Raw genomic sequence first — 113,011 nt, 5'->3', positions numbered from 1 at the left:
TACGGCCCCGAGGACCGGGTTGGCCGCGATCGGCGACACCTTGACCTTCGCGCCCGGCCGCGGCGCCTGCACCACCATCCCGTCGCCGAGGTACATCGCCACGTGGGTGGCCTCGCGGAAGTAGACGACGAGGTCCCCGGGCCGCAGCTCCTCCAGCGGGATCCGCTCCAGCTCGGCCCACTGCTCCTGACTGGTCCGGGGGACGGGTGCCCCGGCCCGCCCCCAGGCCTCGGAGGTCAGCCCCGAGCAGTCGTACGAGTCGGGCCCCTCCGCCCCCCACTCGTACGGCTTCCCGAGCTGGCGCACGGCGTACCGCACCGCCCGGTCGCCCTCCGCCGACGGCTTGCGTTCGCTGCTGAGGGCGCCGGACGCCATGAAGGCGTCCTGGGCCTTCGCGATGCCGTTCTTCTCGAACTCGGCCATCGCCGCGAGCTCTTCCGTGCTGAGCGAGGCGAGCAGCTCCTCGACCTTCTTCAGCCGCTTCTCCACTGCGTCCCGCTCCTTCTTCTGCCGGGCGGCCAGGGTGAGTTGGCCGTCCAGGGCCTTGCGGGCCTCGCGGGCCAGCCCGTCGGCCTTCTTCTCGCTGCCGGTCAGGCGGCCCACGGTCTCGGCGCGCTCGCGCGACAGCCGGCCGATCACATGCCCCTGGTCGAGGGCGTGCTCGGGGTCGCGGGCGAGAAGCAGCCGGACGTACGGGGAGATGTCGGTGCTGTTCTGGTACTGGTGCCGGGCCAGCCGGCCGGCCGCCCTCCGGCTGTCGTGCAGCGAGAGCCGGGCGCGCGACAGCTCGGCGTCCAGGCGCCTCACCTCGGCGCGCCGCTTCTTCAGCTTCTCCTCGGTGGCGTTGTACGTCTCGGTGGCCCGCTCGGCCTCCCGGTACAGCCCCTGAAGGTCCGTCAGCAGGTCGGCGACGGAACGCCGAGCGGGTTCCGGAGGCTCGGGCACGGCCGCGGCGGGAAGGGGTGCGAGGACGGTTCCGGCCGCCATCGCCGCCGTACAGACGAGGCGCAGAAGCCTTCCTGACACGTCATCACCTCCGGTGCGGGGCAGCACTTCCGCTCCGCACCGCGAGCATGGGACGTGGGTGACGGGTCCGCGCGCCGAGTGTGCGCGGTTCGGCCCAACGGGGTCACCCGTCGGTGGCGTCCGGCTTGGACCAGGGCCACTTGCGCCGGCCGGCCTGTCCGGTGGGGTCGTACGCGTACTTCCATCCCTGGTGGAGTCCGAGACGCTTGCTCTGCGCGCGCGGGACCCGGCGGTAGACCAGCACGGTCGGCGGGCCGCCGGCGGCGTCCGGGACGGGGATGCGGTAGGTCTTGGGCGGGTGCCCGGTGGCGCCCAGCAGGACGGGCAGCACCCGGCCGTCCATGGGGCCGCCCTCGAAGGGGGTGTCTTCGCTCTTCACGGCACCAGTGTCGGCCATCCGCCGACGGTCTCAGCCACCGGCGGCCAGGGCCTCCACCAGGGCCGAGGTCTGGGGGTCGCGCCGCGCCGTCACCGACAGGACCGCCACGAACTGTTCCACGAGCCAGTCCCGCAGCTCGCCGGCGGGCGGCTGCTTGTCCTCGTCCAGCCAGATCAGGGAGGCGGCCTCGACGGCCGTGATCCACATGCGGACGGTCATCCGCAGCCGGGGACCGGGGTCGGTGACCTCCAGGTGCCGCATGATGTGCTCGGCGGCGGCCCGCCGTACGCCGTCCACCGTGGCCGTCGTACGGGAGGTCTCGACGACGCTGCCGCCCTGGAGGAGGGCGCTGAAGCCGGCGTCGTGGTGGTCGACGAAGTCGAGGTAGCGGTCCAGGGCGCGGGCGAGGCGGGGGAGCGGGGGCCCCTCGTGGGGCTCGTCGAAGCACTTCTGCAGTTCCTCGGCGGCGGACCGGAGGGCGGCCTCGTACAGCTGCTGCTTGCCGCCCGGGAAGTACCGGTACACGAGCGGGCGCGACACCCCGGCCGCCTCCGCCACGTCGTCGAGCGACACGTCCTCGGGGAGCCGGTGCGCGAAGAGCGACAGCGCGGCGTCGAGCAACTGGCTGCGTCGCTCCTCGACGCTGAGGCGGCGGTAGGCGGGGGTGGGGGCGGAGGACGTCATGACGGGCAGCGTAACCGGCGCGCCCCCGCCGGTAACCGGGCGAACCGGCCGGTAACGGTCGACCGTGAACCGGCCGGTACCGGTCGACCTCGGCCGGTACCGATCCTCAAGGCCGGTGCTAGGCCAGCAGGCCGGAGGACCGCCACAGCCGTCGTCCCACCCCGCGCAGCACCCCGATGTCGTCGAGGAAGTCGGTCAGGCGCTTCGCGCCGGTCTGCATGACCTCCCGCCGGTGCCCGCTCGCCTTCACCTGTGCCAGGGCCTCGTGCCGGTCCAGTCCCACGTTCGTGTAGACCTCGGGGTTCACGAACGCCACCGAGAACACCCGCGCGAACTCGCCGGAGGTGACCCGGGTGAACTCCTGCGACCACCTGGGCGCCGTCACCATCTGGCGCCGCAGCTCCTCGCGGGCGTACCGCACATGGCGGGCCTCCTCCACCACGTGGATCCGGGTCACCCCGCGGATCAGGGTCTGCACCCGCTCGTCCGGGAAGGTCAGCCGCTGCATCCAGTCGAGGACCTCCTCGCCGAGCAGGGTGGCGGTGAAGGAACCCGGGGTGGTGGAGATGGTCTTGAACAGGCGCCCGAGGTGCTGGTGTGCCCGGCTCACCGGGTACCAGGGTGTGTCGCCGTGCGAGATCAGCCGGGCGAACATCCTGGAGTGCCGGCACTCGTCCTCGATCTCGGTGAGGGCGTACCGCACGTGTGCGCTCGTCGCCGCCTTGTCGTAGACGTGCCGCACGAGCAGCTGCATCAGGATGAGCTCGAACCAGATCCCGAGCGAGGCGAGCGCGGCGGCCTCGTGCCGCGAGAGCAGGATCCGCTGCTCCTCGCTCATCCGCTTCCACATCGGGGTGTCGTAGAGCGAGACCAGCTCCGGCGGCCAGAACCACTTGCCCTCCTCGAAGGGCGCGTCCCAGTCGAGCTCCTTGTCCGGGTCGAAGGAGTGCTTGGCCGAAGAAGCCAGCAGCCGCTCGGCCACCTGCTCCCGGTCCTTGAGCAGCCCGAGCGCGTCACGCAGCCCGTCGAGCGCGTCGGCTTCGGTCAGGGTCGTCATGGCTGATCCACCTCGTCGTCGACCTCGTCGTCTGTTACCGGCGGTTCACTCCCGCGCGTCTTATGAGACTGCCTGTCAGCAAGCTCGTCAATCCCCCTCGCGCGACTTGTTGACGCGACGTCTACGTTCCCCGCGGGTGCAGTAACGTTCTGACGTGTCCACACCCACTCCGCCGCAGAGCCCGTATCCACCGCAGAACCCGTACGGCGGGCCGCCGCCGCAGGACCCCTACGGCGCCCCGTACCCGCAGCAGCAGCCCTACGGCCATCAGCCCGCCCCGCCCTACGGCGCCCCGTACCCGCAGCAGCCCGGCGGCTGGGTCCCGCCGACTCCGAAGAAGACCAGGACCGGGCTCGTTCTCGGCATCGTGGGCGGGGTCGTCGCCGTGATCGCGGTGGGCGTCGGCGTGCGGGTCGGCGGCGGTTACCCGGCGTCCGAGTACGCCCTGACGCTGCCCGAGACGCTGCTGGACGGCCGTTACCGGATGACCGAGGACCTCTCCGACGTCGAGGGTCAGTCGGTCGAGGACGAGATGGACGGCGCCTGGGACGCCAAGGTCGTCGACGCCAAGGTCGGCACCTACGGCGCGGGCGGCGACGAGACCAAGGGCGCCTTGATGGTCTCGGGCATGTACGGCCAGTTCAAGAACCCCGACGGCGACCGCGACAGCATGCTGGAGGGCGCCGCAGAGGCCGAGAGCGCGAGCCTCGCCACCCCGCCGCGGGACTTCCGGCCGGCCGGCTCGGACATCACCATCTCCTGCCAGGTCGTCACCCAGCAGCGGCTCGGTACGACGATGACCTACCCGGTCTGCGCCTGGGCGGACGGCAACACGGCGGCCGTCGTCGCGGAGGTGGCCGCGGACACCTACACGCAGGCCCCCTCCGAGATCGACCTGGACGCGGCCGCCGAGACCACCCTCCGGATCCGCTCCGAGATGCGGAAGCCGATCGACTGACCCGGACAGGCCCTACACCGAGCACCCCAGGCCCTCGGGAACCTCCCCGGCCACCGGCTCCGCCGTCCCCGGCGGGAACGACGTCCGCAGGGTGAAGGCGTACGGCGTCGGACCGTTGGCCCGCAGGTGCAGCAGACGGGCCTCCGCCTCGGCGATGGTCGGGCGGTGGCCCGTCGGCACCCACCACAGGGTCGTCATCGCCTCCGTCGGGCGCTCGAACCACTCATTGCGCCGGGCGAGCATCTCGCGGTGGTCTCCCTGGTACATGAACGCCGTCAGCGCGTTCGAGTCCCGCCACACCGTCATGTTGATGATCAGCCAGTCGTCGTCGAAGACACGGAGGTCCGTCGCGTCGCCGCCCTCGCTCTGCAGTCGCCAGACGTAACCGTCGGCGGCCTCGGCGTCCGCGTTGACGGAGTCGAGGGCGTCCACGAAGTCCTTCAACTGCGGTGAGTCCAAAGGGGCCTTGAGCCGGGATATGTTCACCTGGGCGAGTTCGTGCGTGGCGGCTGTCGTCATGGACCGAACGATAGGTCGGGAGCCTGCGAGCGGCCTAGACCCTGTCTCATCAGATGGGCATTGTCCGTCTTTCACAACCCGGTCACCGCCCGAGTGAGTACCTGTGCACCGTCGGCTTACGATCCAGAAACCGCCTTCTGACCTGCCCGCCCCTAGCCTCACGGGACATGACGGGGAACGTATCGACCACCCATCGCCCGAACCGCCCGAGGCCGTCCACCTTGCCGGGCTGGAACTCCATCCGCGGACGCATGGCCATCGTGCTGGCCGTCCCGACCTGCCTGCTGCTCGCCCTCATCGGACTCGGCGCCGCCGACCGCGCCGCCGACTGGTCCGACGCCCGGGCGACCGAGGCGCACGTCGGCGTCCTGCTGCGCGTGCAGGACCTCGTCCACGAAGTACAGCGCGAACGCGGACTCACCAGCGGGCTGTTGGGCGGTGCCCAGGAGTATCGCGACGACGTGCGCACACAGCGGGACCGTACCGAGAAGGCCCGCGAGGAACTGCGCACGGTGCTCGACGACGAGCGCGGTGACCTGCCCGGCGCCACCGTCGCCGCCCTCGACGCCGCCGAGGGGCCCCTCGCGGAACTCACCTCGACCCGCGCCGACGTCGACGCCGGTGACGCCGGCCGTTCCGCCACCCTGACCGCCTACACCAAGGCCGTCACCGCCCTGATCGACGCCGAGTCGGCCGGCGCGCCCGACGGCGACCGCCACATCGCCCAGGGGGTGCAGGCGCTCCAGGCGCTGGCCCGCGCCACCGAGGCCGTCGCCCTCGAACGCGGCTCCCTCAACGGCGTGTTCGCCGCAGGACGCTTCCGCACCGGCGAGTACCTGGACTTCACCGAGATCCGCGCCACCCGGCTCGCCGCGCTCGGCCAGTTCCGTCAACTCGCCACCGCCGGGCAGGAGTCCGGCCTCGACGACGCCTTCGCGACCGCCGCCGCCCGCCGGGTCACCGGCTACGAGCAGCAGGCCGAGGGCGGTGCCGACGGCTCCGCCCTCTCGGTCGCGCCCGCCCGCTGGTGGGCCGACATGACCACCCTCGTCGACGATCTGCACGGCGTGCAGAAGCAGACCGGCGACGACGTACGGGCCCGCGCCGAGGACACCGGGGACGCGGCCACGCGGCAGCTCGTCGGCTTCCTCGCCCTCGGCGCACTGATCCTCGCCGTGGCCACCGCGCTGGCCCTCTTCTCGGCCCGCTCCATCACCCGCCCCCTGGGCGCCCTCGCCGACGAGGCGGACGCCGTCGCCGGAGCCGGGCTGCCCGCCGCCGTGCGGCGCATCCAGGAGGCCGATCCCGACGCCCCGCTCCCGCCCGAGCCCGAGAAGCCCGAACTCCCGGGCGGCGCACGGGAGATCACCCGCCTGGCCACCGCCCTGCGCAACGTCGAGCGGACCGCTGTCGACCTCGCCGCCGAACAGGCCGTCCTGCGCCGCAACAGCACCGAGTCCCTGACCAGCCTCGGGCGCCGCAACCAGGCGCTGCTCAACCGTCAGCTCGGTCTGATCACCACCCTGGAGAGCCAGGAGCTCGACCCGGAGGCGTTGGCCGAGCTCTTCGAACTCGACCACCTGGCCACCCGCATGCGACGCAACGCCGAGTCGCTGCTCGTGCTGGCCGGCGCGGAGTCCCCGGGCCGGGTCTGGCGGGGCACGGTCGCCGTCCACGAGGTCGTGCAGTCGGCCGTGGCCGAGGTGGAGCAGTACCAGCGTGTCGCCGTCACCGACGTCCAGCCCTGCCGGGTGCGCGGCCACTGCGTCGCCGAACTGTCCCACCTGCTGGCCGAGCTGGTGGAGAACGCCCTGATGTTCAGCCCGCCCAAGCAGCCCGTCGAGGTCTACGGCTGGCGGGACGGCGCCGAGTACTGCCTCGCCGTCGTCGACCGGGGCATCGGCATGACCGCCGCCCGCATCGCCGAGGCCAACGCCGTGCTCTCCGGCCGCGATGCCTTCCTCAAGGCCCCCACCCGCTTCCTCGGCCACCACGTCGTCGGCGCGCTCGCCGCCCGCCTCGGCGCCCACGTCGAACTCCGGCCGACCGAGGGCTCGGGTGTGACGGCGTACGTGGCCCTGCCCAGCGCCCTGGTCCAGGAGGTGTCCACTGCGGCGGCCGCGCACTGAGCGCGGGAGGCCTCAGCCCCCGCCACGCCCCGAGTCCAGCACCGCCTTCATCACCGCCCGCGCGATCGGCGCCGCGTCCCCGCCCCCGCTGATCTCCCCCCGGTCCGCCTCCGCGTCCTCCACCACCACCGCGACCGCCACCCTCGCCTCCATGTCACGGTCGTCCTGCGCCCAGGAGACGAACCAGGCGTACGGCGTGCCGGAGTTGCCGATGCCGTGCTGGGCGGTGCCGGTCTTGCCGCCGACGGTGGCGCCGGGGATGGCCGCGTTGGTGCCGGTGCCCTTGGTGACCACCTCGGTCATCAGCTCCTTCAGCAGGGCGGCGGTCGCCGGGGTCATCGCCTGCCGGGCGGGACGCGGCCCGGCCGTCGTCACCGTGGCGCCGCTCGGCCGGGTGACCCGCTCCACCAGGTACGGCAGCCGCACCTGCCCGCCGCCTGCGACCGCCGCCGAGACCATCGCCATCTGCAGGGGCGTGGCCCGCGTGTTGTACTGCCCGATCGACGACAGCGCCAGCTGCGCCCGGTCCACTGAGGTGTCGAAGGTGCTCTGCGCCACCGAGAAGGGGATCCTGAGCGCCGTGTCGTTGAAGCCGAAGGCCTGCGCGGTGGCCGTCATGTCGCTGACGCCCACCCGCACACCGAGCTTCGCGAACACCGTGTTGCACGACCACTTGAACGCCTCCCGCACCGAGAGGTCCTCGCAGCCGTCCGACTCGTTCGTCAGGCGCGTCGTCGTCCCGGGCAGTCGGTAGGGGGCCGGCGAGTCGGTCCGCGCGTCGACGTCCGTGACCACGCCCGCGTCCAGCGCCGCCGCCGCGGTCACCACCTTGAAGGTGGAGCCCGGCGGATACGTCTGCCGTACCGCCCGGTTCAGCATCGGCTTGTCCGCGTCGCCGTTCAGCCGTGCCCACGACCGGCCCACCGCCGCATCGTTGCCGGAGAGCGCCGCCGGGTCGTACGACGGCGTCGACACCAGCGCCAGGATCCGCCCGCTCGACGGCTCGATCGCGGCCACCGCACCCTTGCGCCCGCGCAGTCCGGCGTACGCCGCCTGCTGCGCGGTCCGGTTGAGGGTGGTCACGACGTCGCCGCCGGAAGGCTGGGAGCGCGTGAAGTCGTTCCACAGCCGGATGCCCGACAGCAGCGGGTCGGTGCCGGACAGGATGCCGTCCTCGGAGTGCTCCAGCAGGGTCGTCCCGTACTCCTGGGAGGCGAACCCGGTGATGGGCGCGTACAACGGCCCGTCCTCGTAGGTCCGTTCGTAGCGGAGCTGTTCGCCGGTGTCGCGAGAGCCGGTCACCGGTACCCCGCCGACCAGGATGTCGCCGCGCGGCTGGCCGTAACGGGCGATGCTGTGACGGCGGTTGGCCGGGTTGTCCTCGTAGGAGAGGGCCTGGAAGACCTGGATGCGGGCGGCGTTGACGAGGAGCGCCACGAGCAGCAGGACGCAGAAGCACGCGGAGCGCCGCATGTAGCGGGTCACGACCCCACCTGCCCGTCGTACTGGCTGCGGGCCGAGTCGCTCACCCGGATCAGCAGCGCCACGATCGCCCAGTTGGTGACGACCGAGGAGCCGCCCTGGGCGAGGAACGGCATCGCCATGCCGGTCAGCGGGATCAGGCCGGTCACCCCGCCCGCGATCACGAACACCTGGAGCGCCACGATCGAGGCGAGGCCGACCGCGAGCAGCCGTCCGAAGGGGTCACGCAGGGCGAGGCCCGCCCGGTAACCGCGCTCCACCAGGAGGGCGTAGAGGAGGAAGAGCGCCGCCAGGCCCGCAAGGCCCAGCTCCTCGCCCGCCGTGGCGAGGATGAAGTCCGACTTGGCGGCGAAGCCGATGAGGACGGAGTGGCCGAGGCCGAGACCGGTGCCGAGGATGCCGCCGGCGGCGAAGGAGAACAGCGACTGGGCGAGCTGGTTCGGCCCCTGGCCCGCCTCGATCGACGCGAAGGGGTGCAGCCAGTCCTCGACCCTGCTGTGCACGTGCGGCTCCAGCCAGCCCACCGCGACCGCGCCCAGCGCGGCCAGCAGCAGGCCGACGGCGATCCAGCCGGTGCGGCCGGTGGCGACGTACAGCAGGACGACGAACAGGCCGAAGAACAGCAGCGAGGTCCCCAGGTCGCGTTCCAGGATCAGCACGCCCACGCTCAGCAGCCAGACGGCGACGATCGGGCCGAGGACGCGGCCGGTGGGCAGCTGGAGCCGCCACACGCGGCGGCCGGCGTACGCCAGTGCGTTGCGGTTGGCCGCCAGGTACGCGGCGAAGAACACCGCGAGCAGCACCTTCGCGAACTCGCCCGGCTGGATGGAGAACCCGGCGATCCGGATCCAGATCCGGGCACCGTTCACCGCGGGGAAGAAGATCGGCAGGATGAGCAGGAACATCGCGGCGGCCACACAGACGTACGCGTAGCGCGTCAGGACACGGTGGTCGCGCAACAGCAGGACCACCACGATGAACAGGGCGATCCCGAGCGTGGACCACACGAGCTGGGTGGGCGCCGCCCGGTCGCCGGGGGTCTCCAGGTCGAGCCGGTAGATCAGGACCAGGCCGACCCCGTTGAGCAGCACGCCGATCGGCAGCAGTAGCGGGTCGGCGTACGGGGCGCGCAGGCGCACCGCGATGTGCGCGAGCAGCGCGAGCACGCCGAGCCCGGCGCCGTACCCCGCGGCGCCGGGCGGGACGGTGCCGTTCTTGGCGAGGCCGACGCCGCAGTAGCCGTACACGGACAGCAGGACGGCGAGGACGATGAGGGCCAGTTCGATGCCACGGCGCCGGGGGAGGCGTACGACGGCAGCGGGGGTCTTCGCCCGTACGACGGTGGTTCCGGCCTTGATCATGTCCGGAACCTATCCAAATAGGGCACCTTGTTCCCGTCCGGCATCAGCACCAACGGGGGGTGGGCCCGATGGTGTCGATGTAGCGGGCCGCGCCCCAGGCCCAGATGCCGTCCGCGATCTGGTACCAGAGCGGGTCGCCCTGGACGGTCTCGCCGCGGGTCTGGCAGAAGATCGAGAGGATCTCGCCCCTCTCCGCGTACCGGATCACCTGGGAGCCGCGGGTCGGCGCACTGCGCAGGGCGAGCGAGCTCGCGGTGACGACGCCCCGGGAGAAGCGCTGGTCGTCGTGGTTGCCCCAGTCGCCGTTCTGGGTCTGTCCCAGCTCGCTGTTCTGGTTCTGTCCGGGATCGCCGCTCTGGTTCTGTCCCTGATCGCCGTTCTGGTTCTGCTGCCAGTTGTCGCTCTGGCTCTGCCCCGAGCCGTTGCTCTGTCCCTGACCCCAGTCGTCGTTCGCGACGGCGGGGGCGGCGGTGGCCGCGGTGGCGAGGAGAGCGCCGACGGTGACGGCTATGGCGCAGCGGGAACGCAGGGTCATGGCGTACCTCCATGAAGGGGGCGAAGTTGACTAATCGCCACATTAGGAGTGCCGACTCGCGCTCGCCCGTCACGCTGGTCCATAGGGGCGCGCCCCGAAGGGGTCCGACCGCCCTAACCCAACGTCAGCGTGGCCACCGCCCCGCCGTCCGCCGCGTTCGCGAACACCAACCGCGCCCCCAGCACCTCCGCCTGACCCACCGCGATGGTCAGCCCCAGCCCGTGCCCCTTGGAAACCCCCTCCGTACGGAACCGCTGCGGCCCGTGCTCGACCAGGTAGGCCGGATACCCGTCCCCGTGGTCCCGCACCGTCACCACTGGCCCGTCCACCGTCAGCATCACCGGAACCCGCCCGTGCCGATGCGCGTTCACCACGAGATTCCCGAGCACCCGCTCCAGCCGCCGCCGGTCCGTCTCCACCGCCACGTCCCGCACGACCACGACCTCCGTGTCCGTCCCCGACGCCCGCACCACCCGCTCGGCCAGGGCTGCCAACGGCTCCCGGTCCAGGTCCAGCCGCTCCCGGCCGGTGTCGAGGCGGGAGATCTCCAGCAGGTCCTCGGTGAGCGTGCGCAGCGCCGCCACCCGGTCCCGGACCAGCTCGGTCGGCCGGCCCGCCGGCAGCAGTTCGGCCGCCGCGTGCAGCCCGGTCAGCGGTGTGCGCAACTCGTGCGCCACGTCCGCGGTGAACCGCTGTTCGGCGAGCAGCTTGCCCTGCAGGGACGCGGCCATGGAGTCCAACGCGGCGGAGACCGCGGCCACCTCGTCCTGGGGCCGCGTCGGATCCTTCGTGCGGGGGTCGTCGACGCGGGCGTCCAGATCGCCCGCGGTGATCCGCCGGGCCACCCGCGCGGTGGTGTGCAGTCGCCGGGTCACCCGGGTCACCGCGAACGCGCCCACCAGCAGCGTCGCCCCGATCGCCAGCCCCGACGACCACACGATCGCCCGGTCGAGTCCGTCGATCGTCCGCCGGCCCTGCGAGTAGTCGACCTCCACCGCCAGCGTCCGCCCCCCGTCGACCGGCCCCGCCGCCCACATCGTGGGGCGCCCGCGGTGCTCGCCGACCATCGTGCCGCGCTCCCCGGCCGCCGCCAGCTCCCGCAGCGGTCCGGGCAGGTCCGGGGGATCGACGCCGGCACCCCGTGCCGGCGAGTCCCCGGCCTCGAAGGCCGCCGTCGCCTCCGTCAGCCGGTCCAGGGCGAGGTCCCGGGTCTGGCCGACGGTCTGGTTCGTCACCGACACGTGCACGAGAACGCCGAGCAGGGCGGCCAGCGCGCAGCACATCACGGTGATGAAGGCGGCGGCCTTCGCCGCGAGCGTCCCGGCCCAGTGGGGGAGCGCGAGCCTCATCGGCCACTCGCGGACGAGGAGACGGCAGGCGAGGCGGAGGACGACGAGGACGAGGACGGGGACGCCGACGGCCGCTTCGAGGCCGAGCCCTTCGTGCCGCCCGTGCGCAGCAGCTCGTCGTGGGTCAGCAGCATCAGGCGCTGGTCGGGGTCCCAGGTCCACTGGAAGCGGTACTCGTAGCCCGCGATGTCGGACGGCGAACGGATGATCACGGACCGCCCGGCCAGTTCCACCCCGGCCACCGCGTCGTCGTTGGACATGACCCGCACCAGCCGGCCCGACGCGAAGGTGTAGACGCGTACGGCCGTCTGGTTGCCGGGCAGGAGCCGGAAGCCCAGCGTCAGGTCGTCGCGGCCGTCGCCGGTGAGGTCGCGGTAGTACGGCTTCAGGACGGGACACCGGCCCTTCGCCGCGCCCTCGTCGCAGTCGGCCATCCGGCGGGTGGTCTCGTAGTACGGCGCCTTGGTGCCCGTGTAGGAGTCCGGGTGCTGGGCGATCTCCGCGCGGACGACGGCCACCGGGTCCAGCTCGTGGATGTCGTCGCCCGGAGCCGTGAGCCCGCGTACGGTCTCGGCCTCGCCGTCGTCGTAGTCCCAGGCGGGGCTGGCCGCAGGGGTCAGATCCGGCCACAGCCGGTCCGGGCTCATCGCGGTCGCCGTGGGTCCGGCGCCCCGCAGCCCGCCCGTGTCACCACAGGCCGCCGCGCTCGACAGCAGCAGGGCGACACCGAGGAGGGTACGGGCGGGCGTCAGGGGCACGCCGTACACCCTATTCTTCGGGAAGTCCGTTGGTGCGCTCCTCCCGGTCGCGCCCGCGCACGGCCTAGAAGAAACGATTATTCGGCCAGCTCCTCAAGGAGCCGGGCCGTCGGCAGCCCGGCTTGCAGGTACTCGACGAAGAGCTCGTTGTGCAGGGCCCAGGGCGAGCGGCGGGACCTGATCAGCCGTATCGCCTCGTCCGCGGAGTGCCCCTGGCGGACCAGGGCGTGCGCGACCACCAGCCCCGAGCGGTTGTAGCCGTGGTAGCAGCGGACGAGGACCTTGCGGCCCGCGTCCAGCGCGTCGCACGCCGCCCGTGCCAGCCGGATCACGCCCGCGAGCTGGGTGCCGTCCAGCGGTCCGTCGGGAATCGGCCACACATGGTGCTCGACCCCCTCGTCGGGACCGTGCCCGGGCAGCCTCAACAGCGTCTGCACGACGTCGAACTCGTTCCGTACGACGGCGAACCCGACCTGCCCGGACTGCCGCCTGAACTCGTGCCCGCCCATCCACAGCCCCGGCACGACCTCGTTCCACGCATGCTCCGGAGCGGGTACGTCGGCCTGTTTCCCACGCGTCCGCAACGGCGCCTCCCCAAGACCCCACCAACTCACCCATAGGTACCCGGGTCAACTCCCCTTCAAAGGTGACCGTCAAAGACAGCCGGCTTCTTGCCCCTGGCGCACCGAGCCTGTTCCCATGGTCGTGGGGTGATGGTGCATGAGCGGACTGCGCGTCGTACCGACCTGGCGCCACGGTCGGGAGCGGCTGTACGTCTGCCTCACGGACGGCAGGAACATCGCCTGGTACGACCGTGAGGCATCCCGGGTCAGCCTGCTGAGCGAGGACCGCAGACAGGACGTCCTCGACGCCCTCGGGCCCTTTCTGACCGGAGCGGTGGAGATCGGCCCGCCCCCGGTGCCGACCCCCGCGGAACTGGCCCGGCTGTCCCTCCACCCGGACGACGACCTGGCGCCCAACCGCCCCGGCGAGGCGCTCCAGATCGCCCTGGACCGGGACCCCGGCCCCGCCCATCGGCTCCGCCCCGACCCCCGCCGCCGCGCCCTCACGGCCGAACAGGCGGTGGGGGAGGCCCTGGACCGTCTCGACGGCGCCGGCTGGCATGCCCTGCACTCGGTCCCGCTGCCCGGCGGCGACCGCGTCCACCACCTGGTGATCGGGCCCGGCGGGCTCTTCGCGGTCCACACGCTGTACGCCCGCAGGCAGCGGGTCACGGTCGCCGACCCCATGGTCGCGCTGGGCCGCCGCGAACCCCGCCCGGTGCTGCGCCGCGTCCGCGCCGACGCCGCCCGCGCCTCCTACGCCCTGACCGCCGAGGTCCACCCGGTGCTGGCCCTCGTCCAACCCGCCGATGTGACGGTCACCGCACCGCTGCGCGAGGCCCGGATCGTCACGGACACGGACGTCGAGGGCCTGGCCCGGCTCGGTGGCGTCCTCAAACCGGCGGACGTCGAGGCGCTGCACGCGATGGCCCGGGACCGGCAGACGTGGGTGCGGGTGTGACCCTTCAGACGCGGGTGGCGGTGACCCCTCGGGCCTCGTGAAGTGATCCCCGGCAGGGTCGCTCAGGGCAGCGATCCCGCCGTGTCCGCGTCGAGGAGCGGGGCCAGCAGATCGCCGTGGTCCCGCACGCGCGGCGCGAGGTCCGGTGCCTCGAACGCCAGCTGCTCGGGCGCCCCGCACTCCTCGACCTCGCCCCACGTCACCGGCGCCGACACCAACGGCCGCGCCCGGGCCCGCAGCGTGTACGGCGTGGCCGTCGTCTTGCGGGCGGCGTTCTGGCTCCAGTCGACGAACACCTTCCCGGGCCGCAGGCTCCGCGTCATGCGGTGGACGACCAGGCGGGGCATCGCCTTCTCCGCCTCGACGGCGAGCCGCTTGGCGTACTCGGTGGCGGCGTCGGAGGAGACCGGGCGCAGGGCGGCCAGCAGATGCAGCCCCTTGGACCCGGCGGTCTTCGCGTACGCCTCGATGCCGTCCGCCGCGAGCCGCTCACGCAGCCACAGGGCGACCTCGCAGCACTCGACGATGCTCGCCGGCGCCCCGGGGTCGAGGTCGAAGACCAGCCGGTCGGCCTCGCCGGGCGCGTCGAGGACCCACTGGTGGGTGTGGAACTCGGTGACCAGGTTCGCCGCCCACATCAGGCTCGCCAGGTCCTGCACCAGCACCATCCGGGCCGGCCCCTCCGACCTGGGCACCACGGCGGTGGTGACCCAGTCGGGCGTACCGGGCGGCACGTTCTTCGCGAAGAACACCTGCCCGTCGGGTCCGTCCGGATAGCGCAGGAAGGACACCGGCCGATCCCGCAGATGGGGCAGCAGGACCTCGGCGGTGGTCGCGTAGTAGTGCAGCACCTCGCCCTTGGTGAACCCGGTCGCGGGATACAGCACCTTCTCCAGGTTGCTGAGCGCGAGCCTTCGCCCCTCCACCTCTGTGATCGGCGTCATACGATGAGAATCCCAGAGATTTCGTCGTAAGTGTCGTCAATACTGACAAGACCCCGCAAACCGATCGAAAGGGTGCTGCACGTGCGATCCATATGGAACGGCGCCATCTCGTTCGGCCTGGTGAGCATCCCCATCAAGCTGGTGAACGCCACCGAGAGCCACTCGATCTCCTTCCGCCAGATCCACCTGGACGACGGCGGCCGCATCCGCTACCGCAAGGTGTGCGAGCTGGAGGACCGCGAGGTGACCACGTCGGAGATCGGCAAGGGCTACGAGGACGCGGACGGCACGATCATCCCGATCACGGACGACGACCTGGCCCACCTGCCGCTCCCCACGGCCAAGACGATCGAGATCGTGGCGTTCGTCCCCGCCGACCGGATCGACCCGCTCCAGATGGACGCGGCGTACTACCTCGCCGCGGGCGGCGCCCCGGCCGCCAAGCCGTACACCCTGCTGCGCGAGGCCCTCAAGCGCAGCCAGAAGGTCGCCATCGCCAAGTTCGCGCTGCGGGGCCGCGAGCGCCTCGGCATGCTGCGGGTGGTGGGCGACGCCATCGCCCTGCACGGCCTGCTCTGGCCGGACGAGGTCCGCGCCCCCGAGGGCCTCGCCCCCGACACCGACGTCACCGTCAACGACAAGGAACTCGACCTCGCGGACGCCCTGATGGACACCCTCGGCGAGATCGAGCTCGAGGACCTGCACGACGAGTACCGCGAGGCCCTGGAGGAGGTCGTCGCCGCGAAGGCGGCCGGCGAGGCCCCGCCCGAGTCCCCCGAACCGGCCAAGGGCGGCAAGGTCCTCGACCTGATGGCGGCGCTGGAGAACAGCGTGCGGGCGGCGAAGGAGTCCCGGGGCGAGGAGGAGGCCGGCGAGCACGCGGAGGTCAGACCGATGCCGGCCCGGAAGTCGGCGCGGGCCACGCCCAAGCAGGCGGGCGGCAAGAAGTCGACGTCCACGGCGAAGAAGACGACGGCCGCGAAGAAGACGACCGCGGCGAAGAAGTCGACGGCCAAGTCGGCTCAGGGCACGAAGAAGACCGCGGCGGCCAGGAAGACGCCCGCGAAGAAGACGGCGGCGAAGAAGGCGACGGGCCGCAAGAGGTCCGCGTGACCTGCGTACCGCGTGGGCCGGTGCGCCCCGCAGCCGCAGGTCCCGGCAGACCGCCGGCTCTCGTCAGTCGAGAACCTTGGCGCCCTCGATGAGGACCGTCTGGGTCGGCACGTCGCCGTGCCCGCGGCTGCTGCCGGTGCGGACACCCTTGATCTGGTCGACGACGTCCTGGCCCTCGGCGACCCGGCCGAAGACGGTGTAGCCCCAGCCGTTCGGGGTCTTCGCCGTGTAGTTGAGGAAGTCGTTGTCCGAGACGTTCACGAAGAACTGGGCGGTCGCGGAGTGCGGGTCGCTGGTACGCGCCATCGCGACCGTGTAGGCCGTGTTCTTCAGGCCGTTGTCGGCCTCGTTCGGGACCGGGGCCAGGGTCGGCTTCTGGACCATGTCCGCGGTGAAACCACCGCCCTGGACCATGAAGTCGTCGATGACGCGGTGGAAGATGGTGCCGTCGTAGTGCCCGTTGCGGACGTACGTGAGGAAGTTCTCGACGGTCTTGGGGGCCTCGGCGTCGTGCAGTTCGAGAACGACTCGGCCGAAGTTCGTGGTCAGCTCGACCCTGGACATGGAAATCGTCCCTTTCTGGTGGGGCTTGGCCGGAGCATCTTGTCACACGCCCCTGCCACGGCCCGGTGGCCGTGCCGACGGCTGCCCCGGCGTCAGGCGGCTTCCTCCAGGGCGTCGTCGGCCGTCCTGATCCGGTCAACGCCCGTCCGCCACCCGGAGAGCACCACCAGCGCGAGGCCCAGGCCGAGCCCCGCCGCGGGCCCGGCCGCGAACCGTCCGTCGTGGGCGAACCCCTGCGCGGCGAACCGGCTCAGCGCGGCCACACATGCGGCGAGCCCGAGCCACAGCGCCCAGGCCGCTCGCGGCCGGCCCTGCGGCCGGACCCGCTCGTACACCGCCCCCAACCCCCGCTCCAGCGGCCGCAGCGCGAACACGACCCCGGCGAGCACGCCCGCCAGAACCAGCAGCCAGGGCAGCCTCATTCCCCACCAGGCGGCGGACGCGAACCCGGGATCGGGCGCGAGACCGGGCAGGTAGAAGACGGCGGCGACGACGAGCACGGGCACCATGTGCCACAGGTACAGGGTCATGCTGACCCCGCTCACCACCCGCACCCGCCGCCACACCCGCTCCCGCGCCAACACCCGCCGCAGCAGCGGCGCGAGCAGCAGACAGGCCCCCGTCTGGGCCACCACCCAGGCGAGCATCGCCGCCGACGGCGGATCGGTGTTGCTCGGGTCCTGCCCGGTCACCAGGATCAGGCTGACGGGAAACGGACCGGGACCGACCAGCAGCGCGAAGGCCAGCCCGCCGCCCCCCGCCATCAGCGCCGGGACCGTCGACCGCTCGCCCAGCAGCCCGTCCCGCCAGCAGAACCCCGACTGGTAGGCGACCCCCCACACGAGCACGTAGTTGAGCAGCCCGACGTCGAGAGCGCCGGCCCCGAGAGCGACCACACCCATCGCGACGGGGACGAGGACCCCCCAGCGCCGGTGCGCCGCGTGCAGCACCGGAGTCAGGGCACTGAGGACCAGATACACGGGCAGGAACCAGAACTGCATGGCCAGGGCCCACCCCACGAGTTCGAGGGTGTACGGGTCCACGCCGACGGCCGCCGACACCCCCACGGCGGCCAGCACCAGCCCGCTGTACACCCCGGCCGGCAGCAACAACCGCAGCGCCCGCCGCCCCACCCACTCCGCGGCCGTACCACCCGCGTCCCGGTCCCGCTCCCAGGACCCGCCCGCGGCATGCCCGCCGGCGAGGAAGAACAACGGCATGACCTGGAACCCCAGCGTCAGCCACTGGGTCCAGGGCACCACCGCCAACAACTCCGGCGCGCCGATCGCCCCGTCGTCCCCGCGCACCAGCCCTGTGATCAGCCAGTGCCCGAACACCACCGCCCCGATGGCCCACGCCCGCAGGAAGTCGACATACCGGTCTCTGCTCATACGTCGCGATGCTGCCGCAGCACCCCCGCCGCCGAGCCGAAACGCCCATGCCGCAACCAATCCGTGCCCGGTACGACACCGGTGCGGACAGGAGCCCGGGCCCGGCCGGCGCCGGACCGTCGTCAACCGGCCCGCGGCTTCCGGCCACGGCGCCGCGCACGATGTTCCAGTACCCGGACACCGCGGACTTCTGGAACCGCACCCTGCAGAACTGGCAGTCGGAGCTGCTGGCCGTCGCCTCGATGGCGGTGCTGTCCATCTACCTGCGGCAGCGCGGCTCACCGGAATCGAAGCCGGTCGGAGCCGCCCACAGCGCCACCGGCGTCGAAGGCGGCTGACGACGCCGGCCCGCCTCCGTACACCTGACGGGACACCGGCCCCGTACACCTGATGGGCCCGGCTGTCCTGGGTCGGCCCTCGTCGTCACAGCAGCACGCGCCGCAGCAGACGTGGAGTCTGGCGGGCGGCTACGGACGCGGCCAGCCCGATCAAGGCCCCCGCCGCGACGTCGGAGGGATAGTGCGCGCCGGAGTGCACGCGCTCGTACGCCACCAAGGCTGTCGGCACCGCACACGCCGCGCCCGGCCACGGCCACACCGTTGCCACGGCGGCCGTGAAACCGACGGCCGCCGCCGTGTGCCCGGAGGGGAAGGACGGCGAATCGGGCCGCTCCCGCACCTCCTCCGGCGAGATCCACTCCTCGGGCGGCCGGCGCCGCCGCCACATGTGCTTGACCACACCGTTCGACACCGTCTGCGCCACGGCCATGCTCACCACTCCCGTGACCGCGGCCAGGCGCCCCCGCCAGCCGCCGACGGCTGCCATGAGCACGGCGACACCCCACCACAGCTTGGTGTGCTCGGCGGCCTCCTCCACGGCGGGCAGCAGCCGCCGGGCGCCGTCCGACGGCCAGGACGACACCTGCCGTCCCAGCCGGTGATCACCGTCGTGAAGAGACTCGAACATGTCCATGACGTGCTCTCATTCCCTGTGGTGTTCCATCCGACGCTGGTCCTCCTCGCTCCACTTGCGGGTGTCCCGGGGCGGTACGTAGGGCTCCTCACCGTCGGGCAGACCGCCCACGACGGCCCGCTGACGGGTCATCTCCGCGTCGAATTCGAGACCGAGCAGGATCGCGATGTTGCTGATCCACAGCCACACCAGGAACACGATCACACCGGCGAGCGTCCCGTACGTCTTGTTGTACGAGGCGAAGTTCGCCACGTAGAACGCGAAGCCCGCCGACGCGATCATCCAGATCACCAGCGCCAGGAAACTGCCCGGCGTGATCCAGGTGAAGCCGCGGCCCTTCACGTTCGGTGTCGCCCAGTACAGGATCGCGATCATGATCGTGACCAGCACGACCAGCACCGGCCACTTCGCGATCGACCACGCCGTCAACGCCGTGTCGCCGATCCCCAGCGCCGTGCCGGCCTGGCGGGCCAGACCGCCGGTGAACACCACGATCAACGCGCTGACCACGGCCAGCACCAGCAGCACCACCGTCACGCCCACCCGGACCGGCAGCAGCTTCCACACCGGACGGCCCTCGGGCATGTCGTACACGGCGTTGGCACTGCGGATGAAGGCCGCGACATATCCGGAGGCCGACCACACGGCCAGCAGGATGCCGACGATCGCCATGACGGAGCCGACACCGCCGCGGCCCTGCAACTGCTGCACGGCGTTGCCGATGATGTCCCGGGCGGATCCCGGGGCCAGCCGCTGGAGGTTCTGCAGCACCTGGTCCGTGGCCGACTTCCCGGCGACGCCCAGCAACGACACCAGCACCAGCAGCGCCGGGAACAGCGACAGCACTCCGTAGTACGTCAGCCCCGCGGCCCGATCGGTGAGCTCGTCCTGCTTGAACTCGCCGACCGTGCCCTTGAGCACTGCCCACCAGGACCGCTTCGGCATCTGGGTGGGCTCGTCCGGTGCCCGCCGTTCCACGTCCTCTCCCGGTCCGACCCGCTGTCGTCCCGGTGCCGGCGGTTCACTGGTCAGGTGAGCGGATTTCGATGTCCGTGCCATAGGACCTGGTGTAACCACATCGCGGCGGAAGATTCCCCGGCGTGCCCTACGCGCGGGGCGGACGGTTCAGGACGGCCGTGGTGATCTCGGCCAGTGTCCGTCCGCTGCGAAAGGCCTCCGCGCGCATCCGGGCGAGCGCGTCGGTGATGCTGATGCCGAGGCGCGCTGCCACGATCCCGATGGCCTGGTGCGTCGAGGACCAGTGGGACCGGATGACGTCCGCCGGTTCCCGACCGGGGGTGCGCTGCCGGTCAGCAGCTCGGTGAGCGTCGAGAGCAGGCCCTCGACCACGGCGTCGGCGACGTGCCGGCACTCCCGTACCGCGCGGTCGTCCAGGCCGCCCCTGTCGTGCCGCAGCAGGTCCATGGAGCCGAGCGTCTCGTCGCCCAGCGACAGCGGGAAGGCGTAGACGGCTCCGACGTCCGGGAGCCGTTCGTTCATGCCCGCGCTGAAGAAGGGCCAGCGGCCGAGGTCTTCGCGCAGGTCCTCCACCAGGACCGGTGTGCCCTCCGCCGCGGCGGTGATACAGGGACCTTCCGCCGCGGTGAACTGGACTTCCTCCAGGCACAGAGCCGTCGCGTCGGAGGCGCACAGCAGTTGCCGCGAGGGCGTGTCCGTCAGCAGCGACAAGGTCGCCCCGTCCACGGACAGGGCCTCACACACCGTCCGGCACAGCGCCCGGAGCACTTCGGGGCAAGGGCTGGAACGGGCCACGTTCAGCACCGTCTGAGCAGCCGTCGACCGCCGTGCCCCCATCGCCGTCCTTCCCGACATCGCCACTGGTGACCGTCTCGGGTGCCCCATACGTCAGGATCCATGGCCGGACAGAGGCCGGACAGAGGCCCGTCAGGGGCCGGTCAGGGCCGGAGACGCGGGTTCGCCGAGGAAGCACTCATCAGAGCGGTGCCAGGCGCCGGGGGAGCGGCCCGCGTGGCCCCTGCTGTCGCAGGGACCACATGGCCGATCCCCGGACGGACGCGATCAGTGGGATCCGTCGCGGCCCATCGCCTGGCGCACGGCGTCCCGGGTGCGGTCCATCAGGGCGACGACGGGGCCCAGCGCCATGTTGGCGGTGGCGGACTCCACGCCCGGATGGGGCCGGGTGGGCGCCATGGCCTCGGCCGCCTTGACCCCCTTGGCCAGGGAAGCCAGTGCCCCGGCGTCGGCGCTGCGCCGGATGTGGATGAACTCGTAGCGCTCTTCCGCGCGGGCGTGCTCCTGGACGTCGGCGCGCAGCGCCAGCAGCTGGGGCAGGAACTTCGGGTCGTCGGTGTCCATGTCGTCCAGAGCGCTCAGCGTCTCTTTGGCCGACCGTTCCTCGGCGAGGCGGGCCTCGACAACGTCCTCACCGCCACCGACGTTGCGGCGGACGAACGGGTGCACGACCTCCTCCTCCGCCGTCTCATGCACGGCGAGGAGGCGTACCAGCCGCCGGAAGGCCTGCTGCCGGGCGTCCCCCGTGCTCGCCTCGACCTCGTCGAAGAGATTGCGGATGTCCCCGTGCTGGCGCATGAGCAGGGCCACCACGTCGGCGTCCGGGGCGGAGTCGTCGCCGGCCTGCGGGGTGTGGTGCTCGGACATGACCGGTCTCCTCACTTCTCCCGCAGGGCGGGGTCGGGGTGTTCGCCCTCGGTCTCGACGCGGTACTCGTGCCCGAACATCTCGTCGTGCTGCGTCATCACCCGCTCGCTGGGCGGCGCCTCACCGCCGTGGATCTGCTCCTGCATCTTCTCGAACCGCTCGTGGGCCTCGCGGACGTATCCGGCGCCGAGCGTCGTCAGGTCGATCTGCGTGTCGAGCAGCTCCCGCAGGTAGGCCTTGTTCGGCTCGAAGGTCAGCACGTCGGGCAGCTGCGGCGCGAGCACCGACTCCGGGTCACGCCCGTCGTGACGGCGCATCAGGTCACAGGCGACGTGCAGGTGTTCCAGCTCCTGGTTCAGGTGCAGCTCCCAGATCGCCTTGACCTTGGGATCGCTCTCCTGCTCCATGAAGGAGTAGTAGAGGTAGCACTCGTTGTACTCGTGGTTGACGAGCTGTTCCCACCACGTCTCGCCCGGGTCGACCAGCGACTCGTAGTGCGTGACGTGCTCCTCCTCGATGAGGCCGATCTCCTGGTAGAGCTGGCGGGCGATCGGCTCCATGTAGGTGGGCCCGGTGTTCATGTAGAAGTTCATGGTCTGCTGCTCCGCCGACATGATCGTCAGCGCGTGCAGCTTCGACAACGGGTTCGTCTCGTCCTTGGCGTACGGATCACGGACGTTGTCGGCCGGGTGCCGGTGGTGGAACTTCGTCGGCCGGCCCGGCATGACCTCGGTCAGGCCCTCGACGATCGCGTCCGCCTTGCGGTGCTCGATCATCTCGTACAGGTTCGCGTACCGGTACAGGTGGTCGAAGTCCTCCAGGACGCCGAACTGGTACGCCTGCTTCAGGTACGGGTCCGGCTCCATCCGGGCGACCCAGGCGGTGAGGTCCACGGCCACCTGCTCATAGGCGATGGTCGTCTCCAGCACTGACGACACACCGGGGAGCAGCCAGTTCACCGCTTTCTGCTGCTGTGCCTCGATGTAGCGCGTCTGGGCCAACTGGCGTTTCACCTCGGCATCGACGGTGTTCCGGGCCAGCTGGTGGCTGAACATGATCGCCTCGACCTCGATGCCGTTCATCGTGATGATGCGGCAGCGGGTGTACGGGTCGCAGTGATCGGGGTCGATGGGAGTGACGTCCAGCTCGCGCCAGTTCCTGATCTGCCGGTCCAGCGGGATACCGCGTTGTTCCAGTGGATTGAAGGTCACCTGTGCCTCCAGGGCAGTCGATGGTGAGTACGCAGGTCCCCCTCGGCGCGGAGACCACTCGCCGGAAAAAGGGGGAGGAGGTGAGCGTCGGCCATGCTCGACGGGATGGCATCCGGACCGCGGCTCCCCCGCCGGACCGGCCCCGCCGCAGTCACTCGACCAGCGGCACGATTCCGGCGTGGTTGCACCGCACGCCGGGGTACTCGCCGCGTATCGGCGCTCATCGGTGCGCACCAAGGGAAGGGCGGAGCCGCGATGACCACGCACGCACGTACCCCGGGCAGAGCCCGTACCCCCGTCCAGCAGGCGGCACTGCTGGTCGGAGCGGTGTTCCTGCTGGTGGGAATCCTGGGATTCATTCCGGGGATCACCACGAACTACGACGACATGGAGTTCGCGTCGCACGACTCCGGGGCCGAACTCCTCGGCATCTTCCAGATATCCATCCTGCACAACCTCGTCCACCTCGCGTTCGGCGTGGCAGGCATCGCGATGTCCCGCACCGCCGCCGCGGCCCGCACCTACCTGCTGGCCGGTGGTGCCATCTACCTCGTGCTGTGGCTGTACGGCCTGTTCGTCGGCCACGACAGCAGCGCCAACTTCGTGCCGCTGAACACGGCCGACGACTGGCTGCACTTCGTCCTCGGCATCGGCATGATCGCGCTGGGAGCGCTGCTCACCCGTCGCCGTACTCCCGCTTCCTCCATGAGGTGACCGCCCGTGACCGCTGCGAAAACACTGTGGGCGGCCGCGGCCGGCCTCACCGCCGGAGCCGTCGTCGCCCTACAGCGCTCCGGCGCGCGTCCGGCCGACCCGGCCGCCGGGAACCGCTGGCTGACGGTGACGATCAACCGTGCACCGGGCGACCTCCAGTCCGACAAGCTGCCGTCACCGCTGCAGCAGTACGGCGACCGCATCGAGACGCGCATCCGGCCCGCACCCGGTGACCGGGGCACGGAAGTGGCCGTACGCCTCAAGGAGGCATTACCGGACACGGCGCACTCCGTGCCCGCACGGCTCGCCGGTCAGGATCCACGCCAGGACCTGCGCCGCGCCCTGCGCGAGGCGAAGTCGCTGCTGGAGACGGGCGAGATCCTGGAACCCGACGCGCCACCACCGGGGTCGTCGCCGACGCGCTCGCCGTCCGCAGCGGCCTCGGCCCCGGCCAACGCCACGCCGCCGTCCGCCCCGGCCGCCACGCCGGCGCGGGCCCCGTTCCGCGCAAGGACGCCTACGGCCGATGAACCGGCGCGCACAGCCGGACGAGACGATCGCCTGGTCGTGTCGCGCCCGTCGTGCGGCGCCTGGGGTCTGCCGTGCTTCCCTCCGGCCAGCCCTGGTGGCTGTTCGAGTTCCGCGGGCCGGGTGGTGCAGGTCGAGGTCGAAGGCGGGGGATTCGGAGCGTATGCGCGGCGCGGCAGCGTGACGAAGTGGTGCGATAGTCGGCGTGCGGCGGCGGCAGACGCCTGGTGGCGACCCGGTGGTCCTCACTCCGGGCCGAGCGCCACGGTCGTCGTGACCCGCGTGAGGGCGGGCGTGCGCGGCACCGAGCCGAACCCGAAGCGCACGGGCGGTTCGACGAGCGCCAGCACGCCGAGATCACGGCCCTCGAAGACCGCCGACAGCGCGGTGACCGGCCGCAGGTCACGAGCCCCGTACCACTCGCGTCGGCCCCCGCCGGCACTGCCACGGGTCCGCACACCGGCCAACAGCACCCGGGCCGGCCGGTCCACCAGCGCACTCCATACCGGCCGGCGGGCGAGCACGCCGGGAACGGCACACAACAGGAACCCCAGTAGCCCCCGGCGGCCGGTGGAGAAGCGCAGATCAAGGGATCCCGCGGTGACGGTCCAGGTGCCGTCGGCGACGCTCACATCGACCGGGACGACGCGTACGGCGTCGAAGGCGTAGGTGCCGCGGATGAAGTCCGCCGTCTCCTGTGTGGGGGCGAGCAGCAGCCGTTCCCCGTCGGCCCGCTCCAGCATCACATCGCTGAACGGACCGAACGGTGACCGCGACCAGTGCCCGAGCACGATGCGCGTACCACCGGAGGTGCCCACGCCGGCGATCCAGCCGTCGAAGCGCACCCTCGGACGGGTCTTCATACGTAACTTGCTCCTCCGGAGTAGTGCATCAGGGGCTCGCCGAGGGGGAAGCCCGCCGCACCGGCTGGCGTCGCCTCGGCCACCTCGACTGCGGCGCCGGACAGCAGCCACGGCTCACAGACGGCGAGTCCCCTCACGAGAGTCAACAGAACGTGCCGAATACACGGCCGCGACGCGAGGGAACGCGCCACGCCGTGTTTTAGGCGTACTGATCCGTAGCTCTAGGTGGATCGGTCGGGGGCGGTCATACGGGTGGCTGTGAAGGCACCGACGTGAGCTGCTGGGCGGCAACGGTTGCTGTACTGCCGTGCTGTACCGGGCGCGGCAGCTACCCCGCTCGTTCGAGGGTCAGTTCACTGCGAATGGGCTTGGCTCGCCATAGGGCTGCCAGCTGGGGGTAGGACTCAACGAACCGGCGGATCCTTCCGAGCGCGGCGGTCCTGGGCGGGCCGATCTCGTCGAAGTCGAACCCGGTGTCCTGGTGGCCGAGGCTGTCGAGATCAGCCCAGGCCGGGTCCTCTCCGAAGATGAGCTGGAGCTCTACCTGCCAGTACTCCGGCTGCCAATGGGGATCGTCATGCTCGTCGACCTCAGTGACGGCAAGCTGCCGCCCGAAGGACAGCGCAGGCTGGTCGTCGTTCCAGTCCCATCGGCCCCACTGGACGATGAATCCGTCGCCGTCGTTCTCGGGCCCCGCGATCCCTTCGATCTCAACCTGGAGAAACTCGCCGAACGCATCCCAGGTGGCTTCGACATCGCGTATGCCGTCGGACTCAACTCCACGCTGCCCCAAGATCTGCGCGAACACGGCTGGGCTGGACTGCCAAGGAATGGGCATGCGGGACGCTATCCCGGTGATCCTCGCGGCCTGGGGCCCAATCCGCCGTGAACCACGATGGGAACGGCACGTAGGGCGCACGCTTTCCAACTGTGTTGGAGGGCTCAGAGACATCGGACGGGGCCGTTCACCTGCGTTCATGGAAGTGCCGTTGTGGGGGTAGCCACCGCCTTCGGTCTCGTCTGAACGGCCGTGAACGACGCTGAATGAGACGGAAACTGAGACGGGCTGCGCCTCTCGCTCGTGCTGCTCTGCAGCCGCCTGAATCGAGAAACGAGGAGTCGGCACGGTCGGCTTTGTCGCCACTGGTTCGTTCCCAGGTGGCTGGACGGGGGAGGCGCTGAGCCCAGGCGCCCGTCTCCTCTGCGCAGATCTCTTCTACGCGTGCGGCAAGAATCCCTGGAGCGGAAGTCGGCTCCTCATACTCGTCCAAGGCTTGCTCATAGCGGACCACGTCGGTTTCGATCTGCATGGTCCCCCGGCTGAAAGAGATCCAGTCTCCCTGCGGGTCGAAGACATGGCGCGTACCCGTCAGTAGCGAGGTGAGGGACCCTGGTACTCCAGCCGTAGATCGTGATCTCGATGGTGAGTGGCGCCTCTCCGCCTACTCGAGTTCACCGAGACGGAGGGCGTCCCTCATCTCGCTGAGCTTCGCGGTTGTCGCCGGGGTCCGTTCCTTCGCCTGTTCGCCGAGACGGAGGGCGTCCTCAATCTCGCTGAGCTTCGCGGAGGACAGGACGCCCGCCCGCTCGATCAGGTCGTCCTGGGACACGGTGGTCAGCCACGTGCAGGGGGTAAAGCCCGGGCACGGGAACGCGAACCGCAGCACGCCTTCAAAGGGCAGTCCTTCCATGGCCCCTACTTGCACTTCGACGCCCAGACCGCTGATGTCGACGCCCGCAGGAGTGACGACCTGCATCGCCCCGATCCTGGACGCGTCGTCTGCCGCCAGCAGTACGACCAGCCGCCGCTCGTCGAACTCCACCCACCAGACCTCGCCACGTTGCACATGTCCTCCTGACTCAGGACGGCAGGCGGAACTGCGCGACCCTGACGCGTTGTGGAGACGGGTGTCGCCACCGTTGATCATCGTGAGTTGTGTGGACTGACGAAGAGACGGTGGCCGCAGGTCACAGCATAGAACCCGCCCGTTGGCGGGACGCGTTCGAGGGCCTGTTGGGCCGGATCGCGGGGCGCTTCGCCCGGGTCGAACCCCGGCGCAGGGCGGCGCGGTTGGTGCTCGGTCTATTGGCCGACCTGCCGCGCAAGAACTGCTGGACCATCGCCGAGTGGGCTGGCGAGACCACTCCGGACGGCATGCAGCACCTGTTGGGCAAGGCCAAGTGGAATGCCGATCAGGTCCGCGACGACGTGTGCGGCTACGTGGTGGAGCACCTGCACGACGACCGGGCGGTGCTGGTCGTCGACGAGACCGGCGATGTGAAGAAGGGCACTGGCACGGTCGGCGTCCAGCGCCAATACACCGGTACAGCCGGCCCGACTCCAGGGGCGAAGGTCGGGGCTGCACCGTACGGGCATCGGCCACGTTGCATGCCGTGGACCAGAGCAAGACGCGCTGGCCGAACCGCGACGACAGACCGGCGGTCAACTCTTCTACGCCCGCAGCTTGGGAAGCTAAGGGCATCTGGGGCCTGCCCCGGGGCTGACCTGCGGCGGAGCGGTGTCGAGGGCAACAGCGTCGAGGTCCTGCTGAGCCGCTACGCCAAGTGCCTCGACGGCCGCCAGGAGGTCGCCAGTCGCCGTATCGAGGATCTGTTACGTGAGTACGAATGACACGCCCACTGCGCATGTCCCGAGGCCCCTGGATCTGCCCTTGACGAGTTCCATCGCTCATCGCACGTCTCACTCGTCCGGCCTGCCTGTAAATGCGCATTTCGCGTGATGGTGCTCAGCATTGATCGACGATGTGTTGTTTCTTCTTCATAGGGGTGAAAGACCATGCCGACGTATGTCTCGTTGCTGAACTGGACCGATCAGGGGGTCCGGGGCTACAAGGACACCCCGCAGCGCGCCGAGGCCTTCGCGGCTGCGGCACAGAAGCTGGGGGTGAAGGTCCTGAACCTCTACTGGACCGTCGGTCCGTACGACATCGTGGCCGTCGTAGAGGCGCCCGACGATGAGACCGCCACTGCGGTGCTCCTCCAGGTCGCCGGGTTGGGCAACGTCCGTTCCACCACCCTGCGGGCCTTCGGGCGGGAGGAGATGGACCACATCATCGCCAAAGCCACTGGCTGAGGCCTTCCAGATCGAGGACCCGTCTCACGAGTACGAGTGACCCGCGAGGGCGGGCGCTCCGAAGCCCCTGGATTCGTCCGGGGGCCTTCGTTTCTGTTAGGTCTGACCAGGGCGGATGGCCCAAGATCCTGTCCACGAATAGTCCACAGACTCCGTCATAGGGCCGCTCAGGACTGCATACGGCTGCACATACGCGAAGACCCCGGCCTCAGCGTTTCCGCTGGTGTCGGGGTCTTTGGGCACCTCGTGCAAGGTGCCCCCGGCAGGATTCGAACCTGCGCACACGGCTCCGGAGGCCGTTGCTCTATCCCCTGAGCTACGGGGGCGTGTCGGCTGCGGTGTTCGCTGCGACGGGTAGAACCCTACCAGCTCTGTCGGGGTGTTCATGAACGGTTTTGCGGGGTCAGGGGAGGTCGGGCAGGGGCTTGCGGGGTGGTCCGGTCGTTGCAGGGAAGGGCAGGGTCGCCCGCACGGGGTGGAAGTGGGGAAAACCCGGACGCGGTGGCCGGTCCCGACCTACTCTCGAGTTGTGCCAGGCGCGTCGGGCCGGGTGCTTGTTGTGGACGACAACAAGGTCATCCGGCAGCTGATCAGGGTCAATCTCGAGCTGGAGGGCCTCGAGGTCGTGACCGCGGCCGATGGTGCCGAGTGTCTGGATGTCATTCATCAGGTGCGCCCTGATGTGGTCACCCTCGATGTCGTCATGCCCCGGTTGGACGGGCTCCGGACGGCCGCGCGGCTGCGGGACGACCCGCGCACCAGCGATCTCCCCCTCGCCATCATCAGCGCCTGTACGCAGTACGAGGTCGAGGCCGGGCTGGATGTCGGCATCGACGCGTTCCTCGCCAAGCCTTTCGAGCCTGCCGAACTCGTGCGGATCGTCCGGCATTTGGTCGGGCGGAAGCAGAGCGGGCAGTCCGGGGGAGCTGAGGGGACGGCGTTCGGGAGTGTCCTCGGCGGCGGAGAGGCCGAGCGGGCCGGCCGAAGCGGCGGCTGACCTCACCTGCCCGACCTCACTTACCCGCCCACGCCCACCCCCGCGACCTCTCCCGGCCACGCCCAGCCCCGATCCCACCCCGTCCACATCCCGGACCCCGCACAAACCGACTCGCCTACCCACCCCCCTCCTCCCCTACGCTTGTCCCGTGACCCCCGTCGAGCTCTCTCGTACCGTGCTGTGCGCGGTGCGTCGTGCTGTCGATGAGGGGGAGCTGAGCGTGACCGTGCCGGGGCGGGCCGTGGTGAGTGCGCCTGGTCCCGGTGGTTGCGGGGACTACGCCACCAACATCGCTCTTCAGCTCGCCCGCCCGGCAGGGCAGCCGCCGCTGCGCGTCGCCGAGATCCTCCGGTCGTACCTGCTCGCCCCCGATATGGCAGAGGTCGCCGACGTCGTCGTCACCGGGCCCGGGTTTCTCAACATCAGTCTGCGGAGCACGTCGTCCGTCGCGCTCGTCGAGGAGATCTTCCGGCGCGGACAGAGGTACGGATACGCCGACGGGCACGCCGGAGACGTCGTTCAGCTGCATGCCCCTCATGAGGTCCGTGCCGTCGTGGTCATGGATGTCGTCGCCCGGCTGCTGCGCTCCCAGGGGGCGCTCGTGCGCACCAGCTGCGAGGCCCGTCCCGAGCCCGCCTGGGTGGAGATCCTCGGTGTGCGGGTTGACGCTCACGGCGAACCCCGTACGACCGGCAGGCCCGGCGAGCCCGGCGCGCCTGCCTCTCTCGACGCCGACACCGGCGCCGCCGCCGACGTACGCCCCCTCCCCGCCCCCGCCGACCCCCTCCCCCTCGGCCGGGACGCCGCCCGTTGGGCTCTGCTGCATCCCGCCGCACACGACCGGCCCCGCATCGGCGACGGCCATCTCGTCCAGCGTGAGAGCAACCCCCTCTTCCGTGTCCGTTACGCCCACGCCCGCACGCGGGCCCTGAGCCGTAACGCCGCCGACCTGGGCTTCACCCGCGAGCCCGGCCCTCTCTGCGAGGCGCCCGCACTCGTCGCCGTCCTGAGCGACCACCCCCGCGTCCTGGCGCACGCCGCGGCAGACCGTGCCCCGGACCGCCTGGCCCGGCACCTCGTTGCCGTCGCCGATGCCGTGCTCCCTTTCCTTCCCGTCGTCCTGCCGCGCGGCGCGGAGAAACCCTCGGCCGCCCACCGCGCCCGGCTCGCACTTGCCGAAGCCGCCGGGACGGTGCTGGCCGGCGGCCTGTCCCTGCTCGGTATCGACGCACCCGATCACCTCTGAGGAAGCACCGAACACGCCATGAGCCGTTCCGCACACCCCGCCGGGCCCCGTCACGCCGATGTCCTCCCCGAGGGCCACTACTCGGCCCCGCCGGCCGACCTCAACACTCTCGACCCCAAGGTGTGGGCGCAGACCGTCACCCGCGACCAGGACGGCGTCGTCACCGTCGGCGGCATCGACGTGAAGGCCCTCGCCGAGGAGCACGGCACCCCCGCCTACATCGTCGACGAGACCGACTTCCGGGCCCGTGCCCGTGCCTGGCGCAGCGCCTTCGGGACCGACGCCGACGTCTTCTACGCCGGCAAGGCGTTCCTCTCCCGCGCCATCGTCCGCTGGCTGCACGAGGAAGGGCTCAATCTCGACGTCTGCTCGGGCGGCGAGCTCGCGACCGCCCTCTCCGCCGGGATGCCCGCCGACCGCATCGCCTTCCACGGCAACAACAAGTCGACGGAGGAGATCCACCGGGCCATCGAGGCGGGCGTCGGACGTATCGTCCTCGACTCGTTCCAGGAGATCGTCCGCGTCGCCCACATCGCGCAGTCGCTGGGCAAGCGGCAACGGGTGCAGATCCGTATCACCGTCGGCGTCGAGGCCCACACCCACGAGTTCATCGCCACCGCCCACGAGGACCAGAAGTTCGGCATTCCGCTTGCCGGGGGCCAGGCCGCCGAGGCCGTACGCCGTGCCCTGCGGCTCGACGGGCTCGAACTCATCGGCATCCACAGCCACATCGGATCCCAGATCTTCGACATGTCCGGGTTCGAGGTCGCCGCCCACCGTGTCGTCGGGCTGCTGAAGGACGTGCGCGACGAGCACGGCGTCGAGCTGCCCGAGATCGACCTCGGTGGCGGCCTCGGCATCGCCTACACCAGCGACGACGACCCCAGCGAGCCGCACGAGATCGCCAAGGCGCTGACCGAGATCGTCACCCGTGAGTGCGAGGGCGCCAAGCTGCGCACGCCCCGCATCTCCGTCGAGCCGGGACGCGCCATCGTCGGTCCGACGGCCTTCACGCTCTACGAGGTCGGCACCATCAAGCCCCTCGACGGGTTGCGTACGTACGTCTCCGTCGACGGCGGCATGTCCGACAACATCCGTACCGCGCTGTACGACGCCGAGTACAGCGTCGCTCTCGTCTCCCGCACCTCCGACGCCGGGCCGATGCTCGCCCGCGTCGTCGGCAAGCACTGCGAGAGCGGTGACATCGTGGTGAAGGACGCGTTCCTGCCGGCCGACCTGGCACCGGGTGACCTGATCGCCGTACCGGCGACGGGTGCGTACTGCCGGTCCATGGCCAGCAACTACAACCACGTGCTGCGCCCGCCGGTGGTCGCGGTCAACGACGGCGAGTCCCGGGTGATCGTCCGCCGGGAGACGGAGGAGGATCTGCTGCGCCTCGACGTGGGGTGAGCACCCCGGAAAAACGGGTGTGGAAGATCTCCTGTCTTGCCGCCCTGTACACATGAAATCGATGTCTCACGATCCGGACATGGGATAGAAACTCCCGTCCGGTGAGTGAGACTGGTCCCACCGTGACGGTATGAGGAAACGAGGTCGGATGATGCGTACGCGTCCGCTGAAGGTGGCGCTGCTGGGCTGTGGAGTGGTCGGCTCAGAGGTGGCGCGCATCATGACGACGCACGCCGACGACCTCGCCGCGCGGATCGGTGCGCCCGTGGAGCTCGCCGGTGTGGCCGTACGACGGCCCTCCAGGGTCCGTGAGGGCATCGACCCCGCCCTCGTCACCACCGACGCCACCGCCCTCGTCAAGCGTGGTGACATCGACGTGGTCGTCGAGGTCATCGGCGGCATCGAGCCGGCTCGGTCGCTCATCACCACCGCCTTCGAGCACGGCGCCTCCGTCGTCTCCGCGAACAAGGCCCTTCTCGCGCAGGACGGCGCCGCCCTGCACGCGGTGGCGGAGGAGAACAACAGGGACCTCTACTACGAGGCCGCCGTCGCCGGTGCCATCCCGCTGATCCGGCCGCTGCGCGAGTCTCTCGCCGGCGACAAGGTCAACCGGGTGCTCGGGATCGTCAACGGCACCACGAACTTCATCCTCGACAAGATGGACAGCACGGGCGCGGGCTATCAGGAAGCCCTCGACGAGGCCACCGCCCTCGGGTACGCCGAGGCCGACCCGACCGCCGACGTCGAAGGTTTCGACGCCGCCGCCAAGGCCGCCATCCTCGCCGGGATCGCCTTCCACACGCGCGTGCGTCTCGACGACGTCTACCGCGAGGGCATGACCGAGGTCACCGCCGCCGACTTCGCCTCGGCGCGCGAGATGGGCTGCACCATCAAACTGCTCGCCATCTGCGAGCGGGCGGAGGACGGCGGGTCCGTCACCGCGCGCGTGCACCCCGCGATGATTCCGCTGACCCACCCGCTCGCCTCCGTGCGCGGCGCGTACAACGCCGTCTTCGTCGAGTCCGACGCCTCCGGGCAGCTGATGTTCTACGGCCCCGGCGCCGGCGGCGCTCCCACCGCCTCCGCCGTGCTCGGCGACCTCGTCGCCGTCTGCCGCAACCGGCTGAGCGGCGCCACCGGCCCCGGCGAGTCCTCGTACGCCGCGCTGCCCGTGTCGGGCATGGGCGCGGTCGTCACGCGGTACCACATCAGTCTCGACGTGGCGGACAAACCGGGTGTTCTCGCCCAGGTCGCCACCGTGTTCGCCGAGCACGGTGTCTCGATCGATACGGTTCGCCAGCAGGGGAAGGACGGCGAGGCCTCTCTCGTCGTCGTCACGCACCGAGCGTCCGACGCCGCCCTGGGCGGAACCGTCGAGGCGTTGCGCAAGCTCGACACCGTGCGTGGTGTCGCCAGCATCATGCGGGTTGAAGGAGAGTAACCAGCAATGACCCACCAGTGGCGCGGAATCATCGAGGAGTACCGGGACCGGCTGCCGGTGTCCGGCACCACGCCGGTCGTGACGCTCCGCGAGGGCGGCACGCCCCTCGTGCCCGCGCAGGTGCTCTCCGAGCGCACCGGCTGCGAGGTCCACCTCAAGGTGGAGGGCGCCAACCCCACCGGGTCCTTCAAGGACCGCGGTATGACCATGGCGATCACGCGGGCCAAGGAGGAGGGCGCGAAGGCGGTCATCTGCGCCTCCACCGGCAACACGTCCGCGAGCGCCGCCGCGTACGCCGTGCGCGCCGGGATGGTCTGCGCCGTCCTCGTCCCGCGCGGCAAGATCGCGCTCGGCAAGATGGGGCAGGCGCTCGTGCACGGCGCCAAGATCCTTCAGGTGGACGGCAACTTCGACGACTGCCTCACCCTCGCCCGCGCCCTGAGCGACAACTACCCCGTGTCTTTGGTCAATTCGGTCAACCCGGTGCGGATCGAGGGCCAGAAGACGGCCGCGTTCGAGATCGTGGACATGCTCGGGGACGCGCCTGACGTCCACGTCCTGCCGGTCGGCAACGCGGGCAACATCACGGCGTACTGGAAGGGCTACAACGAGTACGCCGCCGACGGCATCGCCACCAGGACCCCCCGCATGTGGGGTTTCCAGGCGTCCGGCAGTGCCCCGATCGTGCGCGGCGAGATCGTCAAGGACCCGTCGACCATCGCCACCGCCATCCGGATCGGCAACCCCGCCTCCTGGCAGTACGCCCTGGCGGCACGGGACGAGTCCGGCGGCTTCATCGACGAGGTGACGGACCGTGAAATCCTGCGCGCCTACCGGCTGTTGGCCGCTCAGGAGGGTGTGTTCGTCGAGCCCGCCTCCGCCGCGTCGGTGGCCGGTCTGCTGAAGGCCGCCGAGCAGGGCAAGGTCGACCCGGGACAGCAGATCGTGTGCACCGTCACCGGAAACGGCCTCAAGGACCCCGACTGGGCCGTCGCGGGTGCCCCGCAGCCGGTCACCGTCCCGGTCGACGCGGCCACGGCGGCCGAGCGCCTCGGCCTCGTCTGACCCGCACGACGACCTCTGGGAAAGGGTTGTCCCCAGAGAAGGTGCACAGGGGGCTTACGACACGCATCGTGCGCCTCCTGTGCGCCCTATGTCGCCACGGAACCTTCCTTCGATAGGCTGTACCGAACCCGCCCGCCGCATATGCCTCCGCATATGGCCGGGTGCCGCGCCGTCTCCGCGGCCCGGAAGCGGTCCCCAGGGTCCTCACACCCCAGGGAACCTCACGTACGTATCGAATGTCTTCGACAGTCCCGCAGCTCAAGGAGAGTCATCGAGAGATGGCCGGTCCAGCCTTCCGCGCCGCCGCCGTCCGAGTGCGCGTCCCCGCCACCAGCGCCAACCTCGGTCCGGGCTTCGACGCCCTCGGCCTGTCGCTCGGGCTCTACGACGACGTGGTCGTCCGGGTGGCCGACTCCGGGCTGCACATCGACATCGCGGGTGAGGGCGGCGAGACGCTCCCGCGCGACGAGAACCACCTTCTCGTACGGTCCCTGCGCACCGCCTTCGACCTGCTCGGCGGACAGCCGCGCGGCCTGGAGATCGTCTGCGCGAACCGCATCCCGCACGGCCGGGGCCTCGGCTCCTCCTCGGCCGCCATCTGCGCCGGCATCGTCGCCGCGCGCGCCGTGACCATAGGCGGCGAGGCCAGGCTGGACGACACCGCCCTGCTCGAGCTCGCCACCGAGATCGAGGGCCACCCCGACAACGTGGCGGCCTGTCTGCTCGGCGGTTTCACGCTCTCCTGGATGGAGGCCGGTGCCGCCCGGGCCATCAGGATGGAACCTGCCGATTCCATCGTTCCGGTGGTTTTCGTGCCTGGTAAGCCGGTCCTGACGGAGACCGCGCGCGGACTGCTCCCGCGCACCGTGCCGCACGTCGACGCCGCCACCAACGCAGGCCGTGCCGCACTGCTCGTCGAGGCCCTGACCAGGCGCCCCGAGCTGCTGCTGCCGGCCACCGAGGACCGGCTCCACCAGGAGTACCGGGCGCCGGCCATGCCGGAGAGCGCGGCGCTGGTGGAGCGGCTGCGGGCCGACGGGGTCCCGGCAGTCATCTCCGGCGCGGGCCCCACGGTGCTCGCGCTGGTCGACGGCGAGAACGCCGACAAGGTCGCCCACTTGGCGGGCGGGGGCTGGGCCGCGAACCGACTGAAGTTCGACGCCCGCGGAGCGAGTGTGTTGCCGCTCGCGCCCGCCAGTGACATCTGAAATCCGGCGCTTGCCGGATTTCGAGAGGGGGAATGTTTGTTGGATCCGGTAGTGTTAACCTCAAGTCTGCACCCGACCCCACCATGGCGAGGTGCTTCACGTCCCCGTCCGGGACAGACACTCTTCCGGGAGCCTCCCAAGCCGCACTGTGTTTCGTACGACGTACGCGGGCAGTACCTCGTACGCGGGCACTGAGCGACTTGCCGGGCACGCTCCGGAACCGGTGCGACCAAGTCACGTGACACGGACACTCAGTGCCACGGCTTTCGGAAGCGCCGTCACCACATTCCTCCGCCGCTTAGGCGGACCACCGCCCCGGCACGGTCCACACAGCAAGGACCGAAGCCGGACAGCACAACCGGTCGCCGAGCCAGACAGGCCGACGTCCGCTCCAGGGAAGGACCCTTCGTGAGCGACACCACCGATCTGATGGGCGCACGTGTCGAGGAGACCGCTGCCGCGCCCGCCACGGACGCCTCCGCGCCTGCCACCGGTGCCGGCTCCCGGCGGCGCCGCGGTACCGGCCTCGACGGCATGGTGCTGGCCGAGCTGCAGCAGGTCGCCTCGGGCCTCGGCATCAGGGGCACTGCGCGCATGCGCAAGAGCCAGCTGATCGAGGTCATCAAGGAAGCGCAGGCCGGGGGAGGGGGCGCTGCCCCCAAGACGGCAGGTCCCGCCGCGGACGCCGCTGCCGAGACCAAGCCCAAGCGCCGCGCCACCTCCAAGGCCCGTACGGGTGACGAGGCCGCTCCCGCCGCCGCCAAGAAGGCGGCCGTGAAGTCCGAGGCCCCCGCCGAGAAGGCCGTGGCCCAGCAGCAGATCGAGATTCCCGGCCAGCCGGCCGGCGGCCCCTCCCGCGCGAGCGAGGCCGAGCGTGGGGGGGACGACGCTCCCACCGAGCGCCGTCGTCGCCGCGCCACCGCGGAGGCGGGCAGCCCCGAGACGGTCACCGCCGAGGCGAAGAGCGAGCCGAAGGCCGAGACGCCCGCCCCGCAGGCGCAGGGCGACGCCGACGGCGGCGAGGGCCGTCGTCGCGACCGCCGTGAGCGCGGCCGTGACCGTGACCGCGGTGACCGCGGTGGCGACCGCCGCAAGGGCGACGACCAGCAGGGCGGCCAGAGTGGTCAGAGCGGCCAGAGTGGTCAGGGCGGCGGCCAGCCGCAGCGCCAGGACCGTCAGGACCGTCAGCAGCAGAGCGGCGGTGGTCGTCAGGACCGCCAGGACCGCCAGCGTGACAACGGCCCGCAGGACGACGACGACTTCGACGGCGGACGCCGGGGCCGTCGCGGCCGCTACCGCGACCGCCGTGGCCGTCGCGGCCGTGACGAGATGAGCGGCCCCGAGCCGCAGCTGGCCGACGACGACGTCCTGATCCCCGTCGCGGGCATTCTCGACATCCTCGACAACTACGCCTTCATCCGTACGTCGGGCTACCTGCCGGGCCCCAACGACGTGTACGTCTCGCTCGCACAGGTCCGCAAGAACGGCCTGCGCAAGGGCGACCACGTCACCGGTGCCGTGCGCCAGCCGAAGGAGGGCGAGCGCCGCGAGAAGTTCAACGCGCTGGTCCGCCTGGACTCCCAGAACGGCATGGCACCCGAATCCGGGCGCGGGCGGCCGGAGTTCAACAAGCTGACGCCGCTGTACCCGCAGGACCGCCTCCGCCTGGAGACGGACCCCGGCATCCTCACCACCCGCATCATCGACCTCGTCGCGCCGATCGGTAAGGGCCAGCGCGGTCTGATCGTGGCCCCGCCGAAGACCGGCAAGACCATGATCATGCAGGCGATCGCCAACGCGATCACGCACAACAACCCCGAGTGCCACCTGATGGTCGTCCTGGTCGACGAGCGTCCGGAAGAGGTCACCGACATGCAGCGGTCGGTCAAGGGCGAGGTCATCTCCTCGACCTTCGACCGTCCCGCCGAGGACCACACCACGGTCGCCGAGCTCGCCATCGAGCGCGCCAAGCGTCTGGTGGAGCTGGGCCACGACGTCGTCGTGCTGCTCGACTCGATCACGCGTCTGGGCCGTGCGTACAACCTCGCCGCCCCGGCCTCCGGCCGCATCCTGTCCGGTGGTGTCGACTCGACCGCCCTGTACCCGCCGAAGCGCTTCTTCGGTGCGGCCCGCAACATCGAGGACGGCGGCTCGCTGACCATCCTCGCCACCGCCCTGGTGGACACCGGGTCCCGCATGGACGAGGTCATCTTCGAGGAGTTCAAGGGCACCGGCAACGCCGAGCTCAAGCTCGACCGCAAGCTCGCCGACAAGCGTGTCTTCCCGGCGGTGGACGTCGACGCGTCCGGCACCCGTAAGGAAGAGCTGCTGCTCGGCGGCGACGAGCTGGCCATCGTGTGGAAGCTGCGCCGGGTGCTGCACGCGCTCGACCAGCAGCAGGCGGTCGAGCTGCTTCTCGACAAGATGAGGCAGACGAAGTCGAACGCCGAGTTCCTGCTGCAGATCCAGAAGACGACCCCGACGCCGGGCAACGGCGACTGACGTCACCTTCCACAAAGGGCCACCCCTGTGCCAGGGGTGGCCCTTTGTGCTGTACACGGCCGGGATACGATCACGCTCTTCGGTCGACTTCTCGGCCCGAACTCATGATCCCGAGGGGGGACTCGCGTGGGTACACCCATGTCCGGGGGCAGCGGCCGGCACAGACGTCGCATACGGATCGCGCTGCCCGTCGGCGCGGCCGGTGTGGCCGCCGCCGTGGCCGCCGTGCTGTTGACGTCGTCCGCGGACGCCACCACCGCCGTCGCGCCGAAACCGCCGGTCAGGGCCGCGGTCGCGCAGCCCTCGCTCGCCGAGCTGCAGCAGCGGATCACCGACGCCATGGCGGGTGACGACACCCCGGGCGGCACGACGGCCAAGGACTCGCTGAGCGCGAGCACCAGCACCAGCACCAGCACCAGTACCGACCCCGGCACGACCACCGTCGACCCGCAGGTCATCGGCGGGACGACCACCACCATCACCACCGCCCCGTGGATGGCGCAGCTCTGGTACACCGACGACCAGGGCACCGCCGACGAGGGCGACGACACCGGCTTCTTCTGCGGCGGCGCCGTCATCGCGCCGACGAAGATCCTCACCGCCGCGCACTGCGTGAAGGGCTACGACTGGCACGCGGGCGGCGCCGTCGTGACCGGCACCTCCCAGTTGCCCTCGGAGGGCGACCTGCACGGCGGCACCGTCAGCGGGGTCCTGCGGCAGTGGAACCACCCGTCGTACAGCGCGCGGACCATCGACAACGACCTCGCGGTGCTCACCCTGGCGAGTCCCGTCAAGGCCACGCCGATCCGCATGACGACGTCCGGCGACACCGCCTCGTACGCCTCCGGCACCAGTGCGAAGCTCTACGGCTGGGGCCGCACCACCTCCACCACCCAGGCCACCTCCCAGACGCTGAAGACGGCGACGCTGCCGATCAAGTCCGACGCCACCTGCGCCGGCTACTACGGCACCGACTTCGTCAAGGGCCACATGGTCTGCGCGGGCACCCCCGCCACCGGCAGCGACACCGGTACGACGTCCGCCTGCAACGGTGACTCCGGCGGCCCGCTGGTCGTGAACAACCGGATCGTGGGCGTCGTCTCGTGGGGCGTGCCGAACTGCGTGACGAAGGGCGCGTACAGCGTCTTCGCCAAGGTCAGCGCGTACGTCGGCGCCGCCTATCCGCGCGTCGACGACACCAACCTGAGCTTCGACCACAAGGCCGACCTGTGGGTGCGCAACGCCTCCACCGGGACCGGCTACGAGAAGGACTCCACGGGCAGCGGGTTCGGCGCCCGCCAGTCCTGGGGCAACTGGAACGGCGTCAACGTCGTCCTGCAGACCGACCTCAACCGGGACGGCTACCAGGACTTCGTGTACCGGGAGAGCTCGACCGGCGACGTCTACTGGTGGCGCTACGTCCCGGCCACCGAGAGCTGGGCCGACCCCCAGCAGATCTTCGACAACTGGAAGACCCGCACCCGCATCCTCACCCCCGGCGACGTCACCGGCGACTACCTGCCCGACCTGCTCTCGGTCGACTCCGCGGGCGTCCTGTGGATCTACCCCGGCAAGGGCAACGGCACCTTCGCGGCCCGCGTGAAGTTCGGCTCCGGCTGGAACCAGTACAACTCCCTGCGCGGCCACGGCGACTTCACCGGCGACGGCAGGACCGACCTGATCGCCCGCGGCAAGACCAACGGCTACATCTACCTGTACAAGGGCACCGGCAAGTCCGGCAGCGGAGCCTTCTCCGCCCGGGTCAAGGTGCGCACCTGGGGCAGCACGACGTACAACGCCTTCGACGCGGTCGGCGACGTCACCGGCGACGGCAAGGCCGACTTCCTGGCCCGTACGCCCGGCGGCACGCTCTACCTCTACAAGGGCACCGGCAAGGCCACCAGCGAGATCTTCGCCACAAGGATCTCCGTGGGGACCGATTTCAAGCAGTACGACATCTTCGGCTGAGCCGCTGGTGAACGGGGTTCGCCCCGAAGAGCCCCTTACGCACTGTGGCCACCCGATGCACAGGGTGGTCACAGTGCGTTGTGCAACCCTTTCCCGGGTTTCGCCGTCTGACCTGGCGGAGCAACAGTGGTGCGGTTCACGTCTTCCCGTACCCACGCCTGACCCTGAAAGCAGGGGGTAACCGACCGGACGGGAATTCGAGGAGCACATGTCCGCCGAGAGCACGCCGGAGTCCGGCATACCGCAGCCCGGTACCACAGGCCGCCACCGCGCCAAGGGCAGCCGCCGCAAGCCCGCGGGCAAGCGCCCCAAGGGCGTTCTCATCATGGCCTGGACGGCGGCGGGCATCCTCGTCCTGGGCGGCAGCGGAGCCGGCTACCTCTACTTCAAGCTCAACGGCAACATCAAGAGCGTCGACATCGACTCGGCCCTCGGCACCGACCGGCCGACCAAGGTCGACAACGGCTCCGAGAACATCCTCGTCCTCGGCTCGGACACCCGTGCCGGCGGCAACCAGAAACTCGGGGGCGGCCCCGACGACGGCAGCGCCCGGTCCGACACCGCGATGATCGTGCACGTCTACGAGGGCCACAAGAAGGCCAGCGTGGTCTCCATCCCGCGCGACACCGTCATCGACCGGCCCGAGTGCACCGACACCAAGGGCGACACGCACGACGCCGCGTCCGAGGTGATGTTCAACTCGGCGTACTCGACCGGGGGCGCCGCCTGTGCGGTGAAGACCGTCGAGTCCCTCAGCGGCATTCGCATGGACCACTACCTCGAGGTCGACTTCAGCGGCTTCGAGAAGATCATCGACGAGCTCGGCGGTGTCACGGTCACCACGACCAAGGACATCAAGGACGACGACAGCCACCTCGATCTGGACGCCGGCACCCACAAGCTCGACGGCGAGCAGGCCCTCGGCCTGGTCCGCACCCGGCACGGCGTCGGTGACGGCTCCGACCTCGGCCGCATCCAGCTCCAGCAGGCCTTCATCAAGGCGCTGATCAACCAGGTCAAGAGCATCGACCTGTTCGGCGGCGGCACCAAGCTGTACGACCTCGCCAACGCCGCCACCAAGGCCGTGACGACCGACTCCGACCTGGGCTCGATCAACTCGCTCATGTCCTTCGCCGAGGGCATGAAGGGCATCAGCGCCGCCAACATGCACATGGTCACGATGCCGGTGCAGTACGACCCGGCGAACCCGAACCGCGTGATCGTCAAGGAGGCCAAGGCCAAGCAGGTGTGGGCCGCCCTGGAGAACGACAAGGCGATCCCGAAGTCGGCCACCGAGGGCACCGCGACCGGCGAGGCCGACGGTGTCGTGACCTCTTCGTAGCCGCCCGGGCGGCCCCGGCGGGCCCCTGGGAATAGATCGCACCGTCCCCCGGTTTTGGGGGATGCGGCCAGTCCTGGCAGACTGGTACGTCGGCTCCGGTTCACGCCTCCGCATCCCGCGGCTGCGACCCGGCGCCCTCCCGAAACTAGGAGACACCTTGAAGCGCGAGATCCACCCCCAGTACTTCGAGACGCAGGTCAGCTGCACCTGTGGCGCGTCGTTCACCACTCGCAGCACCATCGACTCCGGCACCATCCGTGCCGAGGTCTGCTCCGAGTGCCACCCGTTCTACACGGGCAAGCAGAAGATCCTCGACACCGGTGGCCGTGTGGCCCGCTTCGAGGCCCGCTTCGGCAAGGCTGCCGGCTCCAAGAAGTAGCGAGCCCCATTTCGCCGGTCCACGGTCGCGCCCTCTTCCGGGCGCACCGGGACCGGCGTTTTTGGTCGCCCGCCCTCCCCTTCACCGCAGTATCAGGAGCCCAAGATGTTCGAGGCCGTCGAGGAACTCGTCGCCGAGCACGCCACCCTGGAGACGAAGCTCGCCGACCCGTCGGTCCACGCCGACCAGGCCAACGCGCGCAAGCTGAACAAGCGTTACGCCGAGCTCACCCCGATCGTCGCCACGTTCCGCTCCTGGAAGCAGACCGGCGACGACATCGAGACCGGACGCGAGTACGCCGCCGTCGACCCGGACTTCGCCGCCGAGGTCAAGGAGCTGGAGAAGCAGCGCGAGGAGCTGACCGAGAAGCTGCGCCTGCTGCTCGTCCCGCGTGACCCCAACGACGACAAGGACGTCATCCTGGAGGTCAAGGCGGGCGCGGGCGGCGACGAGTCGGCCCTGTTCGCCGGCGACCTGCTGCGGATGTATCTGCGCTACGCCGAGCGCGTCGGCTGGAAGACCGAGATCATCGACGCCACCGAGTCCGAGCTGGGCGGCTACAAGGACGTCCAGGTCGCGGTGAAGACCAAGGGCGGCCAGGGTGCCACCGAGCCCGGCCAGGGCGTGTGGGCCCGCCTGAAGTACGAGGGCGGCGTGCACCGCGTGCAGCGCGTCCCGGCGACCGAGTCGCAGGGCCGTATCCACACCTCCGCGGCCGGTGTCCTCGTCACCCCCGAGGCCGAGGAGGTCGACGTCGAGATCAACGCGAACGACCTGCGCATCGACGTGTACCGCTCCTCAGGACCGGGTGGCCAGTCCGTCAACACCACCGACTCCGCCGTGCGCATCACGCACATTCCCACCGGAGTCGTCGCCTCCTGCCAGAACGAGAAGAGCCAGCTGCAGAACAAGGAGCAGGCGATGCGTATCCTGCGCTCCAGGCTGCTTGCCGCGGCGCAGGAGGAGGCGGAGCGTGAGGCCGCCGACGCCCGCCGCAGCCAGGTCCGTACCGTCGACCGCTCCGAGAAGATCCGCACGTACAACTTCCCGGAGAACCGCATCTCGGACCACCGCGTCGGCTTCAAGTCGTACAACCTGGACCAGGTCCTGGACGGCGACCTCGACGCGGTGATCCAGGCCTGCGTCGACGCGGACTCGGCAGCGAAGCTGGCGGCCGCGTAAGCGTGTAAGGACGTACCCACGCACGAGGACGACACGGAGGACTTGCGTGAACCTGCTGCTCGCAGAGGTGGCCCAGGCCACCCAGCGGCTGGCCGACGCCGGCGTGCCCTCGCCGCGCAACGACGCGGAGGAGCTCGCCGCGTTCGTGCACGGCGTGAAGCGGGGCGAGCTGCACTCCGTGAAGGACTCCGACTTCGACGCCCGCTACTGGGAGGTCATCGCCCGGCGTGAACAGCGCGAGCCGCTGCAGCACATCACCGGGCGGGCCTTCTTCCGGTACCTGGAACTCCAGGTCGGGCCGGGGGTGTTCGTCCCGCGTCCCGAGACCGAGTCGGTGGTCGGCTGGGCCATAGACGCCGTACGCGCGATGGACGTGGTCGAGCCGCTGATCGTCGACCTGTGCACCGGGTCCGGCGCGATCGCCCTCGCCCTCGCCCAGGAGGTCCCGCGCTCGCGCGTGCACGCCGTGGAGCTGTCCGAGGACGCCCTGAGGTGGACGCGGAAGAACATGGAGGGGTCCAGGGTCGACCTGCGTCAGGGCAACGCCCTGGACGCCTTCCCGGACCTCGACGGGCAGGTCGACCTGGTCATCTCCAACCCGCCGTACATCCCGCTCACCGAATGGGAGTACGTCGCTCCCGAGGCGCGGGACTACGACCCCGAACTCGCCCTGTTCTCGGGGGAGGACGGCCTCGACCTGATCCGCGGCATCGAACGCACCGCACACCGGCTCCTGCGCCCGGGCGGGGTCGTCGTCATCGAGCACGCCGACACCCAGGGCGGCCAGGTGCCGTGGATCTTCACCGAGGAACGGGGCTGGGCCGACGCGGCCGACCACCCCGACCTCAACAACCGTCCGCGCTTCGCGACCGCCCGCAAGGCGACGCCGTGAGCGCCCCGCACATCTTCGACCCGCAGCAGCACGTGTACTTCGTGTACGAGGAGGCCCGCTAGACATGGCACGGCGATACGACACCAACGACGCGACCGACCGCACGACCGGTCTGCGCGAGGCCGCGTCCGCCGTCCGCCGTGGCGAGCTCGTGGTCCTGCCGACCGACACGGTGTACGGCATCGGCGCCGACGCGTTCTCCTCGGAAGCGGTGCACGACCTGCTGGAGGCCAAGGGCCGGGGCCGCAACATGCCCACCCCCGTCCTCATCGGCTCCCCGAACACCCTGCACGGCCTGGTCACGGACTTCTCCGAGCTGGCCTGGGAGCTCGTCGACGCCTTCTGGCCGGGCGCGCTCACCCTGGTCGCCAAGCACCAGCCGTCCCTCCAGTGGGACCTGGGGGACACCCGTGGCACGGTCGCCGTACGCATGCCGCTGCACCCGGTCGCCATCGAGCTGCTGACCGAGGTCGGCCCCATGGCGGTCTCCTCCGCGAACCTGACGGGCCATCCGGCGCCGGAGGACTGTGACGCGGCGCAGGAGATGCTCGGCGACTCCGTCTCCGTGTACCTGGACGGCGGCCCGACCCCCGGCAACGTCCCGTCCTCGATCGTCGACGTCACGCGTGAGGTGCCGCTGCTGCTGCGCGTGGGCGCGATCTCGGCGGACGAGCTGCGCAAGGTCGTACCCGACCTCGAGGTGGCGAATTGACGGCCCCTGACGCGGGGCGTGGCATAGGCAACGGGGAAGGGGCGGGAAGCCTGTTCGAACAGGGCCTCCCGCTCGACAGCTTCCGCATCCTCCACGTCAGCACCGGCAACGTGTGCCGCTCGCCGATCACCGAGCGGCTGACCCGCCATGCCCTGGCGGACCGGCTCGGCGACCCCCTGTGGGGCGGGCTGATCGTGGAGAGCGCCGGCACCTGGGGCCACGAGGGCGCACCCATGGAGGCCAACGCGGAGACCGTGCTGGCCGACTTCGGCGCGGACGCCTCCGGCTTCACCGGCCGCGAACTGCTCGACGAACACGTCATCAGGGCCGACCTGGTCCTGACGGCGACCCGTGACCACCGCGCCCAGGTCATCTCCATGGGCCACTCCGCGGGCCTGCGCACCTTCACCCTGAAGGAGTTCACCCGCCTGGTGAAGGCGATCGACCCCGCGACCCTGCCTCCGCTGGAGGACGGCATGGTGGCCCGCGCCCGCGCCCTGGTCCGCGCGGCAGCGGCTCTACGCGGGTGGCTGCTTGCCCCGACGGCCGAGGCGGACGAGGTGTACGACCCGTACGGCGCCCCGCTGACGTTCTTCCGGTCGATCGGCGACGAGATAAACCAGGCGCTGGATCCGGTGGTGACGGCGCTGACGGGAGTGCCCGCGCGCACGTGACGCCGGGTTTTCGCCCCCGCCGCCCCTTCCCGTCCCTGGGGCTGCTCCCCAGACCCCCCTTCGGCCCTGAACGGGCCTCGTCCTCAAACGCCGGACGGGCTGAGAAGGCGTCCTGGGCCTACATTGGTCCTACGTCACCGTCGACGCCCGGAGCCCATCATGTCGGTCACCCCTGTCCTTGAGACCGCCGTCGACGTCCTGCGGCGCCGCGACCCCGAGCTGGCCGAGATCCTGCTCGGGGAGGCCGACCGGCAGGCGACGACGCTGCAGTTGATCGCCGCCGAGAACTTCTCCTCGCCGGCCGTGCTGGCCGCCCTCGGCTCGTCCCTCGCCAACAAGTACGCGGAGGGGTATCCCGGTGCCCGGTACCACGGGGGCTGCGAGATCGTCGACGTCGCCGAGCGGATCGCCGTGGAGCGGGCGAAGGCGCTGTTCGGGGCCGAACACGCCAACGTGCAGGCCCACTCGGGATCCTCGGCCGTGCTGGCCGCGTACGCCGCCCTGCTGCGCCCCGGCGACACCGTCCTCGCCCTCGGGCTGCCCTACGGCGGCCACCTCACGCACGGCTCGCCCGCCAACTTCTCCGGCCGCTGGTTCGACTTCGTGGGGTACGGGGTGGACGCGGAGACCGGGCTCATCGACTACGACCAGGTGCGCACGCTCGCCCGGACGCACCGGCCCAAGGCGATCGTGTGCGGCTCCATCGCCTATCCCCGGCACATCGACTACGCCTGCTTCCGGGAGGTCGCCGACGAGGTGGGCGCGTACCTGATCGCGGACGCCGCCCACCCCATCGGCCTCGTCGCCGGGGGAGCGGCGCCGAACCCGGTGCCGTACGCCGACGTCGTGTGCGCCACCACCCACAAGGTGCTGCGCGGCCCGCGCGGCGGCATGATCCTGTGCGGCGCCGATCTCGCCGAGCGGGTGGACCGGGCCGTGTTCCCCTTCACCCAGGGCGGTGCCCAGATGCACACCATCGCCGCCAAGGCCGTCGCGTTCGGTGAGGCGGCGACGCCGGCCTTCACGGCGTACGCCCATCAGGTGGTCGCCAACGCCCGGGTGCTGGCGGCCAGGCTCGCCGCCGAAGGGCTGGTCGTCACCACCGGCGGGACCGACACCCACCTGGTCACGGCCGATCCGGCACCCCTCGGTGTCGACGGCCGCACCGCGCGCGGCCGGCTCGCGGCGGCCGGGATGGTGCTCGACTGCTGTGCGCTGCCGCACGCGGACGTCCGTGGCCTGCGTCTGGGCACCGCGGCCGTGACCACCCAGGGCATGGGGGAGACGGAGATGGTGCGGATCGCCGTACTGTTCGCGCAGGTCCTCAGGGGTGAAGCGGAGAGCCAGAAGGCCCGTGAAGAAGTGCGGGAGCTGGCCGGGGGATTTCCGCCGTATCCCGGCTGAACCTGGGTAGGCGCTGATCAGTGCACAGGCACACGTGCAACCATCGTCGCTACCCGGACGTCCCGAACCCTATGCGCGCATCGCTAGTGTGTGGGACTGAGATGGCCAGCGAGACCTGTGGGGAAGCCCGTGCGTGAATACCTGCTGACGCTCTGCGTCACGGCCGCGGTGACGTATCTGCTGACAGGGCCGGTACGGAAGTTCGCGATCGCGGCCGGAGCGATGCCGGAGATCCGGGCGCGTGACGTGCACCGGGAACCCACTCCGCGGCTCGGCGGGATCGCGATGTTCTTCGGGCTGTGTGCGGGCCTGCTGGTCGCGGACCACCTGACCAACCTCAACCAGGTCTTCGAGAAGTCGAACGAGCCGCGCGCGCTGCTCTCCGGAGCGGCTGTCATCTGGCTGATCGGCGTCCTGGACGACAAGTTCGAGATCGACGCCCTGATCAAGCTGGGCGGCCAGATGATCGCCGCGGGCGTGATGGTCATGCAGGGTCTGACGATCCTGTGGCTGCCGATCCCGAGCGTGGGCACGGTCGCGCTGACCCAGTGGCAGGGCACCCTGCTGACGGTGGCGCTGGTCGTCATCACCATCAACGCGGTCAACTTCGTGGACGGCCTCGACGGCCTCGCCGCCGGAATGGTGTGCATCGCGGCGGCCGCGTTCTTCATGTACGCCTACCGCATCTGGTACTCGTACGGCATCGAGGCGGCCGCCCCGGCCACGCTGTTCGCGGCGATCCTGATGGGCATGTGCGTGGGCTTCCTGCCGCACAACATGCACCCGGCGCGGATCTTCATGGGCGACTCGGGCTCGATGCTGATCGGACTGGTGCTGGCCGCCGGCGCGATCTCCATCACGGGGCAGGTCGACCCGGACAACCTCTTCGGCGGGTCCGAGCGCAGCGCGGTGCACCAGATGGTGCCGATCTACATCCCGCTGCTGATGCCGCTGACCATCATCGCGATCCCGGCCGCCGACCTGATCCTCGCCATCGTGCGCCGCACCTGGCGCGGCCAGTCGCCGTTCGCGGCCGACCGCGGCCACCTGCACCACCGCCTGCTGGAGGTCGGCCACTCGCACAGCAGGGCCGTCCTGATCATGTACTTCTGGTCGGCGCTGATCGCCTTCGGTGCGCTCGCCTACTCGGTGAACTCGGCGTCCATGTGGATCGTGCTCGGTGTCGTGTTCCTCAGCGCCATCGGGCTGTTGCTGCTTCTGCTGCCCCGCTTCACGCCGCGCGCCCCGCGCTGGGCCCAGCACTTCGTGCCGCCGCGCTACCGCCGCCGGACGGAGGCCGAGGAGCCCGCGCCGACGGCAGCGGTCGAGCAGGAGAGCCGCGCTCCCGTGGCCGCGGGGGTGGCGGGCGTCAACGGAGCGACCGCCCTCGGCGCCCGTGCACGTCTGGTCGACGGGCGCAAGGCCGGGACGTCCCGCTGACGTGGACAAGGTAAGAATCTGACTAGAGCATTGCCAAGTCGTGGGGAAGCAAAATTCCGCAATACCAGACAAGTCGCCCTGGATCTTGCACAGACGCGCACTGTCACTCTCATGTGTGACAGCAGGCACACCCACTTGGTAAAGACCGCATCAAATAGTTTGTGATACGGTTCACGAGAACCCCGGATAGAGCCGAAGGACCGCAGTGCGACGGTCCATTGGCGTGAGGTACTCCCTCAGCCCGGGACTACGCTCGTCCATGACGACACCCCTGCCCCCCTGTGAAAGCGGAGTTGCCGCCATGCCGTCCAACGACGTCCGGATCCTGCTCCAGGCCGCTGTGCCCACAGCTGCCGTCGGCGCTGTAGCCGCCGTCGTCAGTGGTGTGGTCGCCGGTGGCAAGGGAGCGATCGGGGCGGGCGTGGCGACGCTGATCGTGATCCTGTTCATGGGGATCGGCCTCTACGTTCTGCAGCGCACTGCCAAATCGCTTCCGCACCTCTTCCAGGCCATGGGCCTGATGTTGTACGCGGCACAGATCCTGCTGCTTTTCATCTTCCTCGCGGCCTTCAAGAACACGACGCTGTTCAACGCCCGGGCCTTCGCGATCGCGCTCGTCGTCGGCACCCTCGTGTGGATCGCCGCACAGACGCGCGCCCACATGAAGGCCAAGATCCTCTACGTAGAGCCCGAGTCCTCGGGCGACAAGCCCCACAAGACGGGGCACTCGTCGTGAGGGGTAGGGCCGGGATAAGGGCGCTACAGAGATGCTGCTATCGTCCGGTGCCAACTGCGGCATCGCGGGCGCGGGCATCTGAGCTGACGCCTGCTCAATCGCGAGGCGAGATGCCCCCCGGCCGCCCCCACATCCGAAACACCAGTCCCGTGCCGAACCGCGGCTGCGCGCCGCGCCGACACAACGAGGTTGCCGTACCTATGCGCCACGCTGAAGGAGCCCGCGGTGAGTGCTGACCCGACGCAGACGCTCGCCTTCGAGACCGACTGCCACCTGTTCGACGGTTGTGGCTTCCCGGCTCCGGGCCTGCACTCGTTCCTGTTCGAGCCGCTCTTGGGCGACGCCGACGGCAACGGCCTCTACTTCAACAAGCCGATGCTGCTGGCGCTTCTGGGCTCCATCATCATCGTGGGCTTCTTCTGGGCCGCCTTCGCCAGGCCGAAGATGGTCCCCGGCAAGCTCCAGATGGTCGCCGAGGCCGGCTACGACTTCGTACGCCGCGGCATCGTCTACGAGACGATCGGAAAGAAGGAAGGCGAGAAGTACGTCCCGCTCGCCGTCTCACTGTTCTTCTTCATCTGGATGATGAACCTCTGGTCGATCATCCCGGTCGCCGCCTTCCCGGTGACGTCGATCATCGCCTACCCGGCGATCCTGGCCCTGATCGTCTACATCACCTGGGTCTCCCTGACCTTCAAGCGGCACGGTTTCGTGGGTGCCTTCAAGAACTTCACGGGCTACGACAAGTCGCTCGGCGCGGTGCTCCCGCTGGCCATGACCATCGAGTTCTTCTCGAACCTGCTGGTCCGCCCGTTCACGCACGCGGTGCGACTGTTCGCGAACATGTTCGCCGGTCACACCCTGCTGCTGCTCTTCACGATCGCCAGCTGGTACATGCTGAACGGCATCGGCATCGCCTACTCCGCCGTCTCGTTCGTGATGGTCATCGTGATGACGGCCTTCGAGCTCTTCATCCAGGCGGTTCAGGCGTACGTCTTCGTCCTCCTGACCTGCACCTTCATCCAGGGCGCGCTCGCCGAGCACCACTGAGCACCCCGCTTTTCGAACCCCCAGAGTCGTCCGGTGGCCAACCCCCACCGGTCCGTAAAGAGAAGGAAGAACTGGCATGTCCAACCTTGCTGCTGTCACCGGTGACCTCGGTTCCGTCGGTTACGGTCTTGCGGCCATCGGCCCCGGCGTCGGCGTTGGCATCATCTTCGGTAACGGCACCCAGGCCCTCGCCCGCCAGCCCGAGGCGGCCGGCCTCATCCGCGCCAACCAGATCCTGGGCTTCGCGTTCTGTGAGGCGCTCGCCCTGATCGGTCTCGTCATGCCGTTCGTCTACTAAGACGAACCCTGACGACCGACCCTTTCGACGAAAGGCACTGATGTGACATCCGCCCTGGTTTTCCTGGCGGCTGAGGGTGAGAAGGAGAACCCCCTCATCCCGCCGTGGCCGGAAGTTGTCATCGGCCTCATCGCTTTCGTCATCGTCTTCGGCTTCCTCGCCAAGAAGCTCCTCCCGACCATCAACAAGGTTCTGGAAGAGCGTCGCGAGGCCATCGAGGGCGGTATCGAGAAGGCCGAGGCCGCACAGACCGAGGCCCAGAGCGTCCTTGAGCAGTACAAGGCTCAGCTCGCCGAGGCCCGCCACGAGGCCGCGCGGCTGCGCCAGGAGGCGCAGGAGCAGGGCGCCACGCTCATCGCCGAGATGCGCGCGGAAGGCCAGCGGCAGCGCGAGGAGATCGTCGCCGCCGGTCACGCCCAGATCGAGGCCGACCGCAAGGCCGCCGCGTCCGCGCTGCGCCAGGACGTCGGCAAGCTCGCGACCGACCTGGCGGGCAAGCTCGTCGGCGAGTCCCTCGAGGACCACGCCCGGCAGAGCCGTGTGATCGACCGCTTCCTCGGTGAGCTTGAGGAGAAGGCCGAGGCCACGCGATGAACGGAGCGAGCCGCGAGGCCCTGGCAGCCGCACGCGAGCGTCTCGACGCGCTGACGGACTCCACGTCCGTGGACGCCGGCTCGCTCGCCGACGAGCTGGCCGCCGTCACCGCGCTGCTGCACCGCGAGGTGTCGCTGCGTCGGGTCCTGACCGACCCGGCGCAGTCCGGAGAGTCCAAGGCCGAACTGGCCCAGCGCCTGCTCGGCTCCCAGGTCGGCGGTCAGACCGTCGACCTGGTGTCCGGCCTGGTGCGTTCCCGCTGGTCGCAGTCGCGTGACCTGGTGGACGCCCTGGAGGAGCTGGCGGCGCTCGCCGACCTCACCGCCGCGCAGAAGGCGGGCAAGCTCGACAGCGTCGAGGACGAGCTGTTCCGGTTCGGCCGGATCGTCGCCTCGGCCACCGAGCTGCGCGCCGCGCTGACCAACCGCAAGGCGGGCGCCTCGGCGAAGAGCGAGCTGCTGCGCAGCCTGCTCGGCGGCCGGGCCGCCCCGACCACCGAGCGTCTGGTGACACGCCTTGTGACCGCGCCGCGGGGACGTAGCCTGGAAGCGGGACTGGAGTCCCTGTCCAAGCTCGCCGCCGAGCGCCGGGACCGCATGGTGGCCGTCGTCACCTCGGCGGTACCGCTGAGCGACCAGCAGAAGCAGCGCCTGGGTGCCGCCCTCGCGAAGCTCTACGGCCGCACGATGCACCTCAACCTCGACGTGGACCCCGAGGTCCTCGGCGGGATCCGGGTGCAGGTCGGTGACGAAGTCATCAACGGCTCCGTCGCGGACCGTATCGAGGACGCCGGCCGCCGACTGGCGAGCTAGCAGCAACTTCATAGCAGTACGTACTTATTACGGCCCGTGTTGGGCCGTGCAGAAGAATCCTGGGGGTCGCCCCCAGACCCCAAAGTGAAACTTCGGGCCCAACAAGGAGAGCAGGGAACCCAGATGGCGGAGCTCACGATCCGGCCGGAGGAGATCCGGGACGCGCTGGAGAACTTCGTCCAGTCGTACCAGCCGGACGCGGCCTCGCGCGAGGAGGTCGGAACGGTCACCGTCGCCGGCGACGGTATCGCCAAGATCGAGGGCCTGCCCTCGGCCATGGCGAACGAGCTGCTGAAGTTCGAGGACGGCACCCTCGGCCTCGCGCTGAACCTCGAAGAGCGCGAGATCGGTGCCGTCGTCCTCGGCGAGTTCAATGGCATCGAGGAAGGCCAGCCGGTCACCCGCACCGGCGAGGTCCTGTCCGTGGCCGTCGGCGAGGGCTACCTCGGCCGCGTGGTCGACCCGCTCGGCAACCCGATCGACGGCCTCGGCGAGATCGAGACCAGCGGCCGACGCGCCCTCGAGCTGCAGGCCCCGGGCGTCATGGCCCGTAAGTCGGTGCACGAGCCGATGGAGACCGGCTACAAGGCCGTCGACGCGATGACCCCGATCGGCCGTGGCCAGCGTCAGCTGGTCATCGGCGACCGCCAGACCGGCAAGACCGCCCTGGCCGTCGACACGATCATCAACCAGCGTGACAACTGGCGCTCCGGCGACCCGAAGAAGCAGGTCCGCTGCGTCTACGTCGCCATCGGTCAGAAGGGCTCGACCATCGCCTCCGTGCGTGGCGCCCTCGACGAGGCCGGCGCGCTGGAGTACACGACCATCGTCGCCGCCCCGGCGTCCGACCCGGCCGGCTTCAAGTACCTGGCGCCGTACACCGGCTCGGCCATCGGCCAGCAGTGGATGTACGAGGGCAAGCACGTCCTGATCATCTTCGACGACCTGTCGAAGCAGGCCGACGCCTACCGCGCCGTGTCGCTGCTGCTGCGCCGCCCGCCGGGCCGTGAGGCCTACCCGGGTGACGTCTTCTACCTGCACTCCCGTCTGCTGGAGCGCTGCGCGAAGCTCTCCGACGAGCTGGGCGCCGGTTCGATGACGGGTCTGCCGATCGTCGAGACCAAGGCCAACGACGTCTCGGCGTTCATCCCGACCAACGTCATCTCCATCACCGACGGCCAGTGCTTCCTGGAGTCGGACCTGTTCAACGCCGGTCAGCGTCCCGCGCTGAACGTCGGTATCTCCGTCTCCCGAGTCGGTGGTTCCGCGCAGCACAAGGCGATGAAGCAGGTCTCCGGCCGTCTGCGTCTGGACCTCGCCCAGTTCCGTGAGCTGGAGGCGTTCGCCGCCTTCGGTTCCGACCTGGACGCCGCGTCGAAGTCGCAGCTGGAGCGCGGTCAGCGACTGGTCGAGCTGCTCAAGCAGGCTCAGTACCAGCCGATGCCGACCGAGGACCAGGTCGTCTCCGTCTGGGCCGGCACCACCGGCAAGATGGACGACGTACCGGTCGCCGACATCCGCCGCTTCGAGAAGGAGCTCCTGGAGTACCTGCACCGCAAGGAGCAGGGCCTCATGACCTCCATCAAGGAGGGCGGCAAGATGTCCGACGACACGCTGACGGCCATCGCCGACGCCATCGCCGACTTCAAGAAGCAGTTCGAGACCTCGGACGGCAAGCTGCTCGGCGAGGACGCTCCGTCCGTCAACGTCTCCAAGTGACGTAGGAAGGGACCTGACTCATGGGAGCCCAGCTCCGGGTCTACAAGCGTCGCATCCGATCCGTCACCGCGACCAAGAAGATCACCAAGGCGATGGAGATGATCGCCGCCTCGCGCGTCGTCAAGGCGCAGCGCAAGGTGGCGGCCTCCACGCCGTACGCGACCGAGCTCACCCGCGCGGTCACGGCGGTCGGCACCGGTTCGAACACCAAGCACCCGCTGACGACGGAGGCGGAGACGGCGAGCCGTTCCGCGGTGCTGCTCCTCACGAGCGACCGCGGACTGGCCGGCGCCTTCAACTCCAACGCCATCAAGGCGGCGGAGCTGCTGACCGCCCGTCTCGAGGCCGAGGGCAAGGAGGTCGACACGTACATCGTCGGCCGCCGCGGTCTGGCCCACTACAACTTCCGCGAGCGCAAGGTCGCGGAGTCGTGGTCGGGTTTCACCGACCAGCCCACCTACGCGGACGCGAAGAAGGTCGCGGGTCCGCTGATCGAGGCCATCGAGAAGGACACGGCCGAGGGCGGCGTGGACGAACTCCACATCGTCTACACCGAGTTCGTCTCGATGATGACGCAGACCGCGATCGACAGCCGATTGCTGCCGCTGCGCCTCGAAGAGGTCGCGGAGGAAGCGCCCCAGGGCGAGATCCTTCCGCTGTACGACTTCGAGCCGTCGGCGGAGGACGTCCTCGACGCCCTTCTGCCGCGGTACGTCGAAAGCCGTATCTACAACGCGCTGCTCCAGTCGGCCGCCTCCAAGCACGCCGCCACGCGCCGCGCGATGAAGTCGGCCACCGACAACGCGGGAGACCTGATCACCACGCTCTCCCGACTTGCCAACGCGGCCCGCCAGGCCGAAATCACCCAGGAAATCAGCGAGATCGTCGGTGGCTCCGCAGCCTTGGCCGACGCGTCCGCGGGGAGTGACAGGTAATGACGACGACAGTTGAGACGGCCGTTGCCACGGGCCGCGTCGCCCGGGTCATCGGCCCGGTCGTCGACGTGGAGTTCCCCGTCGACGCGATGCCGGAGATCTACAACGCTCTGCACGTCGAGGTGGCCGACCCGGCCCAGGACGGCGAGAAGAAGACGCTGACCCTGGAGGTCGCCCAGCACCTGGGTGACGGCCTGGTCCGCACGATCTCGATGCAGCCCACCGACGGTCTGGTCCGCCAGGCCCCGGTCACCGACACCGGCAACGGCATCACCGTTCCGGTCGGCGACTTCACCAAGGGCAAGGTGTTCAACACCCTCGGTGAGGTGCTGAACGTCGACGAGCAGTACGAGGGCGAGCGCTGGTCCATCCACCGCAAGGCCCCGCGCTTCGACGAGCTCGAGTCGAAGACCGAGATGTTCGAGACCGGCGTCAAGGTCATCGACCTTCTCACCCCGTACGTCAAGGGTGGAAAGATCGGTCTGTTCGGCGGTGCCGGCGTCGGCAAGACGGTGCTCATCCAGGAGATGATCTACCGCGTCGCCAACAACCACGACGGTGTCTCCGTGTTCGCCGGTGTCGGCGAGCGCACCCGTGAGGGCAACGACCTCATCGAGGAGATGTCGGAGTCCGGCGTCATCGACAAGACCGCCCTGGTCTTCGGTCAGATGGACGAGCCCCCGGGCACCCGTCTGCGCGTGGCCCTGGCCGGTCTGACCATGGCGGAGTACTTCCGCGATGTGCAGAAGCAGGACGTGCTGTTCTTCATCGACAACATCTTCCGCTTCACCCAGGCCGGTTCCGAGGTCTCGACCCTGCTCGGCCGGATGCCCTCCGCGGTGGGTTACCAGCCGAACCTGGCCGACGAGATGGGTCTCCTCCAGGAGCGCATCACCTCGACCCGTGGTCACTCGATCACCTCGATGCAGGCGATCTACGTCCCCGCGGACGACCTGACCGACCCGGCCCCGGCCACCACCTTCGCCCACCTCGACGCGACGACGGTTCTGTCCCGTCCGATCTCCGAGAAGGGCATCTACCCGGCCGTGGACCCGCTGGACTCCACGTCCCGCATCCTGGACCCCCGCTACATCGCGGCGGACCACTACGCGGCCGCGATGCGCGTCAAGTCGGTCCTTCAGAAGTACAAGGACCTGCAGGACATCATCGCGATCCTCGGTATCGACGAGCTGGGCGAGGAGGACAAGCTCACCGTCCACCGCGCCCGTCGTGTGGAGCGCTTCCTGTCCCAGAACACCCACGTCGCCAAGCAGTTCACCGGCGTCGACGGGTCGGACGTCCCGCTGGACGAGTCGATCGCGGCCTTCAACTCGATCATCGACGGCGAGTACGACCACTTCCCGGAGCAGGCGTTCTTCCTGTGCGGTGGTATCGAGGACCTGAAGAAGAACGCGAAGGACCTGGGCGTCTCCTGACCCGGAGCGCTGAGTTCGTCTGAGGGGGCGGGCGCGTCCCGCCCCCTCTCGCACGCCTACTAGACTTGTAACCAACACCCGGCAGACCCGCCGGGTGGTGACCCGAGGAGCCACCTTGGCTGCTGAGCTGCACGTCGCGCTGGTCGCGGCCGACCGAGAGGTCTGGTCCGGCGAGGCCACCCTGGTCGTCGCGCGCACCACGTCCGGCGACATCGGCGTCATGCCCGGTCACCAGCCGCTGCTCGGTGTGCTGGAGTCGGGCCCGGTGACCATCCGTACGAGTGACGGTGGAACGGTCGTCGCCGCGGTGCACGGCGGTTTCATCTCGTTCGCCGACAACAAACTGTCGCTGCTGGCCGAGATCGCCGAGCTGTCGGACGAGATCGACGTCCAGAGCGCGGAGCGCGAGCTCGAGCGCGCGAAGGCGGAGGGCGACGCCCACGCCGAGCGTCGCGCGGACGTTCGACTGCGTGCGGCGGCGGCGCGCTGACCCCAGCGCGGATGCGATGACGTCACTCAGCCGCGGCCGGCACCGGAGCAATCCGGAGCCGACCGCGGCTGAGGCAGATACGGATGATTTTTCCGTTCCGTTACCTATTTCGGGTACTTAGGAGACGAGGAGGTCGGTGTCGATGGTCCTCGCTCTGACTGTGTGCGGAATCGTCGTGGTCCTGGTGGCACTGGGGCTGTTCGTCTTCGGCCTGCGTCGCAGGCTCATCCAGCGCTCCGGCGGCACCTTCGACTGTTCCCTGCGCTGGGACGTCTCCGAGAAGCCGGACACCAGCGGCAAGGGCTGGAGCTACGGCGTCGCCCGCTACAACGGCGACCGCGTCGAGTGGTACCGCGTCTTCTCCTACGCCTACCGTCCGCGCCGCGTCCTGGAACGCTCCCTGATCGAGGTGGCCGGCCGCCGCCTTCCCGAGGGCGAGGAGGAGCTGGCGCTGCTCTCCGACGCGATCATCCTGACCTGTCTGCACCGGGGCACGCGACTCGAGCTCGCCATGAGCGAGGACGCGCTGACCGGTTTCCTCGCGTGGCTGGAGGCAGCCCCGCCCGGACAGCGAGTGAATGTGGCGTAGCCGCATTCACTCGCTGGGTGGGGGTCCCCCCGGACGAGGTCTGGGGGAGCGTCAACGTCGCCTGGCGAACTTTTTTACGACAGCCCGCTGTTGATGGCGCTCACCAGCTCGCCATTGCCGGTGTCACCGCTGAACTCCCAGAAGAACGCGCCGCCCAGGCCCTGGTTCTTGGCCCAGGTCATCTTCCCGGCGATCGTCGCGGGCGTGTCGTAGGACCACCAGTTGGTGCCGCAGTGCGCGTACGCCGTGCCCGCGATGGTTCCGGTGACCGGGCAGGACGTCTTGAGCACCTTGTAGTCCTCGATGCCCGCCTCGTAGGTGCCGGGTGCCGCGCCGGTCGCCGTGCCGCCGGGGGCGGACTGGGTGACGCCGGTCCAGCCGCGGCCGTAGAAGCCGATGCCGAGCAGGAGCTTGGCGGACGGCACGCCCTTCGTCTTCAGCTTGGCGATCGCGTCGGCGGAGTTGAAGCCCGCGGCCGGGATGCCGGGGTACGAGGTGAGGGGCGAGTGCGGGGCGGTCGGGCCGTCCTTGTCGAAGGCGCCGAAGTAGTCGTACGTCATCACGTTGTACCAGTCGAGGTACTGGGCGGCGCCTCCGTAGTCGGCCGCGTCGATCTTGCCGCCGGAGGAACCGTCGGCGGTGATGGCGGCGGTGACGAGGTAGTTCGAGCCGAACGAGGAGCGCAGGCCCTGCATCAGGTTCCTGAAGGCCGCGGGTCCCGAGGTGTCGCAGGTCAGACCGCAGGCGTTCGGGTACTCCCAGTCGATGTCGATGCCGTCGAACACGTCGGCCCAGCGCGGGTCCTCGACGACGGCCTTGCAGGAGGCGGCGAAGGCGGCCGGGTTGGCCGCGGCCTGGGCGAAGCCGCCGGAGTAGGTCCAGCCGCCGAAGGAGTACAGCACCTTGATGTGCGGGTACTTGGCCTTGAGCTGGCGGAGCTGGTTGAAGTTGCCGCGCAGCGGCTGGTCCCAGGTGTCGGCGGTGCCGCTGACGGACTGGTCGGCGGTGTAGGCCTTGTCGTAGGCGGCGTAGGTGTCGTCGACGACGCACTTGCCGTCCTTGACGTTGCCGAAGGCGTAGTTGATGTGGGTGATCTTCGCGGCCGAGCCCGAGGTCACCAGGTTCTTGACGTGGTAGTTGCGGCCGTAGACGCCCCACTCGGTGAAGTAGCCGAGCTTGACCTTGGAGCCGGGGGGCGGGTCGGTGGTGCCGCCGGTGGTGCGCACGGCGACCGCGCCGCTGACCGGGCCGGTCTGGTCGGCGGTGTCGCGGGCCTGGACGGAGTACGAGTAGGCGGTGCCGGCGGTGAGGCCGGTGTTCGTGTACGAGGTCGTCGTCACGGTGGCGATCTTCGCACCGTCGCGCAGGACGTCGTAGCTCTTGACGCCCTTGTCGTCGGTGGCCGCGCTCCAGGTCAGTTTCACCGAGGTGTTGGTGATGCCGGAGGCGGTGGGGGTGCCGGGGGCGGAGGGCGGAGCGTCGCCGGGGACGGTGGTGCCGTCACAGCTGCCGCCGTTGAGCTTGCAGCCCGCGGGGGAGCCGGTGCCGGTGCCGTTGAAGCCGAAGGAGACGGAGGCGCCGGGGGCGAGGGTCCCGTTCCAGGACTTGTTCTTGGCGGTCCAGTGGGTGCCGGACGACGTGACGTCGGCGTCCCAGGCGGAGGTGACGGACGTCCCGGAGGGGAAGTCCCACTCGACGGTCCAGGAGCTGAGGGAGGTGGTGCCGGTGTTCTTCACCGTCCACTTGCCCTCGAAACCGGTGCCCCAGTCGGAGGCCTTGGTGTAGGTGGCGGTGGCGGACGCCGCGGCCTGGGCGGGGCTCGCGAGGCCGACCAGGCCGGCGAAGGGGAGCATCAGTGTCGCGAACGCTGCCGCGGCTCTGTGTCTGAAGCGCATGCTGCGCCTCCTCGGGGGTTGGGGGCGCGACTGAGCCTTCACGCCCACGGTGCCGCGAGAATAGAAAGGTCTGGACCATCGGTCAAGAGGTCTGGACCAGTAAGGTGCTGGTCGGTCAGATCCCCAACTCCTGTGCCAGCACGGCTGCTTGGACCCGGCTGCGCAGCTCCAGCTTCCCCAGCAGTCGGCTGACGTGCGTCTTCACCGTGGCCTCGGCCATGTCGAGGCGGTCCGCGATGCCGGCGTTGGACATCCCTTCGCCGAGGCAGGACAGCACCTCGCGCTCCCGGCGGGTGAGGGAGTCGAGGATCGCCGGGTCGGCTCCGGGCGCCCGTACCGGCTTCGCCGCGAACTCGGCGATCAGGCGCCGGGTGACGGCCGGTGCGACGATGCCCTCGCCCCTGGCGACCGTGCGGACGGCTTCGATGAGGTCCTTCGCCTCCGTGTTCTTCAGCAGGAACCCGGCGGCCCCCGCCCGCAGTGCGCCGAACACGTACTCGTCGAGGTCGAAGGTGGTCAGCACCAGCACGTCGGCGAGGCCCTCCGCGACGACCTGCCGGGTCGCCGACACCCCGTCAAGACGCGGCATCTGAATGTCCATCAGCACCAGGTCGGGCCGCAGCTCGCGGGCCAGCACCACCGCCTGCTCGCCGTCCGCGGCCTCGCCGACCACCTCGATGTCGGAAGCGCTGCGCAGAATGAGGACGAGTCCGGCGCGGACGGCGGACTGGTCCTCGGCGACGAGGACCCGGACGGATCGGCTCATGCGGAGTCTCCTTCGGTGAGGGGAAGCGTGGCGCGTACGGTCCAGGACGTGCCCTCGGGCCCGGCCTCGAACGTGCCGCCCAGCAGCGCCGTCCGCTCCCGCATGCCGACCAGCCCGGCGCCCGAGCCCGGCGCGCGCGGGCCGTCCCGGTCGCCGTACGGGCTGGTGACCGCGACGTTCAGCGAGCCGTCCCGCTGGGCGAGCGTCACGGTGACGCGGCCGGGACAGGCGTGTTTGAGGGCGTTGGTCAGGGACTCCTGGACGATGCGGTACGCGGCGAGTTCGACCGGCGCCGGCAGCGAGCCGTACTCGGCGTCGAGGCTGACGTCGAGGCCGTTGGAGCGGGCGCCCTCGACCAGGGAGCCGAGTCCGTCGAGGGTGGGGGCCGCGGCCGGTTCGAGGTCGCCGCTGCTGTCGCGCAGGATGCCGATGAGCCGCCGCATCTCGGCCAGCCCTTCGACGCTGTTCTCGCGGATGACGCCGAGCGCCTCCCGGGAGGTCACCGGGTCGTTCAGGGAGAGCGCGGCCGTGGAGTGGATGGCGATCGCGGAGAGATGGCCCGCGACCAGGTCGTGCAGTTCGCGGGCCATCCGGGAGCGCTCGGCGACTACCGCCTGGGAGCGGTCCATCTCGGCGAGCAGCGCGGTCTGGTCGGCGCGCAGCCGGGCCGTGTCGGCGGCGTCGCGGTGCGAGCGGACCAGTGCGCCGGTGGCGGCCGGGGCGAAGGACACCACGCCGGTCACGAACCCGATGAGCAGCGCCTCCGGCACCCGCCACCAGGCCACGAACCCGATCGTCACGCCCACCGTGACCAGTCCCGTGGTGATGGGGAGGCGGCGGGCGGCGGCCGGGCTGCCGTACAGGGCGGCCGCGTACATCAGGTCCGTGTACATGGTCACCGTGACGATGTTGCCGCGGGTGAACTGGTCGGCGACCAGCATGACGGTCCCGAGGGACACGGCCAGCTGGGGCCTGGTCCGGCGCAGCAGCTCCAGCGCGGACATCACGGCGAGCGGTGCCAGCACCCACACTCCGGGCAGGGCCCGTCCGGGGTTGGAGTACAGGCCGAGCGCCCACACCAGCACACCGCAGAGCAGTCCGGTGACGGCGACGCACACGTCGAAGCGGTGCGGCCGGGGCAGTCGCGGGGCCATGGCCCCATCCAACACGGGCCGCGCGACGCACGCGTGCTTCCCAGGGACCGTCCGGCACTGCATCCTTCGATGTACCGCGACCTCGTCACCGCCGACGACGCCTCGCCCGGATTCCGCCGGGAGCCTGGAAGGTGACCGAAGGGAGCCAACCGTGATCGTCGCGTTGATCATCGCCTGCGAGGTCGGATTCTGGGTGCTGCTGGCGCTGGGCCTGGCCGCCCGCTATCTGCTGAGGCGGCGCCGGACGAGCGTGGTGCTGCTGCTGTGCGAGCCGGTGCTGGAGCTGGTCCTGTTCGTCGTCACGGCGATCGACCTGCGCAACGGCGCCGAACCGGGCTGGGAGCACGGCCTGGCCGCGCTCTACATCGGCTACACCGTCGCCTACGGCCACTACACGATCCGCTGGCTCGACGGCCACGCCGCCCACCGCCTGGGCGGCGCCCCGAAGCCCGTGGGCCCGCCGCGGTACGGCATGGCGCGGGCCCGGCACGAGGGCCGCCTGTGGCTGCGTACGCTCCTGGCCGCGGCCGTGGCGTGCGCCCTGCTCCAGGGGGCGGTCTGGTACGTCGGCGACTCGGGCGACATCTCGTCCCTGCGCGCCTTCCAGCAGGTCGCGCTCAGGGCGGTCGGCATCCACGGCCTGGTCGCGCTGGCCTATCTGATCTGGCCGAAGAAGGCACCGGCCGGAACCGAGCCGGAACACCGCACCAGCCTCACGAAGGAGAGTGCCCGCTGATGAGCCAGGCGATGAGCAAGGCGAGGAAGAACCTGCTGGAGGGCGCCGGCACCTTCGGGGTCGGACTGGTGCTGTGGCTGTTCACCGGGGATGTCGAGACCCCGGTCGTGACCTTGACGAAGGTCGGCGTGGTGATGATGTGCGTCGGGGCGGTGCTCGTCCTGATGGGCCTGGCCCAGACGCGGCGTCCGCCGGCCGGCGGACGCTGACGTCAGCGTTCCCCGCCGGGCACCCACAGGGCGTCGCCGACGTCCTTGTTCGCGGTCCGCGCCAGGATGAACAGCAGGTCCGACAGGCGGTTGAGGTAGGTCGCGGTGAGGGGGTTCATCACCTCGCCGTGCACCTCCATCGCCGCCCACGTGGACCGCTCGGCCCGGCGTACGACCGTGCAGGCCTGGTGGAGGAGGGCCGCGCCCGGGGTTCCCCCCGGCAGGATGAAGGACCGCAGCTTCTCCAGCCGCTCGTTGAAGCGGTCGCAGTCCGCCTCCAGCTTGTCGACGTAGAACTGCTCGACCCGCAGGGGCGGGAACTCCGGCTTCTCCACCACCGGAGTCGACAGGTCCGCGCCCACGTCGAACAGGTCGTTCTGCACCCGGGTGAGGACCTTGACGATCTCCTCGTCCAGCCCGCCCAGCGCGATCGCCGTGCCGATCACCGCGTTGGCCTCGTTGGCGTCGGCGTACGCGGTGATCCGGGCGTCGGTCTTGGCGACCCGGCTCATGTCGCCGAGGGCGGTGGTGCCCTGGTCGCCGGTCCTGGTGTAGATGCGCGTCAGATTGACCATGAGGTCAGAGTAGTTACGCACCGGACATCCGGAAGGTCCGTGTGCCCACTGTCACGGACGGTGCGGCGAGGCCGACGGCCGCCAGGACGCCGTACAGCCGGGCGTTGTCGTGTACGAGCCGACGTAAGCCTCCCGCACCGTGTCCACCGGACAGCGGCACATCGCGTCGATCGCGGGGCCGGACCGCGCCGGCGTGCGGAGCCTCATCGCCGGCGGGGGCGCGAGGCGGGGGGAGCCGGCCGCGCGGGCCGCGCGGTGAAGCCGAGGCGGTTTCGCCCCGGGTGGGCCTGATGGAGGGGTACGACCGTATCCCGCACGTCATCCCGGACGCGTCGCCCCCGCGCTCCCGGCCGCCCCTGCCCGCCTGATCGCCGGTCAGCTCGCGTGGATCCACCACACCGTCTTCGTCGCCGTCGGCCGTGAGACGGTCGGCGGGCGCAATCCGGACGAAGTGTTACGAGATAGGCTCGTGCTTCTCGACGGCATCGAGGAGCTGTTGGGCGAGAAGGTGCTCAACTACGCCGTACGAGGGGAGCGCTGAGCCGGGCCGGTGTGATGTCCGTCAGATGAGACGTGACGCGCATTACTTACCGGTCACACAGCCCCTCACCTTCGCTAGGGTCCGCCGGAGAGGCAATCGTCAACAGCCTGTAAGCGCTCGTGTGCAGTCATTCAAAGGGGAGTCGCACAGTGGCACGGAAGCTTGCCGTCATCGGCGCCGGCCTGATGGGTTCCGGTATCGCCCAGGTCTCCGCGCAGGCGGGCTGGGACGTCGTCCTGCGTGACGTCACCGACGCGGCACTCCAGCGTGGCATCGACGGCATCAAGGCCTCGTACGACAAGTTCGTGAGCAAGGGCAGGCTCGAGGCGCACGACGCCGACGCCGCCCTCGCCCGGATCACCGCGACCACCGACCTGGACGCCGTGGCCGACGCCGACATCGTCGTCGAGGCCGTATTCGAGAAGCTCGAAGTCAAGCACGAGATCTTCCGGGCCCTCGACAAGGTCGTGCGGGACGACGCCGTGCTCGCCTCCAACACCTCCGCCATTCCGATCACCAAGATCGCGGCAGTGACGGAGCGCCCGGAGCGCGTGGTCGGCACGCACTTCTTCTCGCCGGTCCCCATGATGCAGCTGTGCGAGCTGGTGCGCGGCTACAAGACGAGCGACGAAACCCTCGCCACCGCACGGGAGTTCGCCGAATCCGTCGGCAAGACCTGCATCGTCGTCAACCGTGACGTGGCCGGCTTCGTGACGACCCGTCTCATCTCGGCGCTCGTCGTCGAGGCGGCGAAGCTGTACGAGTCGGGCGTGGCCACCGCCGAGGACATCGACCTCGCCTGCAAGCTGGGCTTCGGCCACGCGATGGGGCCGCTCGCCACGGCGGACCTCACCGGCGTCGACATCCTGCTGCACGCCACCGGCAACATCTACACCGAGTCCCAGGACGAGAAGTTCGCCCCACCGGAGCTGATGCGCCGGATGGTTGACGCCGGTGACATCGGGCGCAAGAGCGGGCAGGGCTTCTACAAGCACTGATCAAGCACGGAAACCGCACAGGCCCCGGGAGCATCACCCCCCCGGGTGAATTCGGTATCGGTTCGCTTACGGACGGCAACCTCTGACCGTCCCACGCAGTCAGAGGTTGCATCACCGGCCTTTCACTTCCGCGGAGCACGAGACGACGCACGGGGAGCGCATATGTACATCAGGGGCGACCACGCCGAGCTGGTCGTCGGGGGCCGCCTCGACGTCCGCAGCGCGGCGGACGCCCGTACGGTCCTGCACACGGCCGTCGACGACGGAGTCGGCGACCTCGTGCTCGACCTGTCCGAGCTGGACTCCTGGGACGCCACCGGCCTCGGAGTGATCATGGGGGCACACCGGCGCGCCGGCCGCTGCGGCCGACGGCTCGTGCTGCGTGGCGTACCGCCGCAGATGCAGCGCCTGCTGGTCGCCACGCGACTGCATAGGATCCTCGCGATCGAGGGCGGTATCGGAGTCGAGTCGCTGCCCCGGGTGTGACCTGCGGTACAGGTGGGGCGGGGCGGCCGGGTGTTTCCGGTTGCGAAACACACGTCGTGCGCAATCCTCATGAGACTGTGACGTCTCGGACGGCGCGGGACCCCGGGCTGTCGTAGATACTGTGCAAAGGTTTAGGGTTCGGTCGCCCGCTGCCGACTACCCTCGAGCGGGCCCGGACCAGAGGCGACAGCGCGGTGTGCAACAGGCCGGGAGGGGCCGGAGCCGGCACACGACGCTTTTGGGGGGCTTGACTTTATGGACCCGAACAACCGGGAGCCCGAGGAGTACGGCCACGACGGTGACGCCCATGCGTCGAGCCGGAGGCCGCCCAGGGACTCCCTCACATCGGACTTCGGGCAGCACGCGCCCGCACTCGCCCGCACGGTGCAGCTCGTCGTGGGCGACTACCTGCTCACCGTCAATCCCGTCGACGGCAGCGAGATAGAGGCCTGCCCGCCGGGCGAGCGCCCCGGCCGTCCCGAGAAGCTCGGCGCGGCCGAACGCGCGGACGTCGCCCGCGCGGCCAGGCCACCGGTCCCGCCCGGCCCCACCCGGCCGGAGCTGCCGTTCCTGGCCCGCCAGGAGGAGCGCGAGCGACTGGTACGACTGCTCGCCCGCGGCCGCTCCGTACGCCTCACCGGCCCGGCCGGCTCCGGCCGCACCAGCCTCCTCGACATCGTCGCCGAGGACTGCGCGGACCTCGCCCCCGACGGCGTCATCCGCCTCAGCGGCTACCACCGCACGTCGAGCGACCTGTTCCACGACCTGTTCTACGCCGTCTACGACGCGCCCCTGCACCGCCCGGACCGGGACGAACTGCTCTCCTACGTCCGTGAGATCGGCGCGGTCGTCGTCCTCGACGACATCGAGTTCGGCGGCGCCGCACTGGACGAACTGCTGGACGCCACGCCCGAGTGCGCCTTCCTGGTCGCGGCCACACCCGACGTGCCCGCCCCGTCCGCCGACTCCGCCCTCGAAGAGGTCTTCCTCGGCGGACTGGAGCGCGCCGACGGCGTGGAACTCCTGGAACGCTCTGTCGGCCGCGTCCTCACGGAGGAAGAGGCCAACTGGGCCGGCGACCTCTGGTTCGAGTCCGAAGGCCTGCCGTTGCGGTTCGTCCAGGCCGGGGCGCTGCTGCGGCACCGCGACCGGCTGCGGGCCGGAGCCGGGGCCGTCGACGAGTTCGGTGTCTTCGCGGACGCCACACCGGTCGGCGCGCCTTTCGACGCACCGTTCGACGCGCCCTTCGACACCTCCACGGGCCCGTCCTCCGCCCCGGACGAGGGCGAGAACGTCCCCCTGCCCGCGCTCGGCGAGGCCGCCGCGCCCGCCCCGCTGCTCGCCACCCGGCTCAGCGACTCGGCGCGCGCCACCCTGCGGTTCGCCGTCGCGCTCGGCGGCGAGGTGCCCCACCAGGCGCACCTGCCCGCCCTCGTCGGCGACACCCACGCGGATGCCGCCCTCGGCGAGCTGGCCTCCTGCGGCCTGGTCTCCCCGGTCGGCTCCCGCTACCGCCTGGCCGCCGGCGTCCAGACGCAGCTGGAGGCCGCCGGCTACGACGACGACATCGAGGCCGGCGCCCGCACCGCCGCCCAGCACTACGCCTGGTGGGCGGGACACCCCTCGGTCACCCCCGAGCGGGTGTGCGCCGAGGCGGACGCCCTGCTCGCCGCCCTCGCTCTCCTCGTACCGGGCACGACACCGCCCGCCGAGGACGAGGAGAACGCCACCGTGCGGCTGGCCCGCACGGCGGCACCGGCGTTCGCCGCGGGCGGCCACTGGGGCGCCTGGGAGCGGGCGCTGCGCTCCGGCGCCGAGGCCGCCCGGCTCGCCGGAGACGTGTCGGAACAGGCTTACTTCCACCATGAGTTGGGCATTCTCGCGCTCTGCGGCGGACAGTTCGACCGGGCCCGTGCCGAACTGGAGGCCTCGATCGGCCTGCGCGGCGCCCTCGCCGACAAGCGCGGCACCGTCGCCGGGCGCCGGGCCCTCGCCCTGGTCGCCGACCGCTCGGGCACCGTGCCCGGCCTCGCCGCGATGGCGGGGGAGGAGGTGCCGGAGGCCCGGTACGAGGAGTCGCAGTCGCCCCCTGGCGGCGTCCCGACGGCGTTCCCGCAGCTTCAGCGGTCGGCCGACAGCTCCGCGCTGGTCACCTATCAGGCGTCGTCGCCCGCACCGGTTCCGTCAGGGGTGTCGCACAAGGCCCGGGGCGGCCTCAAGGGGCTCGCCAAGCGCAACCTCGTGGCGGCCGGCGCGGGCGCGCTGCTGGTGGCCGTGCTCGGCACGGTGGTGACGCTCGGGGCGACCTCGGAGAACGATCCCACCAGCCCGTCCGACCAGGTCGGCGTCAACCCGTCGGCCAGCCAGGGCCTGAACGACGGCAGCCTGGGCGCGGACGTGCCGAAGAACGACGACGGTTCCGGCGACACCGGTGCGGCCACCAGCCGCCCGACTGATCCGGGGCCGGACGGCACGTACGGCACCTCCGACGACCCGACGCCCACGGACCCGGCCGAGCCGTCCGACGAGCCGAGCGGGACGCAGGGGCCGAGCAGCGGTTCGTCGACCTCGCCGACGAAGCCGCCGACGACGAAGCCGCCGACCTCGCCCACGGCGCCGACGTCGCCGACGAAGCCGCCGACCACTTCCACGTCCCCGTCGACACCGCCGTCGACTTCGACGTCCCCGTCGACCCCGCCGACACCGACGAGCCCGCCGGCCTCCTCCCCGGAGACCTCGGACTCGGCCAGCGGTCCGGCCTCCTCACCGGTGGAGACCAGCAGCTCCGCCGGTGCCCCGCAGACCAGCGAGGCGGGATCGCCGAGCAGCGCGGAGTCGGTGATCTGACGCCCGTACAGGCGCGGGCACAGCGCGGAAGGGCCCGGTCCGGGGAAACGGACCGGGCCCTTCACGTCGTGGAGGAGTGAGCGTCAGAACAGCCGCAGCTTGTCGTCCTCGATGCCTCGCAGGGCGTTGTAGTCGAGGACCGTGCAGCCGATGCCGCGGTCCGTGGCGAGGACGCGGGCCTGCGGCTTGATCTCCTGGGCGGCGAAGAGGCCGCGGACCGGGGCGAGATGGGGATCGCGGTTCAACAGCTCCAGGTAGCGGGTGAGTTGCTCGACCCCGTCGATCTCGCCGCGCCGCTTGATCTCCACCGCGACCGTCTGGCCGTCCGCGTCCCGGCACAGGATGTCGACCGGGCCGATGGCCGTCATGTACTCGCGGCGGATGAGCGTGTAGCCCTCGCCGAGGGTTTCGATGCGGTCGGCGAGGAGCTCCTGGAGGTGTGCTTCCACGCCGTCCTTGATCAGGCCGGGATCCACGCCCAGCTCGTGCGAGGAGTCGTGGAGAACTTCCTCCATCGTGATGATGAGCTTCTCGCCCGCCTTGTTGATGACGGTCCAGACGCCTTCCTCCTCGCCGGAACCCTCCTTCAGCGTGCAGGGCGGCGACATCCAGTTCAGGGGCTTGTAGGCCCGGTCGTCCGCGTGAATCGAGACGCTGCCGTCCGCCTTCACCAGGATGAGACGGGGGGCGGAGGGGAGGTGGGCGGTGAGCCGGCCGGCGTAGTCGACGGAGCACCGGGCGATGACGAGACGCATGGTCGGCAACGCTACTCGACGGGCGCCAGTGCACGCGATTCGCCCTCCCGTCGCCCACCACCGCCCTCAACCGAGGCCCTGCGGGCCGCCCCTCTTGTTGTGGAACATACCTGTTCGGTTGTGGCCGATTGTGTGCCTAATGAGGTCTGTGCATGTACGCATTCTCCTGGTGCCGTCACCGTCCGTTGCTTACGGTAGTAAACGGGAGGTCGCGAGTCGTGTACACAGCGTGTTCGGTATCGCGAACCCCCCTTATCTGTCCGGCAACCCCTGTTGATCGGGGGTGCGAGAGGAGAACCCATGTCGCTCGACGTCTCACCGGCCCTACTCGATCAGGCCGAGCGAGGCGAGGTCGACGAAGCTGCCTTCGTCGACTGCGTCCGGACCTCCCTGCCCTACGCGTGGGAGATGATCAGCTCCCTGGTGGCCCAGCTGAAGGTCGACGGCGGTCAGTTCGCCGACAACCAGACGCCCCCGCCGGACGAGCAGGCACGCGGTCAGCTGCTGCGTGCGCTTGCGAGTGACGCGATACGCGGCGCGCTGCAACGGCACTTCGGCGTGCGGCTGGCGTTCCAGAACTGCCACCGGGTGGCGGTGTTCCCGTTGGACTCCTCCGTCGACGAGACGCTGGCCCGTTTCACCTCGGCGCGCAACCAGCTGCTGAACCAGTCCCCGGAGCTTCGGGACTGCTGACGCAGTGAGCTGCTGGCTTGCCGCTCCGTACGCGGGAGGTGCTTCAGTACCGGGGCGGCAAGCTCCCTGCCCGACAGGGCCGTTCAGCCGAGGTGGGGGATGACCTCGGCACCCAGCCGCCGGATATTCTCCTCGGTGGCCGCCAGGTCACCCGAGCCCTCGGTGAGCAAGGCGAACCGGGAGACGCCGGTCCGCTCGCTGGTCGCCGCGAGGCGGTCGGCGCACAGCCGCGGAGTGCCCACCGGGTGCAGTCCGCAGAGCAGTTCGGTGTAGGCCAGCGGGTCGCGCATCGAACGCTCGCGGCCGTCCACCGTGACATGGGCGCCGAGCCCCTGCCTGAGCCAGCCCGGCATCGCCTTCGTCAGCGTCTCGACCGCGTCCTGGCGCCGGTCCGCGATCTGGCAGACGCCGGCCGACACGTGCGCCGCCCCGAGGACCTGCTCCGGGGGATGCCCGGACGCGCGCGCGTGCCTGCGCCACAGCGCGACCATCTCGGCCTTCTCCTCGTCCCCGACGTGCATCCCGAGCAGCATCGCCAGCCCGCGCTCGGCGGCCAGCCGCACGCTCGCCGGGGAGGTGCACGCGACGACGACCTCCGGGCCCGCGGTCTCCGTCAGCGCCTCGGAGGGCCTGGGGACGACGGGGACCTCACGGAAGGCGAACCGCTCGCCCGAGGCGGCGACCGAGGGCTCGCGCAGCCAGCGCACCAGCAGATCGAGTGATTCCGGGAACCCCGACTCGTACGCCTCCAGGCCCGAGCCGAACACCTCCAGGTCGACCCAGGGTCCGCCGCGCCCCACGCCGAGCGAGAAACGCCCGCCGCTCGTCAGGTGCAGCAGCGCGGCCTGCTCGCCGAGTGCCACGGGGTGCGTGGTGGACAGCACGCTGACAGCGGTGCCGACCCGGATGCGGTGGGTGCGGCCGAGCAGTAACGCCGCCAGCGTGACGGCCGACGGACACGTGCCGTACGGCACGAAGTGGTGCTCGGCCAGCCAGACCGCGTCCAGCCCGGCCTCCTCGGCCACCTCGGCGGAGCGGACCGCGCGGTGCAGCGCCTCCCCCTGGCCCTGCCCCGGGAACTGGGCAGCCAACACGAAACTTCCTACGTGCATCGCTCTTCCTGCTTCCTTGGCCCCGACGCGGAGCTCCCCCACTCGGCATAACCGTCTGACACGTGCCGAGGACACGGCCTGGCGAAGAGATTTGCGGATTGTCTGCAGAATGGTCCGCCATCGAGGGGGACTTGTGGGGGTTGGTGCCGTACGCATACCCCCGTCCGTGCCGCGTAGGCTGGACGCGGCCCGCTTCCTGTATAGCCCCGTGAGGTGTCCCGTGTCCCCGCGTCGCAACCGACCCAAGGGAGCCGGTTCGTCAGGCTCGTCCGGCCGGAGCGCCGAGGACGACCGCTCCGGCCGCTACGGCGGCTTCCAGTCCGCCGAGGACTGGCGGGGCGAACAGTGGAGCGTGCGTCATGTGGCCGGGGCGAGCGCCCAGGGCAAGGCGTACCGCTGCCCGGGCTGCGAGCAGCTGATCCCGGACGGGGTCCCGCACGTCGTCGCCTGGCCCGAGCACTCGGGCGTCGACGAGCGCCGCCATTGGCACAAGGCGTGCTGGAACGCGAAGGACCGCCGCACCACGCGGGTGCAGCGGTCCCGTAACGCGCCGAGGTTCTGAGAGCCCCGTCTCCTGCGTGGCCTACACGTCCCGCCGCTCCAGCAGCGCGAAGGCGCCGGCGAACGCGGCGGCCGTGACGCCGATGGCGATCCACAGCGGGTCCCAGCCGGACGGGCCCGTCTCGGTGAGGGAGTTGGAGTAGAAGACGCTGAGCTGGTTCGGGATGGAGTACTCGAACAGGGCCTGGCGCAGGTCCTCCAGGGACGCCGAGAACATGAACAGCGCGATGACCAGCGGGGCCAGCACCAGGCCGATCATGATGGTGATCGCGCCCGCGGAGTGCCGGATGATCGAGCCGACCACCAGCGACAGCAGGCCGAGCAGCGCGATGTAGAGCGAGATGCCGACCGTGCCCTTCAGCCACTCCTGGCCGGACGGCTCCTTGGCGCCCTCCAGAATGGCGACGTCCGCCAGGGCGACCAGCAGGGCCGACACCAGCGTCACCACGAACGCGACCGAGAAGAACACGATCGCCTTCGCCGCGAGGACCCGGCCGCGCGAGGGGCACGCCACCATCGTGGTCCGGATCATGCCGGTGCCGTACTCCGAGGCCGTGGTCAGCACGCCGAGCGTGATGACGCACATGCTGCCGAGGAGCAGCCCGAAGAAGCCGAAGGACAGCGGGTTCTCGCCCGCGAGGCTCTCCTCGGCCGAGTTGGCGGCGACCAGCGCGCCGGCCGCGAGGCCGATGCCGATGACGAGCAGCACGAACACGCCGAGCGTCCACATCGTGGAGCGCACCGACCTGATCTTCGTCCACTCGGAGGCGATCGCGTGTCCGAGGTGCGTGCGCACGACGGGGATCGGCGAGGTGTACGTGGGCTGCGACGGTCCGGGCGCCGCCTGCCACGTGGGTGCGGCCTGCGGCATCTGGGGCTGCGGGGTGCTCATCGGGCGTCCTCGGGCTTGTTCAGGTCGGCGGCAGGGGCGGAGGAGGCGGGGGCGGGAGCTCCCGGGGCCGGGGCGGGGGCCGCGGGCGCGGCGGGCGGTGCGGCGGCCGGGGCCTGCGGGGCGTACGGCGCCTGCGGGGCGTACGGGTTGGGCGCACCGGCGCCGGGGCCCGGGACCGCGCCAGGAGCGCCGTACGGGCCCGCGGGTGGCCGGCCCTGCGGCATCGAGAACGGCTGCCCGCCCTGCTGGGGCGGCGGCGGTGCGTACCAGCCCGGCTGACCCTGTCCCGGCATCGGCATCGGGGGCTGCGCGCCCGGCGGCAGCTGCTGCTGGAGCCCGGCCTTCTGGTCGATGGTCGAGCGGTAGTCGACGGCGCCCTGCGTCATCCGCATGTACGCCTCCTCCAGCGAGGCCTGGTGCGGCGACAGCTCCCACAGGCGTACGTCGGTGTCGTGCGCGATGTCGCTGATGCGCGGCAGCGGCAGCCCCGTCACGCGCAGCGCGCCGTCCTGCTCCGGCATCACGTGCCCGCCCGCCTCGGTGAGCGCGGACGACAGCTTCTCGCGCAGCTGCGGGTCGGTCTCGGGCGTACGGACGCGCGCGAAGTCGGCCGAGTTGGCCGAGATGAAGTCCTTGATGTTCATGTCGGCGAGCAGCTGTCCGCGCCCGATGACGATCAGGTGGTCGGCGGTCACCGCCATCTCGCTCATCAGGTGGGACGAGACGAAGACCGTACGGCCCTCCGCCGCGAGCGCCTTCATCAGGTTGCGCACCCAGAGGATGCCCTCGGGGTCGAGGCCGTTGATCGGCTCGTCGAACAGCAGCACCTGGGGGTCGCCGAGCAGCGCGGCGGCGATGCCGAGCCGCTGGCCCATGCCGAGGGAGAAGCCCTTGGAGCGCTTCCTCGCCACGTCCTGGAGGCCGACCACGCCGAGCACCTCGTCGACCCGGCGGGCCGGGATGCCGGACAGCTGGGCCAGGCACAGCAGGTGGTTGCGGGCGGCCCGGCCGCCGTGCACCGCCTTGGCGTCGAGCAGTGCGCCGACCTGGCGGGGCGCGTTGGGCAGCTTGCGGTAGGGATAGCCGCCGATCGTCACCTGCCCCGAGGTGGGGTTGTCCAGGCCGAGGATCATGCGCATTGTCGTCGACTTGCCCGAGCCGTTGGGCCCGAGGAAGCCGGTGACGGCCCCCGGCCGCACCTGGAAGGAAAGGTTGTACACAGCGGTCTTGTCGCCGTAGCGCTTGGTCAGGCCGACTGCCTCGATCATGCTTCCGCACCCATCGCAAGGTTCAGGACAGCGGGGCACACGCCCCCCGTAAGGGTTAGGAGCTTATCGGGGCGCTGACGGTTCCGCTCAAATGAAAGCAAAGCCCAAAGCTTCGGCCCGCCCTCTCCGGCTTCAGGCGTCCCTCTTCTTGAGCAGGACGTAACCGCCGAGCAGCGCGGCGAGCACCCACAGCGCCATGATCCCGAGGCCGCCCCAGGGGCCGTACGGTGTGTCGTCGTCGATCGGGGTGACCACCTGCATGATCTTGCTGCCGGCCTGGTCGGGCAGATAGCGGCCGATCTTCTTCGTCGCGTCGACGTTGCCCAGGATGTTGGAGATCAGGAAGAAGAACGGCATCAGGACGCCCAGCGACAGCATCGGCGAGCGCAGCATCGCGGCCACGCCCATCGAGAACATCGCGATCAGGGTCATGTAGAGGCCGCCGCCGATGACCGCGCGCAGCACGCCGGAGTCGCCGATCTCCGCCCTGTGGGTGCCCAGCATCGCCTGCCCCAGGAAGAAGGCGACGAAGCTGGTGGCCATGCCGACGACGAGCGAGAGCCCGGTCGCGACCGCGATCTTGCTGAACAGGAAGGTGCCGCGCTGCGGTACGGCGGCCAGCGAGGTGCGGATCATGCCGGTGCTGTACTCGTTCGACACGACGAGCACACCGAACACGATCATCGCCAGCTGTCCGAGACTCATGCCCGCGAAGCTGATGAACGTCGGGTCGAAGGACAGCCGGTCGCCCCGGCTCATGGTGTCGAACTCGTTCTTCGACAACGCCGAGATCAGCATGCCGAGCGCGATGGTGACGACCACGGCGAGGGAGAGCGTCCACACCGTGGACGCCACCGACCGGATCTTGGTCCACTCGGACCGGACGACCTGGATCGCCGCCATGGTCAGTTCCCCTTCCAGCCGTCGCCCCACTGCGGTTGCGTCAGGGGCGTGCCGGCATGCGCGTGGTACTCGACCGACTCCGCGGTCAGCTGCATGAACGCCTCCTCCAGGGAGGCCTGCTGGGGGCTCAGCTCGTGCAGCACGATCTGGTGCTGCGCCGCGAGCTCCCCGATGGACTCGGGTTTCCAGCCGTCGACTTCCAGCGCGCCGTCGCCGGCCTGTACGGCGGTGATCCCGGCGCCGTGCAGCACGTCGAGCAGCCGCTCGCGGTGCGGGGAGCGGATGCGGACGTAGGACCGCGAGTTCCGTGCGATGAAGTCCGCCATGGAGGTGTCCGCGAGCAGCCGGCCCTGCCCGATGACGACGAGGTGGTCGGCGGTCAGCGCCATCTCGCTCATGAGATGGGAGGAGACGAAGACCGTACGGCCCTGCGCGGCCAGCGACTTCATCAGGTTGCGGATCCAGTGGATGCCCTCGGGGTCGAGGCCGTTGACGGGCTCGTCGAACATCAGGATCCGCGGGTCGCCGAGCAGCGCGCCCGCGATGCCGAGCCGCTGCCCCATGCCGAGCGAGAAGCCCTTGGCCTTCTTCCTCGCGACCGAGGTGAGGCCGACCGTGTCCAGCACCTCGTGCACCCGGCTCCTGGGGATGCCGTTGCTCTGCGCGAGACACAGCAGGTGGTTGAAGGCGCTGCGTCCGCCGTGCATGGCCTTGGCGTCGAGCAGGGCGCCGATGTACCGGAACGGGTCCTTGAGCTGCTCGTAGTGCCTGCCGTCGATACGGACGTCCCCGGCGGTCGGCCGGTCGAGCCCCAGCATCATCCGCATGGTCGTCGACTTGCCGGCGCCGTTGGGCCCGAGGAAGCCCGTCACGATGCCCGGTCTGACGGTGAAGGTCAGGTTGTTGACCGCCACCTTCTCGCCGTACCGCTTGGTCAGCCCCTCGAGCTCGATCATGCGGTCCACGCTAGGGGCGGGCCCCGGCCGATGCCAATCGTGCGGGCGGACGGATCCGGCCGGGCGGCGACAACCGTGGCAGCGGCTGTTTCGCGAAGCCCATGACGAAGGCCCGCACCCCTCGCACGGGATGCGGGCCCAGTCGTACTACGTCACACGCTTACCGGGACTGCTGAGCCGGGACACCCCGGGAGATCGGCTCGTCGTCGGCCGGCGTAGTGGCGGCGGCCACCGCGGCGCCCGTGAGCGTGGCGAGCATCTCGCGCACGTTCGTCAGCTGGGCGTTGATGGAGTCGCGGCGGTTGGTGAGGGCGGCCAGCTCGCGCTCGGACTCCGAACGGATCCGGTCGGCCTTGGCGTTGGCGTCGGCCACGATGTCCTCGGCCTGGCGCTGCGCCGTCTCGACGGTCTGACGGGCACGGCGCTCGGCGTCCGTGCGCAGCTTCTCCGCCTCCAGGCGAAGCTGCTCCGCGCGGTGCTCGATCTCCGCGAGACGCTTCTCCGCCTTCTGCTGACGCGAGGCCAGGTCGCGCTCCGACTGCTCGCGGCGCTTGGCGAGGTTCGTCTCGAAGTCGGCGGCGGCCTGCGCGGCCTTGGCGCGGGTCTCCTCGAAGAGGGCGTCGGCCTCCTCGCGCTTCGACTGCGCGTCCTTCTGGGCCTCGGAGCGCAGCTGCGAGGCTTCACTCTTGGCCTTCTCGACGATCCGGACGCCCTCGTCCTCGGCCTTGGCCTTGCGCTCCGCAGAGAACGATTCTGCGTCGTTGCGCACCTGCTGGGCCGCCGACTCGGCGAGCTCGCGGTGCTGTTCGGCCGCGCGCCGGGCCTCCTCGCGCAGATCCTTGGCCTCTTCCTCGGCGAGGCGGAGGATCTTCTCGACACGTGCGCCGAGACCGGCGTACGACGGCTCGGCGTCGCTGACCTGAGCCTGGGCGTTCTGCGTTTCGAGGTGAAGCTCCTCGATGCGCTTTTCCAGAGCAGTGATACGGGCCAGAGCGCTGTCACGGTCGGAGACGAGCTTCGAGATGCGTTCGTCCACCTGAGCGCGGTCGTATCCACGCCGCACAAGCTCGAAGCCGTAGGGGGAAGTGTCGCTCATGGGGTTCCTGTCGAATGAGACCGGTGAGGTGATAGGGGGAATCCTAGGGGCCGAAGCGGTGTGTCATCGAGCGGATGCGTGTTTGATCTGGAGAATGACACCCCTTTTGGGTGGCTAACCCGCGGACGACTTGCCAAAAACTTGGTCAAAGGCCTCAGAGGACACCGGAATTCGCACTTTGTTCTAGCCGTCCGACGACTTGTTACCCGAACGAGGGGCGCCGACCGTGGCGCCCGCCTTGACCCCGTCCTTGCCCCCCACAGGTGCCTCGAACGACTCCAGCGCCTCCAGGACGTCCTGGACACGCGAGATCTCGGCGTTGATGTCCTCGCGCCGGCGCACCAGGATCTCCAGCTCGCGCTTGCCCTCCTCGACCGTGCGCCTCGCCTCGCGGATCGCCTCGGCCTTGAGGTCCTCGGCCTCCTTCACGAGCGCCGCCTTCTTCTGCTCGGCCTCCTTCAGCAGCGCCTCGGCCTTCTTGACGGCGGCGATCCGCACCTTGCCGGCCTCGGAGTTGGCCTCCGACACCAGCTCCTTGGCCTTCGCCTGGGCCTTGACCAGCTGCTCCTCGGAGGCCTTGATGAGCGCGTCGCAGCGGTCGCCGGTCGACTTCATCGTCTCGGAGGCCTCGCGGCGGGCCCGCTCGTGCAGGCTCTCGATCTCGTTCGTGATGCGGTCGCGCAGCTCCTCGGCCCGCTCCCTTATCGCGGTGGCGTCCCGGCGGGCGCCGACAAGCAGTTCGTCCGCGTCCGTTCGCGCCTTCTCCACCCGCGAGTTGCCCTCGACCGTCGCCTCGGACACCAGCCGGTCCGCCTCGGTGCGGGCCGCGCCCACCATGCTGTCGGCCTGGGCCTCCGCTTCCGCGGTGGTCTTCTGAGCCTGCTGCTGCGCTTCGGCGAGCAGCTTGTCGGCCTCGGCGGCGGTCTCCGAGATGAGCTTGTCGACCTGCTCGGCCGCCTCGGAACGCCGCTGGTTGGCGGCACGGCGAGCCTCGTCGAGGGTGCGCTCGGACTCCTCGCGCGCGGCCGTGGTGACCCGCTCGGCCTCCGACAGCGCCTCCGCCTTGACCCGCGCGGACTCGCTGCGGACCTGCTCGGCGTGCTGCTGGGCCGACCCGACCGTCTCGGCGGCCTCGGCACGCAGCCGCTCCGCCTCGCCGGTGGCCTCGCCGACAAACTGCTCGGCCTGGGCGAGCGCCTCGGACCGGACCCGCTCGGCCTCCGCGACCGTCTCCGACCGCAGTCGCTCCGCCTCGGCGACCGTCTCCTGGCGCAGCCGGTCGGTGTCCGTGATCGTTTCGGTGGTGAGGCGCTCGGCCTCGTTGCGTGCCTCGGTGATGAGGGTGTCGGCCTGCGTCGCCGCGTCCGACCGGATGCGGTTGGCGTCCTCGCGGGCGTCCGCCCGGGTACGCGCCGCCGCCTGGTCGGCCTCGGCGATGGTCTCCGACGCCTGCGTACGGGCCCGCTGGGCGTGCTCGGACGCGTCCGAGCGCAGCTGCTCCGCCTCCGCGATCGCGTCCCCGACCGTGCGCTCGGCGAGCGCCTTGGCCGCGTCCGTCTCCTCGGCCGCCGCACGCCGAATCCGGCTCGCGTCCTCGGAGGCCCGCTCCCGCTCGGCGTAGGCGTCCGCGCGGACCCGGTCCGACTCCTCCTGGGCCTCCCGGCGGGTACGGTCCGCCGCGTGCTCGGCGGCCGAACGCAGCCCGGTGATCTCCTCCTGGGCCTGCTCGTACAGCCCCGCGACCGAGTCCCGTACCTGCTGGGCGTGCTGCTCGGCGGCCGACACCATCTCGGTGGCCCGCCGGTCGGCCTCCTCGACCAGTCGTACGGCCTCGGCCTGCGCCTCCTCGACGCGCTTGCGCGCCGAGGCCAGCAGTTCCTCGCTCTGCTCGCGGGCCCGCTCACGCTCCTGGCCGGCCTCCTGGCGGGCCGCGCCGAGCAGTTCCTCGGCCTCGCGGCGACGCCGGTTGGCCTCCTCCTGCGCGGCGGCCAGCGTCTCCGACGCCTCCGTCGACAGCCGCTCGGCGGCGGCCTGCGCCTCCGCCCGGACCCGGTCGGCGGTGTCCTGCGCGTCCGACTTCAGCCGCTCGGCCTCCGCCGCCGCCTCCGACCGAAGGCGCACGGCGACGGCCTCGCCCTCCGCGCGGGAGGCGGAGGCGTCGGACGCGGCCTCGGTGCGCAGCCGCTCGGCCTCCGTCTCGGCCTGCTGCTGGAGGGTGCGGATCCGCTCGGCGGCCTCGCCGCGCAGCCGCTCGCCCTCCTCGGAAGCCTCGCGACGGATCCGCACGGCCTCCTCACGGGCGTCGGCCAGCGCCTGCTCGGCGGCGACCAGGCGCTCCTCGGCCTCGGCGTGCAGCCGGGTCAGTTCCTCGGCGGCCTCGGCGCGGCGGGCCTCCATGGCCCGCTCGGTCTCCTCGTGCAGGTCGAGCGCGGCCCGCTCGGCGTCGGCCTTGATGCCCTCGGACTGCTCGACGGCCTCGGCGCGGTGCCGCTCGGCCTCCTTGCGGGTGCGCTCCAGGGTCTCCTCGGCCTGCCGGCGCAGGGTCGTCGCCCGCTCGATGGCCTCGGTGCGGACCTTCTCGCTGTCCGTGGTGGCCTTCTGGCGCAGCTCGTCCGCGTCCTGCCTGGACTTCGCCAGCAGCTCCTCGGCGGTCCTGGCCGCCTCCTCGATCTGCTGGACGGCCTCCTTGCGCGCCTCGGAGCGGATCTTCTCGCCCTCGGCGACCGCCTCGGCGCGCAGCTGCTCGGCCTCGCCGCGCAGTCGGCGGGCCTCCTCCTGCAGCTCGACCGTCTTGGCGCGGTACTCCTTGGTGTCGTCCTTCGCCGTGCCCTTGAGCTGCTCGGCGATGTCATGCGCCTCGGCCCGCAGCCGGTCCGCCTCGGTCTCCGCCTCGGTGCGGATCCGCTCGGCCTCCTCGGCGGCGGCCTTGGTGGTGTTGCGCGCGTCCTCCTGCGCCTTGTTGAGGACGTCCTCGGCCGTCTTGGCCGCCTTGGACAGTTGGGTCGCGCTCTCCTCGGCCGTGAGTGTGCGGGCCTTCTCGGCGGCCTCGTCGAGCAGCTTCTCCGCCGCCGCCCGGGCGTCCGCGACGATCTGCTCGGCGTCCGACCGGGTGGCCTCGGCCTCCTTGGTGGCCTCGGTGACCAGCCGGGCGACCTGCTCCTTAGCCGTACGGGTGCGCTGCTCGTTGGCCGACTCCGCGCTCGACAGCGCCTTCTCCGCAGCGGCCTTCGCCTCGGCGACCACCTTCTCCGCCTCGGCGCGCGCCTCACGCAGGGCCGTGTCGGCCTCCTGGATGCGCTGCTCGGCGGTCCGGCTCAGCTCCTGCGCCTGGCGGCGGGCCGCCTCCGACTCCGAGGTGGTGGAGGTGCGCAGCTGCTCGGCGTGGTCGGTGGCCTCCTGGGCCTGCGTCGAGGCGGCGTTCAGCAGCCGCTCGGCGTCCGCGCGGGCACGGCGCAGCAACTGCTCGGCCTCCGCGCGGGCCGACTCGGCCTCGCTGGTCAGCCGCTGCCGGGCCTCGGAGGTCACCCGCTCGGCCTCGGCACGGGCCGCCGCCATGGCCTGCTCGGCCTCGGCACGGGACTCGTCCAGGAGCCGGCGGGCCTGCTGCTCGCTGCGGGCGCGCAGCTGCTCCGCCCACGCCACGTTCTCGTTGACGTGCGACTCGACGGTCTGCCGGCGCTCGGCCAGTTCCTGGTCGAGCTGCTGGCGGCGGGTGACCGCCTCCTGGTGCAGCTCCGCCTGGAGCCGGGCCGCCTGCTCGGCGTGCTCCTGGAGGATGCGCTGGGTCTGCGCCCGGGCCTGGCTCAGCTCGCGCTCGGCCTCCTGGCGCAGCTGGTCGGCCTGGACCTGCGCGTTGCGCAGCAGCTGTTCGGCCTGGTAGCCGAGGTCGCCGCCGTCGAAGGCGGGCCGGGACATGATGGTGCGCCGCGCCTCGTGCAACTTGGCGCGCAGCACCTCGACCTGGTAGCCGAGGTCCTCGGCATGCTGGATCGCCTTTTCCCGCTCGGTCTTCAGCCGCTTCATCTCGGCTTCGAAACGAGTGAGGTGGTCGACGTCAGCCGCCGGTTCCCGCTCCTGGCTCTCGTAGCCCCGCACTGCGCGGTCCCATCCGTCCCCTGGTCGCAAGTCTCTCCGTACGAGCTCCGTCCGTTCGCAGAACGGGGCTCCCGGGGAATGGTGTCAGATCAACGGCGGAGCACGGGCTGCTGCCCCGACGCTCGTCCCCCGAAACCCGGACCCCGGCCAGGTCCCGCCGTGACGGCAGGACCCTGGTCGCCCTGGTTGTGAGCGACGACCGCCCCCAACCCTACCGGCCCATATGTACGAGGGTCAGTGCTCAGGTGACTCAACGGGCGCAGAAGTGACCAGTTCCGTCAGTACGCCGTGGCAATCCTTGGGGTGCAGGAAGGTGATCCGTGACCCCATGGAACCGATTCGCGGCTCTTCGTACAGAACGCGTACGCCCTTTCCGCGGATGTCCGCGGCGTCCGCGTCGACATCCGCCGTACCGAAGGCGATGTGGTGCACGCCCTCGCCGTTCTTCGCGAGCCACTTGCCCACGGCGGAGTCCTCCCGGGTCGGCTCCAGGAGCTGCAGGTACGAAGCTCCGCCGTCGGACGTATCGTTGATCTTGAGCATGGCCTCGCGCACGCCCTGCTCCTCGTTGACCTCGGAGTGGAACACCTCGAAGCCGTAGGTGGCCCGATAGAACTCGACGGTCTTGTCGAGGTCGAAACAGGCGATCCCGATGTGGTCGATTCGCGTCAGCATGGATTCAGTGCAGCGCTCCGGAGGTGGTTACGCAACGTGCGCGCGATCACACCGACAGCCCGATGACGGCATGGACTACCGCTCAGTACATTCGAAGTAAACCCTCGTTCACTCCTCGGCCAGTGCAGGCCGGATAAGGGGATCGCAGCTCATGACTGGATCGAACAGCACGACCTCGGTGATCGTCGCGGGCGCCCGGACGCCCATGGGTCGGTTGCTGGGCTCGCTGAAGTCCCTCTCGGGAGCCGACCTCGGCGGCTTCGCGATCAAGGCCGCCCTCGACCGTGCGGGTATCGGCGGCGACCAGGTGCAGTACGTGATCATGGGCCAGGTGCTCCAGGCCGGGGCGGGGCAGATCCCGGCCCGCCAGGCCGCGGTCAAGGCCGGCATCCCGATGAACGTCCCGGCGCTCACCGTCAACAAGGTGTGTCTGTCCGGCCTCGACGCCATCGCGCTGGCCGACCAGCTGATCCGTGCGGGTGAGTTCGACGTGATCGTCGCCGGCGGCCAGGAGTCCATGACCAACGCCCCCCACCTGCTGCCCAAGTCCCGCGAGGGCTTCAAGTACGGGGCGATCGAGATGCTCGACGCCATGGCGTACGACGGTCTCACCGACGCCTTCGAGAACATCGCCATGGGCGAGTCGACGGAGAAGTACAACACCCGCCTCGGCATCCAGCGCCCCGAGCAGGACGAGTTCTCCGCCCTGTCCCACCAGCGCGCCGCCGCCGCCCAGAAGAACGGCCTGTTCGAGGCCGAGATCACCCCCGTGGAGATCCCGCAGCGCAAGGGCGAGCCGGTCGTCTTCGCCAAGGACGAGGGCATCCGCGGGGAGACCACGGCGGAGTCCCTGGGCAAGCTGCGCCCGGCGTTCACGAAGGACGGCACGATCACCGCGGGCTCGGCCTCGCAGATCTCCGACGGCGCCGCGGCGGTCGTGGTGATGAGCAAGGCCAAGGCGCAGGAGCTCGGCCTGGAGTGGATCGCCGAGATCGGCGCCCACGGCAACGTGGCCGGTCCCGACAACTCTTTGCAGTCGCAGCCGTCCAACGCGATCCTCCACGCCCTCAAGAAGGAGGGCCTGGAGGTCTCCGACCTCGACCTGATCGAGATCAACGAGGCCTTCGCGGCGGTCGCGGTCCAGTCAATGAAGGACCTCGGCGTGTCCACGGAACGGGTGAATGTCAACGGCGGTGCCATCGCCCTCGGCCACCCGATCGGCATGTCCGGCGCCCGCCTCGTCCTGCACCTGGCGCTGGAGCTGAAGCGGCGCGGCGGCGGCGTGGGCGCGGCCGCACTGTGCGGCGGCGGCGGGCAGGGTGACGCGCTGATCGTGCGGGTACCGAAGGCCTGAGTCCGCTGTACGTCTTCCTCTGATCTCGCTGAACGGAGCTGTGATGCAGGACGTCTCCTCGCTGGTCACCCAGGCCAGGGAAGGCCGGCCGCGGGCCGTGGCCCGGCTGATTTCCCTCGTGGAGGGGGCGTCCCCGCAGCTCAGGGAGGTAATGGCGGCACTGGCCCCGCTGACCGGCGGGGCGTACGTGGTCGGTCTGACCGGCTCGCCGGGCGTCGGCAAGTCGACGTCCACGTCCGCGCTGGTGACCGCGTACCGCAAACAGGGCAAGCGGGTCGGCGTCCTGGCCGTCGACCCGTCCTCGCCGTTCTCCGGCGGCGCGCTGCTCGGCGACCGGGTCCGGATGTCGGAGCACTCCTCGGACCCGGGCGTCTACATCCGCTCGATGGCCACCCGGGGCCACCTCGGCGGCCTCGCCTGGTCCGCCCCCCAGGCGATCCGCGTCCTGGACGCGGCCGGCTGCGAGGTGATCCTCGTCGAGACGGTCGGCGTCGGCCAGTCGGAGGTCGAGATCGCCTCCCAGGCGGACACGTCGGTGGTGCTGCTGGCGCCGGGCATGGGAGACGGCATCCAGGCGGCGAAGGCCGGAATCCTGGAAATCGGCGACGTGTACGTCGTCAACAAGGCCGACCGCGACGGTGCGGACGCCACGGCCCGCGAGCTGAACCACATGCTGGGCCTCGGCGAGTCCCGCGGCCCCGGCGACTGGCGCCCGCCCATCGTCAAGACGGTCGCCGCCCGCTCCGAGGGCATCGACGAGGTCGTCGAGGCACTGGAGAAGCACCGCGCGTGGATGGAGGAGCGGGGCGTCCTGGCCGAACGCCGCCGCACCCGCGCCGCCCGCGAGGTCGAGACGATCGCCGTCACCGCCCTGCGCGAACGCATCGGCGACCTGCACGGCGACCGCCGGCTGAGCACACTGGCGGAGAAGATCGTCGCCGGGGAACTCGACCCGTACCGAGCGGCGGACGAACTGGTGGCGGGGCTGACAGAGGGCTGACCGCCCCATGGTGTACGCGATGAACCCGCTGATACGTTGATCCACATGTTCCTCCTCCTGGCATAGGGCCCGCCCGAGCCCGCGACCGCACCCGGCAGCACGCCGTGGCCGTCGCGGCACTTCGGCGTCCCTTCCGTGCCTCCAGTAGAGGAACTTTGTCGTGTCCGCTGTGTCCCCGCGGCCTTCGTATGCCGCGGTACTCCGCATTCCCCATGCCCGCCGCACCTTCGCCGCCGCCCTCACCGCCCGGCTGTCGTACGGCGTGGTCCCGATCGCCGTGATGCTCTGCGTGACCCGGGCGACCGGGTCGTACGCCGTCGCCGGTGTCGTCCTGGCCGTGTTCGGCGCCACCGTCGTCTTCCTGTCGCCGTACCGGGCGGCCCTCGTCGACCGGTACGGCCCGCGCCGGGTCCTGCTGCCGATGGCCCTGCTGTACGCGGTGCTGCTCTGCACCCTGACGGTGGCCGGCCGGCATCCGGGCGCGTCCGGACTGCTGCTCGGCGTCATCGCCGCCGTCACGGGCGCCTGCGCGCCGCCGCTCGGCCCCACCATGCGCACGGTGTGGCGCGAACTCGCCGAGGACCGGCTCCTGCTGCAACGCGCGTACAGCCTGGACGGGGTCGCGGAGGAGCTTCTCTTCGTCACCGGCCCGCTGTTGGTGGGCGTGCTGGTCGGCTTCACGGCACCCGCCGTGGGTGTGGTGCTGGGCGCCATGCTGATGGGGGTGGGGACGCCCGCCTTCGTCATGTCACCGGCGGTCGGCGCGATGCGGGGGAGCGGAGGGGTACGCAAGGGCCGACGGGCGTCGCTCAGGCCCGGGCGGGAACTGCTGCCACCGATCGTCGTCGCGGGAGGCGTCGGTCTGTCCCTCAGCGCGGTGGACCTGTTGGTGGTGGCCTTCGCCGGGCAGCGCCGGCTCGGGGACGACACCGTCGCCTGGGTGCTCGCGGCGCTGTCGGCGGGCAGCGCGGTGGGGGGTCTGCTGAACGGGGCGGTGGACTGGCGTACGCCGGCCCGGGTTCGGCTGCCGTTCCTGGCGGCGGGCCTGGGCGTGACGCTCGGCGTCGCCGGTCTGGCCCCCGGCGTGGTCACCCTCACCGGGGCGGCGGCCTGCGCGGGGCTGTTCGTCGCGCCGGCCCTGACGACGGCGTACCTGATCGCCGATGAAGCCGCCCCGGCCGGGTTCCGTACGCAAGCGGGAGCGTGGGTCAACACGTCCGTCAACGCGGGGAGTTCGGCCGGGGCGGCGACGATGGGGCTCCTGGTGGAGCGACTTCCGCTGGGGGTGTGCTTCCTGGTGGCGGGTGGGGTGTCGGTGGGGGCGGCGGTGATCGCGGGCATCTAGGGCCTGTCCGGCGGGTCAAGTCGCAGGACATGCGCGGCGCCTCGTCGACGCAGGTGAGCGGGGCCCGGTGCGTCGAGCTGCGAGGCGGAGGAGGGCGTCGACGTGATGGGGGTCCCCCCGCTCGAGCGAGGTCGAGAGTGGGGGAGTCGGCAACCGACGACAACGCCGCAGATCGGCGTGCCAGGCCCCGCGTCTGCGGCATGATCCGCCGGACAGGCCCTCGCCCCACAGGCGCCGGTACGGGCGTCGGCAAAGGGCTCCGCCCCGGAACCCCGGCCTGTGTTCCGGGGGTCCAGGGGCGGAGCCCTCTGGCGGGTTGCGGGGTCAGCGGGGGCAGCGCCCCTGCGTCACGTCAGACGTCGTTGTCGTCGCCGTCGTTGTCGTTGTCGTTGTCGGAGGCGTCCGAGCGGTCCGCCGTGACCTTGCCGGTCTTCAGGTCGACGTTCCAGTCCTGCTCGGCCTTGCCGGACTTGTGGGTCTCGACCTCCCAGGCCTTCGAGGCGCCGTCCTCGTCCAGGTCCACCGACGTCACGGTGCCCTTGCCGGCCGCGGCCTCGGCGGCCTGCGAGGCCGTCACCTTCGCGCCCTTCAGCGCGGTGCGCACCTGGGCGGTGTCGTCCTCCCGCTCGGTGTGGGAGCCGAGGACCTTGCCGGTGTCCGGGTCGACGTTCACGCTGTGCCAGGTGCTGCCGGTGCCGAGCACGTCGACCTGCCACACGACCGGCCCGGCGTCGTCCTGGTCGTCCAGTTCCACGGAGACGGCGGTCCCCGGGTCGTGCCGCAGCGCGGTGGCGATGGCCTCGGCCGCCGTCACGTCACCGGACACCCGCGCCGCGTCGTCGTCCTGGGCGTCGTCGGCGCCGTCGGTGTCATCGAGATCCTGGGCGTCGTCGTCCTGGACACCGGCCTGCCTCAGCTGAGCGTCCGCCTGCCGCGCCGTTCCCTCGCCGTCCCCGGTCCCCGCGAGTGCGGTGGCCGTACCGCCACCGATCAGAGCGGCGGCCGTAACAGCGGCGATCACGATGTTGCGCTTCATGCGGGTTCCTCCAGAGTCGTACTGATTCGATCGCTTCGTTTCGCTTTCGACGTCAACCACCCTGGACGACCGACGCTGAGAGGAACCTGAAGCCCCCTGAAGAGATCTTCAGCATCCCTTTGCGAACCTTTACGCATGCGCCTGTTGATCGTGGAGGACGAGAAGCGGCTGGCCCTGTCGCTCGCCAAGGGCCTGACGGCCGAGGGGTACGCCGTGGACGTGGTCCACGACGGCCGGGAGGGTCTGCACCGGGCCACGGAGGGGACGTACGACCTCGTGATCCTGGACATCATGCTGCCCGGCCTCAACGGCTACCGTGTCTGCGCCGCCCTGCGCGCCGCGGGCCATGACGTGCCGATCCTGATGCTCACCGCCAAGGACGGCGAGTACGACGAGGCGGAGGGCCTCGACACGGGCGCCGACGACTACCTGACCAAGCCCTTCTCGTACGTCGTCCTCGTCGCCCGGATCAACGCCCTGCTGCGGCGCCGCGCCCAGGGCCCCGGCGCCTCGCCCGTGCACGTCCACGGCGACCTGAAGGTCGACACCGCCGCCCGCCGCGTCTTCCTGGCCGACGACGAGATCGCGCTCACCGCCAAGGAGTTCGCCGTCCTGGAGCAGTTCGTGCTGCGGGCCGGGGAGGTGGTGTCCAAGTCCGAGATCCTGGAACACGTCTGGGACTTCGCGTACGAGGGCGATCCGAACATCGTCGAGGTGTACGTCAGCACCCTGCGCCGCAAACTGCGCGCCGGGCTCATCCGCACGGTCCGCGGCGTCGGCTACCGGCTGGAGACGGAGCAACGATGAGACGTCTGTTCGGTTCCGTACGGTCCCGGGCGACCCTCGCCGCCACCCTCGTCGTCGCGGTGGCGCTGGTCGCGGCCGGGACCGCCGTCCTGCTGTCCCTGCGCTCCAACCTGATCGGGCAGGCCGGCACGGCGGCGGAGCGTTACGCGCGGACGGTGGCCACCGACCTCTCCGCCGGGAAGACGTACGAGCAGCTGTCCCTGGACGACGACGACCAGCCCGTCCAGGTCGTCGACGAGAAGGGCACGCTCGTCGCCGCGACGGAGAACCTGGAGCGGATCAGCGGTACGGGCACCGACGCGGTGCGGCCGCAGACACCCACTCCCGGTCCCAGCCCCACTCCCAAGTCCACGGCCGGCAGCGGCGACGAAGACGGTGACGAGGACGACGACGCCGACGACTCCGCTTCCTCCCACCCCGGCGAGATCGGCGAGGAGACCACCTTCACCACCGGCTCCGCGACGATCGACCACCACAGTGCGGGCTACCGCTTCGCCACCGTCCAGGTGGAGACCGACAAGGCCGGCCTGCTCACCGTCTACGCCGGTGCCCCCCTGTCCGCCGAACAGAGCGCCGTGAACACCGCGCTGACCGTCATGCTGATCGGCTTCCCGCTGCTGCTCGCCGTCGTCGCGGGCGTGACCTGGCTGGTCACCCGGCGCGCGCTGCGCCCGGTGGAAGGCATCCGTGGCGAGATGGCCGCGATCACCGCCTCGGAGGACCTGGGCCGCCGGGTCCCGGTGCCGGACACACACGACGAGGTGGCCCGCCTCGCCCGCACGACGAACGAGACGCTGGCCGCCCTGGAGACCTCCGTGGAACGGCAGCGCCGGTTCGTCGCCGACGCCTCGCACGAGCTGCGCAGCCCGATCGCCAGCCTGCGCACGCAGCTCGAAGTGGCCGCCGCGCACCCCGAGTTGCTGGACCTGGAGGGCGCGGTCGAGGACACCGTACGACTGCAGCACCTCGCCACCGACCTGCTGCTGCTCGCCCGGCTGGACGCGGGGGAGCGTCCGGTCGACGGGCGGCGCCTTGACCTTGCCGCGCTGGCGCGGGAGGAGGCCGCGGGGCGGGAAGGCGTGAGCGTGGAGGCGGCCGGGGCGGTGGAGGTGGCCGGGTCCCGGGGGCAGTTGCAGCGGGTGCTCACCAACCTGCTGGACAACGCGCGGCGGCACACCCGGTCGGCGGTCACGGTGACCGTGCGGCGGGACGGGGAGTGGGCCGTGGCCGGGGTCGCCGACGACGGGGACGGGGTGCCCGAGGGCGACCGGGAGCGGATCTTCGAGCGGTTCGTACGTCTCGACGACGCCCGCAGCCGCGACGACGGCGGCGCCGGGCTCGGGCTCGCCATCGCCCGTGACGTGGCCGCACGACACGGCGGCACGCTCACGGTCCGTGAAGCGCCGACAGGCGGAGCCCTGTTCGAGCTCCGTCTGCCGCTTGCCTAGGTTGCCGACGCCCGGGTCACGGGCGCCCGCGCTGCCCCCGCAGATGGTCGGCGACGGGCCGCAGGGACTTCTCGAGTTCCACCAGCGCGTCGGGGGACAGCATGTCGATGAAGTGCCGCCGCACGGACGCCACATGATGAGGCGCGACCTTCTTCATCGTCTCCATGCCGTGCTCGGTGAGCACCGCGAACAGACCGCGGCGGTCGGACTCGCAGTTCTCGCGCCGCACGAGGTCCGCGTTCTCCATGCGGGTGATCTGGTGGGAGAGGCGGCTCTTGGACTGGAGGGTGGCGGACGCGAGGTCGCTCATCCGCATCCGTACGCCCTCCGACTCGGACAGGTTGACCAGGATCTCGTAGTCGTTCATCGTCAGGCCGAACGGCTGAAGGTCCCTCTCGAGCTGGTACGTCAACAGCCTGTTGACCTCCAGGTGGGTGCGCCAGGCGCACTGCTCCGCATCGGTCAGCCAGCGCGTGGCCGTCTCGGTCTCCATGAATGAAGTCTACCTAAAAGGTTGAAAGGCGAACTAGTGAGGGTCGTGCGACGCCGGCGCGCACACGTTCGACGTCACACTCCGCAGACTACCGCTCACAGCCCGAAGCGACGCTGCAGGTCCCCGAGCTGTCCGGGAAGGCGCGGTGCGCCGGCTTGCTGTCCGGGCCCCGTGGGCCCCCCACCGCCGCCGGGTACTCCCGCCCCGTGCGGAACGGCCCCCATGGCCTGCTCGGCCATCAGCGCCTCCGACGACTGCAGCAGGACCGTGCCGGCTCCCACGAACTCGAACTGGTGCTCCTCCCCGGAGGCTCCGCCGAGGCCCGTCATCGCACGTAGGCCGCCCATCAGGCCGGTCATGTACCCGTGGTCGTAGTGATGGCACGGAGAGGGGCAGTCGGCCCAGCCGACGAGGGCCTGCGGGTCCACCCGGATCGGGGGTTCCATGAACACCACGGGGCCGTTCGACGCGGCCACGAACTTTCCGGTTCCGATGAGTGTCAGAAAACCCGGCACGATTGATTGCTTGAGGGCAAGACTTGGCTGAAAAGCGAGCAAGTTGCCCGAGCGAATGGTCAGATTGCCGTTTTCCAGGTCGTACGAGTTCACGTCGAAGGCCCGGTCGGCGAGCAGCATCTTCCCCGAGCCCTCCGCCACGACCCAGTCGCTCGCGTGCAGAGGCGAATGGAAGGACGTACGGACAAGACGGTCCAGCCGGCCGTGCCCGATGCCGTTGAACTCCATCGAGCCGTAGTAGGCGATCATCTTCCCCTTCTGCAGGAACCACTGGCTCCCCTTGAGCTCCACGCAGAAGGTGTAGTTGTCGACGTTGTCGTCGACCGGCAGGGTCATGGGGTCGTAGACCGTCGGGCCGCCGCCCGGAGCCCCGTACATGCTCACAGCTTCTCCTCCGAGGCCTGGACGTACACCGTGCCGTTGCCGCTGAGCTCCAGTTGGAACGCCTCTCCGGAACCGCGGCCCACCATGTCCCGCCAGCCGAGCGCGGTGGACAGCTTGTTGCGGACGTCGCCGTGGTGGGCGACGTACGCCTGGGGGTCGACATGGACCGGGCGCTGCGGCGTGATGGGGATCTGGATGACGCCGCCGTGCGCCATCACGGCGACCGAGCCGTGTCCCTTCAGGGTGGTCGTGAACAGCCCCTGGCCGCTGACCTGGCCGCGGACCATGCCCATGACCCCGCCCTGGGAGCCCATGAACATGGTGCCCTGCTCCAGGGTGCCCTCGAAGGCGAGGAGCCGGTCCGCCTCCACGAACAGGGTGTCGCCGGTGAGGCTGATGACCTGGACGTGGTGGCCGCCGTGCCCGAACAGGACGGTGCCGCTGCCCTCGACGGACATCAGGGGAGCGGCCTCGCCCGCCGCCCGGCGGCCGATCATCGACATGACGCCGCCCTGGCCGCCCTGGATGTTGGGCGTGAAGGACACCTCGCCCCGGTAGGCGAGCATCGCCCCGCGCTGACTGAACAGCCGCTGCCCCGGCATGACGGTCGCCTCGACCATCTTGGAGTTGATCTCCCGCAAGGCCATGTCACACATCCCCCGCGATCGTGTTCCGCTCGCTCGGCTGGACGTAGACCAGGCCGTCGCCCTCGAAGCGGATCTGGAAGGCCTCGCCGCCGCCCTCGCCCATGAGCGTGCGGAAGGTCACACCGGACTGGAAGGACTGCCGCAGGTTCCCCTGGTGGGCGATGTACGCGCCCGGGTCGACCGTCAGCGGGTACTGGGCGCTGACCCGCAGCACGACCGCCGGCCCGTCCGACATGATCGCGGCCTGTCCGTGGCCCTCGAGCGTCGTCGTGAACAGTCCGTTGCCCTGCGAGGCCCCGCGCGTGCCCGTGAACGACGTGCCGGTCCGCAACCCCGAATCGGTCGCGAGCAGGTTGCTCGACTCCACGTACAGCTTGTCCCCCTGGAGGGCGACGAGGTTGATCTCCGAGGCCCGGTCCGCGAACCAGCACGTCCCGTGCCCCTTCACCTCCATCAGTGTCATCTGCTCGCCGGTGATCCGCCGGGTCACCATCCCCCGGATGCCCTCACCGCCGCCGCTGAGCTTCTTGAAGTCCATCTGCCCGTCGTACGCGACCATCGAGCCGTTCTTCGCCTTCACGGCGTCCCCGGTCATGTCGACGGCCAGCACCTTGCTGCCTTGAAGTCGGAACATCGCCACGCTGCGAAAGGTAGCCCCCCGGGAGCCTTCGCCAACAGAGCCTGGAGGTGGAGTACGACCCTGACTGCACCCCTGAGGGGTCAGCCGCCGGCCTCGGGCAGCCGGATGAGGGCCTTCCCGGTGGTCAGGTCGACCGTGGACCACGGCGGGTCCCCGTCCTCCTCGTCGTCCCGCATCACCAAGGCGCTCTGCCGTTCCTTCAGCTCGTTCTGCTTGCCCGGTGAGAAGGCGGCGTGCAGCTGCTCGAACCCGGTCGCGGAGATCTGCCCCTGCCGCCCGCTGTTCCGCCAGGGCAGCACACCGGCCCGCCCGGCGCGCATCAGCACCTGTTCGACGAAGGCCAGGACGGTGAGCAGCACCACCAGCCCCGGAACGGTCATGAAGAAGACGAACTGCATACGCGCTCCCCGGTTGCCGCCACCGGCTTCCACCCCCCGCCCGCCCGCCGCCCAGCCGTTTGCCACAATGGGGCGAAATCGTTTGTGCCCGGATTCACAAACCGTCCGACGTCTCTCCCACCGAAGGTGACCCGTGGACATCAAGACCGCCACCGCCCTCCGACGCCTCCGCCTGGTCTCGGCCCCCGAGGCGATCTCCTTCCTCCTTCTCCTCGTCTGCTCGGTGCTGAAGCGGACCACGGACTTCAACGCGGTCCCCGTGATGGGGATGATCCACGGCGTCCTCTTCATCCTGTACGTGATCTTCTGGGCCGACGCCTGGAACCGTACGAAGTGGCCTCTGAAGACCGCCGCCCTCTACTTCGTCCTCTCCGTGCTGCCCACCGGCGGCTTCTTCGCCGAGCGCAGGCTCAGGCGCGAGACCGAGGACGCGGTCATCGCCTCCCGCGCCCGTCAGGAAAAGGCCGTGAAGGCATGATCGTCGCCTTCTCCGTGACGCCGCTGGGCGTCGGCGAGGACGTGGGGGAGTACGTCGCCGACGCCGTCAGGGTCGTACGCGCATCGGGCCTGCCCCACCGCACCGACGCGATGTTCACGTCGATCGAGGGCGAGTGGGACGAGGTCATGGACGTCGTCAAGCGGGCGGTCGCCGCGGTCGAGCAGCGCGCACCACGCGTCTCCCTGGTCCTCAAGGCGGACATCCGTCCCGGAGTGACGGACGGACTCACCTCCAAGGTGGAGACGGTGGAGCGGCATCTCGCCGAGTAGCGCCGCAGCAGGAGAACCCGGGATGGACCCCGGCCCACACGGGCCGGGGTTTTCTTGCGCCCAGTGTTTGAGCGATCGCTCAAACAAGGGTATCTTCCTGTCCAGAATATTTGAGCAGTCGCTCAAAACGCTGCGCCCACCTGGGGGATTCACATGGGGCTCTACATAGAGGCACGCATCCGTGCCGACCTCGACGACCTCTGGACCCGCACACAGGAGCCGTCCCGGCACCAGCGCTGGGACCTGCGCTTCACCGAGATCGACCACCTCCCGCGCGCGGAGGGCCAACCCCAGCGCTTCCGGTACGCCACCCGTGTCCTGCCCGGCCTCACCGTGGCAGGCACCGGAGTCTCCGCGGGCGAACGCGAGCGCCCCAACGGCACCCGAACCTCCGCCCTCCGCTTCGCCTCCGCCCACCCCCTGTCCCTCCTGGCCGAGGGCAGCGGTTACTGGCGCTACATCCCCGACGGCGACGGCGTCCGCTTCCTCACCGGCTACGACTACCGCCCCCGCTGGGGAGCCTTCGGCGCACTGGCCGACCGCCTCGTCTTCCGCCCCCTGATGGGCTGGGCGACGGCCTGGTCCTTCGACCGCCTCCGCCTGTGGCTGGAGCGGGGCATCACCCCGGAACGAGCCCTGCGGAACTGGCTGGCCGAGCTCCTGGTCCGCGCCCTCGTCGTCACCGTCGCCTGCGCCGGCCTCGGCCTGGAACAGTTCCTGCGCCTCTTCGGCCCGCTGGCGGCGTCCATGGCCTACGTCTGTCCCCTGTTCCTCGCCGTCGCCATCGCGCTGGCCCTGTTCAAGGCGCCGCTCTCCGGCACCCCGGCAGCCCGCCGCTGCCTGCGCCGGCCGCCCACGAGCGTCCGCGTCCCCCGCCTCCTGCGCACCCTGGAGAACCCGCGATGACCTCGATCTTCCGCACTGTGATGGGTGCCGACTTCGACCGCCTCCACCCCCAGCTGCAGCGCCGCTTCTCGGTCGGTCTGACGACCGGCGAGGCCTGCACGGGCCGGGGCGTGATGGACCGCGTCTGGCACGGCGGGGCCTTCGTGAAGCCGTTCCTGGCCCTCGGTGCCACCCGCAACATCCTGGTCCCGCGGACCGGCCGCCACATCCCGTTCACCATCGAGAACGTGCCGTACAAGGACACGTACGGCCGTGAGACGGTGACCTTCGTGCGCACCTTCCACCTGCCCGGCCGCCCTCGCCGCTTCGACGCCCAGATGGTCCTCGGCCCCCGGGGCGACCGCATACTCGACTACCTCGGCACCCACCAGCACCTGGCCAGCGACCTCCACTTCGGCGCCGAGCCCGACGGCTCGCTGCTCATCCGCTCCGGCGAACACAGGTTCCGCGAGGGAGTCGTGGACGTACGCGTACCCGAACTGATCGGTGCCACGGCCGAGGTCCGCGAGTCCTACGACGACAAGAGCGGCCGCTTCCGCATACGGGTCCGTGTCGTCAACGACTACTTCGGCCCGCTCTTCGGGTACGAGGGCTCCTTCAAGGCGACGTACACCGACATCACCACCTGCGGAGTACGGCCCGGCCTGCGGCCCGTTCGCGAGGAGCGGCGCGCATGAGCCCGGAGACGGCGAAGTCCCAGGAGACCAAGACCAGACTCCTGGACGGTGCGCTGCGCACACTCACCGAGCAGGGCATCGCGAAGACGTCGGCCCGTACGATCGCGGCGACGGCCGGGGTCAACCAGGCGCTGGTCTTCTACCACTTCGGCTCCGTCGACGAACTCCTCGCCGAGGCCTGCCGGTACGGGGCCGAGCGGACCGTGTCGCGGTACCGGTCCCGCTTCGCGGAGGTGACCTCCCTCTCCGAACTCCTCGCGGTCGGCCGGCGGATCCACGAGGAGGAACGCGCCGGGGGCCATGTCGCCCTCCTCGGCCAGCTCCTGGCCGGCGCCCAGACCCACGCCACGCTGGGCCCGGCAACGGCGGCAGGCCTGGAGCTCTGGGTCACCGAGATCGAGGCGGTCCTCACGAGAGTCCTCGCGACCACGCCCTTCGGGGAGTTCGCGGACCCTGCGGGGCTGGCACGGGCGGTCGCGGCGTCCTTCGTCGGCATCGAGCTGTACGAGGGGGTGGACGCGGCGGGGGCGACCGCGGCGCTGGACGCGCTGGAACAGCTCGGGGTGCTGGTCGCCGCGTTGGAGGACCTCGGCCCGGTTGCCCAGCGGGCGGTGCGGCACCACCTACGCCGGACAGGCCGCCGCTGACCTCAGTTCCCCGGCGCCGAAGCGACCGCCTGCTGAGGGCTCCGCCCTCAGCCCCCCGGTCCTGTGCCCACCCACCGCCCGTCTCGGTCGGTCGAGAGGCGGACGTCCCTGGGGGCTCCGCCCCCCGACCCCCGGTCCTGTGCCCACCCACCGCCCGTCTCGGTGGGTCGAGAGGCGGACGTCCCTGGGGGCTCCGCCCCCAGCCCCCCGGACCTGTGCCCACCCACCACCCGGCCCGGTCGGTCAAGAGGCGGACGTACGTACCGGCACTCGCGTACGGCGGCAAGGGGACGTGTCGGGGGGTGTCCGCCCGCAGCGGTTGGCGCGTCAACGCCGGCACCTCGGTAGGTAACCGATTCCGCGCCGTTCCGAGGACGGACACCCCCCGACACGGCCCCGACCCTCACACAGCGCTAGGCGCAGGCCTCCGATGCCCGTGCCCGGCGGACCGAGGGGCGAGACGGGGCTGACCACGATGTGACCGGCCGGTAAGGTCTTTGCCGTGCCGAAGCCCCTCAGTCTCCCGTTCGATCCCATCGCCCGCGCTGACGAACTCTGGAAGCGGCGCTGGGGAAACGTGCCGTCGATGGCCGCGATCACCTCGATCATGCGCGCCCACCAGATCCTGCTCGCCGAGGTCGACGCGGTGGTCAAGCCGTACGGACTGACGTTCGCGCGGTACGAGGCGCTCGTCCTGCTCACCTTCTCCAAGGCCGGCGAGCTGACCATGTCCAAGATCGGCGAGCGGCTCATGGTGCATCCCACGTCCGTGACGAACACCGTGGACCGGCTGGTGAAGTCGGGCCTGGTGGACAAGAAGCCCAACCCCAACGACGGTCGCGGCACGCTCGCCGTCATCACCGACAAGGGGCGCGAGGTGGTCGAGGCGGCCACCCGCGACCTGATGGCGATGGACTTCGGGCTCGGGGTGTACGACGCCGAGGAGTGCGCGGAGATCTTCGCGATGCTGCGACCGCTGCGGGTCGACGCCCACGACTTCGACGAGGACTAGGGCCCGGCGGCATGGGCCGCCGGGCAGGCTCTGACCCGGGGCAAGATCCGCCCTAGTGCGTGGTTACGCTCATAGGCATGAAAAAGTCCGTGCTGACCCGCTACCGCGTCATGGCCTACGTCACCGGTGTGCTGCTGGTCCTGCTGACCCTGGGCGTGATCGCCAAGTACCTGCTCAAGATGGACGGGGCGGACGACTTCACCCGCGTCGTGGGCATCGCGCACGGCTGGCTGTACGTCGTCTACCTGATCTTCGCGTTCGACCTCGGCTCGAAGGCGAAGTGGCCGGTCGCCAAGCAGCTGTGGGTGCTGCTGGCCGGGACGATCCCCACGGCCGCCTTCTTCGTGGAGCGGAAGATCAGCCACGAGCTTGAGGGCAAGATCGCCGAGGACTCCCCGGCGGTCGCCAAGGCGTAACCGCATCGCCTGCACCGCCCGCCCCGCCCCGCACCGCCGTACAGAACCCGTACGGCGGTCTGCCGTCGACATTTACTAGGACGTCCTAGTAAATTCGAAGCATGGACGCTGACGCGATCGAAGAGGGCCGCCGACGCTGGCAGGCCCGGTACGACGCCTCACGCACGCGCGAGGCGGACTTCACCACGCTCTCCGGTGATCCCGTCGAGCCGGTGTACGGGCCGAGGCCAGGGGACGGCTACCAGGGCTTCGAGCGGATCGGCTGGCCGGGGGAGTACCCCTTCACCCGCGGGCTGTACGCGACCGGCTACCGGGGGCGCACCTGGACCATCCGGCAGTTCGCCGGGTTCGGCAACGCCGAGCAGACCAACGAGCGCTACAAGATGATCCTCGCCAACGGCGGCGGCGGACTGTCCGTGGCCTTCGACATGCCGACGCTGATGGGCCGAGACTCCGACGACCCGCGCTCGCTCGGCGAGGTCGGCCACTGCGGTGTCGCCATCGACTCGGCCGCCGACATGGAGGTCCTGTTCCAGGACATCCCGCTGGGCGATGTCACCACCTCCATGACGATCTCCGGGCCCGCCGTGCCCGTCTTCTGCATGTACCTCGTCGCCGCCGAGCGACAGGGCGTCGACCCGGCCCTGCTCAACGGCACGCTGCAGACCGACATCTTCAAGGAGTACATCGCCCAGAAGGAGTGGCTCTTCCAGCCCGAGCCGCACCTGCGCCTCATCGGCGACCTGATGGAGTACTGCGCGGCCGGCATCCCCGCCTACAAGCCGCTGTCCGTCTCCGGCTACCACATCCGCGAGGCCGGCTCGACGGCCGCGCAGGAACTGGCGTACACGCTGGCGGACGGGTTCGGGTACGTGGAGCTGGGGCTCAGCCGCGGCCTCGACGTGGACGTCTTCGCACCGGGACTGTCCTTCTTCTTCGACGCGCACCTCGACTTCTTCGAGGAGATCGCCAAGTTCCGCGCGGCGCGCAGGATCTGGGCGCGCTGGATGCGGGACGTGTACGGCGCGCAGACCGACAAGGCCCAGTGGCTGCGCTTCCACACCCAGACCGCCGGCGTCTCGCTGACCGCCCAGCAGCCGTACAACAACGTGGTGCGGACGGCGGTGGAGGCGCTGGCGGCCGTGCTGGGCGGCACCAACTCGCTGCACACCAACGCCCTGGACGAGACCCTGGCGCTCCCCTCCGAGCAGGCGGCGGAGATCGCCCTGCGCACGCAGCAGGTACTGATGGAGGAGACCGGCGTCGCCAACGTGGCGGATCCGCTGGGCGGTTCGTGGTACGTCGAGCAGCTGACGGACCGGATCGAGGCGGACGCCGAGAAGATCTTCGAGCAGATCAGGGAGCGGGGCCTGAGGGCGCACCCGGACGTCCAGCACCCCATCGGGCCGATCACCTCCGGCATCCTGCGCGGCATCGAGGACGGCTGGTTCACCGGCGAGATCGCCGAGTCCGCCTTCCAGTACCAGCGCGCCCTGGAGAAGGGCGACAAGCGGGTCGTGGGGGTGAACGTCCACCACGGCTCGGTGACCGGCGACCTGGAGATCCTGCGGGTCAGCCACGAGGTGGAGCGGGAGCAGGTGCGCGTCCTGGGGACGCGGAAGGCCTCCCGGGACGAGGCCGGCGTGCGGACCGCCCTGGACGCGATGCTCGCGGCCGCCCGGGACGGCGCCAACATGATCGGGCCGATGCTGGACGCCGTACGGGCCGAGGCGACCCTCGGGGAGATCTGCGGCGTGCTGCGGGACGAGTGGGGGGTGTACACAGAGCCCGCGGGGTTCTGACCGCTACGCCGCAGGGCGTACACGGAACCCCCCGGACTCTGACCGCTACGCCGCCCCGGCCAGGCCCAGCAGCAGCACCCTGGTGAAGCCGCGCACCCACTCCTCGTCCGCCGGCTCCGAGCTCACCAGGGTGCGGTGGACCACCGCACCCGCGACGATGTCGAAGATCAGGTCCACCGTGCGGGCGGCTTCCTCCGGGCTCGCCTCAGGGGGGAGCTCGCCGCGCGCCTGCGCCCGTGACCGGCCCTCCAGGACCAACCGCTTCTGGCGCTCCACGATCGACGCCCGGATGCGTTCGCGCAGCGCGTCGTCCCGTACCGACTCGGCGACCACCGCCATCAGGCCGCTCTTCGCCTCGGGGCGGGCCAGGATCGCCGCGAACTGGAGGACCACGCCCTCGATGTCGGCGGCGAGGGTGCCGCGGTCGGGGAGTTCCAGTTCGTCGAAGAGTTCGGCCACCGCGTCGACGACGAGTTCGTTCTTGCCTGCCCAGCGGCGGTAGAGGGTCGTCTTGGCCACCCCGGCCCTGGTCGCCACGTCACCCAGGGTGAGTTTCGACCAGCCCAGCTCGACCAGCGCCGCCCGCGTCGCGGCCAGGATCGCGGTGTCCGCGGCGGCGCTGCGCGGACGCCCGGTACGGCTGGCGGGGGTGCGGCTCTGCATCTCACGACGATAACCGGCCGTTTTCCTGGTCACCCGTGAGGGAGATCACCGGACTTCACTGTTCGTTGGGCACTCGGTGCCATTACGCTACGACTCGTAGCGAAAGCCCGCGACGGACGTACGCGAGTGACGCACACACGCACGGCGCGGGGTGGGGACCCGGCGCCGAACACCCGAGGGCACGACCGGCTTTCACAACGCTTTTCACATGGGCGCGGGAACGGGGGAGGATGTACGCATGCAGCCACGGAACATGTCCATGAGCGGAGTCGTCGACCTCGCCGCGGTGAAGGCGGCCCAGGAGGCCAAGGCGAAGGCGGAGCAGGCTCGCGCCGAAGCCGCCCGGCAGGGCGGTGGCGCCCTTGCCGGTGCCGTCTCCCCGGCCGATCTCGTCATCGACGTCGATGAAGCAGGGTTCGAGCAGGACGTCCTGCAGCGGTCCGCCGAAGTGCCCGTCGTCCTCGACTTCTGGGCCGAGTGGTGCCAGCCCTGCAAGCAGCTGAGCCCCGTCCTGGAGCGGCTGGCCGTCGAGTACAACGGACGCTTCGTCCTCGCCAAGATCGACGTCGACGCCAACCAGATGCTGATGCAGCAGTTCGGGATCCAGGGGATCCCGGCCGTCTTCGCGGTGGTCGCAGGTCAGGCCCTGCCGCTCTTCCAGGGGGCCGCCGGCGAGCCGCAGATCCGGCAGACCCTGGACCAGCTGGTGGAGGTGGCCGAGCAGCGCTTCGGCCTCACCGGTCTGGCCGTCGACCCCGACGCCGAGGCGGGCGGTGCCGTCCAGACCGCTCCCGCGATGCCCGAGGGGCCGTACGACACGCTCCTCGAAGCCGCCGTGCGCGCCCTGGACGCGGGGGACTTCGGCGGTGCGGTCCAGGCGTACAAGAACGTACTGAGCGACGACCCCGGCAACAGCGAGGCCAAACTCGGCCTCGCCCAGGCCGAGTTGCTCCACCGCGTGCAGGGGCTCGACCCGCAGCAGGTGCGCAAGGACGCCGCCGACAGGCCCACCGACGCCGAGGCGCAGATCGCCGCCGCCGACCTGGATCTGGTGGGCGGACACGTGGAGGACGCGTTCGGGCGGCTCATCGAGACCGTGCAGCGCACCGCGGGCGACGACCGGGACGCCGTACGGCTTCGGCTGCTGGAGTTGTTCGAGGTGGTCGGCGGCGATGATCCGCGAGTGGCGGCGGCGCGCAGGGCGCTGGCGCGCGCCCTCTTCTGACCGGGGCGCGGGGCCGGTTCTGACCAGTCCCTAAACGCCGAGGCATGTGATGCCCGAGTGAAAGATTGGCCAACAAGGGGCCACTGCGGCCGCGCTTTACCAAATCTTGGTAATCGCGGCCGCTGTTACTTGGAGTAAGTCAGAGGCGTTGATCTGTCGGAATCTGTCCAACGATCAATATTTTTGTCCAACACCCGTCTGACACCGAGCGTTGTCGGCCGAGACCAGCGGGTCGTTGTTCGGTTATCCGCCCGTTACTAGCGAGTAACGAACCCCCTTGTGTCGGCGGCGAGAATGCACCACGATCGGCCACGCTCGGTCCCTTCCCGTACCCCGACAGCCGGTTGGGCGAACGGGAATCCCTGGGTCCCCACCGAGCAGGGTCGACGGCAGTGACGTCGGCCCTTGGGCAGGGGGGTCTTCGCCTTCGGCGAAGCCTGTCCAGCAAGGTTGTGCGTGATGCGTGTCAGGCGCGACCAGTGGTTGTCGCTCGGGGGTGATCGCCGGTGATTCGGGTGCGGTTCGCGCCTCCGAGCGCGGGCGCTCCCCTTCCCGAGGACGTAGCACTTCTCCCATCCCTGCCCGGCTGAGCCGTCGCTTCGACAGGAGCAGTCAGGGCCAGGAGATGTACGTCCGAGAAGGAGGAAATATGGAGTCCCAGGTGCGTGGCGGGACCAGATGGAAGCGGTTCGCTGTGGTGATGGTGCCCAGCGTTGCCGCGGCCGCGGCTGTGGGTGTCGGGCTGGCGCAGGGTGCGCTGGCCGCGTCGTTCAGCGTGTCGGGCCAGGAGTTCAAGGTGTCGGCCGGGCATCTCGAGGGCCAGGGCTTTGCCCAGTACGGCGGTGTCGACACCGGTTACACGTCGACCGACGGCAAGACCAAGACGGTTCGTCCCGTCGCGATCTCGTCGTTCAAGACCGCTCAGATCACGGACATGTGCCAGTCCGTCAAGACGGAGATTCCCCTCATAGGGAAGACGATCTACCTCCGTCTCGACGCCGGCCCGGACGCGAAGCACAAGGTCGAGGCCGAGAACCTCTACATCGACGTCGCTCAGCTCGACGCCGACGCGACGTTCAAGAACATCGACATCGGTGTTGCGGTGCAGGACCTGGACAAGACCAGGAACGCTCCGGTGAAGCAGGACGGCAAGTCCCTGCCGGGCGGTTTCGCCCAGCAGGCGGAGTCGGCCGACCTCACGAAGGTCGAGCAGACGGCGTGGGCGACCACCGCCGGCACCTTCAAGCTCAGTGGCCTGAAGATGCGTCTCGGCACCGACGCCAAGATGGAGTGTTTCTGACGGCTCACGCCGCAGGGGCGTCCTTGGACAGCTGAGCTGCCCATGGGGGCGGGGGAGTTCGCCGCTTCTCCGCCCCGCACGTCCAGCTCGACGCCTCGCGCCGGGCATGTGCACATACCCAGACTTCCGGCTTCTCCATGCCTACGGCCGAGCCGGTACGTACTTCAACCGGACCCAGGGAGCTGTTTTCCATGAGTGCCGAGACTCCGGTCCAGAGCGCCGGGAGGTTCACCCGGTTGCGTCTGCGATTCCGTGACTGGCGGGGCACCCGGCCGTTCTGGGCAGGCCTCTTCACCCTGCTCGGCGGGGTGCCGATCGCCTACTTCCCGTACGCGACCTTCAAGTTGGGCAACATGTCGCTCGCCATGGCGACCACGGCGGGTGCCGGCTCCCTCATCATCGGCGTACTGCTGGTGACCCTCGGCCTGACGATGTGGTTCCAGCACGCCACGCGCATCTTCGCCGGTGTCGCGGCGATCGTCCTGGCCCTGGTGTCGCTCGTGGTCTCCAACATAGGCGGCTTCGTCGTCGGCTTCCTGCTCTCGATGCTCGGCGGCGCGCTCGCCGTGTCGTGGGTGCCGGGCAAGGCGCAGGAGGCGGGCGCCGGACCGCTCGAGGCGGAGAAGGGCCCCTCCGACGAGGGTGCCGTGGAGCCCGCTTCCGAGGGTGCCCTCGGTGAGCCGGGTGCGCCGTACCACGCGCAGGACCCCGCGACCGGCGGACCGGCGGACCGGACGCCCGAAGGCGCCTGGGCCGAGGAATCCAACGGGGGGTACCGTGTCGGCTGATGAGATCCGTGGCGAGAGCCCCGTGATTCCGGCGCAGGCGAGAACGGGCCCTCGTCACGCGGCGCCCAAGAAGCCGCTGTTCACCAGGTTCCACATGCCGGCCGGCAAGGCGATAGCCATGGCGGCGATGCCGACGGCGGTCCTGATGGGCATCGGGTTCACGCCGACGCTCGCCCTCGCCGACGAGCAGCCGGCCTCCAACAGCCTGAAGGCCGACGAGTACAAGGACTGCCTGGCGGCCCTGGAGGGCGCGTCCGCGTCGCCCACGCCGTCCCCGTCGGCCTCGACGAGCGACGACGCCTCGGCGGACGACGACAAGGACGACGCGGCGGAGCCGAGCCCCTCGGCGACGTCCTCCTCGGACTCCGACGCGGGTTCGGGCAACTCGGGTTCAGGTGACCCCTCTTCGCCGGATTCAGGTTCCGACGACAAGGCCGATCCCACCCCGTCCCCCTCGGCCTCGCCGAGCAAGGAGAGCAACTCCTCGGACGACACCGCCACGGCGAGCCCCTCGCCGTCCGCGAGTGACGGCGGCAACCTGCTCGAGGACATCGGCGACGCGATCACCGGCATCTTCACGGGCGGTAAGGCGGCGGAGGACGCGAGCCCGACACCGACCGCGTCCCCGTCCGCCACGGAGAGCCCGGAGAGCACGGAGACGGAAGGCGCCGCCAAGGACACCTCCGACGCGGTCAAGGACACGACCGAGAAGGTCACCGGCACGGTCGACGACACCGTGAAGGACACGACCGACGCGGCGTCGAAGGCGGCCGAGGACACCACGAAGGCGGTGGAAGACGCGGCCGAGGACGCCGCGGACGCCACGGCCACGCCCAGCCCCTCCGCGAGCTCCACGACGGACCCCGAGGACTGCCCGGTCGCCACCGACGCCGTGGGCGACGTCGACAACAAGGTGCTGGTGGCGGACAACCCCTGGTACCTGGAGGCCAGTTCGCTGACCCTGAAGGGCGCGGACTATCAGGGCATCGTCGAGGTGAAGACGGCCGGCGGCAAGACCAAGAAGGTCCTCAAGTACGTCATATCCGGCGGCACCGACATCGGCGACCTGCACCAACTGGTCAAGGAGCACGGCAAGACCTACCACGTGCAGGCGGGCAAGGGCACGACCTCCACGATCACCGACGGCGACACGGTGATGTACACCGAGAGCATCTCCGGCAACCTGCTCGGGCTGATCCCGGTCACGTTCGACCCGGAGCACCCGCCGCCGCTGAACATCCCGCTGATCTACTTCACCAAGGTGAAGATCACGCAGGCCGCCCAGTTCGGCGGAACCCTGCACGTCCCCGGGATGCAGCAGTACGTGACCGAGTAGGAGCCCCCACAAGCCCTTCCGGGAGCCGCACACAGCTGAGGGCGCCCCCTGGTCACAGGGGGCGCCCTCAGCGCCGTTCAAGGCCCTTCACGGGCCGGGCCGCAAGGCCCTCGTGAGGAGCGTCAGTCGCGGGCGCCCTCGCTCAGGTGATGCACCCGCAGCATGTTGGTCGTGCCGGCGACGCCGGGGGGCGAGCCCGCGGTGATGATGCAGATGTCGCCCGGGTTGAAGCGCTTGGTCTTGGTGATCTCCTGGTCGACCAGGTCGACCATCTCGTCGGTGCTGTTCACGAACGGCACGACGTGCGACTCGACGCCCCAGCTGAGTGTGAGCTGGTTGCGGGTGCTCTCGTCGGTGGTGAAGGCGATGATCGGCTGGACCGCGCGGTAGCGCGAGAGGCGGCGGGCGGTGTCGCCGGACTGGGTGAAGGCCACCAGGCCCCGGCCACCGAGGAAGTCGGCGATCTCGCAGGCGGCGCGGGCGACCGAACCACCCTGGGTGCGCGGCTTCTTGCCCGGGACGAGCGGCTGCAGGCCCTTGGACATGAGCTCCTGCTCGGCCGCGGTGACGATCTTCGACATCGTCTTGACCGTCTCGATCGGGTACGCGCCCACGCTCGACTCCGCCGACAGCATGACCGCGTCCGCGCCGTCCAGGATCGCGTTGGCGACGTCGGAGGCCTCGGCGCGGGTGGGGCGGGAGTTGGTGATCATCGACTCCATCATCTGGGTCGCCACGATCACCGGCTTGGCGTTGCGCCGGCACAGCTCGATGAGGCGCTTCTGCACCATGGGGACCTTCTCGAGCGGGTACTCGACGGCCAGGTCGCCACGGGCCACCATCACGGCGTCGAACGCCGCGACGACGTCCTCCATGTTCTCCACCGCCTGCGGCTTCTCCACCTTGGCGATGACGGGGACCCGGCGGCCCTCCTCGTCCATCACCTTGTGGACGTCCGCGACGTCCTTGGCGTCCCGCACGAAGGACAGCGCGACCATGTCGCAGCCCATGCGCAGCGCGAAGCGCAGGTCCTCGACGTCCTTCTCGGACAGTGCCGGGACGTTCACGGCCGCGCCGGGCAGGTTGATGCCCTTGTGGTCGGAGACGACACCGCCCTCGATGACGATCGTCTTCACCTGGTGGCCTTCGACCGCGGTGACCTTCAGCTCGACGTTGCCGTCGTTGATGAGGATCTGGTCGCCCTTGGTCACGTCGGCGGGCAGGCCCTTGTAGGTCGTGCCGCAGATCTGCTTGTCGCCGGGCACGTCCTCGGTGGTGATGACGAACTCGTCACCACGCTCCAGCTCGACCGGGCCTTCGGCGAAGGTCTCCAGGCGGATCTTCGGGCCCTGCAGGTCGGCGAGGACGCCGATGGGGCGGCCGGTCTCCTTGGAGGCGGCGCGGACGCGGTCGTACCGCCCCTGGTGCTCGGCGTGGGTGCCGTGGCTGAAGTTGAAGCGGGCCACATTCATGCCGGCCTCGATCAGCGACACCAACTGCTCGTGGGAGTCGACCGCGGGGCCGAGAGTACAGACGATTTTCGAACGGCGCATGGGGCGATCCTATCGGTTTGTTTCGCTACGGAATATTCCGTCTGGCGGAAGATACAAATGGGCGGGCGGGCGCTCAGTTGTTCTTTTCGACCAGTGCAACGAGTGCATAAGTCTGAGTGGCGATTTCCAGTTCTTCGTCGGTCGGCACCACGGCGACCGCCACGCGCGCGTGGGCGGGCGAGACCAGTCGCGGCTCGTCACCGCGTATCGCGTTCAGCTCGCCGTCCACCATCAGGCCCAGCTCCTCCAGGCCCGCCACGGCGGCCTCCCGCACCGGTGCCGCGTTCTCGCCGACCCCGGCCGTGAACGCGATCGCGTCCACCCGGCCGAGCACCGCGTAATAGGCGCCGATGTACTTCTTCAAGCGGTGAATGTAGATGTCGAAGGCCAGCTGGGCCTGTTCGTCACCCGCGTCGACCCTGCGGCGGATCTCCCGCATGTCGTTGTCCCCGCACAGACCGGTCAATCCGCTCTTCTTGTTGAGAAGAGTGTCGATCTCGTCCGTGGACATTTTGCCAACGCGCATCAAATGGAAGATGACGGCCGGGTCCATGTCTCCGGAGCGCGTACCCATCACGAGCCCCTCCAAAGGCGTCAGCCCCATGGAGGTGTCCACGCACCGGCCGCCCCTGACCGCCGAGGCGGACGCCCCGTTGCCCAGGTGCAGCACGATCACGTTGACGTCCGAAGGGTCCTTGCCCAGCAGCTTCGCCGTCGCCCGGGAGACGTACGCGTGCGAGGTCCCGTGGAAGCCGTAGCGCCGGATGCGGTGTTCGTCGGCGGTCTTCACGTCGATCGCGTAGCGGGCGGCCGACTCCGGCATCGTGGTGTGGAAGGCGGTGTCGAAGACGGCGACCTGGGGGAGGTCGGGGCGCAGCGCCTGCGCGGTGAGGATGCCGGTCAGGTTCGCCGGGTTGTGCAGCGGGGCGACCGGGATCAGCCGCTCGATCTCGGCGAGTACGGCGCTGTCGATGATCGTCGGCTCGGTGAAGGACTGCCCGCCGTGCACCACCCGGTGCCCGATCGCGGCCAGCTCCGGCGAGTCCAGCCCGAGCCCGTCCTTCGACAGCTCCTCCGCCAGGGCCTTCAGGGCGGCCTCGTGGTCGGCGATCGGCCCGGTCCACTCGCGGGAGACGCCCGTGGTCAGCGGCGTGTGCTTCAGCCGGGAGGTCTCCTCGCCGATGCGCTCGACGAGCCCGACGGCCAGCCGGCTGCTGTCCCGCATGTCGAGCAGCTGGTACTTCACCGACGAGGAACCGGAGTTGAGGACGAGGACGCGCGTGGAGCTCACTGGGCGGTGGCCTTCTCGATCGGGGACGGGGCGGGGGACTGGGCCTGGATGGCCGTGATGGCGACGGTGTTGACGATGTCCTGGACGAGCGCGCCCCGGGACAGGTCGTTGACCGGCTTGCGCAGACCCTGCAGCACCGGCCCGACGGCGATCGCCCCTGCCGACCGCTGCACGGCCTTGTAGGTGTTGTTGCCGGTGTTCAGGTCGGGGAAGATCAACACGCTGGCCTGTCCGGCCACTTCGGAGCCCGGCAGCTTGGTCGCGGCGACCGTCGGCTCGACGGCCGCGTCGTACTGGATCGGCCCCTCGGTCTTCAGGTCGGGACGCCGCGAGCGCACCAGCTCGGTCGCCTCGCGCACCTTGTCGACGTCGGCGCCCGAGCCGGACGTACCCGTCGAGTACGACAGCATCGCGATCCGCGGCTCCACACCGAACTGCTCGGCGGTGGCGGCCGACTGGATGGCGATGTCGGCGAGCTGCTCGGCGTTCGGGTCGGGGTTCACCGCGCAGTCGCCGTAGACCAGGACCTTGTCGGCCAGGCACATGAAGAACACGGAGGAGACGATGTCGGCGTCCGGCTTCGTCTTGATGATCTCGAAGGCCGGGCGGATGGTCGCGGCCGTGGAGTGCACCGAGCCCGACACCATGCCGTCGGCCAGGCCCTCCTGGACCATCAGGGTGCCGAAGTAGTTCACGTCGGAGACGACGTCGTACGCCAGCTCGACCGTCACGCCCTTGTGGGCGCGGAACCCGGCGTACTTCTCGGCGAAGGAGTCGCGCAGCTCGCTGGTGGCCGGGTCGATCAGCTGGGCCTCGCCCAGGTCGATGCCGATGTCGGCGGCGTTCTTGCGGATCTGGTCGACCGGGCCGAGCAGGGTGAGGTCGCAGACCCCGCGACGCAGCAGGACCTCGGCGGCGTGCAGGACGCGCGGTTCGGTGCCCTCGGGCAGCACGACGCGCCGCCGGTCGGAGCGGGCCTGCTCCAAAAGCTTGTGCTCGAACATCATCGGAGTGAGGCGGTCGCTGCTCGGCGCGGAGACGCGGCGGTTGAGCTCGGCGGTGTCGACGTGCCGCTCGAAGAGGCCGAGCGCGGTCTCCGCCTTGCGCGGGGTCGCCGCGTTCAGCTTGCCCTCCAGGGCGAAGAGTTCGGCCGCGGTGGGAAAGCTGTTGCCGGGCACCGAGAGCACCGGGGTGCCCGGGGCGAGGCGGGCGGCGAGGGTGAGGACGGCGTCGCTGGGCACCTCGTTCAGGGTGAGCAGGACGCCCGCTATCGGCGGCGTGCCGGCACTGTGCGCGGCCAGCGAGCCGACGACCAGGTCGGCGCGGTCGCCGGGGGTGACGACCAGGCAGCCCGGGGTCAGGGCGCCCAGGAAGTTCGGCAGCATCGCGCCGCCGAAGACGAAGTCCAGCGCGTCCCGCGCGAGCCCGGAGTCGTCGCCGAGGACGACCTTGGCGCCGAGGGCGTGGGCGACCTGGGCGACGGTCGGCGAGGAGAGGGCGGGCTCGTCCGGCAGGACGTAGCAGGGCACGGGAAGCCGGGTGTCGAGCTGATCGGCGATCTTGTCCCGGTCGTCGCGAGTGACCCGGTTGGCGACCATGGCGAGGACGTCGCAGCCGAGGCCCTCGTAGGCCCGGAAGGCGTTGCGGGTCTCGGCGAGCACGGACTCGGCGGTCTGCCCCCGGCCACCGACCACCGGGATGACGGAGGCGCCGAACTCGTTCGCCAGGCGGGCGTTGAGGGACAGCTCGTCGGGGAACTGGGTGTCGGCGTAGTCGGTGCCGAGGACGAGGACGACGTCGTAGTCCCGGGCGACCCGGTGGAAGCGGTCGACCAGCGTCGACACCAGCTCGTCGGCACCCTGCTCGGCCTGGAGGGCGGACGCCTCGTGGTAGTCCATGCCGTAGACCGTGCCCGGGTCCTGGGTCAGCCGGTATCGCGCCCTCAGTAGCTCGAACAGCCGATCGGGGCCGTCGTGGACGAGCGGACGGAACACACCCACCCGGTCGACCTGCCTGGTCAGGAGTTCCATGACCCCCAGTTCGACGACCTGGCGGCCGTCGCCGCGGTCGATACCGGTCACGTACACGCTGCGGGTCACGCGTGCTCTCCGTTTCGTCTGGCGTCCAGGAATCTTGTCCATAAAAATCGCCCACCGAGGTGAGCAGAACCCTCTTGACAATACCTCTCGCGGTAGATAAGGCGCCCGTCAGGACGGGATGCGGCACCGACCTGCCGGACGTGAAAGAATCGAACCTGGCTCACCGGTATCAACAGCGAGCAGGAGACACAGCACGATGCGCATCGGAGTGCTCACCGCAGGCGGCGACTGCCCCGGCCTGAACGCCGTGATCCGGTCGGTCGTGCACCGAGCGGTCGACAACTACGACGACGAGGTCATCGGCTTCGAGGACGGCTTCGCGGGTCTGCTCGACGGCCGCTACCGCTCCCTCGACCTGAACGGCGTCAGCGGCATCCTCGCCCGCGGCGGCACCATCCTCGGCTCCTCCCGCCTGGAACGCGACCGGCTGCGCGAGGCCTGCGAGCACCTTGCCGAGGAGGCCCGCGACTTCGGCATCGACGCCCTGATCCCGATCGGCGGCGAGGGCACGCTGACCGCGGCCCGGATGCTGTCCGACGCCGGTCTGCCGGTGGTCGGCGTCCCGAAGACCATCGACAACGACATCTCCTCCACCGACCGCACCTTCGGTTTCGACACCGCGGTGGGCGTCGCCACGGAGGCGATGGACCGCCTCAAGACCACCGCCGAGTCCCACCAGCGTGTGATGGTCGTCGAGGTCATGGGCCGGCACGCGGGCTGGATCGCCCTGGAGTCCGGCATGGCGGCCGGCGCCCACGGCATCTGCCTGCCCGAGCGCCCCTTCGACCCGGCCGACCTGGTCAAGATGGTCGAGGAGCGCTTCTCCCGCGGCAAGAAGTTCGCCGTGATCTGCGTCGCCGAGGGCGCCCACCCCGCCGACGGCACCATGAACTACGGCAAGGGCGCGATCGACCAGTTCGGCCACGAGCGCTTCCAGGGCATCGGCACGGCCCTGGCCTTCGAGCTGGAGCGCCGCCTCGGCAAGGAGGCCAAGCCGGTCATCCTCGGCCACGTCCAGCGCGGCGGCACGCCGACCGCGTTCGACCGAGTCCTCGCCACCCGCTTCGGCTGGCACGCGGTGGAGGCCGCGCACCGGGGCGACTTCGGCCGGATGACCGCGCTCAGGGGTACCGACGTGGTGATGGTGCCGCTGGCGGAGGCCGTGACCGAGCTGAAGACGGTGCCGAAGGACCGGATGGACGAGGCCGAGTCGGTCTTCTAGGCCCTCCGGCGGATCCGGCGCCGCTGCCGGCCGGTGTCAGCCGGTGCTGTCGCGGACCGTCGTCCAGAACCGGTCCACGATCCGGTCGAGGAAGTCCTGGCCGGCGGCGACCGAGCGACCGCTGTCGCCGCCCCAGCTGAGCGTGGCGACCATCTGCCCCTGGTACTCCCGGTGCAGTTCCTGGAGGGTGTCCTCGACCAGGCGCCGGTCCAGGGGCACGAGCTTGGCGACCAGGCGGACGTAGGCCTGCCAGCGGGTGGTGACGGCGCTGCGCAGGTGCTCGGCCAGCCGCGGCTCGCGCCCCGTGACGGTGACGAAGTCCGGGAGCGAGAGGTCGAGCAGGTCGGCCAGCGCCGCGGACTGACGGTCGGTGCCGCGCCATTCGTCGTGCTCCTCCATGTGGAGGTACGCGAGCAGTTCGAGCCCGACGGCGCGCGCCACGTCCTCGGGCGCGAGGCCGTGGGTGATGCGGTGCTCGCGCAAGGTCCGCGGGCGGTCGATGAGTTCACCGGGGGAGCACCACAACACGCCCGCCAGGGCGGTGAGTTCGGGACTGGTGGGGGAGGCGGTCCCGCGTTCCCAGGCCATGACGAGGTCCGGCGTCACGTAGGGCAGTCCGAACGAGGCACGCATGCCGTAGGCGACGTGCTCGGGGCCCATGCCGAGCGCGGCCCTGAGTCTGCGGGCGGCGGGGGCGTTGAACGGGGGACCGGGCTGGTTCGGGAGAGCTGGGGGTCGGCGCACGGGCCACAACGTAGGGGCGCGGGGCTGCGCTGACTACGGTCTGTTCGGCCAGGATCACGGATCGTAGGAACGTACGGTTCCGGCCGTGTGTTCGGGGTGGCCGAAGATCGTCTGTCGGCTGGGCGGGAGCGGTCGCGAGGATGGCGGCGGGCCGCTCTCCCGGGCGCCCGGGAGGAGCGTGACGTTCGTGTACGAGGTGAATGGCAAGGTAGAGGGGCATATTCGCGAGCGTCTGCGGGCGCCGAACTTCTGGCACCTCGCGACCGTCGGCCCGGACGGCACTCCGCAGGTCTCGCCCATGTGGGCGGACATCGAAGGCGAGTACGTCATGGTCAACACGGCGATCGGCCGTGTGAAGGAGGAGAACCTGCGGCGCAATCCGAACGTTTCGCTCTCCCATCACGACCCCGACAACCCCTACGACCGGGTGGAGATCCGGGGGCGGGTCGTCCGGTTCGTGGAGGGAGAGGAGGCGGAGCGGTCCATGGACCGGCTCACGCGGAAGTACATCGGGCAGGAGCGGTATCCGTGGCTGCTGCCGGGGGAGCGGCGGGTGATGCTCTTGATCGAGCCGGTGCGGGTGCGCAGGGTGGTGGGGGTGGAGCCGTTCCGGGCGGGGGTGTTGCCGGTGGCGCCCGATCCATCGGTGCCGCCGGTGCCGCCGGTGCCGCCGGTGGGCGACTGACTCACCGTCTGAGGCCGCGTGCGGGTCGGGATTCCGGGGGCGATGCCCTAACGCCCCCGCTCCATGTCCCCTCGCTCGTCCTTGACCCACCGGTACTGCAACTCCGGCCGGCCCACGGCGCCGTACTGCGGACTCCGAGCGGCCCGCCCCGAGTCGACCAGATGCTCCAGGTAGCGCCGGGCCGTTATCCGCGAGATCCCCACCGCCTCCGCGACCCCCGTGGCCGTGAGCCCGTCGGCACAGTCGCGCAGGGCCACGGTCACCCGCTCCAGCGTCGGGCCGCTCAGCCCTTTCGGCAACGCCGCCGGACCGGGTGCCCGCAGCGTTGCCAGGGCTCTGTCCACCTCGTCCTGCCCGCTGGCCTCACCGGCCGCCGCGTGGAACTCGGCGTACCTCACCAGGCGGTCCCGCAGTGTGGCGAAGGTGAAGGGCTTCAGCACGTACTGCACGACGCCCAGCGAGACCCCCTCCCGCACCACCGTCAGATCCCGCGCCGACGTCACCGCTATGACGTCCGCGTGGTGCCCGGCCGCACGCAGCGACCGGGCCAGCTGCAGTCCGTGCACGTCCGGCAGGTGCAGGTCCAGCAGCAGCAGATCCACCGCCGTGCGTTCCAGCGCCCGGCGCGCCTCCGCACCGGTGTGCGCCTTGCCGACGGCCGTGAAGCCCAGCACTCGGTTGACGTACATGACGTGCGCGTCGGCGGCGACGGGGTCGTCCTCGACGACCAGGACACGGATGGGGTGCTGCTCGGCAGTCGTCATACGTCGCCTCCAGAAACCGCACTGCCCCCGGAAACCGCCGCCGTGTCCCCGGAAACCGCGCTCCCCGGCACGGCCCCCTGCGACGCCGGCTCAGAGGTTCCCCGCTCGAACGCGTCCCGCTCGGTCCTGCCGCCCAACGGCAGCCGCACCTCGAACTCCGCCCCGCCCCCGTCGGCCTCCGCCACCGTCAGCGCCCCCTCGTGCCGGTTCACCGCCTGCCGTACGAGGGCCAGCCCCAGCCCTCGGCCCCCCGGTCCCGACGGCTTCGTCGAGAAGCCCCGCTGGAAGACCGCGTCCGCGTGGGCCGGGTCGACGCCTGCGCCTGTGTCCGACACACGCAGCACCAGCTCGCCGTCCACCGTGTACGCGGTCACGGTCACCCGGCCCGGCACACTGCCCTGGGCCGCGTCCACCGCGTTGTCGATCAGGTTGCCGAGGATGGTCACCAGGTCCCGGGAGGGGAGCGACGGCGGCAGCAGACCGTCGTCCAGCCGGCTCTCCTCCGAGACCACCAGCTCCACGCCCCGCTCGTTGGCCTGAGCCGTCTTGCCCAGCAGCAGCGCCGCCAGCACCGGCTCGCTCACCGCCGCCACGACCTGGTCGGTCAGCGCCTGGGCCAGTTCCAGTTCGGCGGTCGCGAAGTCCACCGCCTCCTCCGCCCGCCCCAGCTCGATCAGCGAGACGACGGTGTGCAGTCGGTTCGCCGCCTCGTGGGCCTGGGAGCGCAGGGCCTGGGTGAAGCCGCGTTCGGAGTCCAACTCGCCCATCAGCGACTGGAGTTCGGTGACATCGCGCAGGGTCACCACCGTGCCCCGATGTTCGCCTCCCGACACCGGCGACGTGTTCACCACCAGCACCCGGTCCGCCGTCAGGTGCACCTCGTCCACCCGCGGCTCCGACGCCAGCAGCGCGCCCGTCAGCGGTACCGGCAGCCCGAGATCGGCGACGGACCGGCCCACCACATCGTCCGACACACCCAACAGCTCCCGTCCGCCGTCGTTGATCAGCGCCACACGGTACTGCCCGTCGAGCATGAGCAGCCCCTCCCGTACGGCGTGCAGTGCGGCCTGGTGGTAGTCGTGCATGGCGCTGAGTTCGGCCGCGTTCATGTTGTGGGTGTGGCGGCGCAGCCGGGCGTTGACGACGTAGGTGCCGACCGCGCCGAGCGCGAGCGCGCCGCCCGCGACGCCGAGCAGGGCCGTGAGCTGGCCCTGCACCCGCTTGCTGATCTCGTCGACCCGGATGCCGGCGCTGACCAGGCCGACGACCCGTTCGTCGTCGTCCTCGACCGGAGCGACCGCGCGGACCGACGGGCCGAGCGTGCCGGTGTACGTCTCGGTGAAGGGCTCGCCCTTCAGCGCCCGGTCGATGTGGCCGCGGAAGCGCTGGCCGATCTCGTTCTTGTCGGGGTGCGTCCAGCGGATGCCCTGCGGGTTCATGATCGTGACGAAGTCGACCTGGGTGTCCCGCATGACCCGCAGCGCGTACGGCTGGAGCTCGGCCGTCGGGTCGGAGGTGCCGATCGCCTCCCGCACGGAGGGGGAGTCGGCGACCGATCGCGCCACCGCCAGGGCCTGCCGGCGCGCCGCGTCCTCGGCCTGGCCGCGGTCGCTGATGTAGGTGAAGAGCGCGTACCCGGCGACGAGCACCGCTATGAGCACGGCCTGCATGGCGAAGAGCTGGCCGGCCAGGCTGCGGGGTCTCGGGACACGGACGTGCATGCGGTCAGTCTGCCTCTTGGCTGATTGTGAACTAAATGAACGGAAGGGTGACCGCCCTCACACGGCGGGGGATAGTCACCGCATCCCCCCATGCAGAACCACGATGCACAACCCCCTGCACATCCCCATGCAGATCCCCCGGACGTGAGCCGCACGCCGGTGATGCCGACGAAGTCGTCAAGGAGGGCCGCCGTGAGCAGCGCAGCCAATACGGCAGCAACCGCACCCAAAGCCAAACGGGACCGCACCCACTACCTCTACATCGCAGTGATCGTCGCGGTTGCCCTCGGCATCACCGTCGGTCTGGTCGCCCCCGACTTCGCGGTCGAGCTGAAGCCCATCGGCACCGGCTTCGTGAACCTGATCAAGATGATGATCTCGCCGATCATCTTCTGCACGATCGTGCTGGGCATCGGCTCCGTGCGGAAGGCCGCCAAGGTCGGCGCCGTCGGTGGCATCGCGCTCGTCTACTTCACGATCATGTCGCTGGTCGCGCTGGGCATCGGCCTGGTCGTCGGCAACATCCTGGAGCCCGGCACGGGCCTCGCGGTGACCGACGCGGTCAAGGAGGTCGGCCAGGCGCAGGTGGCGCCGGAGGCCAAGGACACCACCGAGTTCCTGCTCGGGATCATCCCGACCACGATGGTCTCCGCCTTCACCGGCGGCGAGGTCCTGCAGACCCTGCTGATCGCCCTGCTCGCCGGGTTCGCGCTGCAGGCCATGGGCTCGGCCGGAGCCCCGATCCTGCGCGGTGTCGAGCACATCCAGCGGCTCGTCTTCCGCATCCTGGCGATGGTGATGTGGGCCGCCCCGATCGGTGCCTTCGGCGCGATCGCCGCGGTCACCGGCTCCGCGGGCGTCGACGCCCTCAAGAGCCTCGCCGTCCTGATGCTCGGCTTCTACGTCACCTGTTTCCTGTTCGTGTTCATCGTGCTCGGCATCCTGCTGCGGGCGGTCGCCGGCCTGAACATCCTCACGCTCTTCAAGTACCTGGGCCGTGAGTTCCTGCTGATCCTGTCGACCTCGTCGTCCGAGTCGGCGCTGCCGCGGCTCATCGCGAAGATGGAGCACCTCGGCATCAGCAAGCCGGTCGTCGGTATCACCGTCCCGACCGGCTACTCCTTCAACCTCGACGGCACCATGATCTACATGACCATGGCGTCCCTGTTCATCGCCGACGCCATGGGTACGCCGATGTCGATCGGCGAGCAGATCCCGCTGCTGCTCTTCCTGCTGGTCGCCTCCAAGGGCGCGGCGGGTGTCACCGGTGCGGGTCTGGCCACGCTGGCGGGCGGTCTCCAGTCGCACAAGCCGGCCCTGGTGGACGGCATCGGCCTGATCGTCGGTATCGACCGGTTCATGAGCGAGGCCCGCGCCCTGACGAACTTCGCGGGCAACGCCGTCGCCACCGTCCTGATCGGAACCTGGACCAAGGAGATCGACCGCGGCCGCGTCGACCAGGTGCTCGCCGGACAGATCCCCTTCGACGAGAAGACCCTCCTCGACGACGGCCACGGCGGCGACCCCGAGGCCGGCCACGCGGAGATCCCCGAGCAGGGCGGCGAGAAGGAACTGGCCAAGGCCTGACAGCGCCCCACGGCCGGGGCGGGCCCGGCGCCTGAACCCGGGCCCGCCCCAACGCCTCCGGGCGGCTGAGTACTCCCCCGTAGCTCAGCCGCCCGGTCGGTTTTCCGCAGTCGATCCGTTTCCGCCACCTGCCCGGTGGCCAAGAGGCGGGCCCGCTCGCCGCGGCACCACGGTGCCCGCGGCCGAGCGGGCGCGCCTCTTCCGCTGCC

At 70.4% G+C, this 113,011-nt stretch carries 109 protein-coding genes, 1 tRNA gene and 2 pseudogenes (1 of these 112 running past the window's edge); 62 read left to right on the top strand and 50 right to left on the bottom strand.

The window, feature by feature from the left end:
* The 4 genes from KUM49_RS26140 to KUM49_RS26125 form a co-directional block, all read right to left on the bottom strand.
* Positions 1-1,026, bottom strand: partial view of a C40 family peptidase gene (locus KUM49_RS26140; RefSeq protein WP_217239394.1) — the 5' portion only. The gene continues 120 nt to the left of window position 1, outside the view; the window shows 1,026 of its 1,146 coding nt (coding positions 1-1,026); its start codon is at positions 1,024-1,026; its stop codon lies beyond the left edge, outside the window.
* 103 nt (positions 1,027-1,129) lie between these two features.
* On the bottom strand, positions 1,130-1,423 hold the full coding sequence (locus tag KUM49_RS26135; protein WP_217239393.1) for a hypothetical protein: 294 nt from the start codon (positions 1,421-1,423) through the stop codon (positions 1,130-1,132).
* A gap of 12 nt (positions 1,424-1,435) precedes the next feature.
* Positions 1,436-2,089 (bottom strand): TetR/AcrR family transcriptional regulator, encoded by a 654-nt coding sequence (locus KUM49_RS26130; RefSeq protein WP_217239392.1) that lies wholly within the window; start codon positions 2,087-2,089, stop codon positions 1,436-1,438.
* A 118-nt stretch (positions 2,090-2,207) separates the two neighbouring features.
* Positions 2,208-3,146 (bottom strand): diiron oxygenase, encoded by a 939-nt coding sequence (locus KUM49_RS26125; RefSeq protein WP_217239391.1) that lies wholly within the window; start codon positions 3,144-3,146, stop codon positions 2,208-2,210.
* Between the two features lie 154 nt (positions 3,147-3,300).
* On the opposite strand from KUM49_RS26125, the gene KUM49_RS26120 reads away from it, so the two are divergent.
* Positions 3,301-4,104, top strand: a complete 804-nt coding sequence (locus KUM49_RS26120; RefSeq protein WP_217239390.1) for a hypothetical protein — start codon at positions 3,301-3,303, stop codon at positions 4,102-4,104.
* Between the two features lie 12 nt (positions 4,105-4,116).
* On the opposite strand, the gene KUM49_RS26115 is transcribed toward KUM49_RS26120, so the two are convergent.
* Positions 4,117-4,623: a DUF3291 domain-containing protein gene (locus KUM49_RS26115; RefSeq protein WP_217239389.1), complete on the bottom strand. Its 507-nt coding sequence runs from the start codon at positions 4,621-4,623 to the stop codon at positions 4,117-4,119.
* Between the two features lie 167 nt (positions 4,624-4,790).
* Here KUM49_RS26115 and KUM49_RS26110 point away from each other — a divergent pair, with 167 nt between their 5' ends.
* A complete protein-coding gene (locus tag KUM49_RS26110; RefSeq protein WP_217239388.1) occupies positions 4,791-6,752 on the top strand; it encodes a nitrate- and nitrite sensing domain-containing protein in 1,962 nt (653 codons plus the stop codon).
* Between the two features lie 12 nt (positions 6,753-6,764).
* Here KUM49_RS26110 and KUM49_RS26105 read toward each other — a convergent pair whose 3' ends face one another.
* The 6 genes from KUM49_RS26105 to KUM49_RS26080 form a co-directional block, all read right to left on the bottom strand.
* Entirely contained in the window at positions 6,765-8,225 is a 1,461-nt protein-coding gene (locus KUM49_RS26105) for a penicillin-binding transpeptidase domain-containing protein (protein WP_254401817.1), read from the bottom strand.
* Between the two features lie 8 nt (positions 8,226-8,233).
* The gene (locus tag KUM49_RS26100) at positions 8,234-9,595 is read right to left on the bottom strand and encodes an FtsW/RodA/SpoVE family cell cycle protein (protein WP_217239386.1); all 1,362 of its coding nucleotides are present in this window, start codon (positions 9,593-9,595) and stop codon (positions 8,234-8,236) included.
* A 43-nt stretch (positions 9,596-9,638) separates the two neighbouring features.
* Entirely contained in the window at positions 9,639-10,130 is a 492-nt protein-coding gene (locus KUM49_RS26095; RefSeq protein ID WP_217239385.1) for an SH3 domain-containing protein, read from the bottom strand.
* Between the two features lie 113 nt (positions 10,131-10,243).
* Positions 10,244-11,479, bottom strand: a complete 1,236-nt coding sequence (locus KUM49_RS26090; protein WP_217239384.1) for a HAMP domain-containing sensor histidine kinase — start codon at positions 11,477-11,479, stop codon at positions 10,244-10,246.
* Positions 11,476-12,237 carry a hypothetical protein gene (locus tag KUM49_RS26085; protein ID WP_217239383.1) on the bottom strand — a complete coding sequence of 254 codons (762 nt, stop codon included), beginning with the start codon at positions 12,235-12,237 and terminating at the stop codon, positions 11,476-11,478. Before KUM49_RS26085 ends, KUM49_RS26090 begins: the two co-directional genes overlap by 4 nt.
* A 77-nt stretch (positions 12,238-12,314) precedes the next feature.
* Complete coding sequence (locus KUM49_RS26080; protein WP_217239382.1) at positions 12,315-12,821, bottom strand: dual specificity protein phosphatase family protein; 507 nt, start codon at positions 12,819-12,821, stop codon at positions 12,315-12,317.
* Positions 12,822-12,957: 136 nt separating this feature from the next.
* On the opposite strand from KUM49_RS26080, the gene KUM49_RS26075 reads away from it, so the two are divergent.
* Complete coding sequence (locus KUM49_RS26075; protein ID WP_217239381.1) at positions 12,958-13,761, top strand: nuclease-related domain-containing protein; 804 nt, start codon at positions 12,958-12,960, stop codon at positions 13,759-13,761.
* Positions 13,762-13,823: 62 nt separating this feature from the next.
* Here KUM49_RS26075 and ligD read toward each other — a convergent pair whose 3' ends face one another.
* On the bottom strand, positions 13,824-14,705 hold the full coding sequence (gene ligD / locus KUM49_RS26070; protein ID WP_217239380.1) for a non-homologous end-joining DNA ligase: 882 nt from the start codon (positions 14,703-14,705) through the stop codon (positions 13,824-13,826).
* Between the two features lie 72 nt (positions 14,706-14,777).
* Here ligD and KUM49_RS26065 point away from each other — a divergent pair, with 72 nt between their 5' ends.
* Complete coding sequence (locus KUM49_RS26065; protein ID WP_217239379.1) at positions 14,778-15,818, top strand: Ku protein; 1,041 nt, start codon at positions 14,778-14,780, stop codon at positions 15,816-15,818.
* A gap of 63 nt (positions 15,819-15,881) precedes the next feature.
* On the opposite strand, the gene KUM49_RS26060 is transcribed toward KUM49_RS26065, so the two are convergent.
* Both KUM49_RS26060 and KUM49_RS26055 read right to left on the bottom strand, forming a co-directional pair.
* The gene (locus tag KUM49_RS26060) at positions 15,882-16,382 is read right to left on the bottom strand and encodes a peptidylprolyl isomerase (RefSeq protein ID WP_217239378.1); all 501 of its coding nucleotides are present in this window, start codon (positions 16,380-16,382) and stop codon (positions 15,882-15,884) included.
* 92 nt (positions 16,383-16,474) lie between these two features.
* Positions 16,475-17,773: an acyltransferase gene (locus KUM49_RS26055; RefSeq protein ID WP_217239377.1), complete on the bottom strand. Its 1,299-nt coding sequence runs from the start codon at positions 17,771-17,773 to the stop codon at positions 16,475-16,477.
* An 8-nt stretch (positions 17,774-17,781) separates the two neighbouring features.
* Between KUM49_RS26055 and KUM49_RS50305 the strand changes: the two genes are divergently transcribed.
* Positions 17,782-18,111, top strand: coding sequence for a DUF6766 family protein (locus KUM49_RS50305; protein WP_308406748.1), 330 nt, complete (start codon positions 17,782-17,784; stop codon positions 18,109-18,111).
* An 85-nt stretch (positions 18,112-18,196) separates the two neighbouring features.
* On the opposite strand, the gene KUM49_RS26045 is transcribed toward KUM49_RS50305, so the two are convergent.
* From KUM49_RS26045 to KUM49_RS26025, 5 genes are all read right to left on the bottom strand, one after another.
* Positions 18,197-18,745 carry a phosphatase PAP2 family protein gene (locus KUM49_RS26045; protein WP_217239376.1) on the bottom strand — a complete coding sequence of 183 codons (549 nt, stop codon included), beginning with the start codon at positions 18,743-18,745 and terminating at the stop codon, positions 18,197-18,199.
* Between the two features lie 9 nt (positions 18,746-18,754).
* On the bottom strand, positions 18,755-19,804 hold the full coding sequence (locus KUM49_RS26040) for a YihY/virulence factor BrkB family protein (RefSeq protein ID WP_217239375.1): 1,050 nt from the start codon (positions 19,802-19,804) through the stop codon (positions 18,755-18,757).
* 66 nt (positions 19,805-19,870) lie between these two features.
* Positions 19,871-20,518 carry a GAF domain-containing protein gene (locus tag KUM49_RS26035; protein WP_217239374.1) on the bottom strand — a complete coding sequence of 216 codons (648 nt, stop codon included), beginning with the start codon at positions 20,516-20,518 and terminating at the stop codon, positions 19,871-19,873.
* Between the two features lie 267 nt (positions 20,519-20,785).
* Complete coding sequence (locus tag KUM49_RS26030) at positions 20,786-21,385, bottom strand: hemerythrin domain-containing protein (protein WP_217239373.1); 600 nt, start codon at positions 21,383-21,385, stop codon at positions 20,786-20,788.
* Positions 21,386-21,396: 11 nt separating this feature from the next.
* A complete protein-coding gene (locus KUM49_RS26025; RefSeq protein ID WP_217239372.1) occupies positions 21,397-22,596 on the bottom strand; it encodes a hypothetical protein in 1,200 nt (399 codons plus the stop codon).
* 255 nt (positions 22,597-22,851) lie between these two features.
* Between KUM49_RS26025 and KUM49_RS26020 the strand changes: the two genes are divergently transcribed.
* Complete coding sequence (locus KUM49_RS26020) at positions 22,852-23,310, top strand: DUF4383 domain-containing protein (RefSeq protein ID WP_217239371.1); 459 nt, start codon at positions 22,852-22,854, stop codon at positions 23,308-23,310.
* Between the two features lie 311 nt (positions 23,311-23,621).
* On the opposite strand, the gene KUM49_RS26015 is transcribed toward KUM49_RS26020, so the two are convergent.
* From KUM49_RS26015 to KUM49_RS26000, 4 genes are all read right to left on the bottom strand, one after another.
* A complete protein-coding gene (locus tag KUM49_RS26015) occupies positions 23,622-23,852 on the bottom strand; it encodes a hypothetical protein (protein ID WP_217239370.1) in 231 nt (76 codons plus the stop codon).
* 231 nt (positions 23,853-24,083) lie between these two features.
* Positions 24,084-24,701 (bottom strand): hypothetical protein, encoded by a 618-nt coding sequence (locus tag KUM49_RS26010; protein ID WP_217239369.1) that lies wholly within the window; start codon positions 24,699-24,701, stop codon positions 24,084-24,086.
* Between the two features lie 328 nt (positions 24,702-25,029).
* Positions 25,030-25,509, bottom strand: coding sequence for a hypothetical protein (locus KUM49_RS26005; protein WP_217239368.1), 480 nt, complete (start codon positions 25,507-25,509; stop codon positions 25,030-25,032).
* Positions 25,510-26,143: 634 nt separating this feature from the next.
* Positions 26,144-26,548 (bottom strand): type II toxin-antitoxin system PemK/MazF family toxin, encoded by a 405-nt coding sequence (locus KUM49_RS26000; protein WP_217239367.1) that lies wholly within the window; start codon positions 26,546-26,548, stop codon positions 26,144-26,146.
* A gap of 167 nt (positions 26,549-26,715) precedes the next feature.
* Between KUM49_RS26000 and KUM49_RS25995 the strand changes: the two are divergent.
* Positions 26,716-27,057 (top strand): annotated as a pseudogene (locus KUM49_RS25995) (transposase); the annotation flags it as partial.
* A gap of 441 nt (positions 27,058-27,498) precedes the next feature.
* On the top strand, positions 27,499-27,795 hold the full coding sequence (locus KUM49_RS25985; RefSeq protein ID WP_217239366.1) for a GYD domain-containing protein: 297 nt from the start codon (positions 27,499-27,501) through the stop codon (positions 27,793-27,795).
* A gap of 254 nt (positions 27,796-28,049) precedes the next feature.
* Here KUM49_RS25985 and KUM49_RS25980 read toward each other — a convergent pair.
* Positions 28,050-28,121, bottom strand: a tRNA-Arg gene (locus KUM49_RS25980).
* A 155-nt stretch (positions 28,122-28,276) separates the two neighbouring features.
* Between KUM49_RS25980 and KUM49_RS25975 the strand changes: the two genes are divergently transcribed.
* From KUM49_RS25975 to KUM49_RS25850, 26 genes are all read left to right on the top strand, one after another.
* The gene (locus tag KUM49_RS25975) at positions 28,277-28,792 is read left to right on the top strand and encodes a response regulator (RefSeq protein ID WP_308406756.1); all 516 of its coding nucleotides are present in this window, start codon (positions 28,277-28,279) and stop codon (positions 28,790-28,792) included.
* Positions 28,793-28,940: 148 nt separating this feature from the next.
* Positions 28,941-30,038 (top strand): ArgS-related anticodon-binding protein NrtL, encoded by a 1,098-nt coding sequence (nrtL, locus tag KUM49_RS25970; protein ID WP_217239365.1) that lies wholly within the window; start codon positions 28,941-28,943, stop codon positions 30,036-30,038.
* A gap of 18 nt (positions 30,039-30,056) precedes the next feature.
* Positions 30,057-31,448 (top strand): diaminopimelate decarboxylase, encoded by a 1,392-nt coding sequence (lysA, locus tag KUM49_RS25965; RefSeq protein ID WP_217239364.1) that lies wholly within the window; start codon positions 30,057-30,059, stop codon positions 31,446-31,448.
* 148 nt (positions 31,449-31,596) lie between these two features.
* Positions 31,597-32,889 carry a homoserine dehydrogenase gene (locus KUM49_RS25960; protein WP_217239363.1) on the top strand — a complete coding sequence of 431 codons (1,293 nt, stop codon included), beginning with the start codon at positions 31,597-31,599 and terminating at the stop codon, positions 32,887-32,889.
* A 6-nt stretch (positions 32,890-32,895) separates the two neighbouring features.
* On the top strand, positions 32,896-33,954 hold the full coding sequence (thrC, locus tag KUM49_RS25955; RefSeq protein ID WP_217239362.1) for a threonine synthase: 1,059 nt from the start codon (positions 32,896-32,898) through the stop codon (positions 33,952-33,954).
* A 278-nt stretch (positions 33,955-34,232) separates the two neighbouring features.
* The gene (thrB, locus tag KUM49_RS25950; protein WP_217239361.1) at positions 34,233-35,162 is read left to right on the top strand and encodes a homoserine kinase; all 930 of its coding nucleotides are present in this window, start codon (positions 34,233-34,235) and stop codon (positions 35,160-35,162) included.
* 408 nt (positions 35,163-35,570) lie between these two features.
* Positions 35,571-37,664 (top strand): transcription termination factor Rho, encoded by a 2,094-nt coding sequence (gene rho / locus KUM49_RS25945; protein WP_217239360.1) that lies wholly within the window; start codon positions 35,571-35,573, stop codon positions 37,662-37,664.
* Between the two features lie 138 nt (positions 37,665-37,802).
* Complete coding sequence (locus tag KUM49_RS25940; RefSeq protein WP_217239508.1) at positions 37,803-39,632, top strand: trypsin-like serine protease; 1,830 nt, start codon at positions 37,803-37,805, stop codon at positions 39,630-39,632.
* Between the two features lie 208 nt (positions 39,633-39,840).
* Complete coding sequence (locus tag KUM49_RS25935; protein ID WP_217239359.1) at positions 39,841-40,974, top strand: LCP family protein; 1,134 nt, start codon at positions 39,841-39,843, stop codon at positions 40,972-40,974.
* A gap of 157 nt (positions 40,975-41,131) precedes the next feature.
* Complete coding sequence (gene rpmE, locus KUM49_RS25930) at positions 41,132-41,353, top strand: 50S ribosomal protein L31 (RefSeq protein WP_217239358.1); 222 nt, start codon at positions 41,132-41,134, stop codon at positions 41,351-41,353.
* Positions 41,354-41,458: 105 nt separating this feature from the next.
* Positions 41,459-42,535, top strand: coding sequence for a peptide chain release factor 1 (prfA, locus tag KUM49_RS25925; protein ID WP_217239357.1), 1,077 nt, complete (start codon positions 41,459-41,461; stop codon positions 42,533-42,535).
* Positions 42,536-42,581: 46 nt separating this feature from the next.
* Complete coding sequence (gene prmC, locus KUM49_RS25920) at positions 42,582-43,427, top strand: peptide chain release factor N(5)-glutamine methyltransferase (protein WP_217239356.1); 846 nt, start codon at positions 42,582-42,584, stop codon at positions 43,425-43,427.
* A gap of 64 nt (positions 43,428-43,491) precedes the next feature.
* Positions 43,492-44,139 carry an L-threonylcarbamoyladenylate synthase gene (locus KUM49_RS25915; RefSeq protein WP_217239355.1) on the top strand — a complete coding sequence of 216 codons (648 nt, stop codon included), beginning with the start codon at positions 43,492-43,494 and terminating at the stop codon, positions 44,137-44,139.
* Positions 44,136-44,813: a protein-tyrosine-phosphatase gene (locus KUM49_RS25910; protein WP_217239354.1), complete on the top strand. Its 678-nt coding sequence runs from the start codon at positions 44,136-44,138 to the stop codon at positions 44,811-44,813. The genes KUM49_RS25915 and KUM49_RS25910 overlap by 4 nt, the downstream gene beginning before the upstream one ends.
* 159 nt (positions 44,814-44,972) lie before the next feature.
* Positions 44,973-46,217 (top strand): serine hydroxymethyltransferase, encoded by a 1,245-nt coding sequence (glyA, locus tag KUM49_RS25905; RefSeq protein WP_217239353.1) that lies wholly within the window; start codon positions 44,973-44,975, stop codon positions 46,215-46,217.
* A gap of 129 nt (positions 46,218-46,346) precedes the next feature.
* Positions 46,347-47,657, top strand: coding sequence for an MraY family glycosyltransferase (locus KUM49_RS25900; protein WP_217239352.1), 1,311 nt, complete (start codon positions 46,347-46,349; stop codon positions 47,655-47,657).
* Between the two features lie 301 nt (positions 47,658-47,958).
* Complete coding sequence (locus tag KUM49_RS25895) at positions 47,959-48,393, top strand: hypothetical protein (RefSeq protein WP_217239507.1); 435 nt, start codon at positions 47,959-47,961, stop codon at positions 48,391-48,393.
* A gap of 225 nt (positions 48,394-48,618) precedes the next feature.
* On the top strand, positions 48,619-49,443 hold the full coding sequence (gene atpB / locus KUM49_RS25890) for a F0F1 ATP synthase subunit A (RefSeq protein WP_308406747.1): 825 nt from the start codon (positions 48,619-48,621) through the stop codon (positions 49,441-49,443).
* 76 nt (positions 49,444-49,519) lie between these two features.
* On the top strand, positions 49,520-49,741 hold the full coding sequence (gene atpE, locus KUM49_RS25885) for an ATP synthase F0 subunit C (RefSeq protein ID WP_004925497.1): 222 nt from the start codon (positions 49,520-49,522) through the stop codon (positions 49,739-49,741).
* 42 nt (positions 49,742-49,783) lie between these two features.
* Positions 49,784-50,335 carry a F0F1 ATP synthase subunit B gene (locus KUM49_RS25880; protein ID WP_217239351.1) on the top strand — a complete coding sequence of 184 codons (552 nt, stop codon included), beginning with the start codon at positions 49,784-49,786 and terminating at the stop codon, positions 50,333-50,335.
* Positions 50,332-51,147 carry a F0F1 ATP synthase subunit delta gene (locus KUM49_RS25875; RefSeq protein ID WP_217239350.1) on the top strand — a complete coding sequence of 272 codons (816 nt, stop codon included), beginning with the start codon at positions 50,332-50,334 and terminating at the stop codon, positions 51,145-51,147. Before KUM49_RS25880 ends, KUM49_RS25875 begins: the two co-directional genes overlap by 4 nt.
* 123 nt (positions 51,148-51,270) lie before the next feature.
* On the top strand, positions 51,271-52,866 hold the full coding sequence (gene atpA, locus KUM49_RS25870; RefSeq protein ID WP_217239349.1) for a F0F1 ATP synthase subunit alpha: 1,596 nt from the start codon (positions 51,271-51,273) through the stop codon (positions 52,864-52,866).
* A 20-nt stretch (positions 52,867-52,886) separates the two neighbouring features.
* Complete coding sequence (locus KUM49_RS25865; RefSeq protein ID WP_217239348.1) at positions 52,887-53,801, top strand: F0F1 ATP synthase subunit gamma; 915 nt, start codon at positions 52,887-52,889, stop codon at positions 53,799-53,801.
* Positions 53,801-55,237, top strand: a complete 1,437-nt coding sequence (gene atpD, locus KUM49_RS25860) for a F0F1 ATP synthase subunit beta (RefSeq protein WP_217239347.1) — start codon at positions 53,801-53,803, stop codon at positions 55,235-55,237. The genes KUM49_RS25865 and atpD overlap by 1 nt, the downstream gene beginning before the upstream one ends.
* A gap of 115 nt (positions 55,238-55,352) precedes the next feature.
* Positions 55,353-55,727, top strand: coding sequence for a F0F1 ATP synthase subunit epsilon (locus tag KUM49_RS25855; RefSeq protein ID WP_217239346.1), 375 nt, complete (start codon positions 55,353-55,355; stop codon positions 55,725-55,727).
* Positions 55,728-55,869: 142 nt separating this feature from the next.
* Positions 55,870-56,316 carry a DUF2550 domain-containing protein gene (locus KUM49_RS25850; RefSeq protein WP_217239345.1) on the top strand — a complete coding sequence of 149 codons (447 nt, stop codon included), beginning with the start codon at positions 55,870-55,872 and terminating at the stop codon, positions 56,314-56,316.
* Positions 56,317-56,390: 74 nt separating this feature from the next.
* On the opposite strand, the gene KUM49_RS25845 is transcribed toward KUM49_RS25850, so the two are convergent.
* The 3 genes from KUM49_RS25845 to KUM49_RS25835 form a co-directional block, all read right to left on the bottom strand.
* A complete protein-coding gene (locus tag KUM49_RS25845) occupies positions 56,391-58,211 on the bottom strand; it encodes a glycoside hydrolase family 18 chitinase (protein ID WP_217239344.1) in 1,821 nt (606 codons plus the stop codon).
* Between the two features lie 115 nt (positions 58,212-58,326).
* The gene (locus KUM49_RS25840; RefSeq protein WP_217239343.1) at positions 58,327-58,977 is read right to left on the bottom strand and encodes a response regulator transcription factor; all 651 of its coding nucleotides are present in this window, start codon (positions 58,975-58,977) and stop codon (positions 58,327-58,329) included.
* Positions 58,974-60,131, bottom strand: coding sequence for a sensor histidine kinase (locus KUM49_RS25835; protein ID WP_217239342.1), 1,158 nt, complete (start codon positions 60,129-60,131; stop codon positions 58,974-58,976). The genes KUM49_RS25840 and KUM49_RS25835 overlap by 4 nt, the downstream gene beginning before the upstream one ends.
* A 151-nt stretch (positions 60,132-60,282) precedes the next feature.
* Between KUM49_RS25835 and KUM49_RS25830 the strand changes: the two genes are divergently transcribed.
* Positions 60,283-60,867, top strand: a complete 585-nt coding sequence (locus KUM49_RS25830; protein WP_217239341.1) for a hypothetical protein — start codon at positions 60,283-60,285, stop codon at positions 60,865-60,867.
* A complete protein-coding gene (locus KUM49_RS25825; protein ID WP_374200201.1) occupies positions 60,867-61,076 on the top strand; it encodes a DUF5708 family protein in 210 nt (69 codons plus the stop codon). Before KUM49_RS25830 ends, KUM49_RS25825 begins: the two co-directional genes overlap by 1 nt.
* A 2-nt stretch (positions 61,077-61,078) precedes the next feature.
* Here KUM49_RS25825 and KUM49_RS25820 read toward each other — a convergent pair whose 3' ends face one another.
* Positions 61,079-61,651, bottom strand: a complete 573-nt coding sequence (locus tag KUM49_RS25820) for a cob(I)yrinic acid a,c-diamide adenosyltransferase (RefSeq protein ID WP_217239340.1) — start codon at positions 61,649-61,651, stop codon at positions 61,079-61,081.
* Positions 61,652-61,902: 251 nt separating this feature from the next.
* Between KUM49_RS25820 and KUM49_RS48610 the strand changes: the two are divergent.
* The 4 genes and pseudogenes from KUM49_RS48610 to KUM49_RS25805 all read left to right on the top strand — a co-directional run.
* A pseudogene (locus KUM49_RS48610) lies at positions 61,903-62,192 on the top strand (TetR/AcrR family transcriptional regulator); the annotation flags it as partial.
* Between the two features lie 149 nt (positions 62,193-62,341).
* A complete protein-coding gene (locus KUM49_RS25815; protein ID WP_217239339.1) occupies positions 62,342-63,190 on the top strand; it encodes a 3-hydroxyacyl-CoA dehydrogenase family protein in 849 nt (282 codons plus the stop codon).
* A gap of 162 nt (positions 63,191-63,352) precedes the next feature.
* Positions 63,353-63,676, top strand: a complete 324-nt coding sequence (locus KUM49_RS25810; RefSeq protein WP_053753244.1) for an STAS domain-containing protein — start codon at positions 63,353-63,355, stop codon at positions 63,674-63,676.
* A gap of 255 nt (positions 63,677-63,931) precedes the next feature.
* Positions 63,932-66,523, top strand: coding sequence for an ATP-binding protein (locus tag KUM49_RS25805; protein ID WP_217239338.1), 2,592 nt, complete (start codon positions 63,932-63,934; stop codon positions 66,521-66,523).
* An 83-nt stretch (positions 66,524-66,606) separates the two neighbouring features.
* Here KUM49_RS25805 and nucS read toward each other — a convergent pair whose 3' ends face one another.
* Positions 66,607-67,278 (bottom strand): endonuclease NucS, encoded by a 672-nt coding sequence (nucS, locus tag KUM49_RS25800; RefSeq protein ID WP_217239337.1) that lies wholly within the window; start codon positions 67,276-67,278, stop codon positions 66,607-66,609.
* Between the two features lie 300 nt (positions 67,279-67,578).
* Here nucS and KUM49_RS25795 point away from each other — a divergent pair, with 300 nt between their 5' ends.
* Positions 67,579-67,971: an SCO5389 family protein gene (locus KUM49_RS25795; RefSeq protein ID WP_217239336.1), complete on the top strand. Its 393-nt coding sequence runs from the start codon at positions 67,579-67,581 to the stop codon at positions 67,969-67,971.
* A gap of 83 nt (positions 67,972-68,054) precedes the next feature.
* On the opposite strand, the gene KUM49_RS25790 is transcribed toward KUM49_RS25795, so the two are convergent.
* Positions 68,055-69,083 (bottom strand): LLM class flavin-dependent oxidoreductase, encoded by a 1,029-nt coding sequence (locus tag KUM49_RS25790; RefSeq protein WP_217239335.1) that lies wholly within the window; start codon positions 69,081-69,083, stop codon positions 68,055-68,057.
* Between the two features lie 220 nt (positions 69,084-69,303).
* On the opposite strand from KUM49_RS25790, the gene KUM49_RS25785 reads away from it, so the two are divergent.
* Positions 69,304-69,645: an ATP/GTP-binding protein gene (locus tag KUM49_RS25785; RefSeq protein WP_217239334.1), complete on the top strand. Its 342-nt coding sequence runs from the start codon at positions 69,304-69,306 to the stop codon at positions 69,643-69,645.
* A gap of 21 nt (positions 69,646-69,666) precedes the next feature.
* Here the strand turns inward: KUM49_RS25785 and KUM49_RS25780 are convergent, their stop codons facing one another.
* The 7 genes from KUM49_RS25780 to mce form a co-directional block, all read right to left on the bottom strand.
* A complete protein-coding gene (locus KUM49_RS25780; protein WP_217239333.1) occupies positions 69,667-70,536 on the bottom strand; it encodes an ABC transporter permease subunit in 870 nt (289 codons plus the stop codon).
* Complete coding sequence (locus KUM49_RS25775) at positions 70,533-71,804, bottom strand: ABC transporter ATP-binding protein (RefSeq protein WP_217239332.1); 1,272 nt, start codon at positions 71,802-71,804, stop codon at positions 70,533-70,535. Before KUM49_RS25775 ends, KUM49_RS25780 begins: the two co-directional genes overlap by 4 nt.
* A gap of 132 nt (positions 71,805-71,936) precedes the next feature.
* A complete protein-coding gene (locus KUM49_RS25770; RefSeq protein ID WP_217239331.1) occupies positions 71,937-72,707 on the bottom strand; it encodes an ABC transporter permease in 771 nt (256 codons plus the stop codon).
* 2 nt (positions 72,708-72,709) lie between these two features.
* A complete protein-coding gene (locus tag KUM49_RS25765; protein ID WP_217239330.1) occupies positions 72,710-73,663 on the bottom strand; it encodes an ABC transporter ATP-binding protein in 954 nt (317 codons plus the stop codon).
* A 160-nt stretch (positions 73,664-73,823) separates the two neighbouring features.
* On the bottom strand, positions 73,824-74,759 hold the full coding sequence (locus KUM49_RS25760; protein ID WP_217239329.1) for a cellulose-binding protein: 936 nt from the start codon (positions 74,757-74,759) through the stop codon (positions 73,824-73,826).
* A 183-nt stretch (positions 74,760-74,942) separates the two neighbouring features.
* On the bottom strand, positions 74,943-78,854 hold the full coding sequence (scy, locus tag KUM49_RS25755) for a polarized growth protein Scy (RefSeq protein WP_217239328.1): 3,912 nt from the start codon (positions 78,852-78,854) through the stop codon (positions 74,943-74,945).
* Positions 78,855-79,088: 234 nt separating this feature from the next.
* Positions 79,089-79,529 carry a methylmalonyl-CoA epimerase gene (mce, locus tag KUM49_RS25750; protein ID WP_217239327.1) on the bottom strand — a complete coding sequence of 147 codons (441 nt, stop codon included), beginning with the start codon at positions 79,527-79,529 and terminating at the stop codon, positions 79,089-79,091.
* Between the two features lie 151 nt (positions 79,530-79,680).
* Between mce and KUM49_RS25745 the strand changes: the two genes are divergently transcribed.
* The 3 genes from KUM49_RS25745 (at position 79,681) to KUM49_RS25735 (ending at position 83,228) form a co-directional block, all read left to right on the top strand.
* On the top strand, positions 79,681-80,883 hold the full coding sequence (locus tag KUM49_RS25745; RefSeq protein ID WP_217239326.1) for an acetyl-CoA C-acetyltransferase: 1,203 nt from the start codon (positions 79,681-79,683) through the stop codon (positions 80,881-80,883).
* Positions 80,884-80,926: 43 nt separating this feature from the next.
* A complete protein-coding gene (gene meaB, locus KUM49_RS25740) occupies positions 80,927-81,883 on the top strand; it encodes a methylmalonyl Co-A mutase-associated GTPase MeaB (RefSeq protein ID WP_217239325.1) in 957 nt (318 codons plus the stop codon).
* Positions 81,884-82,043: 160 nt separating this feature from the next.
* Entirely contained in the window at positions 82,044-83,228 is a 1,185-nt protein-coding gene (locus tag KUM49_RS25735) for an MFS transporter (protein WP_217239324.1), read from the top strand.
* Between the two features lie 352 nt (positions 83,229-83,580).
* Here the strand turns inward: KUM49_RS25735 and KUM49_RS25730 are convergent, their stop codons facing one another.
* A complete protein-coding gene (locus tag KUM49_RS25730; RefSeq protein ID WP_217239323.1) occupies positions 83,581-84,264 on the bottom strand; it encodes a PepSY domain-containing protein in 684 nt (227 codons plus the stop codon).
* 135 nt (positions 84,265-84,399) lie between these two features.
* On the opposite strand from KUM49_RS25730, the gene KUM49_RS25725 reads away from it, so the two are divergent.
* Positions 84,400-85,071 carry a response regulator transcription factor gene (locus tag KUM49_RS25725; RefSeq protein ID WP_217239322.1) on the top strand — a complete coding sequence of 224 codons (672 nt, stop codon included), beginning with the start codon at positions 84,400-84,402 and terminating at the stop codon, positions 85,069-85,071.
* Positions 85,068-86,519: a cell wall metabolism sensor histidine kinase WalK gene (locus KUM49_RS25720; protein WP_217239321.1), complete on the top strand. Its 1,452-nt coding sequence runs from the start codon at positions 85,068-85,070 to the stop codon at positions 86,517-86,519. The genes KUM49_RS25725 and KUM49_RS25720 overlap by 4 nt, the downstream gene beginning before the upstream one ends.
* Positions 86,520-86,535: 16 nt before the next feature.
* Here KUM49_RS25720 and KUM49_RS25715 read toward each other — a convergent pair whose 3' ends face one another.
* The 5 genes from KUM49_RS25715 to KUM49_RS25695 all read right to left on the bottom strand — a co-directional run bounded on the left by KUM49_RS25715 (position 86,536) and on the right by KUM49_RS25695 (position 89,596).
* A complete protein-coding gene (locus tag KUM49_RS25715; RefSeq protein ID WP_217239320.1) occupies positions 86,536-87,012 on the bottom strand; it encodes a MarR family winged helix-turn-helix transcriptional regulator in 477 nt (158 codons plus the stop codon).
* 95 nt (positions 87,013-87,107) lie between these two features.
* Entirely contained in the window at positions 87,108-87,905 is a 798-nt protein-coding gene (locus KUM49_RS25710) for an AIM24 family protein (protein WP_217239504.1), read from the bottom strand.
* 2 nt (positions 87,906-87,907) lie between these two features.
* Positions 87,908-88,558, bottom strand: a complete 651-nt coding sequence (locus KUM49_RS25705) for an AIM24 family protein (RefSeq protein WP_217239319.1) — start codon at positions 88,556-88,558, stop codon at positions 87,908-87,910.
* Position 88,559: 1 nt separating this feature from the next.
* Positions 88,560-89,192 carry an AIM24 family protein gene (locus tag KUM49_RS25700; RefSeq protein ID WP_217239503.1) on the bottom strand — a complete coding sequence of 211 codons (633 nt, stop codon included), beginning with the start codon at positions 89,190-89,192 and terminating at the stop codon, positions 88,560-88,562.
* An 86-nt stretch (positions 89,193-89,278) separates the two neighbouring features.
* Positions 89,279-89,596: a DUF6191 domain-containing protein gene (locus KUM49_RS25695; protein ID WP_217239318.1), complete on the bottom strand. Its 318-nt coding sequence runs from the start codon at positions 89,594-89,596 to the stop codon at positions 89,279-89,281.
* A gap of 133 nt (positions 89,597-89,729) precedes the next feature.
* Between KUM49_RS25695 and KUM49_RS25690 the strand changes: the two genes are divergently transcribed.
* From KUM49_RS25690 to KUM49_RS25655, 8 genes are all read left to right on the top strand, one after another.
* A complete protein-coding gene (locus KUM49_RS25690) occupies positions 89,730-90,074 on the top strand; it encodes a DUF3817 domain-containing protein (RefSeq protein ID WP_217239317.1) in 345 nt (114 codons plus the stop codon).
* Positions 90,071-90,364: an MTH1187 family thiamine-binding protein gene (locus KUM49_RS25685; protein ID WP_217239316.1), complete on the top strand. Its 294-nt coding sequence runs from the start codon at positions 90,071-90,073 to the stop codon at positions 90,362-90,364. Before KUM49_RS25690 ends, KUM49_RS25685 begins: the two co-directional genes overlap by 4 nt.
* 153 nt (positions 90,365-90,517) lie before the next feature.
* Positions 90,518-91,270, top strand: coding sequence for a hypothetical protein (locus KUM49_RS25680; protein WP_217239315.1), 753 nt, complete (start codon positions 90,518-90,520; stop codon positions 91,268-91,270).
* A complete protein-coding gene (locus tag KUM49_RS25675) occupies positions 91,267-91,947 on the top strand; it encodes a DUF4166 domain-containing protein (RefSeq protein WP_217239314.1) in 681 nt (226 codons plus the stop codon). Before KUM49_RS25680 ends, KUM49_RS25675 begins: the two co-directional genes overlap by 4 nt.
* Positions 91,944-92,594 carry a TetR/AcrR family transcriptional regulator gene (locus KUM49_RS25670; protein ID WP_217239313.1) on the top strand — a complete coding sequence of 217 codons (651 nt, stop codon included), beginning with the start codon at positions 91,944-91,946 and terminating at the stop codon, positions 92,592-92,594. Before KUM49_RS25675 ends, KUM49_RS25670 begins: the two co-directional genes overlap by 4 nt.
* 502 nt (positions 92,595-93,096) lie before the next feature.
* Positions 93,097-93,606 carry a MarR family winged helix-turn-helix transcriptional regulator gene (locus KUM49_RS25665; RefSeq protein ID WP_217239312.1) on the top strand — a complete coding sequence of 170 codons (510 nt, stop codon included), beginning with the start codon at positions 93,097-93,099 and terminating at the stop codon, positions 93,604-93,606.
* A 77-nt stretch (positions 93,607-93,683) separates the two neighbouring features.
* Positions 93,684-94,022, top strand: coding sequence for a DUF3817 domain-containing protein (locus KUM49_RS25660; protein ID WP_217239311.1), 339 nt, complete (start codon positions 93,684-93,686; stop codon positions 94,020-94,022).
* 101 nt (positions 94,023-94,123) lie between these two features.
* Positions 94,124-95,824, top strand: coding sequence for a methylmalonyl-CoA mutase (locus KUM49_RS25655; protein ID WP_217239310.1), 1,701 nt, complete (start codon positions 94,124-94,126; stop codon positions 95,822-95,824).
* 45 nt (positions 95,825-95,869) lie between these two features.
* Here KUM49_RS25655 and KUM49_RS25650 read toward each other — a convergent pair whose 3' ends face one another.
* A complete protein-coding gene (locus tag KUM49_RS25650) occupies positions 95,870-96,487 on the bottom strand; it encodes a TetR/AcrR family transcriptional regulator (RefSeq protein WP_217239309.1) in 618 nt (205 codons plus the stop codon).
* Positions 96,488-96,725: 238 nt separating this feature from the next.
* Here KUM49_RS25650 and KUM49_RS25645 point away from each other — a divergent pair, with 238 nt between their 5' ends.
* The 4 genes from KUM49_RS25645 (at position 96,726) to KUM49_RS25630 (ending at position 101,136) form a co-directional block, all read left to right on the top strand.
* Positions 96,726-97,712 carry a tetratricopeptide repeat protein gene (locus tag KUM49_RS25645; protein WP_217239308.1) on the top strand — a complete coding sequence of 329 codons (987 nt, stop codon included), beginning with the start codon at positions 96,726-96,728 and terminating at the stop codon, positions 97,710-97,712.
* 649 nt (positions 97,713-98,361) lie between these two features.
* The gene (locus tag KUM49_RS25640) at positions 98,362-99,012 is read left to right on the top strand and encodes a DUF6230 family protein (protein ID WP_217239307.1); all 651 of its coding nucleotides are present in this window, start codon (positions 98,362-98,364) and stop codon (positions 99,010-99,012) included.
* A gap of 191 nt (positions 99,013-99,203) precedes the next feature.
* Positions 99,204-99,800, top strand: coding sequence for a DUF6114 domain-containing protein (locus tag KUM49_RS25635; protein ID WP_217239306.1), 597 nt, complete (start codon positions 99,204-99,206; stop codon positions 99,798-99,800).
* Positions 99,790-101,136 (top strand): hypothetical protein, encoded by a 1,347-nt coding sequence (locus KUM49_RS25630; protein WP_217239305.1) that lies wholly within the window; start codon positions 99,790-99,792, stop codon positions 101,134-101,136. Before KUM49_RS25635 ends, KUM49_RS25630 begins: the two co-directional genes overlap by 11 nt.
* Before the next feature lie 122 nt (positions 101,137-101,258).
* Here KUM49_RS25630 and pyk read toward each other — a convergent pair whose 3' ends face one another.
* From pyk to pta, 3 genes are all read right to left on the bottom strand, one after another.
* Entirely contained in the window at positions 101,259-102,689 is a 1,431-nt protein-coding gene (gene pyk / locus KUM49_RS25625; protein ID WP_217239304.1) for a pyruvate kinase, read from the bottom strand.
* Positions 102,690-102,762: 73 nt separating this feature from the next.
* Entirely contained in the window at positions 102,763-103,980 is a 1,218-nt protein-coding gene (locus tag KUM49_RS25620) for an acetate kinase (RefSeq protein ID WP_217239303.1), read from the bottom strand.
* Positions 103,977-106,079, bottom strand: a complete 2,103-nt coding sequence (gene pta, locus KUM49_RS25615) for a phosphate acetyltransferase (RefSeq protein WP_217239302.1) — start codon at positions 106,077-106,079, stop codon at positions 103,977-103,979. The genes KUM49_RS25620 and pta overlap by 4 nt, the downstream gene beginning before the upstream one ends.
* A gap of 196 nt (positions 106,080-106,275) precedes the next feature.
* On the opposite strand from pta, the gene KUM49_RS25610 reads away from it, so the two are divergent.
* Entirely contained in the window at positions 106,276-107,301 is a 1,026-nt protein-coding gene (locus KUM49_RS25610; RefSeq protein ID WP_217239301.1) for an ATP-dependent 6-phosphofructokinase, read from the top strand.
* A 36-nt stretch (positions 107,302-107,337) separates the two neighbouring features.
* On the opposite strand, the gene KUM49_RS25605 is transcribed toward KUM49_RS25610, so the two are convergent.
* Complete coding sequence (locus KUM49_RS25605) at positions 107,338-108,045, bottom strand: XRE family transcriptional regulator (protein WP_217239300.1); 708 nt, start codon at positions 108,043-108,045, stop codon at positions 107,338-107,340.
* 187 nt (positions 108,046-108,232) lie between these two features.
* Between KUM49_RS25605 and KUM49_RS25600 the strand changes: the two genes are divergently transcribed.
* Positions 108,233-108,730, top strand: coding sequence for a PPOX class F420-dependent oxidoreductase (locus tag KUM49_RS25600; RefSeq protein ID WP_374200200.1), 498 nt, complete (start codon positions 108,233-108,235; stop codon positions 108,728-108,730).
* Between the two features lie 47 nt (positions 108,731-108,777).
* On the opposite strand, the gene KUM49_RS25595 is transcribed toward KUM49_RS25600, so the two are convergent.
* Complete coding sequence (locus KUM49_RS25595; RefSeq protein WP_217239298.1) at positions 108,778-109,494, bottom strand: response regulator; 717 nt, start codon at positions 109,492-109,494, stop codon at positions 108,778-108,780.
* A complete protein-coding gene (locus tag KUM49_RS25590) occupies positions 109,491-111,215 on the bottom strand; it encodes a sensor histidine kinase (protein WP_217239297.1) in 1,725 nt (574 codons plus the stop codon). Before KUM49_RS25590 ends, KUM49_RS25595 begins: the two co-directional genes overlap by 4 nt.
* 162 nt (positions 111,216-111,377) lie before the next feature.
* Between KUM49_RS25590 and KUM49_RS25585 the strand changes: the two genes are divergently transcribed.
* Positions 111,378-112,802, top strand: coding sequence for a cation:dicarboxylate symporter family transporter (locus KUM49_RS25585; protein ID WP_254401800.1), 1,425 nt, complete (start codon positions 111,378-111,380; stop codon positions 112,800-112,802).
* Positions 112,803-113,011 lie beyond the last annotated feature (209 nt).

Source organism: Streptomyces sp. AC555_RSS877 (genome assembly GCF_019049245.1).
Classification (GTDB): domain Bacteria; phylum Actinomycetota; class Actinomycetes; order Streptomycetales; family Streptomycetaceae; genus Streptomyces.
Note: the sequence above shows the minus strand (reverse complement) of the source record. Positions and strands in the feature narration are given on the sequence as shown.

Coding starts and splice junctions, on each gene's coding strand:
- KUM49_RS25935 (WP_217239359.1), top strand. CDS start 39,841: ATGTCCGCCGAGAGCACGCCGGAGTCCGGCATACCGCAGCCCGGTACC.
- KUM49_RS26045 (WP_217239376.1), bottom strand. CDS start 18,745: ATGGACATGTTCGAGTCTCTTCACGACGGTGATCACCGGCTGGGACGG.
- KUM49_RS26130 (WP_217239392.1), bottom strand. CDS start 2,089: ATGACGTCCTCCGCCCCCACCCCCGCCTACCGCCGCCTCAGCGTCGAG.
- KUM49_RS25680 (WP_217239315.1), top strand. CDS start 90,518: ATGGGGCTCTACATAGAGGCACGCATCCGTGCCGACCTCGACGACCTC.
- KUM49_RS25875 (WP_217239350.1), top strand. CDS start 50,332: ATGAACGGAGCGAGCCGCGAGGCCCTGGCAGCCGCACGCGAGCGTCTC.
- KUM49_RS25595 (WP_217239298.1), bottom strand. CDS start 109,494: ATGACGACTGCCGAGCAGCACCCCATCCGTGTCCTGGTCGTCGAGGAC.
- meaB (WP_217239325.1), top strand. CDS start 80,927: ATGCAGGACGTCTCCTCGCTGGTCACCCAGGCCAGGGAAGGCCGGCCG.
- KUM49_RS25915 (WP_217239355.1), top strand. CDS start 43,492: ATGGCACGGCGATACGACACCAACGACGCGACCGACCGCACGACCGGT.
- KUM49_RS25775 (WP_217239332.1), bottom strand. CDS start 71,804: ATGATCGAGGCAGTCGGCCTGACCAAGCGCTACGGCGACAAGACCGCT.
- KUM49_RS25895 (WP_217239507.1), top strand. CDS start 47,959: ATGCCGTCCAACGACGTCCGGATCCTGCTCCAGGCCGCTGTGCCCACA.
- KUM49_RS25725 (WP_217239322.1), top strand. CDS start 84,400: ATGCGCCTGTTGATCGTGGAGGACGAGAAGCGGCTGGCCCTGTCGCTC.
- KUM49_RS25760 (WP_217239329.1), bottom strand. CDS start 74,759: ATGAGCGACACTTCCCCCTACGGCTTCGAGCTTGTGCGGCGTGGATAC.
- KUM49_RS25700 (WP_217239503.1), bottom strand. CDS start 89,192: ATGTTCCGACTTCAAGGCAGCAAGGTGCTGGCCGTCGACATGACCGGG.
- mce (WP_217239327.1), bottom strand. CDS start 79,529: ATGCTGACGCGAATCGACCACATCGGGATCGCCTGTTTCGACCTCGAC.
- KUM49_RS26055 (WP_217239377.1), bottom strand. CDS start 17,773: ATGAGCAGAGACCGGTATGTCGACTTCCTGCGGGCGTGGGCCATCGGG.
- KUM49_RS25675 (WP_217239314.1), top strand. CDS start 91,267: ATGACCTCGATCTTCCGCACTGTGATGGGTGCCGACTTCGACCGCCTC.
- atpE (WP_004925497.1), top strand. CDS start 49,520: ATGTCCAACCTTGCTGCTGTCACCGGTGACCTCGGTTCCGTCGGTTAC.
- KUM49_RS25850 (WP_217239345.1), top strand. CDS start 55,870: ATGGTCCTCGCTCTGACTGTGTGCGGAATCGTCGTGGTCCTGGTGGCA.
- KUM49_RS25865 (WP_217239348.1), top strand. CDS start 52,887: ATGGGAGCCCAGCTCCGGGTCTACAAGCGTCGCATCCGATCCGTCACC.
- KUM49_RS25590 (WP_217239297.1), bottom strand. CDS start 111,215: ATGCACGTCCGTGTCCCGAGACCCCGCAGCCTGGCCGGCCAGCTCTTC.
- KUM49_RS25795 (WP_217239336.1), top strand. CDS start 67,579: ATGTCGCTCGACGTCTCACCGGCCCTACTCGATCAGGCCGAGCGAGGC.
- KUM49_RS25835 (WP_217239342.1), bottom strand. CDS start 60,131: ATGGCCCCGCGACTGCCCCGGCCGCACCGCTTCGACGTGTGCGTCGCC.
- KUM49_RS25820 (WP_217239340.1), bottom strand. CDS start 61,651: ATGGTCAATCTGACGCGCATCTACACCAGGACCGGCGACCAGGGCACC.
- lysA (WP_217239364.1), top strand. CDS start 30,057: ATGAGCCGTTCCGCACACCCCGCCGGGCCCCGTCACGCCGATGTCCTC.
- KUM49_RS25585 (WP_254401800.1), top strand. CDS start 111,378: ATGCCGACGAAGTCGTCAAGGAGGGCCGCCGTGAGCAGCGCAGCCAAT.
- KUM49_RS25710 (WP_217239504.1), bottom strand. CDS start 87,905: ATGTACGGGGCTCCGGGCGGCGGCCCGACGGTCTACGACCCCATGACC.
- atpD (WP_217239347.1), top strand. CDS start 53,801: ATGACGACGACAGTTGAGACGGCCGTTGCCACGGGCCGCGTCGCCCGG.
- KUM49_RS25635 (WP_217239306.1), top strand. CDS start 99,204: ATGAGTGCCGAGACTCCGGTCCAGAGCGCCGGGAGGTTCACCCGGTTG.
- KUM49_RS26075 (WP_217239381.1), top strand. CDS start 12,958: ATGAGCGGACTGCGCGTCGTACCGACCTGGCGCCACGGTCGGGAGCGG.
- KUM49_RS25745 (WP_217239326.1), top strand. CDS start 79,681: ATGACTGGATCGAACAGCACGACCTCGGTGATCGTCGCGGGCGCCCGG.
- KUM49_RS25730 (WP_217239323.1), bottom strand. CDS start 84,264: ATGAAGCGCAACATCGTGATCGCCGCTGTTACGGCCGCCGCTCTGATC.
- atpA (WP_217239349.1), top strand. CDS start 51,271: ATGGCGGAGCTCACGATCCGGCCGGAGGAGATCCGGGACGCGCTGGAG.
- KUM49_RS25670 (WP_217239313.1), top strand. CDS start 91,944: ATGAGCCCGGAGACGGCGAAGTCCCAGGAGACCAAGACCAGACTCCTG.
- KUM49_RS26060 (WP_217239378.1), bottom strand. CDS start 16,382: ATGTCCAGGGTCGAGCTGACCACGAACTTCGGCCGAGTCGTTCTCGAA.
- ligD (WP_217239380.1), bottom strand. CDS start 14,705: ATGACGCCGATCACAGAGGTGGAGGGGCGAAGGCTCGCGCTCAGCAAC.
- thrC (WP_217239362.1), top strand. CDS start 32,896: ATGACCCACCAGTGGCGCGGAATCATCGAGGAGTACCGGGACCGGCTG.
- KUM49_RS26125 (WP_217239391.1), bottom strand. CDS start 3,146: ATGACGACCCTGACCGAAGCCGACGCGCTCGACGGGCTGCGTGACGCG.
- KUM49_RS26115 (WP_217239389.1), bottom strand. CDS start 4,623: ATGACGACAGCCGCCACGCACGAACTCGCCCAGGTGAACATATCCCGG.
- KUM49_RS26030 (WP_217239373.1), bottom strand. CDS start 21,385: ATGTCCGAGCACCACACCCCGCAGGCCGGCGACGACTCCGCCCCGGAC.
- KUM49_RS25685 (WP_217239316.1), top strand. CDS start 90,071: ATGATCGTCGCCTTCTCCGTGACGCCGCTGGGCGTCGGCGAGGACGTG.
- KUM49_RS25715 (WP_217239320.1), bottom strand. CDS start 87,012: ATGGAGACCGAGACGGCCACGCGCTGGCTGACCGATGCGGAGCAGTGC.
- KUM49_RS25840 (WP_217239343.1), bottom strand. CDS start 58,977: ATGAGCCGATCCGTCCGGGTCCTCGTCGCCGAGGACCAGTCCGCCGTC.
- KUM49_RS26040 (WP_217239375.1), bottom strand. CDS start 19,804: ATGGCACGGACATCGAAATCCGCTCACCTGACCAGTGAACCGCCGGCA.
- KUM49_RS26090 (WP_217239384.1), bottom strand. CDS start 11,479: ATGAGGCTCGCGCTCCCCCACTGGGCCGGGACGCTCGCGGCGAAGGCC.
- KUM49_RS26105 (WP_254401817.1), bottom strand. CDS start 8,225: ATGCGGCGCTCCGCGTGCTTCTGCGTCCTGCTGCTCGTGGCGCTCCTC.
- KUM49_RS50305 (WP_308406748.1), top strand. CDS start 17,782: ATGCTGCCGCAGCACCCCCGCCGCCGAGCCGAAACGCCCATGCCGCAA.
- KUM49_RS25695 (WP_217239318.1), bottom strand. CDS start 89,596: ATGCAGTTCGTCTTCTTCATGACCGTTCCGGGGCTGGTGGTGCTGCTC.
- KUM49_RS25705 (WP_217239319.1), bottom strand. CDS start 88,558: ATGGCCTTGCGGGAGATCAACTCCAAGATGGTCGAGGCGACCGTCATG.
- KUM49_RS25985 (WP_217239366.1), top strand. CDS start 27,499: ATGCCGACGTATGTCTCGTTGCTGAACTGGACCGATCAGGGGGTCCGG.
- KUM49_RS25640 (WP_217239307.1), top strand. CDS start 98,362: ATGGAGTCCCAGGTGCGTGGCGGGACCAGATGGAAGCGGTTCGCTGTG.
- KUM49_RS26010 (WP_217239369.1), bottom strand. CDS start 24,701: ATGAAGACCCGTCCGAGGGTGCGCTTCGACGGCTGGATCGCCGGCGTG.
- KUM49_RS25720 (WP_217239321.1), top strand. CDS start 85,068: ATGAGACGTCTGTTCGGTTCCGTACGGTCCCGGGCGACCCTCGCCGCC.
- KUM49_RS25645 (WP_217239308.1), top strand. CDS start 96,726: ATGCAGCCACGGAACATGTCCATGAGCGGAGTCGTCGACCTCGCCGCG.
- KUM49_RS26095 (WP_217239385.1), bottom strand. CDS start 10,130: ATGACCCTGCGTTCCCGCTGCGCCATAGCCGTCACCGTCGGCGCTCTC.
- nucS (WP_217239337.1), bottom strand. CDS start 67,278: ATGCGTCTCGTCATCGCCCGGTGCTCCGTCGACTACGCCGGCCGGCTC.
- KUM49_RS25780 (WP_217239333.1), bottom strand. CDS start 70,536: ATGAGCACCCCGCAGCCCCAGATGCCGCAGGCCGCACCCACGTGGCAG.
- KUM49_RS25940 (WP_217239508.1), top strand. CDS start 37,803: ATGTCCGGGGGCAGCGGCCGGCACAGACGTCGCATACGGATCGCGCTG.
- KUM49_RS26020 (WP_217239371.1), top strand. CDS start 22,852: ATGACCACGCACGCACGTACCCCGGGCAGAGCCCGTACCCCCGTCCAG.
- KUM49_RS26100 (WP_217239386.1), bottom strand. CDS start 9,595: ATGATCAAGGCCGGAACCACCGTCGTACGGGCGAAGACCCCCGCTGCC.
- KUM49_RS25650 (WP_217239309.1), bottom strand. CDS start 96,487: ATGCAGAGCCGCACCCCCGCCAGCCGTACCGGGCGTCCGCGCAGCGCC.
- KUM49_RS25770 (WP_217239331.1), bottom strand. CDS start 72,707: ATGGCGGCGATCCAGGTCGTCCGGTCCGAGTGGACCAAGATCCGGTCG.
- KUM49_RS25610 (WP_217239301.1), top strand. CDS start 106,276: ATGCGCATCGGAGTGCTCACCGCAGGCGGCGACTGCCCCGGCCTGAAC.
- KUM49_RS25845 (WP_217239344.1), bottom strand. CDS start 58,211: ATGCGCTTCAGACACAGAGCCGCGGCAGCGTTCGCGACACTGATGCTC.
- KUM49_RS25660 (WP_217239311.1), top strand. CDS start 93,684: ATGAAAAAGTCCGTGCTGACCCGCTACCGCGTCATGGCCTACGTCACC.
- KUM49_RS25805 (WP_217239338.1), top strand. CDS start 63,932: ATGGACCCGAACAACCGGGAGCCCGAGGAGTACGGCCACGACGGTGAC.
- KUM49_RS25655 (WP_217239310.1), top strand. CDS start 94,124: ATGGACGCTGACGCGATCGAAGAGGGCCGCCGACGCTGGCAGGCCCGG.
- glyA (WP_217239353.1), top strand. CDS start 44,973: ATGTCGGTCACCCCTGTCCTTGAGACCGCCGTCGACGTCCTGCGGCGC.
- KUM49_RS26135 (WP_217239393.1), bottom strand. CDS start 1,423: ATGGCCGACACTGGTGCCGTGAAGAGCGAAGACACCCCCTTCGAGGGC.
- KUM49_RS25960 (WP_217239363.1), top strand. CDS start 31,597: ATGATGCGTACGCGTCCGCTGAAGGTGGCGCTGCTGGGCTGTGGAGTG.
- prfA (WP_217239357.1), top strand. CDS start 41,459: ATGTTCGAGGCCGTCGAGGAACTCGTCGCCGAGCACGCCACCCTGGAG.
- KUM49_RS26110 (WP_217239388.1), top strand. CDS start 4,791: ATGACGGGGAACGTATCGACCACCCATCGCCCGAACCGCCCGAGGCCG.
- KUM49_RS25810 (WP_053753244.1), top strand. CDS start 63,353: ATGTACATCAGGGGCGACCACGCCGAGCTGGTCGTCGGGGGCCGCCTC.
- KUM49_RS25765 (WP_217239330.1), bottom strand. CDS start 73,663: ATGATCGAGCTCGAGGGGCTGACCAAGCGGTACGGCGAGAAGGTGGCG.
- KUM49_RS25790 (WP_217239335.1), bottom strand. CDS start 69,083: ATGCACGTAGGAAGTTTCGTGTTGGCTGCCCAGTTCCCGGGGCAGGGC.
- pyk (WP_217239304.1), bottom strand. CDS start 102,689: ATGCGCCGTTCGAAAATCGTCTGTACTCTCGGCCCCGCGGTCGACTCC.
- thrB (WP_217239361.1), top strand. CDS start 34,233: ATGGCCGGTCCAGCCTTCCGCGCCGCCGCCGTCCGAGTGCGCGTCCCC.
- KUM49_RS25825 (WP_374200201.1), top strand. CDS start 60,867: ATGAGCCAGGCGATGAGCAAGGCGAGGAAGAACCTGCTGGAGGGCGCC.